General features: G+C 56.5%; 105 protein-coding genes and 1 tRNA gene (1 of these 106 running past the window's edge). 42 read left to right on the forward strand and 64 right to left on the reverse strand.

Annotated elements, in window-relative coordinates:
- The 4 genes from NHF56_RS12500 to NHF56_RS12515 form a co-directional block, all read left to right on the forward strand.
- The coding region (locus NHF56_RS12500) for a tandem-95 repeat protein (RefSeq protein WP_252805023.1) at positions 1-7,441 on the forward strand (7,441 nt) is incomplete at its 5' end.
- Positions 7,442-7,560: 119 nt separating this feature from the next.
- On the forward strand, positions 7,561-8,985 hold the full coding sequence (locus NHF56_RS12505) for a TolC family outer membrane protein (RefSeq protein WP_252805025.1): 1,425 nt from the start codon (positions 7,561-7,563) through the stop codon (positions 8,983-8,985).
- Between the two features lie 14 nt (positions 8,986-8,999).
- On the forward strand, positions 9,000-11,243 hold the full coding sequence (locus NHF56_RS12510) for a type I secretion system permease/ATPase (RefSeq protein ID WP_252805027.1): 2,244 nt from the start codon (positions 9,000-9,002) through the stop codon (positions 11,241-11,243).
- A 13-nt stretch (positions 11,244-11,256) separates the two neighbouring features.
- Positions 11,257-12,543 carry an HlyD family type I secretion periplasmic adaptor subunit gene (locus NHF56_RS12515; protein ID WP_252805029.1) on the forward strand — a complete coding sequence of 429 codons (1,287 nt, stop codon included), beginning with the start codon at positions 11,257-11,259 and terminating at the stop codon, positions 12,541-12,543.
- A 26-nt stretch (positions 12,544-12,569) separates the two neighbouring features.
- Here the strand turns inward: NHF56_RS12515 and NHF56_RS12520 are convergent, their stop codons facing one another.
- Entirely contained in the window at positions 12,570-13,373 is an 804-nt protein-coding gene (locus NHF56_RS12520) for a transglutaminase-like cysteine peptidase (protein WP_252805031.1), read from the reverse strand.
- Between the two features lie 103 nt (positions 13,374-13,476).
- On the opposite strand from NHF56_RS12520, the gene NHF56_RS12525 reads away from it, so the two are divergent.
- Positions 13,477-14,643 (forward strand): ABC transporter substrate-binding protein, encoded by a 1,167-nt coding sequence (locus NHF56_RS12525; RefSeq protein WP_252805033.1) that lies wholly within the window; start codon positions 13,477-13,479, stop codon positions 14,641-14,643.
- Positions 14,644-14,888: 245 nt separating this feature from the next.
- On the opposite strand, the gene NHF56_RS12530 is transcribed toward NHF56_RS12525, so the two are convergent.
- From NHF56_RS12530 to NHF56_RS12555, 6 genes are all read right to left on the reverse strand, one after another.
- The gene (locus NHF56_RS12530; RefSeq protein ID WP_252805035.1) at positions 14,889-15,665 is read right to left on the reverse strand and encodes a hypothetical protein; all 777 of its coding nucleotides are present in this window, start codon (positions 15,663-15,665) and stop codon (positions 14,889-14,891) included.
- Positions 15,666-15,678: 13 nt separating this feature from the next.
- The gene (locus NHF56_RS12535; RefSeq protein WP_252805037.1) at positions 15,679-17,982 is read right to left on the reverse strand and encodes a VWA domain-containing protein; all 2,304 of its coding nucleotides are present in this window, start codon (positions 17,980-17,982) and stop codon (positions 15,679-15,681) included.
- An 8-nt stretch (positions 17,983-17,990) separates the two neighbouring features.
- Positions 17,991-18,980: a hypothetical protein gene (locus NHF56_RS12540; RefSeq protein ID WP_252805039.1), complete on the reverse strand. Its 990-nt coding sequence runs from the start codon at positions 18,978-18,980 to the stop codon at positions 17,991-17,993.
- A 122-nt stretch (positions 18,981-19,102) separates the two neighbouring features.
- Positions 19,103-20,059: a helix-turn-helix domain-containing protein gene (locus NHF56_RS20835; RefSeq protein WP_252805041.1), complete on the reverse strand. Its 957-nt coding sequence runs from the start codon at positions 20,057-20,059 to the stop codon at positions 19,103-19,105.
- Positions 20,060-20,475: 416 nt separating this feature from the next.
- Complete coding sequence (locus NHF56_RS12550) at positions 20,476-21,843, reverse strand: ATP-binding protein (RefSeq protein WP_252805043.1); 1,368 nt, start codon at positions 21,841-21,843, stop codon at positions 20,476-20,478.
- The gene (locus NHF56_RS12555) at positions 21,840-22,499 is read right to left on the reverse strand and encodes a response regulator transcription factor (protein ID WP_252805046.1); all 660 of its coding nucleotides are present in this window, start codon (positions 22,497-22,499) and stop codon (positions 21,840-21,842) included. Before NHF56_RS12555 ends, NHF56_RS12550 begins: the two co-directional genes overlap by 4 nt.
- Positions 22,500-22,633: 134 nt before the next feature.
- Between NHF56_RS12555 and NHF56_RS12560 the strand changes: the two genes are divergently transcribed.
- From NHF56_RS12560 to NHF56_RS12580, 5 genes are read left to right on the forward strand one after another with little or no spacing between them, the layout of a single operon-like run.
- Positions 22,634-22,915, forward strand: coding sequence for a PepSY domain-containing protein (locus NHF56_RS12560; protein ID WP_252805048.1), 282 nt, complete (start codon positions 22,634-22,636; stop codon positions 22,913-22,915).
- A 47-nt stretch (positions 22,916-22,962) separates the two neighbouring features.
- Entirely contained in the window at positions 22,963-23,286 is a 324-nt protein-coding gene (locus NHF56_RS12565; protein ID WP_252805050.1) for a hypothetical protein, read from the forward strand.
- 29 nt (positions 23,287-23,315) lie between these two features.
- A complete protein-coding gene (locus NHF56_RS12570) occupies positions 23,316-23,786 on the forward strand; it encodes a DUF2271 domain-containing protein (protein ID WP_252805052.1) in 471 nt (156 codons plus the stop codon).
- Positions 23,787-23,804: 18 nt separating this feature from the next.
- On the forward strand, positions 23,805-26,003 hold the full coding sequence (locus NHF56_RS12575) for a PepSY domain-containing protein (protein WP_252805053.1): 2,199 nt from the start codon (positions 23,805-23,807) through the stop codon (positions 26,001-26,003).
- The gene (locus NHF56_RS12580) at positions 25,984-26,931 is read left to right on the forward strand and encodes an FAD:protein FMN transferase (protein WP_252805055.1); all 948 of its coding nucleotides are present in this window, start codon (positions 25,984-25,986) and stop codon (positions 26,929-26,931) included. The genes NHF56_RS12575 and NHF56_RS12580 overlap by 20 nt, the downstream gene beginning before the upstream one ends.
- Positions 26,932-26,943: 12 nt before the next feature.
- Here NHF56_RS12580 and NHF56_RS12585 read toward each other — a convergent pair whose 3' ends face one another.
- On the reverse strand, positions 26,944-28,110 hold the full coding sequence (locus NHF56_RS12585; protein ID WP_252805056.1) for a nucleotide sugar dehydrogenase: 1,167 nt from the start codon (positions 28,108-28,110) through the stop codon (positions 26,944-26,946).
- 258 nt (positions 28,111-28,368) lie between these two features.
- Between NHF56_RS12585 and NHF56_RS12590 the strand changes: the two genes are divergently transcribed.
- Positions 28,369-28,788, forward strand: a complete 420-nt coding sequence (locus tag NHF56_RS12590; protein ID WP_252805902.1) for a DUF3307 domain-containing protein — start codon at positions 28,369-28,371, stop codon at positions 28,786-28,788.
- Between the two features lie 44 nt (positions 28,789-28,832).
- Here the strand turns inward: NHF56_RS12590 and NHF56_RS12595 are convergent, their stop codons facing one another.
- Positions 28,833-29,453 carry a TetR family transcriptional regulator gene (locus NHF56_RS12595; RefSeq protein ID WP_252805057.1) on the reverse strand — a complete coding sequence of 207 codons (621 nt, stop codon included), beginning with the start codon at positions 29,451-29,453 and terminating at the stop codon, positions 28,833-28,835.
- 112 nt (positions 29,454-29,565) lie between these two features.
- On the opposite strand from NHF56_RS12595, the gene NHF56_RS12600 reads away from it, so the two are divergent.
- The 5 genes from NHF56_RS12600 to NHF56_RS12620 all read left to right on the forward strand — a co-directional run bounded on the left by NHF56_RS12600 (position 29,566) and on the right by NHF56_RS12620 (position 34,687).
- Positions 29,566-30,759 carry an MFS transporter gene (locus NHF56_RS12600; RefSeq protein ID WP_252805058.1) on the forward strand — a complete coding sequence of 398 codons (1,194 nt, stop codon included), beginning with the start codon at positions 29,566-29,568 and terminating at the stop codon, positions 30,757-30,759.
- Positions 30,749-32,029, forward strand: coding sequence for a D-arabinono-1,4-lactone oxidase (locus tag NHF56_RS12605; protein ID WP_252805059.1), 1,281 nt, complete (start codon positions 30,749-30,751; stop codon positions 32,027-32,029). The genes NHF56_RS12600 and NHF56_RS12605 overlap by 11 nt, the downstream gene beginning before the upstream one ends.
- Positions 32,026-33,198 carry an alanine racemase gene (locus NHF56_RS12610; protein ID WP_252805060.1) on the forward strand — a complete coding sequence of 391 codons (1,173 nt, stop codon included), beginning with the start codon at positions 32,026-32,028 and terminating at the stop codon, positions 33,196-33,198. Before NHF56_RS12605 ends, NHF56_RS12610 begins: the two co-directional genes overlap by 4 nt.
- A 237-nt stretch (positions 33,199-33,435) precedes the next feature.
- The gene (locus NHF56_RS12615; RefSeq protein WP_252805061.1) at positions 33,436-34,155 is read left to right on the forward strand and encodes a LuxR family transcriptional regulator; all 720 of its coding nucleotides are present in this window, start codon (positions 33,436-33,438) and stop codon (positions 34,153-34,155) included.
- Between the two features lie 130 nt (positions 34,156-34,285).
- The gene (locus NHF56_RS12620) at positions 34,286-34,687 is read left to right on the forward strand and encodes a response regulator (protein ID WP_252805062.1); all 402 of its coding nucleotides are present in this window, start codon (positions 34,286-34,288) and stop codon (positions 34,685-34,687) included.
- 10 nt (positions 34,688-34,697) lie between these two features.
- Here the strand turns inward: NHF56_RS12620 and rirA are convergent, their stop codons facing one another.
- Positions 34,698-35,162 (reverse strand): iron-responsive transcriptional regulator RirA, encoded by a 465-nt coding sequence (gene rirA, locus NHF56_RS12625; protein WP_252805063.1) that lies wholly within the window; start codon positions 35,160-35,162, stop codon positions 34,698-34,700.
- 173 nt (positions 35,163-35,335) lie between these two features.
- Between rirA and NHF56_RS12630 the strand changes: the two genes are divergently transcribed.
- Positions 35,336-36,373: a Fe(3+) ABC transporter substrate-binding protein gene (locus NHF56_RS12630; protein ID WP_252805064.1), complete on the forward strand. Its 1,038-nt coding sequence runs from the start codon at positions 35,336-35,338 to the stop codon at positions 36,371-36,373.
- 94 nt (positions 36,374-36,467) lie between these two features.
- Here the strand turns inward: NHF56_RS12630 and NHF56_RS12635 are convergent, their stop codons facing one another.
- Positions 36,468-37,964 (reverse strand): CoA-acylating methylmalonate-semialdehyde dehydrogenase, encoded by a 1,497-nt coding sequence (locus tag NHF56_RS12635; RefSeq protein ID WP_252805065.1) that lies wholly within the window; start codon positions 37,962-37,964, stop codon positions 36,468-36,470.
- Positions 37,965-38,145: 181 nt separating this feature from the next.
- Here NHF56_RS12635 and NHF56_RS12640 point away from each other — a divergent pair, with 181 nt between their 5' ends.
- Positions 38,146-39,027 (forward strand): LysR family transcriptional regulator, encoded by an 882-nt coding sequence (locus NHF56_RS12640; RefSeq protein WP_252805066.1) that lies wholly within the window; start codon positions 38,146-38,148, stop codon positions 39,025-39,027.
- 79 nt (positions 39,028-39,106) lie between these two features.
- Here the strand turns inward: NHF56_RS12640 and NHF56_RS12645 are convergent, their stop codons facing one another.
- On the reverse strand, positions 39,107-39,910 hold the full coding sequence (locus NHF56_RS12645) for a sugar transferase (RefSeq protein ID WP_252805067.1): 804 nt from the start codon (positions 39,908-39,910) through the stop codon (positions 39,107-39,109).
- Positions 39,911-40,252: 342 nt separating this feature from the next.
- Between NHF56_RS12645 and rpoN the strand changes: the two genes are divergently transcribed.
- The 5 genes from rpoN to NHF56_RS12670 all read left to right on the forward strand — a co-directional run bounded on the left by rpoN (position 40,253) and on the right by NHF56_RS12670 (position 45,022).
- On the forward strand, positions 40,253-41,791 hold the full coding sequence (rpoN, locus tag NHF56_RS12650; RefSeq protein ID WP_252805068.1) for an RNA polymerase factor sigma-54: 1,539 nt from the start codon (positions 40,253-40,255) through the stop codon (positions 41,789-41,791).
- A gap of 240 nt (positions 41,792-42,031) precedes the next feature.
- The gene (gene hpf / locus NHF56_RS12655) at positions 42,032-42,604 is read left to right on the forward strand and encodes a ribosome hibernation-promoting factor, HPF/YfiA family (RefSeq protein ID WP_252805069.1); all 573 of its coding nucleotides are present in this window, start codon (positions 42,032-42,034) and stop codon (positions 42,602-42,604) included.
- 67 nt (positions 42,605-42,671) lie between these two features.
- Positions 42,672-43,136 carry a PTS IIA-like nitrogen regulatory protein PtsN gene (gene ptsN, locus NHF56_RS12660; protein ID WP_252805070.1) on the forward strand — a complete coding sequence of 155 codons (465 nt, stop codon included), beginning with the start codon at positions 42,672-42,674 and terminating at the stop codon, positions 43,134-43,136.
- A 36-nt stretch (positions 43,137-43,172) separates the two neighbouring features.
- Entirely contained in the window at positions 43,173-44,159 is a 987-nt protein-coding gene (locus tag NHF56_RS12665) for a P1 family peptidase (protein ID WP_252805071.1), read from the forward strand.
- 119 nt (positions 44,160-44,278) lie between these two features.
- Positions 44,279-45,022 (forward strand): thioredoxin family protein, encoded by a 744-nt coding sequence (locus NHF56_RS12670; protein ID WP_252805072.1) that lies wholly within the window; start codon positions 44,279-44,281, stop codon positions 45,020-45,022.
- 12 nt (positions 45,023-45,034) lie between these two features.
- Here NHF56_RS12670 and NHF56_RS12675 read toward each other — a convergent pair.
- Both NHF56_RS12675 and NHF56_RS12680 read right to left on the reverse strand, forming a co-directional pair.
- A tRNA-His gene (locus tag NHF56_RS12675) sits at positions 45,035-45,111 on the reverse strand.
- Positions 45,112-45,247: 136 nt separating this feature from the next.
- The gene (locus tag NHF56_RS12680) at positions 45,248-45,694 is read right to left on the reverse strand and encodes a phasin (protein ID WP_252805073.1); all 447 of its coding nucleotides are present in this window, start codon (positions 45,692-45,694) and stop codon (positions 45,248-45,250) included.
- Positions 45,695-45,941: 247 nt separating this feature from the next.
- Here NHF56_RS12680 and NHF56_RS12685 point away from each other — a divergent pair, with 247 nt between their 5' ends.
- Both NHF56_RS12685 and NHF56_RS12690 read left to right on the forward strand, forming a co-directional pair.
- The gene (locus NHF56_RS12685) at positions 45,942-49,028 is read left to right on the forward strand and encodes a PAS domain S-box protein (RefSeq protein WP_252805076.1); all 3,087 of its coding nucleotides are present in this window, start codon (positions 45,942-45,944) and stop codon (positions 49,026-49,028) included.
- An 83-nt stretch (positions 49,029-49,111) separates the two neighbouring features.
- Positions 49,112-50,782: an iron ABC transporter permease gene (locus NHF56_RS12690; RefSeq protein ID WP_252805078.1), complete on the forward strand. Its 1,671-nt coding sequence runs from the start codon at positions 49,112-49,114 to the stop codon at positions 50,780-50,782.
- Positions 50,783-50,784: 2 nt separating this feature from the next.
- On the opposite strand, the gene NHF56_RS12695 is transcribed toward NHF56_RS12690, so the two are convergent.
- Positions 50,785-52,737, reverse strand: coding sequence for an acetoacetate--CoA ligase (locus NHF56_RS12695; protein WP_252805080.1), 1,953 nt, complete (start codon positions 52,735-52,737; stop codon positions 50,785-50,787).
- Positions 52,738-52,937: 200 nt separating this feature from the next.
- Here NHF56_RS12695 and NHF56_RS12700 point away from each other — a divergent pair, with 200 nt between their 5' ends.
- Both NHF56_RS12700 and NHF56_RS12705 read left to right on the forward strand, forming a co-directional pair.
- The gene (locus tag NHF56_RS12700; RefSeq protein WP_252805082.1) at positions 52,938-54,905 is read left to right on the forward strand and encodes an AsmA-like C-terminal region-containing protein; all 1,968 of its coding nucleotides are present in this window, start codon (positions 52,938-52,940) and stop codon (positions 54,903-54,905) included.
- Between the two features lie 90 nt (positions 54,906-54,995).
- A complete protein-coding gene (locus NHF56_RS12705; protein ID WP_252805084.1) occupies positions 54,996-55,241 on the forward strand; it encodes a hypothetical protein in 246 nt (81 codons plus the stop codon).
- Positions 55,242-55,261: 20 nt separating this feature from the next.
- Here the strand turns inward: NHF56_RS12705 and NHF56_RS12710 are convergent, their stop codons facing one another.
- From NHF56_RS12710 to NHF56_RS12735, 6 genes are all read right to left on the reverse strand, one after another.
- Complete coding sequence (locus NHF56_RS12710; RefSeq protein WP_252805086.1) at positions 55,262-56,077, reverse strand: ABC transporter permease; 816 nt, start codon at positions 56,075-56,077, stop codon at positions 55,262-55,264.
- Between the two features lie 10 nt (positions 56,078-56,087).
- Positions 56,088-56,993, reverse strand: a complete 906-nt coding sequence (locus NHF56_RS12715) for an ABC transporter permease subunit (protein WP_252805088.1) — start codon at positions 56,991-56,993, stop codon at positions 56,088-56,090.
- Positions 56,994-56,997: 4 nt separating this feature from the next.
- Positions 56,998-58,140 carry an ABC transporter ATP-binding protein gene (locus NHF56_RS12720; protein ID WP_252805089.1) on the reverse strand — a complete coding sequence of 381 codons (1,143 nt, stop codon included), beginning with the start codon at positions 58,138-58,140 and terminating at the stop codon, positions 56,998-57,000.
- A gap of 75 nt (positions 58,141-58,215) precedes the next feature.
- Entirely contained in the window at positions 58,216-59,313 is a 1,098-nt protein-coding gene (locus tag NHF56_RS12725; protein ID WP_252805092.1) for a polyamine ABC transporter substrate-binding protein, read from the reverse strand.
- Between the two features lie 225 nt (positions 59,314-59,538).
- The gene (locus NHF56_RS12730; RefSeq protein ID WP_252805093.1) at positions 59,539-60,636 is read right to left on the reverse strand and encodes a polyamine ABC transporter substrate-binding protein; all 1,098 of its coding nucleotides are present in this window, start codon (positions 60,634-60,636) and stop codon (positions 59,539-59,541) included.
- Positions 60,637-60,749: 113 nt separating this feature from the next.
- Positions 60,750-62,168, reverse strand: a complete 1,419-nt coding sequence (locus NHF56_RS12735; RefSeq protein ID WP_252805095.1) for a short-chain fatty acyl-CoA regulator family protein — start codon at positions 62,166-62,168, stop codon at positions 60,750-60,752.
- A gap of 238 nt (positions 62,169-62,406) precedes the next feature.
- Between NHF56_RS12735 and aceA the strand changes: the two genes are divergently transcribed.
- Both aceA and NHF56_RS12745 read left to right on the forward strand, forming a co-directional pair.
- Positions 62,407-63,696 carry an isocitrate lyase gene (aceA, locus tag NHF56_RS12740; protein ID WP_252805097.1) on the forward strand — a complete coding sequence of 430 codons (1,290 nt, stop codon included), beginning with the start codon at positions 62,407-62,409 and terminating at the stop codon, positions 63,694-63,696.
- 72 nt (positions 63,697-63,768) lie between these two features.
- The gene (locus tag NHF56_RS12745; protein ID WP_252805102.1) at positions 63,769-64,011 is read left to right on the forward strand and encodes a hypothetical protein; all 243 of its coding nucleotides are present in this window, start codon (positions 63,769-63,771) and stop codon (positions 64,009-64,011) included.
- Between the two features lie 38 nt (positions 64,012-64,049).
- Here the strand turns inward: NHF56_RS12745 and NHF56_RS12750 are convergent, their stop codons facing one another.
- The gene (locus NHF56_RS12750) at positions 64,050-64,229 is read right to left on the reverse strand and encodes a hypothetical protein (protein ID WP_252805104.1); all 180 of its coding nucleotides are present in this window, start codon (positions 64,227-64,229) and stop codon (positions 64,050-64,052) included.
- Positions 64,230-64,374: 145 nt separating this feature from the next.
- Between NHF56_RS12750 and NHF56_RS12755 the strand changes: the two genes are divergently transcribed.
- Positions 64,375-65,247: a LysR family transcriptional regulator gene (locus NHF56_RS12755; RefSeq protein WP_252805105.1), complete on the forward strand. Its 873-nt coding sequence runs from the start codon at positions 64,375-64,377 to the stop codon at positions 65,245-65,247.
- A 17-nt stretch (positions 65,248-65,264) separates the two neighbouring features.
- On the opposite strand, the gene NHF56_RS20895 is transcribed toward NHF56_RS12755, so the two are convergent.
- Positions 65,265-65,399: a hypothetical protein gene (locus NHF56_RS20895; protein ID WP_256995415.1), complete on the reverse strand. Its 135-nt coding sequence runs from the start codon at positions 65,397-65,399 to the stop codon at positions 65,265-65,267.
- 160 nt (positions 65,400-65,559) lie between these two features.
- Entirely contained in the window at positions 65,560-66,741 is a 1,182-nt protein-coding gene (locus NHF56_RS12760; protein ID WP_373456300.1) for an NAD(P)/FAD-dependent oxidoreductase, read from the reverse strand.
- A gap of 65 nt (positions 66,742-66,806) precedes the next feature.
- On the opposite strand from NHF56_RS12760, the gene NHF56_RS12765 reads away from it, so the two are divergent.
- The 6 genes from NHF56_RS12765 (at position 66,807) to NHF56_RS12790 (ending at position 74,486) form a co-directional block, all read left to right on the forward strand.
- Positions 66,807-68,243, forward strand: coding sequence for a glutamine synthetase family protein (locus NHF56_RS12765; RefSeq protein WP_252805107.1), 1,437 nt, complete (start codon positions 66,807-66,809; stop codon positions 68,241-68,243).
- Between the two features lie 18 nt (positions 68,244-68,261).
- Positions 68,262-69,548 carry an FAD-binding oxidoreductase gene (locus NHF56_RS12770; protein WP_252805109.1) on the forward strand — a complete coding sequence of 429 codons (1,287 nt, stop codon included), beginning with the start codon at positions 68,262-68,264 and terminating at the stop codon, positions 69,546-69,548.
- A gap of 108 nt (positions 69,549-69,656) precedes the next feature.
- Entirely contained in the window at positions 69,657-71,132 is a 1,476-nt protein-coding gene (zwf, locus tag NHF56_RS12775) for a glucose-6-phosphate dehydrogenase (RefSeq protein WP_252805112.1), read from the forward strand.
- A 4-nt stretch (positions 71,133-71,136) separates the two neighbouring features.
- Positions 71,137-71,835, forward strand: a complete 699-nt coding sequence (gene pgl / locus NHF56_RS12780) for a 6-phosphogluconolactonase (protein WP_252805114.1) — start codon at positions 71,137-71,139, stop codon at positions 71,833-71,835.
- A 74-nt stretch (positions 71,836-71,909) separates the two neighbouring features.
- The gene (gene edd, locus NHF56_RS12785; protein WP_252805116.1) at positions 71,910-73,727 is read left to right on the forward strand and encodes a phosphogluconate dehydratase; all 1,818 of its coding nucleotides are present in this window, start codon (positions 71,910-71,912) and stop codon (positions 73,725-73,727) included.
- 207 nt (positions 73,728-73,934) lie between these two features.
- Positions 73,935-74,486 (forward strand): GNAT family N-acetyltransferase, encoded by a 552-nt coding sequence (locus NHF56_RS12790; protein ID WP_252805118.1) that lies wholly within the window; start codon positions 73,935-73,937, stop codon positions 74,484-74,486.
- Between the two features lie 21 nt (positions 74,487-74,507).
- Here NHF56_RS12790 and folD read toward each other — a convergent pair whose 3' ends face one another.
- The 39 genes from folD to flgF form a co-directional block, all read right to left on the reverse strand.
- Complete coding sequence (gene folD, locus NHF56_RS12795; protein ID WP_252805120.1) at positions 74,508-75,407, reverse strand: bifunctional methylenetetrahydrofolate dehydrogenase/methenyltetrahydrofolate cyclohydrolase FolD; 900 nt, start codon at positions 75,405-75,407, stop codon at positions 74,508-74,510.
- Between the two features lie 136 nt (positions 75,408-75,543).
- Positions 75,544-77,115: a hypothetical protein gene (locus NHF56_RS12800; protein WP_252805122.1), complete on the reverse strand. Its 1,572-nt coding sequence runs from the start codon at positions 77,113-77,115 to the stop codon at positions 75,544-75,546.
- 79 nt (positions 77,116-77,194) lie between these two features.
- Entirely contained in the window at positions 77,195-78,007 is an 813-nt protein-coding gene (locus NHF56_RS12805) for a WecB/TagA/CpsF family glycosyltransferase (RefSeq protein ID WP_252805124.1), read from the reverse strand.
- A 297-nt stretch (positions 78,008-78,304) separates the two neighbouring features.
- Positions 78,305-78,859: a hypothetical protein gene (locus NHF56_RS12810; RefSeq protein ID WP_252805126.1), complete on the reverse strand. Its 555-nt coding sequence runs from the start codon at positions 78,857-78,859 to the stop codon at positions 78,305-78,307.
- A 59-nt stretch (positions 78,860-78,918) separates the two neighbouring features.
- Positions 78,919-79,299, reverse strand: a complete 381-nt coding sequence (locus NHF56_RS12815) for a hypothetical protein (RefSeq protein ID WP_252805128.1) — start codon at positions 79,297-79,299, stop codon at positions 78,919-78,921.
- Positions 79,299-79,862: a rod-binding protein gene (locus NHF56_RS12820; protein WP_252805130.1), complete on the reverse strand. Its 564-nt coding sequence runs from the start codon at positions 79,860-79,862 to the stop codon at positions 79,299-79,301. The genes NHF56_RS12815 and NHF56_RS12820 overlap by 1 nt, the downstream gene beginning before the upstream one ends.
- A gap of 88 nt (positions 79,863-79,950) precedes the next feature.
- The gene (locus NHF56_RS12825) at positions 79,951-80,358 is read right to left on the reverse strand and encodes a hypothetical protein (protein ID WP_252805132.1); all 408 of its coding nucleotides are present in this window, start codon (positions 80,356-80,358) and stop codon (positions 79,951-79,953) included.
- A gap of 17 nt (positions 80,359-80,375) precedes the next feature.
- A complete protein-coding gene (gene fliR / locus NHF56_RS12830) occupies positions 80,376-81,128 on the reverse strand; it encodes a flagellar biosynthetic protein FliR (RefSeq protein WP_252805134.1) in 753 nt (250 codons plus the stop codon).
- On the reverse strand, positions 81,125-83,221 hold the full coding sequence (gene flhA / locus NHF56_RS12835) for a flagellar biosynthesis protein FlhA (protein ID WP_252805136.1): 2,097 nt from the start codon (positions 83,219-83,221) through the stop codon (positions 81,125-81,127). The genes fliR and flhA overlap by 4 nt, the downstream gene beginning before the upstream one ends.
- Before the next feature lie 130 nt (positions 83,222-83,351).
- Positions 83,352-83,618, reverse strand: a complete 267-nt coding sequence (fliQ, locus tag NHF56_RS12840) for a flagellar biosynthesis protein FliQ (protein WP_252805138.1) — start codon at positions 83,616-83,618, stop codon at positions 83,352-83,354.
- Position 83,619: 1 nt separating this feature from the next.
- Complete coding sequence (flgD, locus tag NHF56_RS12845) at positions 83,620-84,165, reverse strand: flagellar hook assembly protein FlgD (protein ID WP_373456302.1); 546 nt, start codon at positions 84,163-84,165, stop codon at positions 83,620-83,622.
- A complete protein-coding gene (gene flbT, locus NHF56_RS12850; protein ID WP_252805140.1) occupies positions 84,159-84,605 on the reverse strand; it encodes a flagellar biosynthesis repressor FlbT in 447 nt (148 codons plus the stop codon). Before flbT ends, flgD begins: the two co-directional genes overlap by 7 nt.
- Positions 84,602-84,949, reverse strand: a complete 348-nt coding sequence (flaF, locus tag NHF56_RS12855) for a flagellar biosynthesis regulator FlaF (RefSeq protein WP_252805142.1) — start codon at positions 84,947-84,949, stop codon at positions 84,602-84,604. Before flaF ends, flbT begins: the two co-directional genes overlap by 4 nt.
- A 23-nt stretch (positions 84,950-84,972) precedes the next feature.
- On the reverse strand, positions 84,973-86,022 hold the full coding sequence (locus NHF56_RS12860) for a flagellar hook-associated family protein (protein WP_252805144.1): 1,050 nt from the start codon (positions 86,020-86,022) through the stop codon (positions 84,973-84,975).
- 4 nt (positions 86,023-86,026) lie between these two features.
- Positions 86,027-87,466, reverse strand: a complete 1,440-nt coding sequence (gene flgK, locus NHF56_RS12865; protein WP_252805146.1) for a flagellar hook-associated protein FlgK — start codon at positions 87,464-87,466, stop codon at positions 86,027-86,029.
- A gap of 11 nt (positions 87,467-87,477) precedes the next feature.
- Positions 87,478-88,749: a flagellar hook protein FlgE gene (locus NHF56_RS12870; protein WP_252805148.1), complete on the reverse strand. Its 1,272-nt coding sequence runs from the start codon at positions 88,747-88,749 to the stop codon at positions 87,478-87,480.
- Between the two features lie 129 nt (positions 88,750-88,878).
- A complete protein-coding gene (locus tag NHF56_RS12875; RefSeq protein ID WP_252805150.1) occupies positions 88,879-89,550 on the reverse strand; it encodes a response regulator transcription factor in 672 nt (223 codons plus the stop codon).
- 282 nt (positions 89,551-89,832) lie between these two features.
- Positions 89,833-90,387 (reverse strand): transglycosylase SLT domain-containing protein, encoded by a 555-nt coding sequence (locus NHF56_RS12880; protein ID WP_252805152.1) that lies wholly within the window; start codon positions 90,385-90,387, stop codon positions 89,833-89,835.
- Positions 90,338-91,819 carry a flagellar hook-length control protein FliK gene (locus tag NHF56_RS12885; RefSeq protein WP_252805154.1) on the reverse strand — a complete coding sequence of 494 codons (1,482 nt, stop codon included), beginning with the start codon at positions 91,817-91,819 and terminating at the stop codon, positions 90,338-90,340. The genes NHF56_RS12880 and NHF56_RS12885 overlap by 50 nt, the downstream gene beginning before the upstream one ends.
- The gene (locus NHF56_RS12890; protein WP_252805156.1) at positions 91,816-93,114 is read right to left on the reverse strand and encodes a chemotaxis protein; all 1,299 of its coding nucleotides are present in this window, start codon (positions 93,112-93,114) and stop codon (positions 91,816-91,818) included. The genes NHF56_RS12885 and NHF56_RS12890 overlap by 4 nt, the downstream gene beginning before the upstream one ends.
- Positions 93,115-93,119: 5 nt before the next feature.
- On the reverse strand, positions 93,120-94,700 hold the full coding sequence (locus NHF56_RS12895; RefSeq protein ID WP_252805158.1) for a flagellar motor protein MotB: 1,581 nt from the start codon (positions 94,698-94,700) through the stop codon (positions 93,120-93,122).
- Entirely contained in the window at positions 94,697-95,332 is a 636-nt protein-coding gene (locus NHF56_RS12900; RefSeq protein ID WP_252805159.1) for a hypothetical protein, read from the reverse strand. Before NHF56_RS12900 ends, NHF56_RS12895 begins: the two co-directional genes overlap by 4 nt.
- A gap of 300 nt (positions 95,333-95,632) precedes the next feature.
- A complete protein-coding gene (locus NHF56_RS12905; protein ID WP_252805160.1) occupies positions 95,633-96,601 on the reverse strand; it encodes a flagellin in 969 nt (322 codons plus the stop codon).
- Positions 96,602-96,955: 354 nt separating this feature from the next.
- Positions 96,956-97,924, reverse strand: a complete 969-nt coding sequence (locus tag NHF56_RS12910; RefSeq protein ID WP_252805161.1) for a flagellin — start codon at positions 97,922-97,924, stop codon at positions 96,956-96,958.
- 245 nt (positions 97,925-98,169) lie between these two features.
- Positions 98,170-99,138 (reverse strand): flagellin, encoded by a 969-nt coding sequence (locus NHF56_RS12915; RefSeq protein ID WP_252805162.1) that lies wholly within the window; start codon positions 99,136-99,138, stop codon positions 98,170-98,172.
- Positions 99,139-99,434: 296 nt separating this feature from the next.
- Positions 99,435-100,403, reverse strand: a complete 969-nt coding sequence (locus NHF56_RS12920) for a flagellin (protein ID WP_252805163.1) — start codon at positions 100,401-100,403, stop codon at positions 99,435-99,437.
- Positions 100,404-100,657: 254 nt separating this feature from the next.
- The gene (fliP, locus tag NHF56_RS12925) at positions 100,658-101,410 is read right to left on the reverse strand and encodes a flagellar type III secretion system pore protein FliP (protein WP_252805164.1); all 753 of its coding nucleotides are present in this window, start codon (positions 101,408-101,410) and stop codon (positions 100,658-100,660) included.
- Complete coding sequence (locus NHF56_RS12930) at positions 101,407-101,949, reverse strand: flagellar basal body-associated FliL family protein (protein ID WP_252805166.1); 543 nt, start codon at positions 101,947-101,949, stop codon at positions 101,407-101,409. Before NHF56_RS12930 ends, fliP begins: the two co-directional genes overlap by 4 nt.
- Before the next feature lie 10 nt (positions 101,950-101,959).
- Complete coding sequence (flgH, locus tag NHF56_RS12935) at positions 101,960-102,673, reverse strand: flagellar basal body L-ring protein FlgH (protein ID WP_252805168.1); 714 nt, start codon at positions 102,671-102,673, stop codon at positions 101,960-101,962.
- Positions 102,673-103,200 (reverse strand): MotE family protein, encoded by a 528-nt coding sequence (locus tag NHF56_RS12940; protein ID WP_252805170.1) that lies wholly within the window; start codon positions 103,198-103,200, stop codon positions 102,673-102,675. Before NHF56_RS12940 ends, flgH begins: the two co-directional genes overlap by 1 nt.
- An 8-nt stretch (positions 103,201-103,208) precedes the next feature.
- Positions 103,209-104,327 carry a flagellar basal body P-ring protein FlgI gene (locus NHF56_RS12945; protein ID WP_252805172.1) on the reverse strand — a complete coding sequence of 373 codons (1,119 nt, stop codon included), beginning with the start codon at positions 104,325-104,327 and terminating at the stop codon, positions 103,209-103,211.
- On the reverse strand, positions 104,324-104,806 hold the full coding sequence (gene flgA, locus NHF56_RS12950) for a flagellar basal body P-ring formation chaperone FlgA (RefSeq protein ID WP_252805174.1): 483 nt from the start codon (positions 104,804-104,806) through the stop codon (positions 104,324-104,326). The genes NHF56_RS12945 and flgA overlap by 4 nt, the downstream gene beginning before the upstream one ends.
- A gap of 21 nt (positions 104,807-104,827) precedes the next feature.
- Positions 104,828-105,616, reverse strand: coding sequence for a flagellar basal-body rod protein FlgG (gene flgG / locus NHF56_RS12955; protein ID WP_252805176.1), 789 nt, complete (start codon positions 105,614-105,616; stop codon positions 104,828-104,830).
- Positions 105,617-105,626: 10 nt separating this feature from the next.
- Positions 105,627-105,947: a flagellar hook-basal body complex protein FliE gene (locus NHF56_RS12960; protein WP_252805178.1), complete on the reverse strand. Its 321-nt coding sequence runs from the start codon at positions 105,945-105,947 to the stop codon at positions 105,627-105,629.
- 2 nt (positions 105,948-105,949) lie between these two features.
- Positions 105,950-106,363 (reverse strand): flagellar basal body rod protein FlgC, encoded by a 414-nt coding sequence (gene flgC, locus NHF56_RS12965; RefSeq protein WP_252805906.1) that lies wholly within the window; start codon positions 106,361-106,363, stop codon positions 105,950-105,952.
- Between the two features lie 5 nt (positions 106,364-106,368).
- Complete coding sequence (gene flgB, locus NHF56_RS12970) at positions 106,369-106,764, reverse strand: flagellar basal body rod protein FlgB (protein WP_252805180.1); 396 nt, start codon at positions 106,762-106,764, stop codon at positions 106,369-106,371.
- A gap of 113 nt (positions 106,765-106,877) precedes the next feature.
- Entirely contained in the window at positions 106,878-107,432 is a 555-nt protein-coding gene (locus NHF56_RS12975) for a flagellar protein (protein WP_252805182.1), read from the reverse strand.
- 6 nt (positions 107,433-107,438) lie between these two features.
- A complete protein-coding gene (fliI, locus tag NHF56_RS12980) occupies positions 107,439-108,839 on the reverse strand; it encodes a flagellar protein export ATPase FliI (RefSeq protein ID WP_252805184.1) in 1,401 nt (466 codons plus the stop codon).
- Between the two features lie 35 nt (positions 108,840-108,874).
- Entirely contained in the window at positions 108,875-109,615 is a 741-nt protein-coding gene (gene flgF, locus NHF56_RS12985) for a flagellar basal-body rod protein FlgF (protein ID WP_252805186.1), read from the reverse strand.
- A gap of 196 nt (positions 109,616-109,811) precedes the next feature.
- On the opposite strand from flgF, the gene motA reads away from it, so the two are divergent.
- From motA to NHF56_RS13015, 6 genes are all read left to right on the forward strand, one after another.
- Entirely contained in the window at positions 109,812-110,690 is an 879-nt protein-coding gene (motA, locus tag NHF56_RS12990) for a flagellar motor stator protein MotA (RefSeq protein ID WP_252805188.1), read from the forward strand.
- Positions 110,690-111,676 carry a FliM/FliN family flagellar motor switch protein gene (locus tag NHF56_RS12995; protein ID WP_252805190.1) on the forward strand — a complete coding sequence of 329 codons (987 nt, stop codon included), beginning with the start codon at positions 110,690-110,692 and terminating at the stop codon, positions 111,674-111,676. Before motA ends, NHF56_RS12995 begins: the two co-directional genes overlap by 1 nt.
- Before the next feature lie 54 nt (positions 111,677-111,730).
- Positions 111,731-112,339, forward strand: a complete 609-nt coding sequence (gene fliN / locus NHF56_RS13000) for a flagellar motor switch protein FliN (RefSeq protein ID WP_252805192.1) — start codon at positions 111,731-111,733, stop codon at positions 112,337-112,339.
- A gap of 26 nt (positions 112,340-112,365) precedes the next feature.
- Positions 112,366-113,415 (forward strand): flagellar motor switch protein FliG, encoded by a 1,050-nt coding sequence (fliG, locus tag NHF56_RS13005; protein WP_252805194.1) that lies wholly within the window; start codon positions 112,366-112,368, stop codon positions 113,413-113,415.
- Positions 113,416-113,527: 112 nt separating this feature from the next.
- Positions 113,528-114,604 (forward strand): flagellar biosynthesis protein FlhB, encoded by a 1,077-nt coding sequence (gene flhB, locus NHF56_RS13010; RefSeq protein WP_252805196.1) that lies wholly within the window; start codon positions 113,528-113,530, stop codon positions 114,602-114,604.
- A gap of 8 nt (positions 114,605-114,612) precedes the next feature.
- Positions 114,613-115,053, forward strand: coding sequence for a hypothetical protein (locus NHF56_RS13015; RefSeq protein WP_252805198.1), 441 nt, complete (start codon positions 114,613-114,615; stop codon positions 115,051-115,053).
- Positions 115,054-115,189: 136 nt separating this feature from the next.
- On the opposite strand, the gene NHF56_RS13020 is transcribed toward NHF56_RS13015, so the two are convergent.
- On the reverse strand, positions 115,190-115,343 hold the end of the coding sequence (locus tag NHF56_RS13020) for a LuxR C-terminal-related transcriptional regulator (protein ID WP_252805199.1). Its footprint extends 566 nt past the window's final position; 154 of the gene's 720 nt are visible here — the last part of the coding sequence; its start codon lies off the right edge, out of view — the gene reads right to left on this strand; the stop codon is at positions 115,190-115,192.

The following is a 115,343-nucleotide window of genomic DNA, read 5'->3' on the forward strand; positions in this document are numbered from 1 at the left end:
TGCAAACTTCAACGGCGCCGATACGTTCGATGTTCTGGTCGATGACGGCCATGGCGGCACCGATACGGTGACGATTGCCGTGACGGTGGATGCCGTCAATGATGCCCCCATTGGCACCGATGGGGCAGCGTCGGGCGATGAAGATACGCTCATTACCGGAACGGTTGTCGCGTCCGATGTCGATGGCGACAGCCTGACCTACACTGTCTCATCTGCCCCGGCCCATGGCACGGTCACGCTTTCGGGCAATGGCTATACCTATACGCCGAATGCAAACTTCAACGGCGCCGATACGTTTGATGTTCTGGTGGACGACGGCCATGGCGGCACCGATACGGTGACGATTGCCGTGACGGTGGATGCCGTCAACGATGCCCCCATTGGCACCGATGGCTCAGCGTCCGGCGATGAAGACACGCTCATCACCGGAACGGTTGTTGCCTCCGATGTCGATGGCGACAGCCTGACCTACACGGTCTCATCTGCCCCGGCCCATGGCACGGTCACGCTTTCGGGCAATGGTTATACCTATACGCCGGATGCAAACTTCAATGGCTCCGATACGTTCGATGTTCTGGTCGATGACGGCCATGGCGGCACCGATACGGTGACGATTGCCGTCACGGTGGATGCCGTCAATGATGCCCCCGTCGGCACCGATGGGTCAGCGTCCGGCGATGAAGATACGGTCATCACCGGAACGGTTGTTGCTTCCGATGTCGATGGCGACAGCCTGACCTACACCGTGTCGTCCAATCCGGCCCATGGCACGGTCACGCTTTCGGGCAATGGTTATACCTATACGCCGGATGCAAACTTCAACGGTGCCGATACGTTCGATGTTCTGGTCGATGACGGCCATGGCGGCACCGATACGCTGACGATTGCCGTGACGGTGGATGCCGTCAACGATGCCCCGGTGGCGCAAGCCATTAGCGTGGAAACAGTCACCGAAGACGATGCGCTGCAGACAATAAATCTTCTCGCTGGCCAGAGCGATGTCGATGCGGGCGACGTGCTGTCAGTGGCCAATATAACGGTCACTGACGATTTGGGCGTAAGCGTTGCCTTCACGAACAATGGTGACGGCACGATTTCAATCGATCCGGCGCAATATGATGCCCTTAATGACGGTGAAAGCCGCAGGCTTACCGTCGCCTATGATGTAACGGACGGCACCGCCAGCGTCGCCAATACCGCGACCTTGATTGTCACCGGCGCAACCGACAACACCGCGCCCGTATCCACAACCGACACCTATTTGACGCTTGAGGACAGGACGCTTGTCATTCCGGCAGGCTCGGGCGTGCTTGCCAATGACAGTGACATCGACGGGGACGCGCTTTCGTCGATCCTCGTCTCCAACGTCAGCCATGGTACCCTTGTGTTGAATACCGATGGCTCGTTCACCTATACGCCTGCCGCGAATTTCAGCGGGATCGACAGCTTCACCTACCGCGCCAATGATGGCACCGCAAACGGCAATCCGGTCACGGTCACGATTGACGTGGCACCGGTCGCCGATGGCGGCACGTTGAACGTGGTGGGGAGCTTCGAGGCCGTTGCCCCGCTGATCAATGTCAGTGACTATGCGGCGGACGATAATCTTGGCGACCTGAACCCGGCGGTCAGCCAACTCTCCAATGGCGACTTTGTTGTCACCTGGAGCGGTAAGTTTGGCAGTGGTTTCGATATCTTTGCAAGGATTTTCGATGCCAGCGGTCAGCCGGTTTCGGGTGAGATCCGTGTCAGCAACACGACATCGGCCAATTTTGCGGACGACAGTTTACCATCGGTGACTGCGCTGGCCGACGGTGGTTTCGTTATCAGTTGGTACGCGGCCCGCGACGGCGATAGCGACGTCTATGCCCGAATCTATGATGCCGACGGTCGGGCGGTCTCTGGTGAGATCAATATCAGCGACACTGCGGGGGATAACAATGTCGACGATTCCGCTTCCTCCCTAACAGCTCTGTCGAGCGGCGGCTTTGTCGTGACATGGGTTCGCAGTGGTGGCAGTCAGGATCTTCGCGCGAAATTGTTTGACGCCACGGGGAATGCGGTCTCCGGCGAAATCGACATCGGCAGCACGGCCTACGACGCCAACGCGAGCGTGACGCCCCTGTCGGATGGAGGTTTCGTCGTAGCGTGGAGGGGCATCCAGAACAACGACAACGACAACGACATTTTCATCAGGACCTTCGATGCCTCGGGCAATGCGATTTCCGGTGAGATCAATGTCAGTGAGTATATCTCCGACACGAACAGGAATGATTTCGACCCCGCGATAACCGCGCTTTCGAATGGCGGCCTTGTCGTGACGTGGCACAGCACGGATGGCAGCCGCGAGGTCTATGCACGGATCCTGGATGCGTCGGGCAATGCGGTTTCCGACGAAATCAACGTCAGCGACAGTGTTTACGCCGACTCCGCCTCGTCCGTGGCGGCCTTGCCGAATGGCGGCTTCATCGTGACATGGTGGGGCTATCATGACGGGGACTACGACATCTTCGCCAGGGCTTTCGATCAGTCCGGTGCCCCGGTCTCCGAGGAGATCAATGTCAGCGACTATCTGGCGGACAACAATCAGCTCGACTTGGAACCTTCGGTCACAGCGCTGTCCAATGGTGGTTTTGTGGTGACATGGCATGGGACTCACGATGGCGATTATGATGTCTTCGCGCGGATCTTCAGTGGAGCCGGCGGCACCGAGGATACGGACTACCCGATCGAGATCGGCGTCACGCTGAAAGATTCCTCCGAAACCGTAACCGGCCTGGTTCTGTCCGGTTTTCCGGCCGGCGCGACCTTCGCGCTGGGACATGCGGATGGCGCGACCTGGGTGATTGACGATGCCGGCGACGTCGCGAGCATTCTGACCAGTGGCGCGATCACGATGACACCGCCGGCCAATTACAGCGGCACGTTTTCGCTGACGACGGTCATTACCGTCAGCGATACGGCCCTGCTTTCGAGCGGAAGCGTGACCGACACGACAACCGTCACGGAAACCAGCCGCATAACGATCAATGCCGTCAACGATGCCCCTGTCGGGACGGACGGTTCTGCCTCGGGCGATGAGGATACGGCGATCACCGGCACGGTGGTCGCAAGCGATGTGGATGGCGACAGCCTGACCTATAGCGTCTCGTCCAATCCGTCCCATGGAACGGTCACCCTGTCAGGCAGTGGCTACACCTATACGCCGGATGCCGACTTCAACGGGTCTGATACGTTCGATGTTCTCATTGACGACGGCAATGGCGGCACAGATACGGTGACGATTGCCGTAACGGTCAACGCCGTCAACGACGCGCCGGTTGTTCAAGCCATAGACTTGGGAACAGTCAGCGAAGACGATGCGGTTCAAACGCTCGATCTTCTCGCCGGTCAAACCGATGTCGATACGGGTGACGTGCTTTCGGTCGTCAATATAACGGTCACCGACGATCTGGGCGCAAGCGTTGCCTTCACCGACAACGGCGACGGCACAATTTCCATTGATCCGTCGCTCTATGACGCGCTGGACGATGGCGAAAGCCGCACGTTGACCATCAGCTACGGGGTCAGCGATGGCACCACAACAGTCGTCAACACGGCGACGCTGGTGGTTAACGGAGCAACGGACAATACCATTCCGGTAGCAGCCAGTGATGACCTCTCGACGCTCCTGCAAACAGGGGAGTTTCTGGCCAATACCGAAACAAATGGCGCTCAGAATCAGCCCGCCATTGTTTCCCTTGCCAATGGCGGCTTTGTCGTCACCTGGCAGAGCGCCGATGGCGTCGATGATACATCTGGCACCAGCATCAAGGCGCAGATGTATGACGCCAACGGCAACGCCGTCGGCGAAGAGTTCCTGGTCAATACAAAGACACGTGACTATCAAATCACTCCCAGTATCACGGCGCTCGCCGATGGCGGCTTTGTCATCACATGGTCAAGCAACGATGGCGCTCACGATATTTCAAACAGCGCTGGCGATTGGTTCCAATATGGAATCAAAGCTCAGATTTATGATGCCAACGGCGATCCTGTGGGTAGTGAATTTCTTGTCAATACAAGGACGTATGACGTTCAATACACGCCCACTATCGCAGCGCTTTCCGATGGCGGTTTTGTCATCACATGGCGGAGCTCGGATGCTGTGGATGATCAGTCACATAGAAGTGTCAAGGCGCAGATTTATGATGCCAATGGGAATACTGTCGGCAGTGAGTTCCTCGTCAACAGCAATACATATCTTGATCAAGGCAAGCCCAGCATCACGGCGCTTTCGGATGGCGGCTTTGTCATAACATGGTATAGTTCTGACGGTGTTGACGATACATCTGGCACTGGTATCAAGGCACAGATTTATGATGCCAATGGAGATACTGTCGGCAGTGAGTTCCTCGTCAACAGCGAGACAAGCGGCGATCAGTCCACATCCAAAGTCACCGCGCTCTCCGATGGCGGTTTTGTCATAACATGGCATAGCTCTGACGGTGTTGACGATAAATCTGGCACTAGCATCAAGGCGCAAATTTATGATGCCAATGGAGATGCTATCGGCAGTGAATTCCTCGTCAACAGCGAGACTGATGGCGATCAAAGCTTTCCGTCTATTACGGCGCTTTCCAATGGTGGCTTTATCATCACGTGGCAGAGTAGAGACGGGGTAGATGATACATCCGGCTATGGTATCAAGGCGCAGATCTATGACGCCAGCGGCAACGCGGTTGGCGATGAATTCCTCGTCAACATTGAAACATCGGGCGATCAGACGAATCCGACTGTCACAGCCCTGTCCGATGGCGGCTTTGCCATCACATGGACGAGCGCGGATGGAGTGGATGATACATCGAGCACCGGCATCAAAGTCCGGCTGTTTGACGCTGATGGCAGTGAAGCGAGCGCTAATTCCTCGGAAAATGTTGTCCACACGATCTGGACATCCACGCTTCTTGCAAATGACACAGATGCTGATGGCGACTCGCTGACGGTCACAGCAGTTTCCGCCACCAGCGCGAATGGGGCGACCGTGACGCTGAACAGCGACGGCACGATTTCCTATGACCCGACCCTTGCAGCAACCATCCAGGCACTGGGCGAAGGCGAAACTCTAACCGACACATTCACGTATACAATCTCTGACGGCAATGGCGGCACGTCCAGTGCAACGGTGACCTTGACGGTTGCAGGCGTCAATGACGCGCCGGTTGTCGTCGCTATCGACGCTGGTGCGGTGAGCGAAGACGATGCTGTGAAGGTGATCGATCTTCTGGCCGGTCAAAGTGATGTTGATGTCAACGATACCCTGGCAGTCGTCAATATCGTCGTTACCGACGATCTCGGCGCAAGCGTTGCCTTCATCGACAACGGCGATGGCAGAATTTCCATTGATCCGTCGCTCTATGATTCTCTGGACGATGGCGAAAGCCGCAAGCTGACCATCAGCTATGGGGTCAGCGATGGCACCACAACAGTCGCCAACACGGCGACGCTGGTGGTTAACGGCGCGACGGACAATACCATTCCGGTAGCAAGCGACGATGACCTATCGGCGCTCCTCCATACAGGGGAGTTTCTGGTCAATACCGAAACAAGTGGCACACAGAATCGTCCCGCCATCGTTACCCTTGCCAATGGCGGCTTTGTCATCACATGGCAGAGCGCCGATGGCGTCGACGACACGTCGGCTACCGGCATCAAGGCGCAGATTTATGACGCCAACGGCAACGCCGTCGGCGAAGAGTTCCTTGTCAACAGCAAGACAAGTGGCGATCAAAACGTTCCCAGCATCACGGCACTCGCCGATGGTGGCTTTGTCATCACATGGCAGAGCGCCGATGGCGTCGACGACACGTCGGCTACCAGCATTAAGGCGCAGATATTTGACGCCAATGGAGATGCTGTCGGCAGTGAATTCCTCGTCAACAGCGTGACATATAGTTATCAATACAAGCCCACGATCACAGCGCTCTCCGATGGCGGATTTGTCATCACGTGGGAGAGCACCGATTTGATTGAAGATAAATCCTCCGGCGGCATCAAGGCTCAGATTTATGATGCCAATGGTGATGCTGTCGGCAGTGAATTCCTTGTCAACACCCGGACATCCAGCGAGCAGTCTGAACCCACAATCACGGCGCTCTCCAACGGGGGCTTTGTCATCACATGGCAGAGCTATGACACCACCGATACATCTAGCACTGGAATCGAGGCGCAGATATTTGATGCCAATGGTGATGCCGTCGGCAGCGAATTCCTCGTCAACAGCGTAACAAAGGGCAGTCAGATCCATCCCACCATCACAGCGCTTTCCGACGGCGGCTTTGTCATCACATGGAATAGTGTTGCTACGATGGACATAGCAAGTTCTGACATCAAGGCGCAGATGTATGATGCCGATGGCAATACGGTCGGCAGCGAATTCCTCGTCAACAGCGAGACAAATGAGAATCAAAGCGTCCCCTCCATCACGGCACTTTCCAATGGTGGCTTTGTCATCACATGGCAGAGCAAAGATGGGGTGGATGATACGTCCGGGTATGGCATCAAGGCGCAGATCTATGACGCCAGCGGCAACGCGGTTGGCGATGAATTCCTCGTAAACAGCGAGACAACGAGCAATCAATATTATCCTAGCGTAACAGCGCTTTCCAATGGCGGCTTTGTCATCACCTGGCAAAGCTGGCAAGGCGTGGATGATACGTCCGGCTATGGCATCAAGGCGCAGATATTTGATGCCGACGGCAATCCGGCAGGGGCAAGTTTTGCGGAAGACTCAATTCACACGATTGACACGGCGCTCCTGCTTTCAAACGACACGGATGGTGATAGCGATGTGCTGACAGTGACTGCCGTCTCTGCAACCAGCGAACACGGCGCAACGGTAACTTTGAACAGTGACGGGACGATTTCCTATGATCCGACCGGATCGGTGACGCTTAATGCGCTCAACAATGGCGAAACGCTGACCGATACTTTCACCTATACGATTTCTGACGGCCATGGGGGCACATCGACGGCCACGGTGACGCTTAGCGCCAGTGGCGTGACGGATGCCGCCGTTACTCCAACCACAATCACCGGGAATGCGCTGGCAAACGTTCTGGAAACCGCTTCAGGCATGAACATCATGACCGGCGGTAATGGCGCCGATACGTTTGTCCTGGACACGGATGCGTTGTCGAACGTGTCGCTTGCGGATGTGATCACGGACTATGACCTGACAGGCGATGGCGACAAGGTCGATGTTTCGGCTTTGCTGGCGAGTGTTTTGGGGCATGAGGCGAGTGGTTCGGAGGCTGCGGCCAATCTGAGCGTGAGGAGTGAAGGTTCCGATACGGTGGTGAGCGTTGACGGGCACGATGTGGCGACGCTGACGGATTACACCGGTGCAGTTCGCCTGATCTACGACGATAGCAATCATACAACGGATGTGAGTGCGGCATGAGGTTGCGTGAGTGGCGGCTATAGATGTGCGCCCGGCTTTTGGGGTTTGCGCGATGTGTAAGGAGCCGGGCTGTTTGGCTAGCCAGCTTTCAAAATGACTTGGGACAGAAGAGTAACATTATGAAGACGAGAAGATCGGGGCTGCTTGGCTGCACGGGGCTTGCTTTGAGTTTGGGACTGTCGCCCGCGTCGGCGATGAGTTTGGCGGAGGCCGTTCAAAAGACGCTTTCCAGCAATCCGCAGGTTTTGGCGGCGGGCGAGAACCGCGAGGCGACTGAGTTTGAGCTTCGTCAGGCACGCGGTGCCTACTTGCCAAGCGTCGATTTGGAAGCAGGCTATGGCAAAAGGCGTCTGTTGAGCCCATCAACGGGCGGCAACTATACGAACCTGACGCCGTCCTATACCTCGCTGACGATCACACAACGTCTATTTGACGGTGGAGCCAGACGGGCGGAGGTCGACCGTCAGGCGGCGCGTGTGGATGGCGCTTCTTTCCGGGTTGCTGAGCGGTCTGAGAACCTGGCCTTGCAGGCGGTGCAATATTATCTGGAATATGTTCTACAGGCCGAGATCGTGCGTGTCGCGCAGGAGAACAAGGCGTTTCACCAGAAGATGCTTGGCGACATCGAGCAGTCGATTGCCGGTGGCGCGCTGACGGATGCCGATCGTTTGCAGGGGCGTGAACGGCTGGAAGCGGCAAACGCGCGTGTAGTCGAAGCCGTTCAGGCGCTGGAAGATGCGGATGCACGCTTCATACGGGTTGTGGGCGAACCGATTGGCACGGTGAAAACGCCGGGATCTATCTCCAAATCTCTGCCACAAAACGTTGAAGATGCGTTACAGATTGCGCGGGCTAATTCACCGGCAGTCAAGGCGGGTCGGGCCGATATCGACGCTGCGGACGCGGCTGTGCGCGGAACGCGTTCGGAATATTTGCCAAAGGTTGATCTGGAGGGTGTGGCTACGCTCGGAAACGACACAAGTGGTACTGCGGGCCGAACGAACTCCTATCAGGTGGGACTTGTTGCGCGCTGGAACCTGTTCAACGGTGGCAAGGATATTGCCAGAGAACAGGAATATGTTCGTCGCTCGGGCGAAAGCCGTATGGCGCTTGATGATACTTACCGGGCGATTGAAGAAGCGGTTCGTTCCGCCTGGTCCGAACGCAAGAACAATGGGGCCTTGAGCGCTACGCTTTCGCGCCAGTCGAATGCAAATGATCAGCTTGTCTCATCCTACAGGGAACAATTCCGGGTGGGCAACCGCTCACTATTAGAAGTTCTGGATGCCCAGAACGCGCGGTTTAATACAGCAGTCCAGGCGCGCATTTCGAAGGTTGCAGCGATTTTTGCCGAATACAAGCTACTGGCTGCGATGGGCAAACTGAGCGACACGATGGGTGGCAAACAGGTTGCCCAAGCCGGTGCTTATGCGCGTGAAGAGTTTGGGGTCAAGAGCCTCGATGATCCCGGCTACAAGAAGCTTAGCGCACATCAGAAGGCGAATATGCCTTTTGATCTGCTCGCCCCTTTGAGAGATAAATAGGCGAGTTGGCTGCGATGAGCGGGGTGAATGAGCAGACCGATGAAAAGCCGGAAACAGACGCGCAAGTGGACAAATCGGGCTCTGACTTTCGTTCGGCCTTTCGCGAGATTGCGATCTGGTTCGAGCGGCCCTCGTCTGAGACGGTTTTGTTTTCCGGCTTTCCCGATGATGCCCTGACAGGCGAAGACGTGGACGATGTTGAGCGTCTCGCGGAGCGGATTGGTCTCGATGTCGCTCCGATTTCGGCGCGTTCCTGCCGAGGTGGCGATTTTGAATGTCCGGCCATTATACGCCTGGGCGACGGTTCGGTTTTACCACTTCTTTGGGCAGATGTTATGGGGCGTTATGTGACCCCGGCGCACCGAATGCTCTCAATCGATGATCTCAAGGCGCTTGCACCTGTTGGCGGGTATTCGTTCGAAAGCCATTACAGCAACCAAAAAGAAACTCCGAGCGTTGGCGATGCGCCCATTATTGAGCGGCGCAACTGGTTGCGTATCACGCTTGCCCCCTTCTGGCGGTCCTACATGAGCGTTGCTGCAACGGCTTTGCTGATCAACCTGATTGCACTTGGGTCACCGCTTTTTACGATGAATGTCTATGACCGAGTGTTGCCAAACAGGGCTATCCCGACGCTCTGGGTTCTGGCTTTGGGTATTGGCCTTGCCTATCTCTTCGATCTCACTTTGAAGACGGCGCGAGCCGAACTGATCGACCATGCGGGCCGTCAGGCGGATTTGCGTCTTTCCGAACGTCTTTTCGACAAGGTCTTGAACACGACACTTGCAAGCCGTCCAATGTCGACGGGCGAATATGCCAGCCGCATAACGCAATATGAGTTTGTACGCGAGTTCTTCACCTCCAACACGATCAGCGTGATGATCGACAGTGTCTTTGTGTTTGTCTTTCTGGGCGTGATCTTCTTGATTGCGGGTTGGCTTGTGGTCATCCCAACTGTCGCGCTGATGGCCTCTATTGCCGTTGGCATTTATGCGCAAGCGCGCATTGGACGGCGCGTTGTGGCAGCGGCGAACGAGTCCGCGAGGCGTCAGGCGCTTTTGGTTGAGACAATATCGACGCTGGAAACGTTGAAGAGCTTGCGGGCCGAGGCCACGATGCTCAAGCGCTGGCGTGAGCTTTCGCTCAATGCCAGCCGCACCTCGGAAAAAATCAAGCAGACCTCGGCGAACGCGTCCCATGTGTCCGGCTTCATCCAGCAGATATCGCGTGTCGCCATCGTCGTTGCCGGTACTTACAGATTTGAAGAGGGCGATATGCCGATGGGGGCGATTATCGCAACAGTCATGCTGGCGGGTCAGGCAGGCGGCCCGATGGGCCAGATCACCATGACGATTGCCCGCTTCCGTCAGGCGCTGATGTCGCTAAGGACGATTTCCGGCATCATGAAATTGGAAGAAGATCGACCATCGACCACCGGTTTTGTCAATCGCGAGGTCAAGGAAGGCGGCTTTGCTTTCGACAGTGTTTCTTTTGTTTATCCGGGCTCTGATCAACCTGTTCTCGTTGGGTTTACCCTTTCCGTTAAACCGGGCGAGAAAGTGGGGATTATCGGGCGGATCGGTTCTGGAAAGACAACAGTTGGACGTTTGTTGGGAGGCCTTTATGCACCTGCAGAGGGGCGGCTTCTGATCGACGGTGTGGATATCCGCCAATATCATGTCGCGGAGGTGAGACGCGCCGTTTCCATTGCCGGTCAATCGTCTGATCTTTTCTCCGGTACGGTGAAGGAGAACCTGCTTTTGGGCCGGGCAGATGCAACGGACGAAGAAATCTTGTCGGTCTGCAGCATGACCGGGGTGGACCAGTTTGTGGCCGCACATCCGCGCGGGTTTGATATGCCGGTGGGCGAGCGTGGTAGCAATCTCTCCACAGGGCAGAAGCAGGCACTCACCATCGCACGTCTTTTGCTGAGCCAGCCAAAGATATTGTTTCTGGATGAGCCATCGGGGGCGATGGACCTTGCAAGCGAAAAACATCTGATCGATTGCCTAAAGGGTGCGCTCAAGCCGGAGACAACCCTTGTCATGGCAACGCATCGTCATTCCATGCTCGAGCTCGTTGACCGTCTGGTTGTGGTCGACAAGGGCAAGGTGATTGCCGACGGTCCCAAACAGGCGGTCATTGCGGCCATGCAAAAGCAAGCGCTCAATGGTGCGTCCCTGGAAGCAGCCAAGAGCGCAGACAAGGCAGCATTGCCAAAGCAACGTCAAGCGACACTCAGCAAGCTGCAATCGTGAAAGAGCCACGGACATGAGGATATACGAGCGTCCGCCGCTATTTGCCCGTTTGACGGTTCTGCCCATCGGATTGTCTATAGCCGCGTTTATCAGTTGGGCTTCATGGGCTGAGATTGACGAGATTGCCCGCGGCGGCGGCAAAGTAATCCCGGTTTCCAAGACGCAATTGGTGCAGACGTCCGAGGCGGGCATCGTGCAGGAGATTGCGGTCCGGCTGGGTGAGCGCGTGAGCCGCGGCGATCTCCTGGTTCAACTTGAAAATGTTACAACGCAATCGACACTTGGCGAAGCGGTTGCAAGAGCCCGGGCGCTTGGGGCCAAAATCGCCCGCTTGTCGTTGGAAGAGGCCGGTAATCTCGAGAAGGATTTTGTCTGCCCAGAAGACATAGCTTCAGTCGCAGAACAGGTCTGCGCCAACGAAGCGCGCCTCTTTGAGGCTGATCGTCAGGCTTACACGAACAAGGCCAATGTATTGAATGCCCGGCTCCTGCAAAAGCGCAATGAGCTTGCCGAGGCCAAAGCCAATATTGACCGCCTGCAGAACAATATTGCGGGTGTTGAGCGGCAATTGGAGATGCTGTCGCCGCTGTTGAAGAAGAAGCTCGTAGCTGAAAGTCAGGTGCTGTCCGCTGAGCGCGAGTTGACCGATCTCCAAGGTCAGCTCAATGTCTTCACCAAAAGCCTGCCCCGGATTACGAGCGCGATCGCCGAGGCGGAATTGATGGCCAACGAAGTGCTGATCGAGTTGAAACAGGAAGCTCTTGCCGACAAGGCGCAGGCGCTGGCGGAACTTTCCGTGGTCAAGGAAACCATTGAAGGGGCAGAAGATCGGGTGCGGCGCACGGATATCCGCTCGCCTGTAGATGGTATAGTCAACACACTCGATGTGAATACAATCGGGGCCTATGTCGAGCCCGGATCGATGATCGCGGGCATTGTGCCAACCGCAGATACACTATTGGTCGAGGCGAAAATATCGCCGCGTGACGTTGCTTTTGTTCGCCCCGGTCAGAAGGCAGTCGTCAAGATCTCGGCCTATGACTTCTCGATCTTCGGAGGACTCGAGGGCGAAGTTTCCAACGTCTCGGCCGACAGTCTGGTCGACAAGGAAAGTGGGGAGGCCTTTTATGTCGTGCAGATCAAGACCGATAAATCCGAACTCGACCGCGACAGCAAGTCCTATCCCATTATACCAGGCATGATCGCCTCCGTTGAAATCCTCACCGGCAAGAAGACAATCCTGAGCTATCTCCTCAAACCTATCAACAAAGCGCGTGAGGAAGCGCTGACCGAACGTTGAGAAGAACGCGGATAAATGGGAACCTCTCAGCCAGCTGAACCTTCCGCAGTGTGAATCTGTTCAGGCTGGATGCCATTTGCGTAGGCCGCCAGATTGACATTGCTTCTTGGCTGCCCATGAAAATACGCCCTTCCATTTACAATAGAATAAAGCGGCAGATAGTTGGGAAGCTGTTGATCGCTCAAAACGGCTTCATGCAGATTATCGAGGATAAAATGGCGGCCACCGGCGCGAACATCGAGAACCGCATGATAGAGGCCACGTCCTTGGTCGAATACGACAACGAGTGCCATATCGGAGAGAGCAACACCTTCTTTGGCCAGAAGCGCCATCTTCAATATGGCGAAGTCCTCGCAGTCGCCCTTGCCATTGGACAGCGTCTCATCGGGCGTCGCCCAATGATCGGCGGCTCCATAAAGCGTCGCGTCGCTTTGGTAGCGAATGGAACGATTGACGCTGGCATTGATCGCAATCATGCGATCGCGCAGCGAGGGTTGTGGCAGATAGGAAGCTTTCGAAACGATAGCCCGGCCAGAGTTGGCGCTAATCTCGTTCCAGGCAGACGCGAACATTTTCAACGCTGGAAGCTTGCCAATAGGCAAAGCGACGCTGCCGAAAACACCGGGCGAGTTGGCGGATTTGGCGGTTATCTGCCTGTTCGACGCATGCGAAACCGATGCCGTTTTGACGGGATCGCTGTTTCCTGCTTCTGCCGCCTTGTACTGGGCGGTGAGCGATGCCAGTTGTCCCGCTTGCACCGCCGTTTCAGATGCAAACAGGCCGGAAAGGCCCATAATCAATGCGGCAATGGCTTTCTTATTGTTCTTCATTTTGCCGTTTCTCCAAATTGATGAGAAGTTTAGCAAAGAGAGAAAAAGATCCAGTGAAGCAGGTTGCTCTAATTAACGGCGCGAAATTGAGAGAATGGTAACCATGCAAAAGACGGTTTTTGGAAGGTTTGTTTTTGACAAGGCATTTGCAATGCTCTTGCTAAGCGGGTTTTTGCTTGGCGGGTGCCAGTCCGATGCCAGCAAACTGGCCGAAGGGATTGAAGCTCCGGCCCCACCCGTTGCCGGGAACACAAGCGAAGTCATTGGAAATGGTGAAAACGAAATTGCTTTGCTTCTTCCCGTAGAAGCAGATGGCAATTTATCTGCGGACGAGCGGGCTGTGCGTGATGGCGCAGCACTTGCCGTCAATGATCTTGGCGGCAAATATACGCGGCTTAATGTCGTGTCTGTGCCTTTGGAACCAAGCCAGGCACAAACAGTGTTCAAGACAGCCCTTGCGTCGAAACCCGTAGCGCTGATCAGCTTTTTGCCGGCCTCGCTTAGTGTTGAACTGACTGCAAAAAAAGCCCTCCCGCCAATCTTCAACCTCACAAGTTCCAGTTCATCTCAGGGCGCGAATATCTATGGCATGGCTGTGGATCTGGCCGCCGAAGAACGCATGGCAATTGCCGCAACGGTGGCTGCAGGCAAGAAATCTTTTGTCCTTGTCATTGAAGATGGCTACCCCGCCGACTTCGTCGGAACGCTGCAAAAACAAATTGTTTCGGCTGGCGGAAGTGTCGTGCAAATTCTTCGCTATCCTGCTGATATTAAAGCGGCGGCATCAAGTTTGGCTAAGGCAAAGTCTGCGATCAAGAATGCCGACGCGGCCCTAATTTCCGGAAATACCGCAGCAACACCTGCCGTCATCAAGACAATCAAGACGGCCAACCCCGGTATCACACTCATCGGTGCCAGCGACTGGCCAAGCGCCGCATACACTTTGCCGGAAGCAAATGGCGCACTGGTTACCTCCTTCCAGCGAGACAATCTCGCAGGCGTCGCGGCAAGGTTTGGCTCGCAATTTGGTTATGCGATCAACAATTACGCCGCCACTTCCTATGATGCTGTAGCTCTCGTCTCCGGTCTCATCCGAGCAAATGGAAAATCCGCCCTGTCAGCACGAACCCTGACCTCGCCAAAGGGCTTCACTGGAACAACGGGCATCTTTCGCTTCAATAAAACCGGCAAAATCGAACGAAAAGCCATATCCTATGTTGTAAACGACAATACTCTCAAGCCGCTCGAAGAACTCGATCAGGCTTTTTGAGAAGAAGCGAATAGAGGCGAATCTTCTTATGTCCGGTTGCCAGAGTGCGGCAGCCAAATTTTGCGGCTGCCCATGACAGCAAAGCCTCGTAAGATTTTCAGGTCTTGTCGTATCGCGTGGCTATGCAGCGAGACTGCTTGAGAACATTCTCTCTATACGCTTGCGATCTTTGTAGGCTTTGACGTCGCAGGATTGGCCGGCAACCGCCAAAAATGAAACAGACCACCGTTGTTTTCTTTTCGCGCTTATTCCCCGACACGCTGCCAGATATTGTGGCTGGTCATGCGGCAGTCTTTTCCAGCGCCAAGCGCGGCGGCGGCTTCTGCGGGAAGCACTATGCTCAGGGTCGTGTCGTGCTCGATGCGGCCCTCATCCTTGACCGCCAGCCGCCATGTCATTTTGCTGCCTTTGCCCTCACCAGCGGAAAGTTGCCCAAAAAGTTCCGGAAAAACCTCTGTCTGCCATGTGTCGTCTGCAACCTGCTTCCAAACGACTTTGCTTTTCATGCCCGCTTCAAAGCTCCGGGTCATTTCGAGTTGATCGGGATGGAAAGGAACCTCGAAAACCACACGGCGCGGCGTCTTCCATTCTGCCGGCAAGGCACCCGGTGATTTGGGGAAAGCCTGCTGCATCATGGAGGGGCAACCGGTCAGCTTGGTTTCGCCCAGTTTTGCCTGCCACAGACCGGATTTCGGCTGGATACCCTGAAACAGCGCCAGTTCGTCGTTCTCACTTCCGCACTCACGCGCAATCGTTCTGCGCGGGCGGCTATCCCAACGGTAGGTGTTTGTCCTACGGTCGACAACGAATATCGCGTCGGGAGAAGATGGTGGTGCGATACCAAATACCTCGACAGAGGAGATAGCAAGCTGATCTCGGGGATGAGAGGAGAGATAGAAATTTACGCCGGTGCCATAGCAATCTGCGACGATCGCCTTTTCTCCCAGAGGGGCAGCCCAAGCGGTGGAAGCCATGACTGTGCCAAGGCAGGAAAGAGCAAAAAGTGTCAGGTAGCGATACATGGTTTCAGGTCTCTCAATCAAGTGAAGGTGCCGGAATGCGTGACGGAGCCAGGAGGTCAAGCACCTGGTCCGCCGTCATCGTTTTCGAAAGGGTCTTCGCGGTGCCGTTGGCTTTGAGATTGGCGCGGATCAATTCTGCCTCCCGTGTCGAAATGTAGGGGGTGAATTCGCAGATTTCGTCACCAGGCTGGATTTCAAGGCAATTTTCGCCATTCGGCTGGTTCAGGCCCATCAGCTTGAAATTACCTGCCCGGTCGCGATCAAAGAACCATGTTGATAGACGCCCATCAGGCAACGGGCGCGCAGCCTCAACAGACCAGAGTGCCGGCATCTTTCCGGAAATGGGCGGGTTCGGATGGGAAAAGTCGCAGTCTTCGTCACCGCAACGGCGGATGACGTGGCCGGTCGTCATCCACGTCTGCAACGTTTCAAGCGCCTTATATGCGGCGGGGTCATCGGGCGCGCTGTCATTGCGCCAAAGGCAGAGCTGCCCGGCGCGCGTGATAACGCAGGGACCGTTGTCGTCAATCCACTGGTGCGGGTTGAGAATGATATGATGCAAGTTACCACCTGCTTGCCAGAATTCCACATATGGATTGGAAAGCGGCGCACCGCTCGCGGCCTGCCCCGCAGTCATCGGCGCGTTTGAGGGTTGATCGGCGACCCAGCCTGCTGGCAGGAAAAAGAACAGTCCGGTTTCTTCATCCCTCAGTTCGCAATTTTGCTCGCCGAGGCATGTGAAAGCGTAGTCTTCCCAGGGCTTGCCGTCCGCCCCGTCGTCGGGGCCATGGCCGTCACCATCGCCAGCTTCGGTTTTTTGCAAATTTGGGGACTCTTCGAAACCCACACCAACTGGCAGATACACGCGCGCCTTCTCGACAATTTCGCCCGAACTGTCGTAGCCGGTGTAGACCAGATCATAGTCGTTCGGTTCGTTAGGAGCGACGATCTGCTTGCCCTCGGCCAGTTCGCCAAGCGTGAATCCCCAATCAATGCGCTCATCGCCGCGCCAGATTTCGATACGGTCACCCAGAAGCTGGCTGCCTCTGCTTGACACTTCAACGGGCGCACCGGGTGCATAGGTGACTTTGGGAATGGAAATGGTCACCTCAGGATCCGGCTGGGCCTCGATCTCCATTTCATCCAGAACCTCACCGCCCCATGTTTCGAGGCGAAGAATGAACCGGCCCGGTTGGTCGAGATTGATGGCGGCACTCTTGGCGCCAAGGGTTCCCTCAACCGTGGAATAGGTGATGGAATCGCCACCCTTCAGCGGGTAAAGGCGCAAGGCCAGAGCCGCTCCCCCGGTTTCGGAACCTTCCGCTGAAACACCAAGATCAATCCACGCTGTGCCAAGTGCATAAGGTCCGTGATTGGTCATGCCTGCTTTGGGTTTGACCGGCTCCGGCTCGTCTGCGAGGTAACGTGCCGAACTGACAGAACCGTTGAAGTCACCCAGCGTCGGTAAGTCGGTTTCCACCACGCGGCATTTGCCCTGATAATCGGCATCGGTACAAATGAGCCAACGGCCCTTCACTCGCGCGCTAAAGGCAGAATCGTTCGCATCACCATCGAGCCCGGGCTCGAAGGGAATGCTGTCGAAATTCGGGGTGTCCCCCGGCACTGCAAAAGATTGACCATTGAAATTATCACCCTCGAAGAAGGTGAGGCTTGGCCCGGACACTTGCGGCACCGGTGCGGTTGTGCGAACCAGCGCTTCGGCAAGCTCCTGGCCGGATTGCGGCGTCAGCAACAAACCACCCGTTTTTTCGGGCACACAGGAAAGTGCTTCCGCTTCTTCCGGCTTCAGGCCGAAGCCCACCACATGCGCGCGAATTTTGATGCCTTCGCCCACCAGTTCATCTGCAACCGCACAGGGGTCAACGTCGCAGGTTTCCAACCCATCTGTCACAAGCACGATGTCGGCTTCTTCTGATGTCCTGGGTATTAGACCCGCCGCCATTCGCAGAGATTGTCCCAAGGGCGTTTTGCCTTTGGGGTTCAACTGATTAAGGCGTGCCGACATTGAGGCGGTATCGGTGGGCCCGACCGGGGCCAGCACTTCAATGTCGCTGCAATCGCCCTTCCTGTTGTGGCCATAGGCGATAATACCCAGCGGAACTGTCGCATCGCGCGACGAAAAGAACCCGCCAAGTACATCGCGCGCCACCTCTATTTTGGTTCGCCCTTCGCTCAACTGCCCCCACATGGAGCCGGAGGCATCCAAAATGAGAACGGTTGCCTTGTCCGCCTGCTGGGCATTGACGACAGGGGACATGCTCGCGCTTAAGACCAGCGCTGCGAAAATCTTCTTCATATTGTGCCTCATGCCGTTGGCTCTGGTTGGGAGGTTGCGTTTACGGTGCGGGCAGGCACCCAATGTGCCGCCTTGTTGCCGATGTCTCTGAATTTTGCAGAAAGGGACGCAAGTTTGGCGCGCCATTCCGGATTGGGTGACTGACCTTCCGTCACATGGAAAAAGGCCTGCATCATGCAGCATATGGCAAAGGGTTCGATGAGAGCGGCTTTGACTGCCCAGGCAAACAGTATGGCAAAAGCGATACCGCCCGCACTCCATCCGCCGGGCATCAGGTATGCCAGACCCGCTGCTGGCGCGAGCATGAGCAGGAACACAATGAAGGCCAGCCCATAGCTGATGACTGCAATAACGGCAGCATTCTTCAGCATGGCTTTGTAGTTCTGGCCGTAAAGCACCAAAGCCTCCTCGGCCGCAGACCAGGGATTATCCGCCCGCGTGCGAATGGCATGGGCCAGAATGACTTCATCGACAAAGCCCACAGCCACTTTCAGAAAGGCACGGAAAAAGCTGATCAGTTGCTCCAGGCCGGGTATGGGCAAGATGCTTGCAATACCTTCCAGCAAACCTGTAATTGCGTTGATCACGCCCTTGATGAGCTGGTCTAGCCCGAACAGCACGCTTGCCTGAACAAAGCGCTCCTGCACGACGGTTTTGCCATACGCTATCTGCCCCTGGCCATTGGGCAACGTACCGCTGTCGAGCAATTCAACAAGAACCGCGATATGTCCCGCCTTGAGAATATAGAGAATATATTCGCGCAGGAAATAGAGTATTGCGGCAACAATACCAAAACCGACGGCACCGCCCAAAACCGTGCTGGAGGCCAGGAAGTCCTCATCGCCAAACTGGCCGACCCCAAAACCGATGCCTGCACCTGCGCCTGTGGCCGCTATGTAAATGCAGGCAATACCGAAATAGACAATTATGCGAAAAGTGATGTAAGGCGCGGTTCGCGCCATCAGCCCTAAAGAACGGGCGATGCTGAAATCCCACATGTAAAATCCTCGAATTCAACGCTGGCGGCTGCCGACAACGCGTCTTTCAGGCGAAAATATGGGAAGGAAGCAGGTGTTGTCTTGGGGAGAGAGGAACTATTATGCGGGGTAATCGGAACTGCTTAACGCGGAAATACCGTTGCCCTTACATCTGAGGGCGACATGGAAAAGGCCCGTCTGAAGCGGGCATTGAACCAAGATAAATCGCCAAACCCGGAGCGAAGCGCAATCTGGGAAATGTTGAGATGCCTGCATGCGGGGTCGCAGAGCATCTTGTGCGCCAGCAGAAGCCGTTGCTGGGCAACATAGTCGCTGAAGGATGTCCCCTCACTTTTAAAAAGCCCACGAATATAGCGGGGGCTCACCCCCTCGCGTCTAGCAACGGATTCGACATTCAAGTCCGCTTGCGTCAAACGCTGTTCGATGTCAGCTTTGATGGTTTTCAGCCGCGCGGCGCGCACACCCCTGCCTGCCGCCAGTTCATGGGCATCGCGATTGGCGCCGAGGGCCGCCAAAGCCAGATCCTGCAAATGCGTTGCATATAGTTGCAGGTCTTCCGAGTGGAGGTGACCAGCCTCATTGTGCAGGCTTCTTGCATAATCACGAAAGAGCCGCCACTGCGGTGTGAGAGCACAGCTTTGTTGCATAAACGCGTTGAGCCCTGAAGTCGCCGGGGTCAAAAATGCGCGTGGAATAGAAACATAAAAAGCATCTGTCTGGTCGCCGGAAAATTTGACCACACCGGGAATTTCGTTTGGATCCAGATAGACAGACCCAACCTGAAGTTCCCATTGAACCCCACCTGCCTGCTGCATCGAATATCCACCGGAAAGCGGTATATGGAACATCACATTATCCTCCATGTCCGCTGCCATTTGCGCGGTGCGAATGGCGGTTGAGGCTGAGTGCCTGCCATGGCCGATAATGAGATTGGGAAGGATCGTTATCGTCGTCTCGGACCGAAATGTCTCGAGATCGTCTGGCGTAAATTCCAGTTTGGCAATATGGGCTACAGCGTCCTGAAATGCTTCAACACGCCTGCTTTCTTCGAAATCGCCCGACCTCAAAGAAACAAACACGATTTCTGCCCTCCACGAAAGCCCACAGAAAACCAGTTATCAAGGGCACAAGACCAAGCCAAAATAGTCGATTTAGAAAGCCCGAAATGTGTCGCTCTGGCAAGCGCAAAGATGCGTACATTTTCACCGGCACATGGGTAGCGGAAATGTCTGCCTACAGCCTCCGGGTTTCCGAGCTTAAACGTCCGCAAAAATCAGCGCAAAGCTGCCCTCGCCTTATTCCCGTCTCGGCGCTCCGAAGCGGAGATAATTTCCGGCGATGAAGCCACATCGACCGATGCCCAAAACCCAGTTCAGAAAGGTGGTATCCAAGATCGCTTGAGACCGGAAACATGCTGGTTTGAAGGGATTTTAATAGCCAACCAAACTGGATGAGCTAGTCGTCTGGACCTGAAGTTGGCTTCAGGTCCAGATGACTAGAGCGGCAAGTGGACGGACACGTCTACGCCGTCTTCGTGGCCATGCCTCGGTGATGCGATTGTCACCTCGGCGCCGACGCGGTCGGAAATGGCTTTCACGATTGCCAGACCCAGACCGTTGCCGGCGACTTTTCCGGTGCCGCGTTCGAAGCGTTTCAGGAGCCTTTGCATTTCCTGCGGTGCCAGTTGCGGGCCGGCGTTGGATATCCGCAAAGTGCCTTCCGACGTCAGGACCATGTCCACCGGCTTGTCCTGCGCGCCATATTTCAGAGCATTTTCGATCAGATTGCGGCACAAGATGCCGACAGCGTCGGGGTCGATGGTGGTGTAGACCGGATGCTCGGGCATTTGCAGCCGCACCCTGCCCTCACCTGCTCTTTCAAAATCGCCGGCGATCATGCGAAGCACCACGCAGATGTCTGAAGCCTCATCGGTTCTCAAACGCCCGCCTTCGGCGCGGGCGAGCTGCATGAGCTTTTCCGACATACGCATCAGCCGCTTCAGCGTGGCCTCGATCTCGATAGCACGCTGAGCGGACTGCTTTTCTTGCGTCTCTGTCTGTATGCGCTGGGCCTGGGCGATGGCACCGGCGACCGGGGTTCGCAGCTCATGGGCGGCATTGGCGGCGAAAGCACGCTCTGCATTGAAGGCGGCTCTGAGGCGGTCGAGAAGCTGGTTCACGGCCTGCGAAATGGGGCGCAATTCGCGCGGCAGGCGATCATCGGCAAGCGGAGAAAGGTCTTGTGCGCTCCTGGCTGCCAGATCCTGGCGAAAAGCGCGTATGGGGTTGAGCGAGAGACGAACACCCAGAATGATCGCTAAGAAACTGACCGGGATGACGATGATCAGAGGCAGGAGCAAACCGAGCAGCATCTTGGAGGCGATCTCTTTGCGCTGCTCCAGGGGTTCTGCCACCGCAATTGTCAGACCGCCGCTACCTGCGGCCTCATAGTAAAGCTGATGCGTTTGTGTGCGAAGGAAACCGTCTTTCTGATAGGGCGGAAAGATGGACTGATCGACATCGCCAGACGTGAGCAGCACATCGCCTTGCGCATTGCGCACGAGAAAGGTGACATCCTCGCCATAGCGGGCTTCGCGATCACCGCTGCGTCTGAGATTGTTTTCCAGCTCCTCCTCATCATCATCGTCTTTTGGCGGTCTGTGCCTTCTGATGCCTTCGCGCAGATCGTGGCGGGCAATGGGCAGGATACGCTGGGCCGTTGCCTTCAACCCGTCGTCGAAAACCTCTTCCATTTCTTCGCCCACGAGATGGGCAGTTACGGCTGCGGCCAGCAGCCAAAGAATGGTCACTGACAGGCCGACAACCAGGGCAAGCCGGGCCTGGAGAGAATTTCCAAATTTCATGGGTGGCCCAAACGGTAGCCAAGACCGCGTTCGGTTTCGATGACGTGTGCACCAAGCTTCTTGCGCAGGCGACTGACATGCACCTCGATGGCGTTGCTTTCAACTTCAGTTTCGAATGAGTAAAGCCGCTCCTCAAGCTGGCTTTTGGACAGCAATTGTTCAGGGCGCTGCAAAAAGGCCTCGAAAAGCACCCATTCGCGCGCCGTCAACACCACAGGCTTGCCGTTCAGCCGGATAGTGCGCGCGGCGAGGTCCACTTGCAGAGGCCCGTGTACAATCAGCGGATTGGGATTGCCGGCATAACGCCTAGCCACAGAACCAATGCGTGCGGAAAGTTCGGCAAGATCGAAGGGCTTTATCATGTAGTCATCCGCGCCCGCATTGAGCCCGGCAATCCTGTCGGAGACCTGATCAAGGGCAGTCAGGATGATCACCGGGGTGACTTCGCCGCGGCCGCGGAGGTTTTTCAGAAACGGAATACCCAGGCCATCGGGCAGCATCAGATCGAGCAGGATGAGGTCGTAAGCAGCGGCGGCCAGCGCGTCATCGGCTTTATCAAGGCGGTTTGCCCAGTCGACGGAGTGACCATCAGACGCGATCTGGTCGCGAATGGCCTCGCCCAATACGGAATCGTCCTCTATCAACAGCACCCGCATAATCTTCGCCTCTTTTCACCCACCTTTTAGTCTACCTGAAACCTTACGGGAAGCTGAAGCAATTTCGCTGATTGCGTCAGGCGTCAGTCAGTTTTGTCTCCGATTGTGGCCTCATGGAATTGAGGAAACGACGCATGAAGACCGGCTTTTTGTCCACGCTGCTGCTCGCCTTTGTAACAGCAACAACCGCACAGGCATGGGACGATGATTGCGATGTGCCCATCAGCAAATGGCAGCCGCGCTCAGCCGTTCTCGCGCTCGCCGAAACACAAGGCTGGAGGCTGAAGCGCATCAAGATCGATGACGGCTGCTACGAAGTCTATGGCAGGGACGAAACCGGCCAGTCTTTTGAGGCCAAGATCGATCCGAAGACGCTGCAGATCATCGCAATCCGCAGAGGCCATCCGCATCGCTGAACTTTACCCCACCAGAACCCAAACCCACGTCAATAGAGGAGACTGTCATGACCTTTCAAACACGACTTCTTGCCGCTTCTGCTTTTGCCCTTTTGCTGGCGGGCAGTGCTGCGCAGGCAATGCCAACAGCCGAGATCGGCAACGACAATGCTCAAGCCACCCCAATCACCCAGGTCGGGTTCCACTGGTTTGGCGATGATGACCGCGGCCGTGGGGACGACGACGACCGCCGGGGTTCCCATGGTTATCGCGGGGATGATGACGATGACGATGACGACGGTGGCAAAAACATGATCCGGCAGCAGTCTGCCACACCGCCAAGCAATGGACTTTTCAATCCGGGCAGCACGCCTGCTGTTCAATCCAACTGACTGCCTCGACTGCAACAAGGAGACCTCACATGAAGTCCTTCATGGCCGTTCTGGCCGTTACCACGGCGCTGACCATTCCAAGTCTTGCGTCTGCCGCCCAGGTTACGCTGACGACGAAGATGCGCAGTTACGGCGGCAACGGCGCTTATCTCGCCTATTACGTTACAAACGCCCAAGGCCGCTACGTGGGCAGCCTTTGGATGGCGGGCGGAAAGACCCGTTACTATGAACACCTGAGTGGCTGGTATCGCGCAACGGGCGGAAACACCGCCGAAATCAACGGTATCACCGGGGCGAGCGTCGGCAGCGGCAGAACGCTCAAAGTGACGCTTGATCTCGCCGATACGCTGTTCGATGCCGGTTATCAGCTGCATATCGATGCAGCCGTGGAAGACATGCGTGATAGCCCCAATGAGATCGTCGTGCCGCTGACGTCGGCGGGCGCAGGCAAGGCCGTATCGGGCAGCCGGTACATCGCCAATTTCTCATTTGCGCGTTAAATCCCGGAGGCTTACGTCATGATCCGATCGCTCCACCGCTGGTTCGGGTTGATCGCCGCCCTTTTGCTGATTGTTATCACAGTCAGCGGTGCGGCGCTGTCGATCTTCCCCGTATCCGATGCGCTCAACACACCGTCTGCAGGCAATATCAGCGTGGCAACACTTGCTGAACGCATCAAGGCCAATGAACCGACGGTGGAGCAGATCAGACGTGCACCTTCCGGGCAGATCACCGCCTATTATTTCAAAGGCGATGCGCCTGTCTCGTCTGCTATCGATCCGGCGACGGGTGCGGCACTGGGAACGACTGAGAAATCCGGCGTCGAACGCTGGCTGATCAACCTCCATCGGTCCCTTTTCCTCGATGACAATGGGCGTTATGCGGTTGCCTTTGGTGCGGTTTCCATGCTCATCCTATCCACCGCCGGATTGTTCATGCTGGCGCGGCGCGCCGGCGGGTGGCGCTTGATCTTCAAGCCCACGCGCGGGACCGGAGACGGTCGCCTGCATGCCATTCTATCGCGGGCTGCCCTGCCCGGCCTGTTGCTTTCCTCCATGACCGGCCTCTGGATGGTGGCGGCGACATTTGATGTTCTGCCGCAAGGCGCGCCCGCACCGCTGTTTCCCACCGAGGTCAGCGGTCAGACAGGCATGGCACCGGGCAAGATTGCGCTACTGCAGCAGACGCCGGTCGATGCGCTTCGGTCCTTGACCTTTCCCCTGGCGGGCGATTCCACAGATGCATTCCGGCTCAAGACATCAGACGGTGAAGGTTATATCGACCAGGGCAATGGCACGCTCTTGGCCTGGAGCGATGCCAATTGGATCGATAAAGCATCGCATCTGGCAACGATGCTGCATACGGGCCGTGGACTTGCCTGGCTCGGCGTCATCCTTGGCCTCAGTGCTCTTGTCACGCCTGTGCTCAGCTGGACCGGACTTCTCATCTGGCTCAAGGGGCGGGGCCGCCAGAAGATCAAAAGCGTTGCTGCAGCAGACGCCGACACGATCGTCCTCGTTGCCAGTGAAAGCGGCACGACCTGGGCCTTTGCCCAAACACTTCAATCGGCATTGTCGGCAGCAGGGTTGCGTGTCCATGTCGGTCCCATCACCGCCTTCAACCCAGAGCACTGGCCCAAGGCAAAACGCGTGGTGCTGATGGCGGCGACCTATGGCGATGGTGCAGCGCCAAGCATGGCAGCGGGTTTTCTCGACACGTTTCGCAGGATGCCGGTGAAGCGTGGGCTTTCGCTTGCCATTCTCGGATTTGGTGATCGCAGCTTTCCGGCCTTCTGCGGCTTTGCAAAGGATATCGCGGACGCCGCTGAATCCAAGGGCTGGTCATCACTTGTCCCTTTCGACACCGTGGATCGCCAGTCGCCGCAGGATTTTGCGCGTTGGGGGCGGGTGCTGGCTCAAAAGTTGAGGCTTGATTTCGAGCTCAACCACGTGCCCGTTTTGCCGCGCACCTGGCAGATGGAACTGATCTCGAAACGCGACTACGGCGCGAGCGTCCAGGCAGCGACATCCATCCTGCGTTTTGCTTTGCCGAAGCACTCGTTTTGGAAGCGGTTCCTGGGACAGGGTTTCCCGCGTTTCGAAGCCGGCGACCTCATTGCAGTCGTACCGGAAGGTTCTCAACTGCCGCGCTATTATTCGCTGGCTTCCGGTTCGAAAGACGGTTTTGTGGAAATCTGCGTGCGCAAGCATGCGGGTGGCCTCTGCTCAGGGCAACTGGTTGCGCTTGAACCCGGCGACAGCATTACCGCATTCGTGCGCGCCAATCCGGGCTTCCGCCCTCAACGCGGCCGCAAGCCTGTGATCCTGATTGGCGCTGGAACCGGCATCGGTCCGCTGGCTGGTTTTGCCCGCGCCAATCAAAAACACCGCGCGATGCACCTCTATTTCGGGACGCGCCATCCGGCAAGTGATGCGTTTTATGCCGAGGAGCTTTACGGCTGGCAGAAAGAAGGTCGCCTTGCATCCGTATCGACGGCGTTCTCGCGCAGCGCAACACCGGCTTATGTTCAGGATCTATTGCGTGCTGACGCTGCGAAATTGACCAAGCTCATTGCAGCGGGTGGGCAGATCCTCGTGTGTGGAGGGCGCGAAATGGCCGCCGGTGTTGCCGATGCGCTGACCGATGTTCTGGCGCCTGCAGGTCCAAGTCTTGCAACATTGAAAGCTGAGGGACGCTATGCAGAAGACGTTTACTGATATGACCCGCCAAACGCTGAATGGTGAAACGATGGGAACGCGTTGGTCTGCCCTCTTTCATAGCCCCCCATCATTTGACGTGGCTGCGTTGCGTGAGGCTCTGGCGCAGGCGGTTTTTGACGTCGATCAGCAGATGTCTCTGTGGAAACCGGACAGCGCGCTCAATCGGCTCAACAGCGCTGGCGTGCTTGAATGGATCGCGCTACCGCAACACCTGATGAGCGTATTGGATGCCGGCCTCAAGATCGGCCAGGCTTCCGGCGGCGCCTTTGATATCGGGATGGGCGACGCCGTTTCTGCTTGGGGATTCGGGCCGGAGGACGCATGCGAAAGCCGAATTCAGGCAGCACGCCTTGCCAGGCGCAATCCGGCTTATGAGATGCTGGAGCTTGATCTTTCCAACCGGCGCGCCCGCAAACATGCCGAGATGCGATTTGACCTGAATGGAATTGCAAAGGGCTATGGTGTGGACCAGCTTGCGGAGACCGCTTCCAGGTTTGGTTTGGAAGCTGGGCTCTTTGCCATTGATGGAGAGCTTCGTGCCATTGGCAGCCAGCCTGACGGGAACGGCTGGACGGTTGCCGTGGAGGAACCTGATCTGGAAACCCGCGGCGCGCATTCCATCATTGTGTTGCAGGATGCAGCCGTTGCGACCTCAGGCGACTACCGTCATTGGGTCGATATTGGAGGGCGGCGGCTTTCCCACACGATGGATCCCAAGTTTGGGAGGCCGCTTACGCTTTCTCCCGCATCGGCAACGGTCATTGCCGCCGACTGTATGCACGCCGACGCCTGGGCAACCGCCATGATGGTGCTGGGGGAAGCGCAGGGTCTGAAACTGGCCAAGAGCCTTGGTCTGTCGGTTCTCTTTCTCCAACACAGCCAATCCCATGGCAATGGCTGCGGCATCTTTGCGAATGCCGCTTGAGCGTGGGAGGCTTCAATCCGCCCCGAACAGGTCGCGGGTAAAGACCTTGTCTTTTACGTCGCCCAGTTCGGGATACATGCGGTTGGTGACGATAATCTCGGAATTTTCCTTGAACGCGTCGATATCGGTGACAACGCGCGAACCGAAAAACTCCGTTTCCTTCAGAGCGGGTTCAAACACGATCACCTCGATACCCTTGGCCTTGATCCGCTTCATGATGCCCTGAATGGAGCTTTGGCGGAAATTATCGGAGCCTGCTTTCATGACGAGGCGATAGACGCCGACACGCTTTGGACGTCTGGCAATGATCTGGTCAGCCAGGAAATCCTTGCGCGTCCTGTTGGCGTCAACGATTGCCGAGACAAGATTTTGCGGCACATCGAGATAATTCGCAAGCAGCTGCTTGGTGTCCTTGGGCAGACAATAGCCGCCGTAACCAAAAGACGGGTTGTTGTAATGCGAGCCAACGCGAGGATCGAGGCAGACGCCTTCGATAATATCGCGCGTGTTCAGGCCACGTGAAAGCGCATAGCTGTCCAGCTCATTGAAAAACGCGACGCGCATGGCAAGAAAAGTATTGGCAAAAAGCTTGACTGCTTCCGCCTCAGACGGACCAGTGAAGAGCAGCGGCACATCCTTGTCCTCGGCGCCTTCCAGCAGAAGGTTGGCAAAGATTTTGGCTCTCTGCGACTGTTCGCCAACGACAATGCGGCTCGGGTGCAGGTTATCATAGAGCGCCTTGCCTTCGCGCAGGAATTCCGGTGAAAAGATCACCTGATCGGTTTGCAGCATCGCGGATACCCGCTCGACATAGCCCACCGGAATTGTCGATTTGATCACGATCGTTGCCCGCGGATTGAGGCCAATGACCGTTTTGATGACGGCCTCGACAGACGACGTGTCGAAATTGTTGGTGTGCGGGTCGTAGTTGGTGGGTGTGGCGACGATCACATATTCAGCGTCCCGATAAGCAAGCTCCGGGTCCGTTGTCGCGGTCAGATCGAGCGCGCGGTTCTGCAGAAAAATATCCATGTCGCTGTCGACAATCGGGCATTTGCGGTCATTGACCAATGCCACGCGTTCTTGCGAAATATCGACGGCGATGACCTGATTTTTCTGTGCCAGAAGAATGGCATTCGAGAGACCAACATATCCCAACCCGGCTACTGCGATCTTCATATTTTCAACCCAACCTTAATCTCGTTTTTGCATTGCTTTCGGCCCGGAGCATTCCATCCCCGGCACAGCCTCCCGGTTATTCCGGCTACTTAGAACGCCAGGACTTCAAATGCTACTGCTGAATTGTTGCGCTCATACGGTCTGCACCGCATACCCGCAGCAATAACGCGTATCTTATGCGGTTTCTCATCCTGATCTTTGATCTCAACGGGTTTGCGAATAGTCTGCCGTAGAAGAACGTGAATATGTTTGGAGGCGGTGGCAATGGGAGACGTGATGACGGCATTTTCGGCGCATTCTGTAGCCTTATGGCTGGCAGTTTCTGTCATGTTGTTTCTCGCCAAACATTTTCTGGCTGATTTTGTTCTGCAAAATACCTGGATGATCGTGGGCAAGGAAGCAGAGCGGCGTTGGCTGGTGCCACTTGTCGCGCATGCAGGTGTTCATGCATTGCTGACTGGCTTGATCTTCACTGCGCTCGCCCCGAAGTTTGCGGTGATGGCGATGTTGGCGGACTTTATCATCCATGGATGCATCGACCGGATCAAGGCGGTCGCCACGCGCCGGCTGGACGTCACTCACACCGACCCGATGTTCTGGTGGCTCTTTGGTGCAGACCAATTGCTGCACAATCTCACCCATCTGGGCTTTTCAATCGCAATTGCGAGCGCGGCCTGAAAAGCGCCGCATGGCGCATTTGCATAAACGGCTGCGCGGCGGCATTACCCACCGAAGGGGGCAAGCTGTGCTCGGACCAGGTTCTTGTAGTCTTCGATAAATCGTTTGCCCTCCTCAGGCTCGACCATCATCGCGAGACGCACGGTTCCCCCGGCAAGGAAAAACAGCAGGTGCACTGCGCGCCCATACGCTTCCAGCTTATCTTTGGAGATAAATTCATGCGTCGATTCAATGAAGAGCGCGGCCTGTTTTCGGGTCGCTTCGATATCCATGTTCTGCAAAGCCTTGTCGGCTTGAACCGCATTGAGCAGATCCTGCACCGCCGGGGTATTGGAAAAGCGCTCGTAGTAATCATCAATCACGGCAAAGGCTGCGGGCAGGATATCATGCACGCTGTTCAGCCCAACAAGCTCCCTGGCGACATGGTTGCGCGTTTCTTCTGCATAGCGGCTGTAAAGCATTGCTATGACTGCAGATTTATTGGGGAAATATTGGTAGACAGAGGCCAATGGCATGCCGCTGACGGTGGCGATTTCACGCATGGTGAGCGCGGCTATGCCCTTTTCGCCGACCAGGCCAAGGGCGGCCTCCAATATGTCGCCGACACGGTTCAGGCTTCTCGCCTGCTTCGGTTTGCGCCTTAAGGGCTTTTCTGTTGACGTCACTGCGTTGTCCCCACCTCTTAGCCACTCACAAATTCCGTATTGACTTTTCAGACCGTCAGGTCAATGCTTCAAAAATATGACAGTATGTCAGTTTTTGCAAAGGGGACATTGCATGAGCGAAGACATGTTTGACAGTCGCTGGCTGGTGGGAAACCCCAGCCGCCCGGCACAGGTGGCCACGCTTTGGGCCGGCTCTGCGGCTCTCCTCGTTCTCGGATTGCAACCTGTTCTGCTTGGCGCACTTCTTTCAGAGGCGCGGGTGAATTTCGATCAACTCGCACTTGCAGCGACAGTGGAAATTCTGGCAATCGGGATCGGGTCGATCCTCGCCGCCTTTGTCATCAATTCACGTTATCTGCGCGTAAAGGCGGCGGTTTTGCTGCTTCTGACAGCCGTGCTCAATGTGCTGACAGCCTTTGCGGCAACACCCGATGCGATCATTCTCTGGCGCGGTATTGCAGGCTGTGCGGAAGGCGGGCTCGTGGCCTTTTCCGTTGAACTGATCGCGCGGTCGCGTCGTCCTGGCCTCTATGGTGGCTATTTTGTAACGATGCAGACTGTTGCACAGAGTCTTCTTGCAGCACTCATGGCCCTCTTTGTCATTGGCTCTCACGGCTCAACAGGTGGCTTCATTGTGCTGGCGATTGTCTGTGCCGTATCCGCGATAGCCGCATTCTGGATGCCGCGTGAATTCGGCACATTGCCCAGGCCCGAAGATGACGGCAATAGCGGCCTCCTGCGCGTGAAACCCATCATTGCACTTCTATCCATCTTCTTTTTCTACATGTTTATCGGCTCGCTTTGGGCTTTCCTCGAGCCCCTGGCGGACGCATCGGGCATATCGGCACAGGTTGCCGGTCTGATCGTTTCGGTCAATCTTGTCACGCAGGTTGTCGGAGCTGCAGTCGCAACCGCATTTTCCGCGCGACTGTCCTATATGTGGGTTCTCACGTTTTGTGCGTTATTGGCCACCGCGATCGGCGCAATCCTGGCGATACAGCCCGATGCGATCGTTTTCTGGGCACTGGCGCTCATTGCCGGTTTCATCTGCCTGTTTGTGCTGCCGTTTCAGGTTCAGCTCACCGTCGCGGCTGATGCAACCCGCAAGGCGGCCCTTCTCGTGCCGGCGGCGCAACTCATGGGCTCGGCACTGGGACCAGCCTTTGCCAGCATGTTCATCGTTGGTTCGGCGGTCACGCCGGTTTCCTGGTTCGCTTGCGGCTCAGCCGCCGTTTCCGCCGTGCTGATTTTCATTTTCACTCATCTGCAGCGTAAAACATCCGGAGGTTCAATGCATGTCGCTTAGCTGGAGCAATTGGTCAGGCTCGGTTCAATCCAGCCCGAAAGCGATCGAAGCGCCGTCAACGATCGAGGCGCTATCCGCGGTCATCAGATCCGCACCGGGGCCTGTGCGCATTGCCGGGTCCGGTCATTCGTTCACGCCGCTTGTGGAGAGTGCCGGAACAATCCTTGATCTCTCGGCTTTTTCGGGCCTGCATGGTCACGACACGGAGGCTCTGACTGCGACCGTTGGCGCGGGTACGAAACTCGCGGACCTGACACATCTGTTGCAATCGGTGGGTCAGGCGCTTCCCAACATGGGCGATATCGACAAGCAGGCACTGGGCGGTGCACTTGGCACCGCCACCCACGGAACGGGTCCTGAACTCGGTGCTTATCACACGCAATTGCGGGCGATCACCCTTGTGGACGGGCGCGGTGAGGTGCGGCGCTATAGCGACGATACCGACAGCGAGATGATCCGTGCCACGGGTGTGACACTCGGCGCTTTTGGCGCACTGACAGAGGTTACAATCAGCAACGCCCCCTCATACCGTCTTCACAAGCGTCGCTGGTCCATGCCGATCGGGGATATGCTGGCCGATTTCGATGCGTTTTACGCGGCCTACCGCTCAGCCGAATTTTACTTCATTCCCTTTTCCGGTCATGCGCTTTGTCTGGCCAGTGATACTACCGATGCGCCAGTCAGCACGCGCCCGCCGGAGGTTGACGAAGACGGTATTGCCACGCTGCGTATGGCGCGAAACTTCACAAGCCGGCTGCCCTGGCTGCGCCGCAAGCTGATCGGTAATGCGCTGCGAAAGCTTCCCGATGAGGACTATGTCGAGGATTGGCTGAAGGTTTACACATCCGAGCGCGAAACGCGTTTCAATGAGATGGAATACCATCTGCCTTATGAAGAGGGCGCAAAAGCACTGGCGGAGATTATCGCGCTGGCGGAAAGACACTTTCCCGAGGTCTATTTCCCCATGGAAGTGCGCAGCGTAAAGGCGGACGATTTCTGGCTCAGCCCATTCTACCAGCGCAAGACCTGTTCCATTGCCATACACCATGACGCCAAGCAGAGCCCCAAGGCTTTCTTTGCAGCCGCCGAACCGATTTTCCGCAAATATGGCGGCAGGCCCCATTGGGGCAAAATGCACAGCCTGACGGCCACCGACTTTGCAGCGATCTATCCACGCTGGAAAGATGCGATGGACATCCGCAGAGATATCGATCCGGACGGCCGTTTCATCTCGCCCTATCTCGCCCGCATTTTTGGAATTGAAGCATGAATGATGAGGCAGCGTATTTCAACGCACTCAGCGACGCGCTCGCGGACGCGCATTATCACCACCCAACGCTCGTCATCGATCTGGAACGGCTGAACGGTAACCTGGCCCTTGCCAAGGCTGTGCTTCCCGCAGGGCTTGGCATGCGCATTGTGGACAAGTCGCTGCCAAGCCTGCCGCTCATTCGCCACATCATGGAAGCACTTGGCACGCGCAAGATCATGAGTTTCCACCTGCCTCTGACGCTTCAGGTTCTGGATGCGTTTCCCGATGCCGACATACTGTTCGGCAAACCCATGCCGGTTGCTGCCGTTGAACATGGGCTGAAAAGTCTTGCATCCGAGAAACGGCAACGCCTGATCTCGCAAACGGTGTGGCTCATCGACACGCCCGAACGCCTGAAACAATACGGACAGGTCGCGCAAGAGGCCGGTGTGCGGTTGAAAATCGCCTTCGAGGTCGATTGCGGGATGCATCGCGGAGGCTTTGCAAATGCCGAAGCGCTTGCCGCTGTGCTTCCGCTGCTAGCAGAATATTCGGCGCTGACCTGCAAGGGGATCATGGGCTACGAGGCCCATATTCCGCAGATCCCAACACTGTTTGGCGGTCCCGAGAAGGAACAGGCGAGCGCACAGCAGCGGCTGGCTTCATTTGCAGCCGTGCTGCCCCCGCAGATGCGGGAGATCATCAATACCGGCGGCAGCAAGACGAGCCTCACCTACTCGGCCAAGGGTCCGGCCAATGAAGTGTCGATGGGTTCAGGCTTCCTGATGCCGACAGATTTCGAGGTGGATGCCCTTCAAGCCCTCAAACCCGCAGTCTTCATTGCGACGCCCGTTTTGAAAGTGCTCGACACCCAACTGCCCGGCCCGCCGTTTGTGACGCGCCTTATGCAGGCTCTCGGTCTTTTTCCGCGCCGCGGATGCTTCATCTATGGCGGGAAATGGTATGCTGATCCCGTTTGGCCGCCTGACATGCGTGAAAACAAGCTTTGGGGGTCGTCCTCCAACCAACAACTCATGGCTCTTGCGAGCGACAGCAGGCTGAAAGCTGACGACTTTGTGTTTTTCAGGCCGACGCAAAGTGAAGCGGTGCTGCAGTATTTTGGGCCGTTAGCACTCTATGCCGATCAGAGAATCGAGTCCGAGTGGAGCACCATAACCGCCGGCTGAGACGACACCAAAGCCCCAACGAAAAAAGACAACCCATCAAGGGTTGCAACAGCTCTCATCTAGTTAATTCTAGTAGGTGAGTTGTCACAGGTGATGTGACAGAATCCGAATCAAGGGGGATGTCATGTCGAATGCGTAATTTGCGTTGCCTGAAATGGCTTGCCTGTTCGACCGAGTTTATATGGCAATTTCGGGCCATTTGCGTGCAAGTGATTTTCAATGGGCGGGACAGACGGGATGCTCGAAGGCAAAGACGTTGGCACTTCCAATAATAACTGGTGTGTAAGCGACTATTACGGTGAGCTTTCAAAGGCTCTCAATCGGGTGGATTTCTTTCGTATCTTCCACGCAATCGCGCTGAAGCACAAATTCGATCATTTCATGATCTTGAAGCTATTTTCGGATTCGGCGACGCCGACTTTGAGTGATCAGCTTGAACTTCATGACCTGCCGCCAGGGCTGGCTGAAGAATACGATGCCCGCTTCTCATTCGGCGAATCACGTCTTTTCAAGACCTTGCAGGACGCAACGTTGCCGACCAAATGGACGGATAACGACACATCAAAAGATCTGCTGATGCAGCAGTTGGGCTTCGAGTTTGCGCTTTGCCTGCCGGTGCACGGTGCCAATGGCAGCCGGTTTGCCTTTATCTTTCTGGGCGACCGTGACGCGCCTGAACTCGCCGAGACGCAAGAGCTTTATTACAATGCCGGTTATTGTTTCGACTTCTATTTCCGCAACGTTCTCGCCAATAAAAAGGGCATGGGGCTGACAGCGCGCGAGATGGAAATTCTCAAATGGATATCGCATGGCAAAACAGCAAGCGAAATCGCGCTGATTGTGTCGGTATCCGAACACACGGTCAACTCGCATACCGCAACCATTTTGAAGAAGCTCGACGTGGTAAACCGAACGCAGATGGTGGCAAAGGCCATCCGCGAGCAGATCATCTCATAAAACTTGTGAAACCTAGTCGACTTTCTAAACCAAAAAAACTATCAGAAAGCAGCTGAGTGGGCCACGTAGTGTAAAAATTGGCAGTTACTCTTGAATGAAAGAGAAAAGACTGGAACAGGAATTAAAGTAGATGTGGGAACAGATAAATATCCTGCTCGTCGATGACGACCCTGCAGAGGAATTGATTCTCGGCTCCTTGATGTCGAAGGTAAAGAATTACCGCATCAAGATGCATTACTGCGGCGACATCGATTCCGCGACCTCCTTTTTGAAAGACAACTCCAATATTTTCATGGTTCTCCTCGACAACAGGCTCGGCCCTGGTGAGGATTTCAGGGCAACGGCGCCGAAACTACGCCAAGCGGGCTTCATTGGCCCGATCGGCGTCATTTCGTCGTCGCTGACAGACCCCTATTTCCAGAAAATTGAAGATTATGGCGCGGATTTCCGGCTCGACAAGGCAGAGTTCGACCCGACTGCGGTTGAGTTCATCATTCGCGAATACAGGGGCCAAACCGAACCGTCTGAATAAGCGCCGCGGGTCAGGACGCCCGCGCTGCAGGCGCGCCTTCCACTTCAAGGCCGAGCAGGAAGTTGATCTGCGGACGCGCCTTTACAAGGTCGTCGATCGTGTATTCCGACAGCACATCGAAAAACGCGTTCAGCGCTTTTCTAAGCGCCGAATTCAAGCCGCAACTATCCACCAGCGGGCAATCGGCGATATCGGATTCGAAGCATTCGGCCATTGCAAAGCTGTCTTCGGTCACGCGGACAACATCAAAAAGCGTAATCTCGTCGGCCGGGCGGTTCAGACGGACGCCGCCATTGCGACCGCGAACCGTCTCGACCAGTTTTGCCTTGTGCAGGGGCTGGAGAATTTTGAAAAGAAAAAGCTCGGACACGCCATAAGCTTTTGCGATTTCCGGGATTCGGCTGAGATTACCTTCATTGGCCGCGCAATACATGAGTATCCGCACTGCATAGTTGGTCTGTTTTGTCAGCCGCATGTGAGCCTCCGGTTTTCGTTTCCCTCTATATAGGGGCAATCGTAGTTTGGAACAATTCAAAATCTGAAAATTTTACTCATCTTATCCCCGGACAAATTTGACCACTCGCCTCAGCCGCTTTAAACGTGATTGAAACAATCAGGAAAAATCAAAAAAAGGAGGCACCGGGGCGCATGCTTGGTAAATTCCGAATTCTTCTTATCTCTGCCGCGATTGTTGGCGGCATCTCTTCGCCGGCGCTGGCGGATGGTGAAGTGAATATCTATTCCTATCGTCAGCCTGATCTTATTCAACCTGTTTTGGATGCCTTCACCGACAAGACCGGTATCAAGACCAATATCCTGTTTCTCGACAAGGGTCTGGTGGAGCGGATCAGCGCGGAAGGCGAGTTTTCGCCTGCAGACGTGATCATGACCGTTGATATCGCTCGCCTGGTGGAAGCCAAAGAAGCCGGTGTGGTGGCGCCTGTCGACGATCCCGAGATCAATGCGCATATTCCGGAAAACTACCGCGATGCGGACGGGGAATGGTTTGGCCTCACAACACGCGGCCGCGTTGTTTATGCATCCAAGGACCGGGTGGAAGAAGACAGTATCACCTATGAAGACCTGGCCGATCCGAAGTGGAAGGGCCGCATTTGCACGCGCGATGGTCAGCATTCCTACAATATCGGCCTCTTTGCCTCCATGATTGCGCATGATGGCGCAGAGTATACGGAAGAGTGGCTGAGAGGACTGAAAAACAACCTGGCCCGCAAGCCAGACGGCAATGATCGAAGCCAGGCGAAATCCATCTGGGCTGGTGAGTGCGATCTGGCTCTTGGCAACACCTATTATGTCGGCCTGATGATGACGGATGAGCAGGAGCCGGAGCAAAAGGAATGGGCCTCTGCCATCAAAATTCTATTTCCGAACTCGAACGGGCGCGGCACGCATGTGAATATTTCAGGCATGTCGCTCGCCAAACATGCACCCAACAAGGATAATGCCATTCGATTGATGGAATTCCTCGCCTCTCCCGAGGCTCAGGAAATTTATGCTGAGCAGGTGTTTGAGTATCCCGTGTTGCCGGGAGCGAAAGTTTCCGATGTGGTGAAATCCTTCGGGGAAATCCATCCAGACAAGCTGCCGCTCGCAGACATCGCCGCCAATCGCAAACTGGCCTCTGAACTGGTGGACAAGACCGGCTTCAATGACGGCCCGGGAGATTAAAAAGCAACTGCATCGGCAGCAATCGCAATTGCATACAAACAGGCCAGCGGCGTTTCCGTCGCTGGCTGCATTTTCTTGACCGGGTTGTAACGGCTTACTTCATCGTCGGCATGACGAATTCTGCACCGTCCTTGATGCCCGATGGCCAGCGGCTGGTGATCGTTTTGGTGCGGGTCCAGAATTTGATCGAATCCGTGCCGTGCTGGTTGAGATCACCGAAGGAAGACGCCTTCCAGCCACCGAAGGAGTGGTAGGCCAGCGGAACCGGGATCGGAACGTTGACGCCGACCATGCCGATGTTGATGCGGGAAGCAAAATCACGCGCTGCGTCGCCATCACGGGTGTAGATCGCAACTCCGTTGCCATATTCATGCTTCATTGGCAGAGAGAGCGCTTCTTCGTAGTTCTTGGCGCGAACAACGGAGAGAACCGGCCCGAAGATTTCGGTCTTGTAGATATCCATATCCGGTGTCACGTCATCGAACAGGCAGCCGCCGATGAAATTGCCGTTTTCATAGCCCTGAAGCTTGAAATCGCGGCCATCGACGACGAGCTTTGCGCCTTCTTCAACACCACGGTCGACAAGACCCTTCACACGGTTATAGGCGTCGCGGGTCACCAAGGGACCGAGATCGGCCTTTTCATCCGTGTAGGGGCCGATGCGCAGGGACTCCACCATCGGGGTGAGTTTTTCGATCAGCTTGTTGGCGGTTTCCTCGCCAACAGGAACGGCAACGGAGATTGCCATGCAGCGCTCACCTGCAGAGCCATAACCAGCACCCATGAGGGCGTTTGCGGCCTGATCCATATCGGCATCGGGCATGATGATCATGTGGTTCTTGGCGCCGCCGAAGCACTGCGCCCGTTTGCCGTTTGAGGCTGCGGTGCCATAAACGTAACGGGCAATCGGTGTGGAGCCAACGAAAGAAACGCCGCCGATATCCGGGTGCGTCAGGATAGCGTCCACAGCCTGCTTGTCGCCGTTGACGACGTTGAGCACGCCTTCAGGAAGACCTGCTTCAATCATCAGTTCTGCAAGACGGATCGGAACGGAAGGATCACGCTCGGACGGCTTCAGAATGAAGGCATTTCCGCACGCAATCGCTGGCGCAAACATCCACATCGGGATCATGGCCGGGAAGTTGAACGGCGTGATACCGGCACCAATGCCGACGGGCTGGCGGATCGAATACATGTCGATGCCGGGGCCTGCCCCTTCCGTGAATTCGCTCTTCTGCAGGTGCGGGATACCGATCACGAATTCGCAGACTTCCAAGCCGCGGATGATATCACCCTTGGAATCCTCGATCGTCTTGCCGTGTTCGCGCGAGAGCATTTCGGCCAGTTCGTCCATGTGCTTGTTCAGCAATGCGACAAAATTCATGAAGACGCGCGCACGGCGCTGCGGGTTCATGGCCGCCCATTGCGGCTGGGCGGATTTTGCATTTTCGACTGCAGCGGCGAGTTCAGCATCTGTTGCAAGCGCCACGCGCGCCTGCACTTCACCTGTCGCCGGATTGAAAACATCGGCAAAACGACCGCTGGTGCCGGCAACCTTCTTGCCGCCAATGAAATGACCAATCTCTTGCATGGGGTACCTCCAATATCTTGATTGACAAAATCATCGCATTGTATTTTGCACAGTTCAATGGGCCATTTTCCGCATCCGTTGTGCAAATTTCAACATAATGTATTTATATCGAGGGAGGAGGCTTGACGATTGCGCAAGCCTTTTGAAGAGCCTGCACGCGTGACAGCAAACGGAGAGCCATTTGAACTGGGATGATGTGCGTATTTTTCTCGCAGTCGCGCGGGCCGGGCAATTGCTGGCTGCGGCCCGCACGCTGGGTATAAACCATGCCACTGTCGGGCGCAGAATATCAGCGCTTGAAGAGAGCCTGCGCACCCAATTGCTTATCCGCAAGACGAGCGGATGTGATTTGACGCCGGAAGGCGAGGTTTTTCTGCATGCCGCCGAGCGCATGGAGGCCGAATGGGCTGCGGCGCAGGCCAATATCGGTCAGGTCGATGCGTCGCTCGCCGGCACGGTGCGGATTGGCGCGCCAGATGGTTTCGGCGTCTCGTTTCTTGCGCCCCGGCTTGGCGCACTGATTGCGCGACATCCTGCTCTGAAAATCCAGCTTGTGCCAGTGCCACGGGCTTTTTCAGTATCCCAGCGCGAGGCCGATATTGCCATCACCTTGGAACGGCCCGAGCAGGGTCGCCTCGTCTCGTCCAAGCTCACCGATTATTCGCTCGGTCTTTATGCGTCGCGCGGCTATCTCGAGAAAAACGGCGTCCCGGACACGGTAGAGGCCCTGACCAGCCATCGCATGATCGGCTATGTGGAGGATCTTCTCTTCACGGCATCCCTTAATTTCACGAATGAAGTGATGCGGGGCCTGGAAGCATCCTTTGAGATATCCTCCGCCACCGGGCAGACCGAGGCCGTGCGGTCTGGCGCCGGCATTGGAATCCTGCACACCTATATCGCGCGTCAGCATCCCGAACTGCAGCAGGTTCTGCCCGATGTCAAAATCAGGCGGGCCTATTGGATCGTTTTTCACGAAAGCGCACGAAATCTAGCGCGTGTTCGCGCCACCGCGGAGTTTCTTCAGGAAATCGTCAATGAAGAGCGCGGAATTTTCGGCTAGATCGCACGTAATTCGGGTGCACACCCGGACGGAAAGCAATTTCCGTTTCTCCCGGCGACCTCTCAGGCCACGTCCGGCATCAGAAGCCGAACGTCCCTTTGCTTCCCATTACGGTCTTCAGGATGATCTTCAGGTCGAGCAACACTGAGTAGTTCTCAATATAGTGCAAATCTGCTGCAACGCGCGCCCGCGCCTTGGATGCACGAACCGTCGGCCCGCGCAAACCGCGCACCTGTGCAAGGCCAGTCAAACCGGGCTTGACCAGATGGCGAAGGTGATATTCGGGAACCAATTGCTCGTAAAGAACACCGGCAGCCTTCATGCCAACAGCATGGCAACGCGGTCCGACCATGGACATGTCGCCGCGAAGGATGTTCAACAGTTGCGGCAGCTCATCAATATTATATGTGCGCAAGATGGCGCCAACCCGCGTGATACGCGAATCGTTTTCCCGCGTCTGTTCCACGCCGGTGATGTCGCACTGCGCCCAGTACATCGTCCGGAACTTATAGACCTTGATCTTCGTGAGGTTCTTGCCCCAACGCTCCTGCTTGAAGAACACCGGACCGGGGCTCGTCATCTTCACGGCTAAAGCCGTGCAGATGAGCAGAGGGGAAAGTATGAGCAAAGCGGTGAGTGCGCCGACGATGTCCATCAGGCGCTTCACCCCGAACTGAAACTGCTTGCTGTCGAGACTGCTTAAAATTTTCGCAATAGAAACTTTGCTGGTCGGGCCAAACTCGATCCAGACATCAGCTTTTCTCGTCGCGGCTTTCTTACGGTCACCGGTCGTTACATCGACAGGTGTTCCAGAGCGAGACGGGTCAATTTCGATAAATGACATACCGGTTACCACGCACAAGTATAGGAAAGCCTTCAGCAATTCACCGAAAGCAGCTAATATTTTTCAATGCCGCAATTAATTTTCTTATTCTTTCTTTACCAATTGTTTACCATGCGATCAAGGGTAGGCGTGCTGCGTCGCAGCAAAGTTTTTGTTTCAATTTGTAATTTTGGTTAATTGCCACAGCGCTGTTGCAAAAACGGTACAATCGATGCGCGCAAGACCCGCTTAAACCCCTCCGCTGCAGCGAGCGCCGGCTTTCGAAAGAGGCGGCCAAATGTCGTGAGGACTTGACCAGGTCGATTAAAAAAGCAATTTTTGGGCCAATTGGATTATGCCCCATCGGGCATGCATGAGCTAAGGCGGAGTTTTGCGTTCATAATGGCTATTTCACCGAGCCTTCTGCTACGCCAGTCCCAATCATTGGTCATGACGCCGCAATTGATGCAGTCTATTCAATTGCTGCAGATGAATCATCTCGAGCTGGTTCAGTTCATCGACCAGGAGGTCGAGAAAAATCCTCTGCTGGAAATTGCCGCCAGCGAAGAAATGTCAGCCGCCCCCGAAACGAACGATACAGATACAGCGCATGCAAACGGTGATCTGGAGGGCGATGGCGACTGGTTGGAGCCGGGTTCCGCCAATACAGCCGAGCAACTGAGCGACAAACTCGATACCAATTTCGCAACCGAGTACGATGGCGACAGTAGCGATCCGAAGCCGGATGCGCCCGAGCTGCTCGGACAATGGAAATCCATGCCCGGCAGCCAGGGTGACAGCGGCGCGGCGTTCGACATGGACGACCTGCCTGCCGCGCGGATGTCGCTTCGCGAATTCGTGCACGAACAGATCCCGCTTGCCTTTTTTGAAGACACAGACCGTGTGACCGCACAATATATGGCCGATTTGCTCGACGACAGTGGTTACCTCTGCGAACCGATCAGCGAGACAGCCGCACGGCTTGGCGTGGATAATACCTACATAGAGAGCATCCTGACGCGCCTGCAGACGCTGGAGCCCGCCGGCATTTTTGCGCGCGGCCTTGCGGAATGCCTTGCCATTCAATTGCGCCAGCGAAACCGGCTTGATCCGGCCATGAGTGCTCTTGTCGACAATCTGCAGCTGCTCGCCAAAAGGGACTTCGCCACGCTGAAGAAGGTTTGCGGCGTTGCCGAAGACGACCTCATCGACATGCTGGCGGAAATCCGTTCGCTGGACCCGAAGCCGGGCAGCGCCTTTCAATCCTCGCAGACCGAAACCGTCGTTCCTGATGTTATCGTCCGCCCGGGCCCAAAGGGCGGCTGGCAGGTGGAGCTGAACCCGGACACGCTGCCGCGTGTTCTCGTCAATCAGGAGTATTTCTCGGAAATCTCACGAAAGTCGGGACAAAACAGCGCCGACATGTCTTTTCTCTCGGAGTGCATGCAGAATGCGAATTGGCTGGTGCGGAGCCTTGACCAGCGCGCGCGCACGATTTTGAAAGTCGCCACCGAGATCGTGATCCAACAGGATGCCTTCATGGAGCATGGCGTGGAGCATTTGCGTCCCCTGAACCTGAAGACGGTGGCCGATGCAATCAAAATGCACGAATCCACCGTCAGCCGGGTGACCTCCAACAAATTCATGCTCACGCCGCGCGGGCTTTTCGAGCTTAAATATTTCTTCACAGTCTCCATTGCCGCCTCCGATGGCGGAGACAGCCATTCAGCGGAAGCCGTCAGGAACCGCATCAAGGCGATGATTGAGGACGAAAGCCCCGATGCCGTTCTTTCAGACGATGATATCATGGATCATCTGAAGGGTAAGGGAATCAACATTGCCCGCCGGACCGTGGCAAAATATCGCGAGGCGATGAACATCCCCTCCTCTGTCCAGCGGCGGCGGGAAAAGCGTGCGATGGCAAAAGTTTCGAGCAACTGAGCCGAGTCGCCAGATACCACGGAAAAGGCCCGTTTGCGGGCAGCCGGTTGACAAACCACCCCGCCCAGAGTAGAAGCCGCCGCGTCCTCAAAGAGGGTAGCGCGGGGGCGCTTCAGTGCGGCACAACTTTTGAATTTTCCTGCTGCGAAATGACCGACTTTAACTGGCTATACCCTTGGCCATGGAGCAAGGTTGGACTAAACTCATCATCGCAAATCACGAATAAAAAGGAATAATTCAATGGGTGTGCGTGTATCCGGAAAACATATGGAAGTCGGCGATTCATTCCGTGCGAAGATCGAGGACCATATTGAAGAGGCTGTCGCGAAATATTTCGATGGCGGCTATTCGGGGCAGGTGACGGTCGAGAAAGCCGGCGGGCGCTTCAGCGCAGATTGCCGTGTTCACCTCGACACAGGCGTCGTCTTGCATGCAACGGGACAGGCCGCGGAACCGCAGGCCGCCTATGACGCGGCCGGTGAGCGGATTGAGAAGCGGCTGCGCCGCTACAAGCGCCGACTGCGCGATCACCATGCCAATTCCAACGGCGTGCATGTCGAGGTTGGGTATTCCGTTTTCGATTCCGTGCCGGAAGAGACAGAAGAACTGCCCGAAGACTACGCACCGACCGTGGTTGCCGAAAGCACGAAACAGTTGAAAACCATATCTGTGGCGGATGCGGTGCTTGCACTGGACATGACCGATGAGCCAGTCATCGTTTTCCGCAACGCCGGCAGCGGCGCGTTGAACATCGTTTACCGCCGTCAGGACGGCAATATCGGCTGGGTCGACGCGGAAAACGTGAAAAGCTAACAAATTAGGGTGCCGCCCGGCGGCACCCCTTCCCCCGGCGGAGTGCCGGAATGCAAGGATAGAGTGAATGGCACTAGCAGATTTGCTGAAGCAGGACGCAATTATCCCCAATCTCAGGGCAAATTCCAAGAAACAGCTTTTGCAGGAACTGGCGGAAAAAGCCGCAGCCGTAACCGGTTTGCCCGAGCGCGAGATTTTTGACGTCATCCTCCAGCGCGAGCGCCTGGGCTCAACTGGCGTGGGTAACGGCATTGCCATTCCGCATGGCAAGCTGAACGCCATCAAGACTATTGCCGGCGTTTTTGCGCGCCTTGAAACGCCGGTCGACTTCGAAGCCCTGGACGATCAGCCGGTCGATCTGGTTTTTCTGCTTCTCGCACCTGAAGGTGCTGGCGCTGATCATCTCAAAGCGCTTTCGCGTATTGCAAGAGTCTTGCGCGATCCGGAAATGGTTGCGAAAATCCGCGCGTCGGACAATGCTACTTCAATTTATGCCTGCCTCAATCAGGAAGGCGCGACCAACGCGGCCTGATGTGAGCGCATCTCTTTTTTTCAGAAAGACACAGATATGCTGAACCTGCTGACCGATATAGAAGGTATTTCCGTCGGTCATGCAACGGATCTCGAACTCGGCTCCGGGGTGACGGCCATTGTGTTCGACGAGCCGACAGTTGCCTCGGGCTCGGTTCTGGGCGGCGCGCCGGGCGGACGTGAAACCGCACTTCTCGATCCGTCGATGATGGTTGAGCAGGTGGATGCCATAGTTCTTTCGGGCGGCTCGGCTTTTGGTCTTGATGCCGCAGGCGGTGTGCAATCCGGGTTGCGTTCTGTCGGGCGCGGTTTCAAGGTCGGGGATACAGCCGTGCCGATCGTGCCACAGGCCATTCTCATGGATCTGCTGAATGGCGGCAACAAGAACTGGTCGCTTCACGCGCCCTATCGCGATATGGGCTATCAGGCTTGGCAGGCCGCAGCCAAAGGCGCTTTCGCCCTTGGGACGGTGGGTGCTGGAACCGGCGCGACAACGGCGACTGTCAAGGGTGGCCTGGGTTCGGCAAGCGCCAAAACCTCGGGCGGCTACACCATCGCCTGCATCGTGGCTGTCAATGCTATGGGCTCGCCGACCATCGGCACAGGGCCGCATTTCTGGTCGGCACCGTTTGAGCAGAATAGCGAGTTTGGCGGGCTCGGCCAGCCTGAACGCCCCACCTCAGCTGACATTGCCATGCGCATCAAGGGTATCGACATCACCGCGACGACGATTGGGATGGTCGCAACCGATGCGGTTCTCACCAAAGCGCAGGCGCATCGTCTCTCAGTCATGGCGCATGACGGGCTCGCGCGTGCCGTTCTTCCAGCACACCTGCCGGCAGATGGGGACACGTTCTTTGCCGCAGCCACCGGGCGTAAACCGCTGGGTGACCTGGCGGATTTCATGGAGCTCTGCCACCTGACAACCATCGTGACAGCACGGGCCATTGCGCGCGGGGTATTCGAAGCCACCGCCTTGCCGAACAAGGATGCCCAGCCCGCCTGGCGCGACAAATTCATCTGACAAATAGCTTTCGGTGGGGCTATTGGGCGTATCAACATAGCCTCACCCGTTTGTGACTTCCTGTTGAAGCTGACAATATGTAGTTTCTCTCGCAAAGACGAATTTCCGAGAGGATCAGAATGAAATCCGCTCTTCTGGCGATGGTGGCGGCACTGGTTGCTGCTGGACTTCCAAGTGGTGCAATGGCAGGCGACGTGCGCCCGAAGGCCGTTGTCGAGCTCTTCACCTCGCAAGGCTGCTACTCCTGCCCCCCGGCTGACGCAGCGCTTGAAAAGCTGGCCCAGGAGGATGACGTGCTGGCGCTGGCCTTTCATGTCGACTATTGGAACTATCTCGGATGGGCCGATACGTTAAGCTCGCACGAAAACACCGAGCGCCAATATGGCTATGCCGCAACCTTGCGCCGCAGCAATGTCTACACGCCCCAGGCGGTCGTTAACGGTCGCATCGAGACGGTTGGCAGCAGGCTCTCGGAGATCAAGACGCAAACATCCGCGCTTGCTGCGAATGGCGAGGGCCTGTCGGTGCCCGTGACGGCAGACATGAAAGACGGCAAGATCAGTATCGCCGTTGGCCCTGGAAACGGAAATGCCGATATTGTCGTGGCTTATTTCAAACGAAGGCAAGATGTGCGCATCGAACGTGGCGAAAACGCCGGCAAGACGATTTCCTACTGGAACAGCGTGGTCAAGCTATCAACCGTTGGGATGTGGGACGGACAGGCAACGACGGTAAAATTGCCCATGTCGGTTCTGGAAGGCAAGGATTATGACGGCTGCGCCATTCTTCTGCAGACCTACAACGAACGCGGCGAACCAGGAGCGATCCTGGGAGCGACATCCATTGTCTATGAAGATAGCTGAAAACTTGTGGGATGGTACGGTTGGCTGGAGTTGAACCAGCGACCTCAGGAGCCACAATCCTGCGCTCTAACCAACTGAGCTACAACCGCATAATCCATACTGCGTGGCGCGTGGGCTGACATACGGGGGATGAAGGAAATTTGCAACCCCCTTCTTCGGCCTCACGCAAAGAAAAAGGGCCGGATTGACATCCAGCCCTTTCGCTATTCAATCGGGATGCCTCAATCAGGCAGCCTTGAAGGACTTCATCGCCTTTTCAGCAGCTTCCTTGGAAGGCTGGGAAACTTCGTCGGCCACTTTCTTGGCAGCTTCCTGCATGGACTTGGCCTGCTCGACGTTCATTTCAGCCTGCTTGCGCAGGAAAGAGGTCTGCAGTTCAAAAAGTTCGGAAACCGACTTGACGCCCAGCAGCGCTTCCATGTGGGAAAGCGAGCTTTCGGTGTTGGCGCGGATGGTGTCGATGGCCTTGAGGCCGAGTTCAACCGTGCCGGCCTGCGCTTTTTCAAGCGTTGCTTCCATGGTCTTGGTTGCATCTTCAGATGCTTCCTTGGCCTTTGCAAAGGCATCCTTGGTCTGTGCCACGCCCTTTTCAGCGAAATCGCGGAAGCTCTCGGAGAACTTCGAAGGGTCAAAAGCGGCAAATGCGAATACGTCGTCTGTGTTAGTAGCCATTATTAGCGCTCCTTGGGTTGGGGCCCTCTCCAGAGGCGCCCTTAATTCGCTATATTCAATATATAGCATCGGTTTTTGTGCAATGCAACATTTTCACTAAAATACTTGTGCGACGCACACAAATTAACCTTTTCGGGCAAAAGCCTTGGAGCAATAATTGGTTTGTGTGGACCCTGCGGCACTGCAAAGTTATTAAGAAAATGTTAAAGGAAGATGACCCCGCAAAAGGGGCTGCCGAGGAAGCGTTTTGGCCGAGAACCTGGTGCAATATCCGTTTATCGACATTGCTGTGCACGAGCGCGTGCGCAATCATTTTGCGCGCGGTGAGGCATTGGTTCTGTTTTCAGCCGATGTCGATAGTGTTCTGTGGGCCAATGGTGCCGGCGCGCGGCTTTTCGGCCATATGCAGATTTATGACTTTCTCGAAAGCGGCCCGGACGAGACGGACCTGACCTTCCGCCAGATGGCGACGACGGCAAAACAGCTTGCGCGGGTTGGCGATCAGAAATCGTTTCTGATGCGTGTTTCTTCCGGCTTCCAGCGGGCCACCGTGCAGGCATCCGTTGAGGTCATTGCCACCGGCAAGAATCAGACAGGCGTGCTTTTCTCAGCGCCGGTTTATGCCAACACCGCGCGGATCGATGAAATTGCCGGCGACATGATCTTCGGCATCGGAGATGAACAGACCCACGTTGCTGTTCTCGGCGAGGGCGGACGCATCCTTGCCTCTTCATCAAATTTCTACAGCCTCGATCTGCCCGAACATGTGGTGAGCATGCTTTACGATGCGGTGCGTGGAAAGCCGGGTCACCTGGTCAAGCGTCCCATTCTGTCCTCCGGCAAATATATCCCGGCGGCCATCGGGGCGATTTCCAACAATCCGCCGCTTTATCTTCTCTTCTGCCTGGAGCCGCAGGAAGACACCGTTGCTGAAGATCAAGGGGCATCCGAAAAGGAAAACATGGCAACCGAAATGCCGGAGATGCGTGAACCGTCTGCCGAAACCGAAGAGCCTCCCCACATGCGCGTTGAGCCTGAAGAAGGCGGTGCCAATGAGCGCCCGTCTGCGCCTGTCAGCGACTTCATCTTCGATCCGAAGGGGCGTACCGTGCGGTTCGTCTGGAAGATCGGGCCCGATGGGAGGTTTCAGGAGGTCTCTTCCGAATTTGCAAAGGTGCTCGGCCCGCGTGCCACCGATATTATCGGCAAGTCGTTCACGGACATTACAAAGTGGTTCGGTATCGATCCCGATGGTCGCATTGCAGAATTGTTGAAGCGCCGCGACACGTGGTCGGGGAAGACCGTTTTCTGGCCGGCCGAGAATACATCACTCAAAGTGCCGGTCGATCTCGCCGCCCTGCCCGCCTATTCGCGCGAGCGCGCGTTCGACGGGTTCAGAGGCTTTGGCGTGGTTCGTGTGGCTGGCGCTGTGGAAGATGAAAACGCCATTGGCCTCAATCTCTCGCTCGCAGATAAGACGCCTGCAGAGGCGGCAGAGACAAGCGCGACGTCGGTGCCGGAAGCCACCGAGGAAAGCTGGAACCCGCCTCACTTCGAGCCTCCGGCCTTGAAGATAGAGGATACTCCGCGCCGCCGGGAAAGCGACAAAGTCATCGATCTGGAAGCGCGCCGAAACCGGGCTGAAGAGGCGTTGAGCGCTTCTGAAAAAGCCGCTTTTGAGGAAATTGCGCGCCAGCTTGGCGGCAAGACACCAACGATACCGGACGAACCGGCAAAGCGCATGGTTGACGAAACTGGCGCGCCGGCACCGGAAAAGCCACGAGAGACATCTGCGCCGCGAGAAGGAACGCGCAACCCGTTCTTTTCCCCGACCGGACGCAGCGGGCTTGGCTTGACTGCGGACGTTGTGGCCAACCTTCCCGTTGCCATGCTGGCGCATTCCGGCGACAAGCTGATTTACGCCAATCCGGAATTCTTCAAGCTCACGGGGTATGAGAACCTCAGCGCTCTGGAGGCCAATGGCGGCATTGATGCGCTGCTGGAGCGGGATGAAAACGCCAACCCGGACTCGTCCTCCATGCTCATGGTCACGGCGGATGGACGTATGGAGCCGGTCAACTGCAAGCTTCAGTCCATTCGCTGGGAAGGTTCGTCGGCGCTTCTCCTTTCTCTGGCACCCCTGCCGGTCAAAGCGCCGGAGCCTGAGCCCGTGGTGGACGAAGAACCAAAGGAGACTGCCGAACTGCGCTCGCTTCGTGCCGAGGTGCAGGAACTGCGTTCCATTCTCGAGACTGCGACCGATGGCGTGGTGACGCTTTCCGAGAGCGGTGAAATCCGCTCGATGAACAAGTCTGCCTTGGCCCTCTTCAATTACAGCGAGGCGGAAACGGTGGGCAAACCGTTTGCCATGCTGTTTGCGCATGAGAGCCAGAAATCGGTGGCCGATTATCTGTCTGGCCTTGCTGGCCACGGCGTCGCGAGCCTGCTCAATGACGGGCGCGAGGTGATCGGGCGCGAAGCCTCAGGCGGAACGGTGCCGCTGTTCATGACCATGGGTAAACTGTCGACAGCCAACGGCTATTGCGCGGTGATCCGCGACATTACCCAGTGGAAGCGCACGGAAGACGAACTGCGCAATGCCAAGCACTCCGCCGAAACCGCCAGCGCACACAAGACCGATTTTCTGGCAAGCGTGAGCCACGAAATCCGCACCCCACTCAATGCGATCATCGGCTTTGCGGAAATGATGGCGAACGAAGGTTTCGGCCCGATTGGCCATCCGCGCTACATCGAATATGCCAACGATATCGGTCGCTCCGGCCGCCACGTTCTCGATATCGTCAACGATCTTCTGGATATTTCCAAGATCGAAGCCGGTCAGATGGATCTGGAATTCGGCGCAGTCAGCCTGAACGAGACGATTGCAGAGGCTGTCTCGCTGGTGCAACCGCAGGCCAATGCGCAACGCGTGATCATCCGCACATCGCTGTCGCAGTCTGTGCCGGAGGTGGTGGCCGACACCCGGTCGATCAAGCAGATTGCGATCAATATTCTGGCCAATGCAATCAAGTTCACCTCGTCGGGCGGGCAGATTGTGGTCTCAACAGTCTATCAGCCGAATGGCTCTGTGCTGCTTCGTATTCGCGACACGGGATCGGGCATGACGCGCGAGGAACTGGAACAGGCCATGAAGCCATTCCGCCAGGTGTCTGGTCGCTCCGCCCGCAAGCGTGGTGACGGAACGGGGCTCGGCCTGCCGCTGACCAAGGCGATGACAGAGGCAAACCGCGCCTCCTTCTCCATCAGTTCCACACCCAACGAAGGAACGCTGGTGGAGATTGCCTTTCCATCGCAACGCGTGCTGGCAAATTGATGCCCGCACGCTTGCCTGTCGCTGCCGGATAAAATAGCAGTACCGGACACGAGACGGATTTGCGAAAGCGGAAACCGAGAGAATTGTCCGAACTGAGCCAGAATTTTGCCAACAAACCGGTCGCACGGCGGGGCATTCCCCTGTTGAATGCCACAGCCATTCTGGTGTCGGCGATTCTTGCCCTGCCGATTGCCGCCATCATCTGGATCGCGTTTTCCGGGGATAACAATGCATGGCCGCATATCGTCGAAAATGTCATTCCCCGCGCGTCCTTCCGCACGCTTATTCTGCTTCTGTCTACGTCGCTTTTGACCCTGGTGACCGGTGTCGTCGCCGCCTGGCTTTCGGCAGCCTGCGATTTTCCGTTCCGGCGTGTGTTGACTGTCGCGCTGGTTCTGCCGCTTGCGATGCCCACTTATCTGGCAGCCTACGCGTTCGGCGAGTTCTTCGATTATACCGGACCGCTTCAAAGTGCCGTGCGCGCCCTCTTCAGTTTCAAGACAAGCCGGGATTACTGGTTTCCCGATATCCGCTCCACAGGCGGTGCGGTCTTCGTCCTTGGCTCGGTGCTTTATCCCTATATCTATCTGACGGCGCGCTCGATGTTTCTGATGCAGGGACGTGCTGCAGCCGATGTGGCCCGAACACTGGGCGCAGGGCCGCTTCGCACGTTCTTGCGGGTGCAATTGCCCATGGCGCGGCCCGCCATCATCGTCGGGCTTATGCTGGTGATGATGGAAACGCTGAACGACATCGGCGCTGTGGAATATCTCGGCGTCAAAACGCTGACCTTCTCGATTTATGAAACCTGGCTCAACCGTGGTGATCTGGCCGGTGCAGCACAAATCGCCACCGTGTTGCTGGCTATTGTCGTTATCATTATCTCCGCAGAGCGCCACGCGCGTCGCCAGCAGCGCTTTGTCGGCAGCAGGCAAACATCGGCACAGGTGGAAGTCGCGCGCATTCGGCTCAAGGGCGTTCCGATGGTGGCTGCCGTTGCGCTCATGAGCCTGCCGATGATTGCCGGTTTCCTCATCCCCGCTGGCGTGATGGCAAGTTATGCCATCAAGCGGCTCGACCAGTTCTTGTCGGCGCGCCTCCTCGACGCATTGATCACCAGCGTCTTGATTGCGTTTGTGACCGCGGTTTTGACCGCCATTGCGGCCTTCACGCTTGTTTATGCGCGCCGCGTGCGGGAAACGCCCGCCAACAAACTGGCAGGCAGGCTTGCCACATTCGGCTACGGCGTGCCGGGCACGGTGCTGGCCATCGGCGTTCTCATTCCGCTCGCCCGGTTCGACAATTTTCTCTCGGCAACGCTGAAGGACCTTGTCGGCATTTCGCCGGGTCTCATTCTCTCCGGCACGGGATTTGCGATTGTCTATGCCTGCGCGGCGCGTTTTCTCACCATGGCGGAAGGCAGCATTGATTCCGGCTTCCAAAAGCTGTCGCCGAACCTCGACATGGCAGCGCGCACGCTTGGCCGCACACAGGGTCAGGCCCTGCGCCAGGTACTGATACCCATGATGCGGCCTGCAGCGCTGACGGCAGGGCTTCTTGTCTTTATCGAGACGATGAAGGAACTCTCCGCAACCATTCTCCTGCGGCCCTTCAACTTCAACACGCTGGCAACGCTCGTTTATGAAGATGCATCGCGCTCACGGGTCGCGGACGCCTCGGTGGCGTCCATCATCATCATTCTTGTGGGGCTGGTGCCGGTGATCGCGGTGTCGCGATCACTCGACAAGGGCTGACATCAGCTCTTCAGTTCTTCCAAATCGGCGAAAAGTTCCAGTGCTTCCGGGTTGGCAAGCGCTTCCTTGTTCTTCACCGGACGGCCATGCACAACCTCGCGCACGGCAAGCTCAACGATCTTGCCCGACTTGGTGCGCGGGATATCGGCGACTGCAATCACCTTTGCCGGAACGTGGCGCGGTGAGGCACCGACGCGGATCTTGGTCTTGATCTTCTTGATCAGCTCATCATCCAGCGAAACACCTTCGGCCAACCGCACGAAAAGGATGACGCGCGTATCATCGTCGAAATCCTGGCCGATGCAGATCGCCTCGATGACCTCGTCCAACTGTTCGACCTGGTTATAGATTTCTGCCGTACCAATGCGTACACCACCCGGATTGAGCGTGGCATCAGATCGTCCGTGGATGATCATGCCGCCATGTTCTGTCCATTCAGCAAAATCACCATGGCACCAGACATTGTCGAAACGTTCGAAATAGGCGGCGTGATATTTCTTTCCGCCTTCGTCGTTCCAGAACATGATCGGCATGGAGGGGAAAGCCTTGTCGCAGACAAGTTCGCCCTTTTCACCGCGCACCGGCTTGCCTTCATCGTTCCAGACATCCGTTGCCATGGCGAGACCGGGCCCCTGAATTTCGCCCTTCCAAACCGGCTTGGTCGGCACGCCCAGGACAAAACAGGCGGCAATATCGGTGCCGCCCGAAATGGATGCGAGATGCATATCCGATTTGATGCCATCATAAACGAAGTCAAACCCTTCCGGCGACAGGGGCGAACCGGTGGAGGTCATCATGCGCAGGCTTGAAAGATCGTGGCTTTGTTTCGGCACAAGGCCGCCCTTGCGAACCGCGTCGATATACTTCGCCGACGTTCCGAAGATCGCGAATTTTTCCTGTTCGGCATAGTCGAACAGAACATTGCCATCCGGATAGAAGGGGGAGCCATCAAAGAGGCAGAGCGTTGCGCCGCTTGCCAGACCCGAAGCGAGCCAGTTCCACATCATCCAGCCGCAGGTGGTGAAGTAGAAGAGCCGCTCGCCCGGCTGAATGCCGCAGTGAAGCTGGTGCTCCTTGATATGCTGCAACAGTGTGCCACCAACCGAGTGGACAATGCATTTGGGAATTCCGGTCGTACCAGACGAGAAAAGAATATAAAGCGGATGCGCAAACGGCAGGCGGGTAAATTCCACCGGCTTTGCATCGAAGGGCGCGATAAAATCGTCGAAGGTGCGGCCATCGCTCAGCGATGCGGCGAGTGCATCTGCGTCGCCGGCATAATGGACGACCAGAACCGGCGCGCCCAGTTTGCCTGCAATCGTGCGCACCTTGTCAGAAACATCCTGCAGCTTGCCATTATACCAATAGGCATCGCAGGTTATGAAAAGCTTCGGCTCGATCTGGCCGAAGCGGTCCAGCACACCCTGATCGCCAAAATCCGGCGAGCAGGAAGACCATATTGCACCGAGCGAGGTGGCTGCGAGCATGAGGGCATAGGTTTCCGGCATATTCGGCATCATGGCGGCAACGCGGTCGCCTGCGCCAATGCCCATTTGCTGCATGGCCTGCTGCAGACGGGAGACCTTCTGATGCAGTTGATCCCATGACCAGCGGTCGGAAATCTTGTCTTCACCGCGGAAAATCAGGGCATCGTCAGCGCCTGAATATTTCAGAAGGTTTTCTGCAAAGTTCAGCTTGGCCTCGGGGAAAAAGCGGGCCTCCAGCATATTTCCGTTGTCGATCAGAGCCGGGCCACTCAGATCACCCAAAACGCCGGAATAGTCCCAAACGGCCTGCCAGAAATGGCCGCGCTCATTGATCGACCACGCATGAAATGAATCATAGCCATCGAATGTCTTGCCGTAGCGATCTGCGCAGTAAGACATGAATTTGGTGAGCGGACTTGCCGCAATCATTTCAGCTGAAGGTTCCCAAAGTGCCTTTTCGACTTGCATTCATACCCTCCCAGCAGATCGAAAGATGACAACACGAATGTGCTGCGGTGCGATAGCATGTAGGTAAACAATGCGACGCCGGAAATGTAAAGCGCCGAAACCCGATCGCCGCAGTTTCGGCGGATATTCAGGCGAAAGCGATTGCCCACAGGCGGATTTGATTTCTGCTTCCTGAAGGCTTATCGAAGCTTTCAGGGAGAATGTTCAATATTGGGATTTGCGTACAGATGGTCACCAATCATCGGCAAGAGGGAACGCCGGAAAGACGGGCGTTGATCTTGACCTGGGCAAGGCGAGCCTTTTTTGGTGCCATCGCATTTGTGCTGGTGGTTTGGGTCTGCGTGCGGCTTGTGCTGCCGATCTTTCTGACCGACGAGGTCCTGCACGAAAAGATCGAAGCGGCGCTTTACGAAAATACCGGCTTTCGGCTTGAAATCGCGGGAGAGGCCAAGCTGATTTTCTCCCCCCTGCCCGGCGTGCAGCTCAACGGCGTGACTGTCCTTCCCGCTGACAGGGCAGACAAAAGGCCGATCCTGCAAGCGTCCCGCGTTTCGGCAATGGTGGATATCGTTTCGACATTGCTGGGTTCACCATCGCTGTCGAAAGTCTACCTTACCGACGCCCAATTGCGCTTTTCCAGCAATGCAAGCGGGCACAACAATCTGGAACCCCAACCGCCGGTCAAACCCGTCGCGGCAGATGCAAACGAGCCCCCCGCCGCTGACGCCCAGCAAGAAAATGCCGCACCTTCGGCGCCGCAGCAGGCTCAAGACCCTGCCTATATGAACAATTTTCCGGTCAAGGAAATCGTTTTTACCAACAGTTCCCTTGAAGTCTTCGAGGACGGGGAGCTGACAATCCTGCTGCAGAATGCCAATGGCAATGTTCGCTGGCCGGGGATGAACGAGAGGCTTTCGCTGAACATCACCACCGACTACCGCGGCAAGACTTTGACAGTCAGAGGCGGATCGAGCGAAGCCGGCAAGCTGGTTCAGGGCGGGCTCGGTCAGTTGGCTTTCACCGTGCGCAGTGACTTCCTGAATGCGGATTTCGACGGTATCGGCAATTTGGGCAACCCTGCCTACCTCGATGGTAACTTCAAGCTGCAAAGCGAGGCGCTGCCGGATCTCTTCGAGTGGCTGGGCGACCCGGTGCACGCCTCCGTGCCGATCCGTTCCATTGAGGTGACTTCCAAACTCAAGACATCCGGTTCCACCCTGACACTCGATGGCTTGCAGTTGACGGTCGACAATGTGCCGGCCAGCGGTGCGATCGAAATTGGCCTGCCACCCGGCGGTACGCCGTCGCTTGCCGGAACGCTCGCATTCGAGACGTTCGACATTTATGGCTTCTTGTCCACCTTTACGCCGATCCCGGTCGGCCCGGGTGGTGAGGGTAAGAAAGTCGATACGGCCTTCCTGCGGCGCTTGAAACTCGACCTTCGCCTTTCGGCGGACAAGGCCAGCTACGGCCCCTTCAATCTCACCGGCATGGCGGCCAGCGCACGCATTGAGGATCGCTTTGCCTCCTTCGATATCGCAGCGAGCCGATATGCCAATTCCAGCGTGACCGCCCGTCTGACGCTGGATGAGCGCAACCTGCCGCAGAGAACAGGTTCGCTGCGGCTCGACACGGGCAAGATCGACCTTGGCGTTGTGGCAAAGGCACTGAATCTTGAGGGCCCGCTGCCGGAAGCAAAGGGCAATATTTCTGCCGAGCTCTCGGCCAACCTGCCGTTCTGGGCTGCCTCAGCATCCGACATCAGCGGCATGATGGAGATCAAGACCGGGCCCGGCGTGCTTCAGAATTTCGATGCCAGAACATTCCGCACAAAAGCTGCGCGTGAGGATTTCTTCAACATTTCCGATGTGTCAGACGGCTCGATGGCGTTCCAGAGCCTGAACCTGAACGCGCAGATCAAGAACGGCCTTGTTGAGTTGACGACAGCTGAGACCACCGGGCAATACAACAATCTGTCTTTGAAGGGTATCATCCCCTATCGCAACCAGAGCCTTGCGCTGACGGGAACACTTTCCTCAACCAGCGATGCGCCGGATAATGTCTATTTCTTCGCCGGTGGCGCATGGCCGGATATCGTGATTACGCCTGTCAGCGCGATGGTGAGGCCGGCGGGCTCCAAGTCCAAGACCGCTGAAGACGGAAACTGATAGCGATCCCGATAACCGGGCTTTTGCTGCCGTATTTTCCTATGTAAGCTTGGGCGTAGCTGGACGATACAGGCTTCAAGGGGGCAGGTTTTGGGTCGTTTCTGGATCGGTTTTCTCAAAATTGTGCTGGCCTCGCTGATTGCGGGGACAGCGCTTTCCTTTGTCGGCCTCACGCCCAAATCACTGATTGGGTTTTTCGGCCTGACTCCCGAAGAACTGGTCATGCATCTGCAAGATTTCGGCATTTGGGCGGCGCCGCGCATTGTGCTCGGCGCCATGTTTGTCGTGCCGCTCTGGCTGGTTGCCCATATTTTCATGCCACCACGCGGACAGTAAAATAACCCGCGCCTCCGCCGCTATTGGGCGAAGGCTGCCTGTTCATCGCGTCTGCGCTGCACTTCGCGTCGCTTGGTGAGAACCGAAGCGATGATGACCCCTGTTGCGACAATGGCGACGAGGATGGTTGAGACCGCATTGATCTCCGGCGTCACGCCAAGCCGCACCTGGCTGTAAATCTTCATCGGCAGGGTGGTCGCCCCCGGCCCCGAGGTGAAGTTGGCAATCACCAGGTCATCCAGCGACAGCGTGAAAGCCAGCATCCAACCTGAAACAACCGCAGGCGCAATGACCGGCAACGTCACCTGAAGGAAGGTTTTCAGCGGTGTTGCACCGAGATCCATGGCCGCCTCTTCAATCGAGCGGTCCATGCTGAGCAGACGCGATTGCACAACAACCGTGACGAAACACATGGTGAGCGTAATATGCGCCATGGTGATGGTCCAGAAGCCGCGGTCAAAGCCAGCCGCCACAAAAAGCAGAAGCAGGGACAGGCCGATGATGACATCGGGCATAACCAGCGGCGCATAGACCATGCCTGAAAACAGCGTGCGGCCACGAAACTTGGTGAAGCGGGTGAGTGCCAGAGCCGCCAATGTCCCAAGAACTGTGGCGACCGTAGCAGCGAGCAAGCCGACCCGGATCGTGACCCAGGCGGCATCCATGAGGCCCTGGTTGTTCCAGACTTCGCGATACCATTTCGTTGAAAAACCGGCCCAGACGGTCACCAGTTTCGACTCGTTGAACGAGTAGATGATCAACAGCAGGATCGGCAGATAGAGAAAGGCAAAGCCGAGTGCGATTGCCGTGACATTGAAGCGGGACATACGGTTCATCACACGCCTCCTATTGCTGTGCTGCTTTGGCCTGCGCGTTCTGGAAGATCGCAATCGGGATCACCAGAACAAGAAGCAGGATGATGGCAACGGCCGCCGAAACGGGCCAGTCGCGGTTGGCATTGAATTCGGTCCAGAGCGTCTTGCCGATCATCAGCGTGCTCGATCCACCCAAAAGGTCCGGGATCACGAATTCGCCGACTGTTGGAATGAAAACCAGCAGGAAGCCGGCGATGACACCGGGCAAGGACAGCGGAAAGGTAATCGTCCAGAAGGCTTTCAACGGCGGGCAGCCGAGGTCGCCTGCAGCCTCGATCAGCGACTCGTCCATCTTTTCAAGCGTTGAGTAGAGTGGCAGCACCATGAACGGCAGGTAGGAATAAACAATGCCGATATAGACCGCGATATTGGTGTTGAGGATGATGAGAGGATCATCAATGATCCCGATTGCCTGGAGAAACTGATTGAGAAAGCCTTCCGGTTTCAAAATGGCAATCCAGGCATAAACGCGGATCAGAAAGCTCGTCCAGAAGGGCAGGATCACCAGCATCAACAGCGTGGGGCGGATCGATGTTGGCGCGCGCGCCATGCCATAGGCAATGGGATAACCGATCAGCAATGTCAGGCAGGTGGATATGAAGGCGATCGTGAGGCTGGAAATATAGGCGTTGATATAAAGCGCATCTTCGGTCAGCCAAATGTAATTGTCGAAGGACAGTTGCCCGATATTGTCCCAAAAGCCTTGCCAGCCATCGCTCAGGCTGAAAACCGGTAAATATGGCGGCATGGCAATCGCGGTCTGCGAGAACGAAATACGCAAAACGATGAAAAACGGCACCATGAAGAAGATGATCAGCCAGATATAGGGGATGGCGATCACCAGACGGTTGAAGAGTGCGTTGGAGAGCTTGGTCATGATCTCAATCCTTCAGCACCACACCGGCATTGTCATCGAAGGAGACCCAGACCTCTTCGTCATAGCCAATCGGGTTTTCCAATTCACGCGAGGCGTTCAGGCGCGAGGCGCGCACGGTCTGCCCGGAGGCAAGCTTGACAATATAGATCGTCATATCGCCGAGATAGCCGATGTCCCAAATCTCGCCCTTCACGGCGTTAAACCCAGGATTGGCGGGGGCCTCGCGGGCGATGCGAACCTTTTCCGGGCGGATGGCGAATGCGGCGGCTCCGCTTGCCGGTCCGCTGCCATTCTGTTCAGCAACGATCGTCAAATCTTCACTGACCGCAATCTGCGTTTTGCCGCCTTCGCTTGAGACGACATTTCCGTCGAAAATGTTCACATCGCCGATGAAATCGGCCACGAAGCGGGAATTGGGTGCTTCATAGATTTCCGCCGGTGTGGCCACCTGCACAACCTTGCCCGCACTCATGACAGCAATGCGGTCGGCCATGGTCATGGCCTCTTCCTGGTCGTGGGTCACGACGACGAAGGTCAGGCCGAGATCCTGCTGCAGGTCCATGAGCTCGAACTGGGTTTCTTCGCGCAACTTCTTGTCCAGCGCACCCAGCGGTTCATCGAGCAGAAGCACTTTCGGCTGCTTGGCGAGCGAGCGGGCAAGCGCCACACGCTGGCGCTGTCCGCCGGAGAGCTGATGCGGCTTGCGGGAAGCAAATTTCTCCAGCTTGACGAGCTTGAGCATCTGCGCCACGCGATAAGCGATCTGATCCTTCGGCATGCCGTCCTGTTTCAGGCCGAAACCGATATTCTTTTCCACCGTCATGTGCGGGAAGAGCGCATAGGACTGGAACATCATATTGACCGGGCGGCGATAAGGCGGCGTTTGGGAAAGGTCCTGTCCATCGAGAATGATCTGTCCCGAGGTTGGCGTTTCAAAGCCCGCCAGCATGCGCAACAGGGTTGATTTGCCGCAACCGGAAGCGCCGAGCAGCGCGAAAAATTCGCGATTGTAGATGTCGAGCGAAAGATCATCGACAGCGGTAAAGTCGCCGAAACGCTTCGTCACGTTTTTAAAAGAGATATAGGGCTTTGCGGAAGAATCGTTCCACGGAGCAAAAGAACGCCGGATACTGCCAAGCGATTTCATGAAGTGTCCCCAATAAGCTGAAAAACAGACTTAAAACCAAAAGAGCCCGGGTTGTTCACCCGGGCTCCTGTCTTGTTATTGACCGGTCACGATGCTGGTCCATTCGCGCGTGAGTATGCGCTGTGTCTTGGGGTCCAATGGCAGGTGAACGTAAAGTTTTTCCATGGTCGCCGGTGGCGGGTAAATGGCCGGATCGTCGAGAACTTCCTTGTCGATGAATTCCTGCGAGGCCTTGTTGCCGTTTGCATAGAAGACGTAGTTCGAAGCTTTCGCGATCACTTCCGGCTTCATGATGTAGTTCAGGAACGCGTAAGCTTCTTCCTTGTGCGGCGCATCCTTCGGGATCGCCATCATGTCAAACCACATCAGCGCGCCGCCTGCGGGGATGGAATAATCAACCTTCACGCCGGCATCTGCTTCGGCGGCACGGTCACGCGCCTGCAGCACATCGCCCGACCAGCCAACCGCCAGGCAGATATCGCCGTTTGCCAGGGCGTTGATATATTCAGACGAATGGAACTTGCGGATCGAGGGGCGAATGGATTTCAGAAGTTCCGCCGCCTTCTCCAGGTCTGCCTTGTCTGTGGAGTTCGGGTCGAGGCCCAGATAGTTGAGCGCAGCCGGCACGATCTCGGTGGGCGCATCCAGGAAATGAACGCCGCAATCCTTGAACTTGGCAATCATTTCGGGGTCGAAGACGACGTTCCAATCCGGTTTTACATCGGGGCCGAGAATTTCTGCAACCTTGTCGACATTGTAACCGATGCCTGTGGTGCCCCACATATAGTCGATACCGTAATCGTTCACATCGCCGAACTGGGCTGTGCGCTCCAGAATTTTGTCCCACATATTGGAGATATTCGGGAGCTTCGACTTGTCGAGCTTTTCAAAAGCGCCGGCCTGGATCTGCCGCTGCAGGAAGTCGGCGGTGGGAACCACCACATCATAGCCGGACCCGCCGGCGAGCATCTTGGTTTCCAGAATTTCGTTGGAGTCGAAGACGTCATAGACGACCTTGATGCCCGTTTCCTTGGTAAAGTCCTCAAGGATGGACTCATCAATATAGTCCGACCAGTTGTAGACATTGACAACCTTGTCCTCTGCCATCGAAGCCGAGGCAACGCCGGCGAGCAGCGCGGCGGACAGGGCTGAAATCTTGAGAGTCTTGCGCATTCTGTTCTCCTGTTCGAGGGCGACTTGAGGTCGCTTTTTCTCCTCTTGTTCAGAGACTAGAAAGGATTTTTTCATGCAGCAAGGTTTTTTTGAGTTGGTTATGTAATGAATTCACTCAGGGCCGGTGCGGCAAGCAGTGTGTCAGCGATATTTATTGTCCATGGACAAGAGTCAAAGGCATAGCGTGATCATACGCTGATGCCAAAGCTCTTGACGCGCTTTTGCCTACTGGCCTGTCAGCACTCTCGTCCAGACCCGCGTCATGATCCTCTGCGTTTTGGGATCGACTGTAGCCAGCGTAAAGCCCTTGGCCATCGTTGCATCGTCCGGGTAGATCGCAGGATCGTTGATAATATCTTCATTGATGAATTGCTGAGAGGCCTTGTTGCCATTGGCGTAGTAAACATAGTTGGTCGCCTTGGCGATCACCTCCGGGCGCATGATGTAGTTCAGGAATTCATAGGCCTCTTCCTTGTGCGGCGCGTCTGCTGGAATGGCCATCATGTCGAACCACATGGCAGCACCCTCAACCGGGATGGCATAGTTCACATGAACACCATTGTTGGCTTCGGCGGCCCGGTCACGCGCCTGAAACACGTCGCCGGAATAGCCAAAGGCAAGGCAAATGTCGCCATTGGCCAATGCGTTGATATATTCTGATGAGTGGAACTTGCGCACATAGGGCCGGATCGACATCAAGACCTCTTCGGCTTTCTTGTAGTCGTCCGGGTTCGTGCTGTCAGGATCGAGGCCCATATACATCAGGAGCGTGGGGATCACATCCTGCGGTGCATCGAGAATTTGAATGCCGCAATCGGCGAATTTGGCGGCCACGTCCGGCTTGAAGAGAACGTCGAGGCTCAGGTTTTCATCCGTCCCCAAGATCGCCTTCACCTTATCGACATTATAGCCGATGCCGTCCGTGCCCCACATATAATCGATCGCATAATTGTTGCCGGGATCGTATCGCGCGGTCCGCTCGTTGATGACATCCCACATGTTTTTCAGGTTCGGCAGTTTGGATTTGTCGAGCTTTTCGAATACGCCTGCCTCAATCTGGCGGGTCAGGAAATTGGCGGTCGGAACCACGACATCATAGCCGGTGCCGCCGGCCAGCAGTTTCGTTTCCAGTATCTCGTTGGAATCGAAGACGTCATAGACCACCTTGATACCCGTCTCCCTGGTGAAATCCTGCAGGATCGTTTCATCAATATAGTCCGACCAATTGTAGACGTTGACCACGCGGTCTTCGGCGAGAGCATGCGAAAGGGGTGCCGCAAGCACTGCGAGAGCGGCTGCGGACAGGCGGGTGATTTTGCGCATTGGCGTATCCTGAAAAGGTGCAATGGCAATAGGGTTATGCTTCGATCTTCAGGATGACAAGCGGCATTTTACAAACGCCGCTACCAGGCACCTGACCGCTTGACCACCGACACTTATTGAAAGTCGAAAATGCTGAGGCCTGTCACCATCTCGTCCAATCCCAATGGCCGGGTGAGTGGCGCTTCAGCGCGCGCCAGACAGCCCTGCCGCTCGCACAGGCGACACGCCGGACCGACCGCCAGAGGCCCCATTGCGCCGCGTGCTGCATCACCATAGACGGTTTCACCCTTGTGTGCGCCATCACAGCCTATGAGAAGTGCGGTGCGGCGAACGCGTTCGGCAAAGGCGCCCTGTGGCCCTTCCAGCGTTCTGGAGATCGTCAGGAATTCCGCGCCATCGGGCATTTCCACATCGTCGACCAGTATCTGGCCGGGCTGGGCGAAGGCGGCGTGAATATTGAGCTTGGGACAGGCCCCGCCAAAGCGCGATTGCGGAAAACCCTGCGCACCGGCCCTGCGGAATATGTGTCCGGCATTGTCGATTTCCAGCATGAAGAACGGAACACCAGCACTGCCCGGCTTCTGCAGCATCGTCAGACGGTTTGCTGCCTGCTCGAAGGACACGGCAAACCGCGAGCGCAAGACATCGACATCATATTTCACACGCTGGGCGGTGGCCAGAAAATTGCCATAGGGCATCATCAGCGCATGGGCGGCATAGCGGGCAAGTTCGAAACGAGCGATGCGGGAGGCTTCGTGGGATGAAAGTTTCAACCCTTCAAGCTCTTCGAGAATCGCATCCTTGAGGGCCAGCAGAGAGGCTTCCATGGCGATCTCGCGCAGCTGGTCAAATGGCGAGAGCCGCTCGGAGAGGAAAAGCCGCATCGAATGGCGGTCATAGCGCCGCCGCAGGCCTGGCATCGTGTGGACGGGCAGAAGCTTGACAACAATGCCATGGCTTTTCTGCAGCCAGTTTCGAATTGCGCCGGAGAGATCGTCACCCGGCTTCAGCTCCTCGTGGAAGCGCTCGGCAGCCTCTTCAATGAGAGCGAAATAGTTGGGACGCTTTTCCAAAACATCGCGCACCTCGTCCATGGGTAGCCGAGTGGCGGAGACGGATGTCTCATGGCCTTCACGGGCCAGAAGGTCGGCAAGATCGGTCAACCGCGAGGCCTGTTCCTTGTAAGCGCGATAAAGCTTGACCAGACCGCCTGCCGCATTGGGGGCAGCCTCGGCCAGTTCAATCAACTCCTGATCCCCGGGTATCTCGCCGGCCAGCAGTGGATCGGAAAAAACTTCCCGCAGCTGCGTCACGCTACCACCCGCCTCGCCCTGCAATTCGTCCAGATCGATCTTGAAGACAGAGGACAGCTTCAACAACAGCTGCACCGTCAATGGACGCTGGTTGCGCTCGATCAGGTTCAGATACGAGGGCGAGATTTCCAGCGCTTCGGCCATGGCCGTCTGGGTTAACGACAGTGTGTTGCGGACGCGGCGCAGGCGCGGACCGGCAAAGATCTTGTTTTCTGCCACTTTGACACCTTTTACAAACCATGCATTGATTTTTACAAAATGTGAATTTTACATTTTTTACAAATTTACAAGATCATTTTGTCAAAGACAAGACATCATTACCCTTTTATCGCGCTGAAAATACACATTTTTCTCGACTATTTTGCGCTGCACTGTAAATTCAGTCACATCAAAACACGCACATGACTGACGTTCCCAGCGCAGCCATTGCAACAACCAGACTTTGACGGAGAAAAATATGACTGATTTTTACAATCTCGTTCCTGGTGCACCGGAAGGCCGTTACGAAGGCATTGAGCGCCCCTATACCGCGGAAGACGTCAAGCGTCTGCGCGGCTCCGTACAGATCAGACACACATTGGCTGAAATGGGCGCGCAGCGCCTCTGGAAGCTGATCAACGAGGAGGATTTCGTCAACGCTCTGGGCGCTCTCTCTGGCAACCAGGCCATGCAGATGGTTCGCGCCGGCCTGAAGGCGATCTACCTTTCCGGCTGGCAGGTTGCTGCCGATGCCAACACGGCATCTGCCATGTATCCCGACCAGTCGCTCTACCCGGCCAATGCCGCCCCTGAGCTTGCCAAGCGCATCAACCGCACGCTGCAGCGCGCCGACCAGATCGAAACGGCTGAAGGCAAGGGTCTTTCTGTTGACACATGGTTCGCACCGATCGTTGCTGACGCTGAAGCCGGCTTCGGCGGCCCGCTCAACGCCTTTGAAATCATGAAGGCCTTCATTGAAGCAGGCGCTGCCGGCGTTCACTTTGAAGACCAGCTGGCTTCTGAAAAGAAGTGCGGCCACCTCGGCGGCAAGGTTCTGATCCCGACGGCAGCACATATCCGCAACCTGAATGCGGCACGTCTGGCTGCTGACGTCATGGGCACGCCCACGCTCATCATCGCCCGCACGGATGCCGAAGCTGCCAAGCTCCTGACCTCCGACATTGACGAACGCGACCAGCCCTTCGTCGATTATGATGCCGGCCGCACGGCAGAAGGCTTCTACCAGGTCAAGAACGGCATTGATCCGTGCATTGCGCGCGCCATTGCCTACGCTCCGCATTGTGACCTGATCTGGATGGAAACCGGCAAGCCGGATCTGGAACAGGCCCGCAAGTTTGCCGAAGCCGTTCATAAGGCACATCCGGGCAAGAAGCTTGCTTACAACTGCTCGCCCTCTTTCAACTGGAAGGCAAACCTGGACGACGCGACGATTGCCAAGTTCCAGCGCGAACTGGGTGCGATGGGCTACAAGTTCCAGTTCATCACGCTTGCCGGTTTCCACCAGCTGAACCATGGCATGTTCGAACTGGCCCGCGGTTACAAGGATCGTCAGATGGCGGCCTATTCCGAGCTGCAGGAAGCCGAATTCGCTTCCGAGGTCAACGGTTACACCGCGACCAAGCACCAGCGCGAAGTCGGTACCGGTTATTTCGATGCGGTTTCCATGGCCATCACCGGCGGTCAGTCTTCGACCACTGCCATGCATGACTCAACCGAAACCGAGCAGTTCAAGCCGGCTGCTGAATAACAAACAAGCCTCCTCCCGCAAACAAGCGGGAGGAGGAGCCAAGCTCACAAACCCCGATAGAGGAGAAATGCCATGAATGCCCCAGCTACCCGCGTTAAGGAACGTGCCGAAGAACAGTCTTCTTCCATGAGCCAGGACCAGCAGGCCCTGATCCGCATGGTCGCCAACGATCTCCACCGCCTGAACCAGTCGGTTATGAAAGCGGTTGATGCGGGTGTTTCCGTGGAGCTGGTTCGCTCCGCCCGCCACCATGGCGGCGAAGGAAACTGGGGCGATCTCCTGATCCCGGTTATCGTGACCCAGGGCCGCTCTTAAGAGCTGCCGACAAAAGCTCAAAAGACATCCAGTCGCTTTCAGGTGCAGCCTTTCCCCGGCTGCACCTGTTTTTTGTCGGTGAAGGTCTCGTCTGTTGGCATCTGCGAAAACATCTTGACCGGAGAGCCGTTGAGGATACGCGAATAGAACGAGGCCAACCGAGAGCCGTTTTCCTGGTAAAAGCGATCCTCTGCCTCGCGGTCAGCTTTGGCTGACAAGGGGCGGTCTTTGTCTGTTCTGCGGTTTAATATTGCGAAAAAACAGTAGCTCACTCGGGATGCTCCTTTCCGTAAGAGGCATCCCGTTTTTTATGCATCATTTTTGAATTTACATAGGCTTATAAATGCGCATAGTCTTTCAATTATGAAAGAGTTGCCCTGGGACCTTTACCAACATTTCCTTGCCGTTGCCCGGCATGGTGGGCTCAGCGGCGCTGCGGGTGAATTGGGCGTCAGTTCAGCCACAATGGGACGCAAGATCCTGGAGCTGGAACAACGGACCGGCGAAACCTTCTTTCATCGCGCTCAGACCGGTTACAGACTGACAGCCGCTGGCAAGATATTGCATGCAACGCTTCAGGAAATGGAAAGTGCCGTGCGCAAGGTTTGCATCCTCCATGCTGAAACCACCGCACTTGCGCGGGTTCGCATCATGGCTGGTACTTGGAACACAGCGTTCATGACCGACAATATCGGCGCGATCTGCACCGAGAACGATCCATTTTTGATCGATTTCAACACGACAGAGGAACGCGCACGGGTTGCGCACCGGGAGAGCGACATCGGCATTCGCGCATTCAAGCCTGATGAACCCAACCTGGCGGCGCGGAAGCTGCCTGACGCGGCTTATGGAATCTATCGGTCCCGCAACGCTCGCGTCCCTGACAATCGCTGGATTGCCATATCAGAGGAGAATGCAATTTCGACCTATCTGCGGTGGCCGCACGAAAATCGAAAGCGTGAAATCGCCTTCACGGTGAACCGCGCTGCATCCTTGCGCGACCTGATCGTTTCAGGCGCGGGGCTGGGCGTTTTGCCTTGCATTTGTGGTGAACGCGAACCCGGACTTGAGCGTGTGGGGTTTGTCGAAGGATTTGTGCATGAGCAATGGCTGGTCATGCATCAGGATGATCGTCACAGACCTGAAATCCGCACAGTGATCAATCGCATTGTCAGGCTGTTCAAATCACATGCCGATATCATGACCGGGCGCAGCGGATCGGCTTCAGCGAAATAAACCCAAGCTTACCTCAATCAGAGCAGAAACAGTGCCGCAATACAGGAGATCGTGAACGCATAGGCAACGAGGGTAGCCTGCGTTTCCTTGTTATGTGCGGCCTCGTCCATCCGCACTGCGATCGCAACTGCTTTTGCCTTGACCTTAGCCATTCTTCTGTCCTCAGTGGCCTATTATATTCAATATCGCTGATGCTCTCGCTTGCCGGTAAACAATGTCTTAATTTCGTCTCGTTAAGAGACCGGAGTTTGGGCATTTGGGAAACAAATCCTTTATTTTCGATGCGCTGCAACATTTTTGTCACGCAAGGGTTCACGCCGCCTGCCCTGCTGCAACACCGGAGGCCCAGGCCCACTGGAAATTATAGCCGCCCAGCCAGCCGGTCACGTCCACGCATTCGCCGATGAAATAAAGCCCGGGAACGGCTTTCGCCTGCATGGTCCTGGAATCGAGTGCGGCTGTGTCGATACCGCCGAGCGTCACTTCTGCGGTTCTGTAGCCCTCAGTGCCGGCCGGTTTGATCCGCCAGGCCGAGAGGTTTTCAGAAAGCTTATTGAGCGCCTTGTCGGGAAGGTCGGCCAGATTGCCACTAAGGCCCGACTTGTTCGCCAGATATTGTGCCAGCCGCTTCGGCAGATATTGCGCAAGAAGCGTGGCGATGGCTTGTTTTCCGTTTTCGGCTTTTGCGGCCTTCAAAAGGGCCATCCAATCCATGTCCGGCAAAAGGCGAATGGTGATTTCATCCCCTTCCCGCCAGACAGCAGAAATCTGCAGGACAGCGGGGCCGCTCAAGCCCCGATGCGTGAAGAGAAGCGCTTCGCGGAAACGCGTTTTGCGGCAGGTTATCTCGGCCTCCACCGAAACACCTGAAAGTTCTGAGAGTTCGGCAAGCAAATTTGGTTCCAGCGTGAAGGGCACCAGAGCGGGCCGAGTTTCGATGAGAGGAAGTCCAAATTGCTCGGCGATCTTGTAGGCGAAACCGGTTGCGCCCATTTTCGGGATCGATTTGCCGCCGGTGGCGATGATGAGCGATTGGGTGGTAAGAGCGCCTTCGGAGGTGCGAAGCGCAAAGCCTGTCTCAGACTTGGAAACCTCGACAATCTCGACACCGGTCATCAGTCTTGCATCGACCGCGCGCATTTCCTTCAGCAGCATGTCGATGATTTCGGTCGCGCGCCCGTCGCAGAAGAGCTGTCCAAGCGTCTTTTCATGCCAGGCAATGCCATGCCTGTCGACGAGGGCTATAAAATCGGCGGGCTTGTAGCGTGCAAGTGCCGACTTGGCGAAATGCGGATTGGCGGAATAGTAGTTCGCAGCCGTGGCATGGATATTGGTGAAGTTGCAGCGGCCACCGCCGGAAATGCGGATTTTTTCGCCCGGCGTTTTAGCATGGTCGAGCACGAGCACGCTGCGGCCACGCTTGCCTGCTTCGATGGCAGCCATCATGCCTGCTGCGCCTGCACCAATAACAACAATATCCGGATTCTGCTTCACCTTGACCCTCGCCAAATCGATTTCTGTGTTTATGATACGGCAACGTCAATAAAAACCGGTGCTTTATGTCCGCGACCAAAAAAACCTCCAAATCGTCCAGCCAATCAGCAAAACAGGCCGCCATTGCCGCGGCGGCCAAGTCGCCAAGAGGTGTCAAGACATGGGAGGAGGCCGCAGCCTGGCTACGGTCACGCGGTATCGAGGATATAGAGTGCATCACGCCGGACCTTGCCGGCATTCCGCGCGGCAAGATGATGCCGACATCAAAATTCACCTCCAATACATCGCTGGCTCTGCCTTCGGCGCTCTACCGGCATACAATTTCAGGCGAGTACCCTGCAGAAACCGCAGACTTCCGCTATGACGCCCGTGACAATGACATCAAGCTGGAGCCCGATCTTTCCACCTTAAGTGTTGTGCCTTGGGAAAACGATCCGACAGCGCAGGTGATCTGTGATATTACCGGCTCCAATGGCGAAGACGTGTCCTACACGCCGCGCGCGGTGCTCAAGCGTGTTCTCTCGCTTTACGAAGAACGCGGCTGGAAGCCAATGGTGGCGCCAGAAATCGAATTCTATCTCGTGGGCAAGAGCGACGACCCGGACAATCCTCTGCATCCGCCGGCTGGCCGATCCGGCCGTCCGATCGTTGCGGGTCAGGCCTATTCGATTGCAGGCATCAACGAGTTCGACGAACTGATTGACGACATCTATCATTTCTCCGAAGCGCAGGGCCTGGAAATCGATACGCTGATCCACGAAGAGGGACCGGCCCAGCTTGAAATCAACCTGCGCCATGGCGATCCGATTGCCTTGGCCGACCAGGTGTTCATGTTCAAGCGCACGATCCGCGAGGCGGCATTGAGCCACAATATTCATGCAACCTTCATGGCGAAACCCATGCAAGGGCAGGCCGGCTCTGCCATGCACATTCACCAGTCGATCGTCGATATCAAGACGGGCGAGAATATCTTCTCCAAACCGGACGGTGAAGCTTCACCCGCATTTTTCCACTTCATAGGCGGCATGCAATATTTCATTCCGCGCACGCTGGTGATGATGGCACCTTATGTGAACTCCTACCGCCGCATGGCACCGGATATGGCGTGTCCGGTGAATACCGCCTGGGGATACGACAACCGCACGACTGCCTTCCGTATTCCGGTTTCCGACGCGAAGGGCCGACGCGTGGAGAACCGTTTGCCCGGCTCCGATGCCAATCCCTATCTGGCGCTCGCAGCCTCCCTTGCGTGCGGCTATCTCGGCATTGTTCACCAGATGACGCCGACCGACCCCACCGCCGACACGGCCAATGAAGGTGATATCGAATTGCCGCGCGGGCTGCTTGAAGCTGTGTCGCTTCTCGAAGGTGAGCCCGCACTTCACGAGGTCTTTGGCACCGAGTTCATCAATCTCTATGCGGGCGTGAAACGCGGCGAATTCGAAACGTTCATGCAGGTGATCAGCCCATGGGAGCGCGAATTCCTGCTTTTGAACGTATAAGAACGACCGGATTTTATCATGACCTATCAAAGCCCCATTTCTCCGGGCATTTCCTGGTATGAAGCCTCTGTTGCCGAGCGGCCTGAATATCCCACCATGGATGGCGCGCGCCAATGCGATGTCGCCGTCATTGGTGGCGGTTTTACCGGCCTGCAGGCCGCCTATAACCTTGCCAAAGGCGGTGTCGATGTTACGCTGATCGAGGCACACAGGTTCGGCGACGGAGCATCGGGCCGCAATGGCGGGCAGCTTGGAACCGGCCAGCGATGGTTTCCAGAGGAAATGGAAGGGACACTTGGCGTCGCCCGCTCACGCGCGCTCTTCGACCTTGCCGAAAACGCCAAAAACTACCTGATGGAGTTTGCCACCACCAACGGCATCGATATGGATTACATGCCGGGACAAATGAATGTCTCGCATAAGAAAGCCTATGAGGCAGAGTACCGCGAGAGCGTGGAAGCCTCTGCGTCACGCTACGATTATCACCACTTTGCCTTCATGGAACGCGAAGAGACGCAGGAGCGCGTTGGCTCGACGCTCTATCACTTCGGCATTCGCGATACCGGAACCGGTCATATCCACCCCATGAAACTGATTGTGGGGCTGGCCAAGGCAGCAGCAGAGGCCGGCGCGCATATCTGTGAAAACACACCGGCGCGCAAGATCGAGCGCAAGGCAGACGGATTTGTTATCGGCACTGCAACGGGCGAGATCAGCGCCAAGCGCGTGCTGATTGCCTGCAATGCCTATATCGAGGGGCTGGAGCCCGTGACCGCCGCTCATGTCATGCCGATCCGCTCTTTTATCGGTGCGACCGAGCCACTCGACAATTTTCCCGCCGTCATTCCAGGCGGCGAGGCGGTGGCGGACTCGCGTTTCGTGGTGCGCTATTTCCGCAAAACCCGCGATAACCGGCTGCTCTTCGGCGGGCGCGAAGCCTATACGGCGGACCATCCGAGCGACATGTCGGTGCACATTCGTCGGCAGATTACGGAAATCTATCCGCAGCTTTCAAAGATCAATATCACCCATGCCTGGGGCGGCTCGGTGGGCATCACACTAAACCGTCAGCCATTTGCCCGTGAGGTCCAGCCCGGTCTGACGAGCATCGGCGGTTATTCGGGTCACGGTGTTATGCTGGCCAATTACTGCGGCAAACTCTATGCCGATGCCGTGCTTGGAACGTCCAGCGAATTGGATTTGATCAAGTCTCTGAAAATCAAATCGTTTCCCGGTGGCGCGCGTTTTCGCAAGCCTCTGCTGCTCTTGGCGCTTTCATGGTATGCGCTGCTCGATAAGCTCTGAAGCACCTGCAAAAGTGAAATTTCCGCGACAATTTCGCGCCGGGGGTAGCTTTTTTAAATCGATTAGATTATGTAGAAATCTCCCAAGACTGACAGAAAGGGCGCTTTCATGAGCAGCCAGATTATTCCTGTTGAGCCGTTTGACTACGTCGTTTTTGGCGGCACCGGCGACCTTGCAGAACGCAAGCTTTTGCCTGCTTTGTACCATCGCCAGCGCGCCGGGCAATTTACCGAGCCAAGCCGTATCATTGGCGCTTCCCGCTCGCCGATGACCGATGCGGCCTATCGCAAATTTGCAACGGAAGCCCTGAAACAATTCCTGTCGCCGAACGACTTCGACAAGGCGGAAGTGGAAAAGTTCTGCGCGCGCCTGCACTATGTTGCCGTCGATGCCACATCTGAAAAGGGATGGGACAAGCTGAGCAGCCTTCTGGAGGAAGGCAAGGACCGCGTTCGCGCCTTTTATCTCGCTGTCTCACCTTCCATATTCGGGCAGATTTCGGAGCATATACGCGATCACAAGCTGATTACGGATCAGACACGTATTGTCGTCGAAAAGCCGATCGGGCGCGATCTTGAATCCGCGCGTTCACTCAATGACACGATCGGCAAGGTCTTCAAGGAAGAGCAGATTTTCCGTATCGACCATTATCTCGGCAAGGAAACGGTGCAGAACCTGATGGCGCTGCGCTTTGCCAATGCGCTTTATGAGCCACTGTGGAATTTTGCCCATATCGACCATGTGCAGATCACGGTTGCCGAATCCGTCGGGCTGGAGAGCCGTGCAGGCTATTATGACAAGGCCGGCGCCATGCGCGATATGGTGCAGAACCATATCCTGCAGCTTCTCTGCCTTGTTGCCATGGAGCCGCCGACCTCGATGGACCCGGAAGCGGTACGCGACGAAAAGCTGAAAGTGCTGCGCGGGCTGAAGCCGATCAACGAGAACAATGTCGAGAAACTGACCGTGCGCGGGCAATACAAGGCCGGTGCATCGAGCAACGGGCCTGTGAAGGGCTATCTGGAAGAGCTCGAAGGCGGCGAATCCAACACCGAAACCTTTGTCGCGGTGAAGGCGGAAATCGGCAGCTGGCGCTGGGCTGGTGTTCCCTTCTATATCCGTACGGGCAAGCGGCTTTCCACCCGCATGTCGGAAATTGTTGTGAGCTTCAAGCCGATCCCGCATTCGATCTTTGACGAGACTGCGGGCCGCATTTCGGCCAATCAGCTGGTGATCCGCCTGCAACCCGACGAAGGCGTGAAGCAATGGCTGATGATCAAGGACCCGGGTCCCGGCGGCATGCGCCTGAAGCATGTTTCGCTGGACATGACCTTCGAGCACTCCTTCGAGGCCCGTCACCCCGATGCTTACGAGCGTCTCTTGCTCGACGTGATCCGCAACAACCAGACGCTCTTCATGCGCCGCGACGAGGTGGAGGCTGCATGGCACTGGGTGGACCCGATCCTGAAGGCCTGGGAAGAAACCGGACAGTCCGCACAGAGCTATACCGCAGGCACATGGGGACCAAGCCAGGCGATCGCGCTGATCGAACGTGATGGCCGCACATGGCATGAGGGAGATTGAGGCGATGACATTCACACGCAACGCGTTCGACAATGGTGCGGCACTGGCTGAAGCCCTGGCAGACCGCGTTGCCGACACTCTGTCAGCGGCTATTGCCGCGCGTGGTTCGGCAAGCCTTGCCGTTTCGGGCGGCTCGACGCCAAAAGCCTTTTTCAACGCGCTCTCGGGTCACGGCATCGATTGGTCCAAAGTGGCCATCACGCTGGTCGATGAGCGCTTTGTGCCGGCGGACAATCCGCGCTCCAACCACCTTTTGGTGAAAGAGAATCTCTTGAAGGGGCCTGCCGCCAAGGCCAACTTCATTCCGCTTTATCGTGACGCTTCTGATGCGGAAGCGGCGGCTGCAATTTCCACGAAGGCAACGGCCAACATCTGTTCACCATTCGATGTTGCGATTCTCGGCATGGGCAATGATGGACACACGGCCTCGTTTTTCCCTGATGGCGACAATCTGGCCGATGCCATCGACTCTGCCCGCGCACGTGGTATCCTGACCATGGAAGCGGCGGGTGCCGGCGAAAAGCGGCTGACCTTCTCATTTTCGGCGCTCAGCGATGCCCGTCTTCTCGTGCTTCACATCGAGGGCGCGGAAAAAGCGGCAACGCTTGAAAAGGCGCTTCAGGACGGGCCCGAAGAGGATATGCCCATTCGCGCTGTTTTGCGGCGGGCGGAAAGTCCCGTTGAAATCTACTGGGCCCCTTGAGGCTCCTCCGGTGGGCCCTGCCCGCTGCAGACTATCGCTTTTGACCATTCACGACGAACAAGGCAGGCAGAATCATGTCCGCGAATAAGACGATTTCAGACATCACGGCACGCATTGTCGAACGCTCCAAGGCGACGCGTGAAGATTATCTTGGGCGGGTTCATGACGCCGCCGCCAAAGGCGTGCACCGCTCAGTCCTCTCCTGCGGCAACCTTGCGCATGGATTTGCGGTCTGTTCCCCCGCAGACAAGCAGGCCTTGTCTGGCGAAGCGGTCCCAAACCTTGGCATCATTACCGCCTATAATGACATGCTGTCTGCGCATCAGCCGTTCGAGACATTCCCCGCGCTGATCCGCGAAGCTGCCCGCGAAGCCGGTGGCGTCGCACAGGTGGCCGGCGGGGTTCCTGCCATGTGCGATGGGGTGACGCAGGGCCAGCCCGGCATGGAGCTTTCACTCTTTTCGCGCGATCTCATTGCCATGGCCGCCGGTGTCGGCCTCTCGCATAACATGTTCGATTCCGTGGTCTATCTCGGCGTGTGCGACAAGATCGTTCCGGGCCTTGCGATTGCCGCCCTCACCTTCGGCCATCTGCCTGCTGTCTTTGTGCCCGCGGGGCCAATGACAAGCGGTCTGCCGAATGACGAAAAATCGCGTATCCGCCAGCTTTACGCGGAAGGCAAGGTTGGCCGTGAAGAGCTGCTGGAAGCCGAATCCAAGTCGTATCACGGGCCCGGCACCTGCACGTTTTACGGCACAGCCAATTCCAACCAGATGCTGATGGAAGTCATGGGCTTTCATATGCCGGGTTCCTCCTTCGTCAATCCGGGCACACCGCTGCGCGATGCGCTCACCAAGGAAGCGGCCAAACGCGCGCTTGCCATTACCGCGCTCGGCAATGAATTCACACCCGCTGGCGAAATGATCGACGAACGCTCCATCGTCAACGGCGTGGTCGGTCTGCATGCAACGGGCGGCTCCACGAACCACACGATGCATCTCTTGGCGATTGCGCGGGCGGCCGGTATTCTCCTCACCTGGGAGGATATTTCCGATCTTTCCAACGCAATCCCGCTTCTGGCGCGCGTTTATCCCAATGGTCTTGCTGATGTGAACCACTTCCACGCCGCCGGCGGCATCGGCTTCCTGATCAAGGAACTGTTGAAGGAAGGCATGCTGCATGATGACGTGCGCACTGTCTTTGGCCAGGGCCTGCAGGCCTACACAATCGACGCGAAACTGGGCGAGAATGGCACGATAACCCGCGAGCCGGCACCCGAGATCAGCGGCGATGCCAAGGTGATCGCCAGCATCGAAACCCCCTTCCAGTCCAATGGCGGCCTGAAAATGCTGAGCGGCAATCTCGGCAAGGCGGTGATCAAGATTTCAGCCGTCAAACCGGAGCGGCACGTCATCGAAGCGCCCGCCATCGTCTTCAACGATCAGGCCGAATTGCAGCAGGCCTTCAAGGACGGCAAGCTCAATCAGGATTTTGTCGCGGTTGTTCGCTTCCAGGGTCCGAAGGCAAACGGCATGCCTGAGCTGCACAAGCTCACGCCGCCGCTCGGGGTTTTGCAGGATCGCGGCTTCAAGGTCGCTCTCTTGACCGATGGGCGCATGTCCGGCGCTTCGGGCAAGGTCCCGGCTGCCATACATCTGACGCCGGAGGCCGCAGATGGCGGGCCGATTGCCAAAATCCGCGATGGCGACATGATCCGCATCGACGCCGTAAACGGGGCAATCGAGGTGCTGGTCAATCCCGCCGAGCTTGCAGCGCGCGAAGCGGCCAAGGCTGATCTGTCACACAACGAATTTGGCATGGGCCGCGAACTTTTCGCTCGCTTCCGCCAAAATGCAGGCCCGGCCGACCGCGGCGCGAGCGTGTTTTATTGAGACGCATCAAAATCGACTTGTGCGATAACAATTCGCCCGCCGTTTCGCATTCAAAATCTGTGTTCAAGCAATCCGTTTGAACACAGATTTGCCATCTCAGACACCGACAAACTCAGCTTCGATTCGTTACCTGTGACAGGGCGCTTCAACGCCCTTCGCAACCCGGTGTAACGGAATTTAACGAGGCATATCAGCAGACCTGGCCCCATGCGCGCGGCTCGGCCAGGTTTTCTGAGCGTGAACAAGAGCGGCAATTTCAGCGTGAATGCGAATGAACTGGTTGAGGCGGGTGTCGATGATATTCCTGCAGTCATGGAGATCGAGCGTGGTGAGGGTTATGCCCGCCTTGTCGGCAAGAATAGTGCGGATGAACACCGTGCGCTGATGGGCAGCGATGGGGTGTCGTATCTACTCTTGAAGGATGAAGACGGAGCTGCTCAGGGTTTTGCGCTGCTGACCGGGCTCGGTTCACCCGATGGAATTGTGCTGCTTCAACGCATCGCCCTGCGCATGCCGGGTCAAGGCAACGGGCAAGTGTTTCTCAGCGCCCTCGTGGACCGTGTTTTTGCGGATCCGGCGCATTTTCGCTTCTGGCTGGATGTGCTGGAGCACAATGACCGCGCAAGACGCGCCTGCCGTGCGGCGGGTTTTGTTGAGGAAGGCATCTTGCGCGAAAGCCGTGTTCTCCAAAACGGCCAGCGTGCCAATCTGGTCGTCATGTCCATTCTCAGAGGCGACTGGCTGACAGCTTTCATGTAGACCAGCCAGCACCTCCAGACATCAGAACTTCGGCGGTTTTGTACCTAACTGGCGGCAGGCGGCGGTGACGGTGTTGGCCATCAGCATGGCAATCGTCATCGGGCCGACACCACCGGGAACCGGCGTGATGACGGAGGCAACCTTTTCGCACTCGTCATAGGCCACATCACCCACGAGGCGGGTTTTGCCCTCGCCACGCTCGGGCGCATCAATTCGGTTGATCCCGACGTCGATGACAGTCGCACCCGGTTTGACCCAATCGGCCTTGACCATTTGGGGACGACCGACGGCGGCCACCAGAATATCCGCATTGCGGCAGATTGCGGGGAGATCCTTGGTGCGGGAATGTGCAGTTGTTACCGTCGCATTGTGCGCGAGAAGCAGGGCCGACATAGGCTTGCCGAAGAGATTGGACCGACCAATCACCACGGCATTCAGGCCGGAGAGGTCGTTGCCATGCGTCTGGCGAACGAAGATCATGGCGCCGGCCGGCGTGCAGGACAGGAGCCCGCCATCAAGATCGCCGGTTGCAAGCTTTCCGGCGTTCACGACGCTCAAACCGTCAACATCCTTTTCAGGCAGAATCGCCTGAATGACGGCGTCGGAATCGAGATGCTTCGGCAGCGGAAGCTGCACGAGGATGCCGTGCACAGAGGTGTCGGCATTGAGTTTATCAACCAGCGCCATCAGTTCTTCCTGCGTCGTTTCTGCAGGCAATGTGTGCTGTTCGGAGTTGAAACCGCATTCCTTGGCCATCCGGCCCTTGGCGGCGACATAGGTTTGCGATGCGGGGTCTTCGCCGACAAGAACGACCGTCAAGCCGGGCTTCACGCCCTTTTCCTGCTCAAGCGCCTTTGAGGCCTCCTTTACGGTGTCGATGACCGATGCCGCCACTGCTTTACCGTCAATTCTTGTCGCCATTGCGTTCCTACCCCGATCAATCCTCTGACGCCCGCAATATCAAACGAGCTTTGCCGCGGTACTTATCGGAAAACGTCACGCAATTGCAAGATATCGGCGTTGGAGCGTTTGCCGCAGATATGCGGGAGACAGCAGGTCAGGCGCGTCTGTTGCGCGTCTCGGATAGAACGCGCACTTTTGATCGTATACGGCGCATTTCGGCGAGTGCCTCTTCAATCGAAGGCTGGCTTTCGGCTTCGGCTACCTCTTCAGCACGCTTGCGAAGCGCGGCAAGGCGCATGGCAAGTGCGCGCACTTCCGGCGAAAAGGTCTGGACTTCCTCGTCATTGGCCGCGCATCGCGCTTCGTAACGCCAGTCATTTTCAAAGCGGCGAGTGGTGAGCACGTCGACTGTGTCATCGACGGCCATGTCAAAGTTCATCGCGTTCACCGCCACCGGCGGCTCTGCTTTGAAATGATCGCGGAATTGGTTTTCAACAGGCATATGGCGGCGTGTTCGAGCGAAGACGAGCAAGGCCGAGACAAAACCAAGGGCGAGGCCACCTAGGATGATCAGATCGGTTCGAACATACGGCGTTTCGATGCGCGTCGCCGGCGAGATCATTCTAAAGCGCGCGGGCGGCACAGGTGCCAAAGAGCGGTCAAACGCCTCGAGATTTGCCTGTGCTGCGTCAACTGCTGCCTGCAGGTCCGCTCTGCGGGCGTCGTACTCTGCTTTCTGGCTTGCCTGTTGCGAGGAGCTCTTCTCAGCCTGCATCTGTTCTGCTGCGGCAGATTGGGTTTCGGCGCGGGCCGTTTTCACGATTCGCGCAATTTCATCGGTGATGCGGCGCTCGGCGGCTGCCAGATAGGTTTTGGCTGCAACGAATTGAGGATGCAGCGGCCCCAGCTTGTCGGAGAGCACCTCCACATCGGCCTTTGCCTGCATATACTGATCCACAAGCGCCGTCAGCGTGGGCGTCATCACCTCCTGGGAGACTTTGCCGGTGAGCACTGCGTTGAGGCTCAGTTTGGAGGCCGCCAGCGCGCGCTCGTGTGCGGCTTCTGCCGTCTCTCTCAATTGCGCCGGATCACTGTCTTCCAGGCGTAGCGCTTCGGGCAGCGCTCCGGGAGCTTCTTCGTCAAATGCTGCAAGCGCCGCCTTCGCTTCGTCCAGCGTTTGCTCCAGCGCATGGCGTGCACCATCCGCTCCGGGCTCTGCTTGTTTGGCGGTCGTCAGAACATCGGCAAAATAGTTGACCGTCTCCTGCGCCGCGGCGGGGTCTTGCAGTGATGTTGCGATGTCAATCACCGGCGAGGCGTGCTCCAGGGTCACGCTGATGAGGTCGGTGCGATCATCCCCGAATTTTGTCTTTGCAGAGGCGCGCGTTGCATCGGCGGTCAGCAGCGTTCGCGCATAGGATATCACCTCTTCCATGCTCGCCGACACTGAACCTTCGAGTTCTTCCGGCTGGGGCATGACGGCAAGTATGCGCGCCTGATAAGAGATCTCGTTGGGAAGCGCGAGGGTCAACACACCAGCGGCAGCGGCGAAAAAGGCAAACACGCCGGAGGCCAGGAGGAAACGGCGGAAACCCCCATTCCCGCGTGGTGCAGTGAAACGCCCGGAACGATGGAAATCCGGCGTCTGGTCGTTTGCGACGGAAAATCTTTGCTCCCATTCGTGAGGCAACTGCTGCGTGGCGAATGATTGTGCTTTTTCGAACATGTATCCCAGACCAGTTTTGCAACGGCGAAATGGTTTCGCCACCGTCCATTCAGTCTAGGATTTTATGGGTAACAAAAGGTTAAGAGACCCCATGTGCGGGGCCGCCGCCATAGCCGGTGAAAAGCCGATTTTTGAGCGCTGCAACAAGCACATGCATGAGAAAAACCGGATTGCCCAGGATATATCGCCGCCAAAGACGCGTCGGCTCCAGAACAAGACGATGGCACCACTCCAGGCGGGCGCGACGGACCCATTCGGGGGCACGCTCAACGGTGCCAGCGGTAAAGTCGAACAATGCTCCCACGCTGAGAACCAGGCGCGCATGCTGCGGGCGAACATATTGGTCCACCCACTTTTCCTGTTTCGGTGAGCCCATGGCAACCAGGAGAATGTCGAGTTTGAGTTCGGCCACCCTCTTCATAATTTCTGCACTGTCCTTTTCCGTGTCAAAATATCCATCGGAAACCGCAATGAATTCATGCCAAGGCGTGTGTCTGGCGAAATTTTTCGCCGCACGTTCGGCAACGCCCGGAGCCGCACCGATCAGGCCGACGCGTTTCTTCTGTTCCATGAAGGTCAGCAGTGCCGGGACGAAATCGGTTCCATTCAAATTGGCCGGAAAATATTCGCCGTGGAGCGCGCGTGATGCGATGTCGACGCCGACACCATCGGGAAAGACGATCTGACGGGAGAGTACATCCTTATAGCCCTCGTCTCGCATCATGAGGTTGGCATTGTTCGCATTCAAAAACGAGATGACCGTCTGGCCGATTGGCAAGGAAGCCATTTCACTGGCAAACGATAGCGCCTCTGCCTGCGAAAACTCACAGATGTCGAGGCCCAGAATGCGCCGGCGGGATGTAGCCGCTGAAATATAGAATACGTGATTCATACGTACACGCCCCTTGCGGGTTCCCTGCCTGCAAATTCTTTTTGTTTTTGATTGAACAGGATCATCATGCTCCTCACCCAGCCAAATCATTGCTGGCTTTCATGAGGAGACCCTACGCGTGGCGCATAAAGGCGGGTTTAAATCCGACGCTAAACTGCGAGGGAATGAGGTAAGGTTTTGTTAAGAAGACAGCTTTCTGGCCCAAAAAGAGAAGCGCAAAAATCAATTAATATGTTGATTTTGTTTATTTTAATTTTTTATTAAGTGTATTTCAAGCCGGCGAAGGTTACCGGTTTGTTAATGGCCGGCGGCCTTTTCAGCACCGCCATGTGCACCATTGTCGGGCGCATTTTCATTGATGAGTTTCTGGCCTGTTTGCATATTGAGATTGCGCTGTGCCAAATTGGAACGAATGTCGTTCTTTGACAGGTAATCGATCTGCTCGACGAGCACGTCTTCGATCACCTCGTCGCCCAGTTTCTTGTTCATCGCGTCTTTTATTAACCCGCGAAACTCATCCAGGTTGAAATTGGAATTGTCCTGGAGGTTCAGCATTTTCTTGCCGACCAGAGCGTCGAAGAGCTCGTCCGTCGCCAGAACCTGGATGGGAATATGAACTGACGCAAGCTTGTCCTTGTCACCCACATAGCTCAGACGGGTCAGGAAGTAGCCTGTCACCACGCCATCTTGAAGGACAGGCAGGCTGGTCACGTCGCCACGGATGGTTTCCATGTTTGCGCGACGCTTTGCTTCCGGATCTTCCTTCGGGGCCATTGCCATGTTGACCGAAAAATAGACCGAGCCCAATGCAACGACAACAACCCATGCACCAATTGCCAGCGTCTTGATCATTCAAACCTCGTCCCGTTCGGATGTCAGCAATCCGAAGCCTGTGTGTCTGCGGCGGGTTGTCAGAATTCGCCGTAGCGAAACTGCTCCTGGCTGTAGGTGCCGTCAGCATCGGCCTCGCGGACCGCATTGCGCAGAATGTCGGCAACTGCTCGCACAGCTTCCATATGCGCTTTGACACGCCGCGCATTGAGTGCAAGCTTGCCCTTCAGTTCCTGCATTTGCGAAACAAACGCATCCGGCACCCGTTCTGTCAGCGGATCCTTCATCAGCATCGTCAATTCGTAGAGGCAACGGCTTTTCTGGACATTCGAGGCCTTGAGGTCGAATTCCGGATCGCTGCCGATACGCTCGTTCTCATTGTCGATGATCAGTTCGAGCCTGCCGAGAATATTGCGCATGCGCACTTCTTCCGGTGACAGTTCTTCAATCGCGCTCGCCATCATGCTTCTCCATTTTTATCGCCGGACAGCAGATCCGAAAGGATGTCGAGCTGATTGCGGGTCTCGATCGCCGAAGCCGTATCGCGGACATGACCGTCAATCACGCCCTGCGCAGCGGCGGTGCGTTCGCCCGCATGGTTGGCCTTGCGCATCAGCTTGTCGGCAATGCCAATGCCCCCGCCTTCAGCAATCGCATCGGCCAAATGCTCGGCCATCATGCTCTTCCAGATATCACCGGCTGTGCCTTTGCCATAGACACTCTCGTTTTCTGACGGCAGCATTTCCTGCACGAAATTGCGCAGCACCATCGCTTCGAACTTGCGGTACGTCTCCGGCGTATCCTGTTTCTTGGAACTGATCCGAACCGTATCTTCATTGCCCGGCAATTGAACATCGCCGATACTGGCGATCTGCGCCGAAAAGCCATTGCCCTGCGCATTCAGCCGCTCAGCCTTGGCGCTTGCGCTGATCTTGTCCAGATTGGCCTGCGCCTCTGCCAGCCGCGTGGGATCGGCAGCCTTTATGACGTCCATAACCAAATCGCTTGGCGGTGTGATCGACACGGTGAACCTCTCTTGCTCTCTTTGTCCTGGCTTGCGCCGCGCCATTCCCGGCACAGGCGAACAGACTTAAAACAGCGTTAGAGCCGCATCATGTCTCATCAAGCTTGCTGGAGGCTGGCGAAGCAAGGCGAATTTCCAGAAGATCGAGCAGCCCCTCCTCCTCCCGCTCGCGGTCTTCACCCTCCCGGGCGAGCAGAAAGTGATCGTTCAGCCGGTCCCCTTTGGCCTTTTCACGCAGCACCTGCTTTTCCTGTACCTCCTGAATTTTCTCAAGCTGCGCGTCACGGCTTACGTGCCGTTCATACTGAAGGGCGTACTGGTTCTTGAGGCCTGCATGTATGGGCTCCATGGAGCTGATGGCCTGCATCGCGTTTTCCTGTTTCTCCACCAGTTCCTGGCGCGCCTGCGCTGTCGATGCGAGCTCGATTTCAGCCATGCGCTCCATGTGGCGCTGCACCGCCACCAGCCGGCGCAATTTGTCTGACCGTGATTTCATCGTGCTTGCATCCTCATCTAGGTGCCGTTGAAAACCGGAAGGAAGGCGTCAGCAAACAGCTTCAGGAAGGCTGCCATGCCAAAATACATCAACACCAGACCAGCCAGAATCTGGAACGGTGCGGAGATGAAGTAGATTGGAATTTGCGGCGAGAGCTTGTTGATGAAGCCGATTGCGACGTTGAACAGAAAACCGAATGCGATGAAGGGGCTGGACAGGCGGAGCATGACCATAAACGTGGCCGAAAGCGTATCGGTCAACGTTACCAGTGCCTTTCGTGTATCAAACGCGCCGCCAACGGGCAGCGTTTGATAGGAGTCAGCCAGAGCCGCGATAATCACGTGGTGGAAATTGAGCGAGAACAACACCATCAACGCGCCGAAGCTAATGAGGTTCGTCACCTGGTTGGAGGATTCGCTTTCCAGAATGTCGGACGCAGGCGGCGCATTGAAACCGGACAGCATGGTGATGACTGTACCGGCAAATTGCAGACCCAACACAAAGAAACGCGCGATGAGACCAATCACGGCACCAATGGCGGTTTCAACGAACACCATCGACACGAATTGGGTCGGCGCATCCTGGACATGGGCATAAAGCCGGTCCCAAAGGATGGGGAGCAACGCCATGGAAACGGCCACGGCAAGATAAAGCCGCAACTGCATGGGAATGCGCGCCGACGAAAAACCTGGCAGGAACATGAAACAGGCACCAACACGGCCAAAAACGGCGATCAGTACAAGCACCGTCCCCTGCGGATCGTTGATCATGAAATTGAGCCGAGAATCTTGATCTCGATACCCTTGGCGAGTTCCACATGCGAGAGCACCGGCAACGTCGGGAAAAGACGCTCAATGATCATGCGAACATAGGAACGCGTTTCCGGCGATGTTACCAGCGCAAAGGGCATGCCGCGGTCGAGATATTCACGCACCACTTTCGAGGCCTGCTCGGAGAACTCTTCCAGAAGCCGCGGGTCGATATCGAATTCAATGATCTCGCCCTTCGGGTCGCGTTTGAGCGCCTGGTGGAAGGCAAGGTCCCATTTGTTGCCGAGGCGCAGAACGCGCAGAACGCCATTATCAGCGAGATCGCCACAAAGCTGCTGCGCCATGCGCACGCGCACATGTTCAACAATCTGCTCCGTCTTGCGCACATGCGGCGCAAGCTCTGCCACGGCTTCGAGAATGAGATGCAGGTTGCGGATCGACACGCGCTCGGCAAGCAAGAGCTTCAGCACCGCCTGCAGGCCGGAATAGGACATGTGCGTGGTGCAGATTTCATCGGCAAGCTTGCGGTATTCCGGGTCCAGCCGTTCGATCAGTATCTTCAGGTCCTTATAGGACAAGAGCTGCGGCAGGTTGTTGCGGATGACTTCGCTCAGATGGGTCAACACGACAGAAACGTTGTCGATAGGGTGGAAGCCTTCGCGTTTGAGTTCTTCGGTGAAGCTTTCCAGAACGGAGACAGCCGGCATGCCGAAAGCGGGTTCGCGCACATCATCGCCCGGGATGGAGGGTTTGCGGCCGCCGCCGGTAATAACCAACACTTCACCAACGCGGATCGTGTTCGACGCCACCGTCGTGCCATGGATTCTGATCTGATAGGATTTGTCGGGAATGGCGATATTGTCGCTGACCTTGATCTCCGGCACCACAAATCCGTACTGGCTGGCGAATTTCTTGCGCATCTTGCCAACGCGGAAGGCGAGTTCCTGATGCGCGCCCAGAAGGCGGGTTGAAATCTGCTTGCCAAGCAACAGTTCGATTTCTGCGGTCTTGAGAACGTTCTTGACGGAGTCGCCCTCGCTCTCTTGAACCTGCTTGACCTTTTTCTCTTCAGCCTCGCGGCGGGCGCGGTTTTCAGCTTCGATCTGGCGGGGAATGAACCAGCTGCCAAAGCCCATGGCACCGGCAAGCCCCATAAAGGGGATGAACGGCATGCCCGGCATAAAGGCCAGCACGCCCATCAGTGCGGCAGCCACGGAGAGCGCACGCGGATAGGCCGACAGCTGGCTGATGACGGCCTTGTCGGTTGTGCCGAGATTGCCGCCGCGCGAGACCAGCATACCGGCTGCAAGCGAAACAACGAGAGCGGGAATCTGCGAAACGAGACCGTCGCCGACGGAGAGCTTGACGAAGACGTCCGCGGCTTCCGTGATCGACATGCCGTAGCGGAAATAGCCGATGATAATGCCGCCGAAGACGTTGATGGCGGTGATGATAAGGCCAGCGATGGCATCGCCACGCACGAATTTCGAGGCACCGTCCATGGCGCCAAAGAAGGAACTTTCCTGCTCCAGTTCGCGGCGCCTCGCCTGGGCTTCCTTCTCATCGATAATGCCGCCTGAAAGGTCGGCGTCAATCGACATCTGTTTGCCCGGGATGGCATCAAGGAAGAAGCGTGCGCCAACTTCAGCAATACGGGTTGCACCCTTGGTGATAACGATGAAGTTGATCACCACGAGGATGAGAAAGACGATCACGCCGATCACGAAGTCGCCCGACATCACCATCTGAGCAAAGCCGGCGATCACATTGCCGGCAGCATCGGGCCCTTCGTGTCCCTTCGAGAGAATGACGCGTGTTGTCGCAATGTTCAGCGACAGGCGCGTCATCGTGGCAATCAGCAGAATGGTTGGGAAGGACGAGAAGTCCAGCGGCTTTTGAATCCACAGCGCGACCATGAGAATGAGGATCGAAAAGGCCATCGAGAAGGCCAGTCCGAGGTCGATCATGAAGGGTGGTATCGGCAGGAACAGGATCGACAGAATGAGGACAATGCCGCCTGCAAACCCGACGTCGGTCAGGTTCGGTCCTGTTCTTGCGATTGGAGGTGCTGCGGGTGTCTGCGTCTGCGCCATCTGCTACCATCTCTTCATGAGATATCGCCGGCACGCTTTTGCCGGCGCTGCCCATTCTCAGGCATGAGCAAAGACATAAGATGTGAAGCTTGCGCGAAGTGTGCAGGTCGCCCAAAAAAACCTGAAAGGATCAAAAGCCGGATTGAATACGCGAGAAGACCATTGAGGTGAAAATCGATATCTGACCGCCGATAAAGGGCGCTGAAATCGCCGCGGCAGCCATGACGGCGAGGATCTTGGGTACAAAGGTCAAGGTCATTTCCTGAACCTGGGTCAGCGCCTGAATGAGGGCAATGACGACACCGACGACCATGGCTGTGACCACCACCGGCCCTGATGCCGCAATCACGGTCCAGATTGCGGCCTGCACAATATCAAGGGCGTCAGCTTCGTTCATATCAGGACGTCGTTTCGCCGGTGTCGCCCGTATCCGTGCCGCCTTCAGTGTCGGTCGTATCGGTGCTGTCCGTCGTGTCCGTCGTATCGGAGTTGTCAGCCGAATCCGTGGTGTCAGTCTCGTCGGACGCTGCTTGTGGCATGGAAATCGTCACGCCTTCCTGAATGAGGATGCTGGTGCCGTCTTCGAGCGTGGCGCTGAGACCATTGGAGTTTACAGCGACGCTTGCCACGATACCGGAGGTTTCGCCATCGGCGGTCGTCAACTGTTTGCCAACCATGCCCGTTGCCTGACCAAGCAGGTTGAGGGAGAGCAGGTCTTCCAGATGCGCGTTCGTCTTGATCTGCTGCTCAACCGTGGAGAAGGAGGCGAGCTGAGCCATCTGCTCGCCGGCGTCCATCGGGTTGGTCGGGTCCTGGTTCTGCATCTGGGTGACCAGAAGCATCAGAAAGCTCTCGTAGTTGAGGGTGCTTGCACCGGCCGCCTGCAAGGCCGCTGATGAGGTGGTTCCCAACCCGCTGCTGGTTGCTGCTACCGCGTCTACCACTGTGCGATCTCCCGACGGATTTCTTCAACCTTCGACGGCTTGATTTCGTCGTTGTTCAAGATCTTGTCCTCCAGCGGATAGAGCCCGCGGATTGCTTTGAGCGCTTCGAAAGCCTTGCCGGTAGAAACAAGCCCGTCCACCCGCTTCAGCTCTGCCAGAATCTGTTCGTTTTCGAACGTGGCCAAGAGCATGGTGATCGATTTGCGGAACATGGCCATCGTCTGCGTGATGCCTTCCGGGTTGATCAACATCATCTGGGTGATGAAGTAGAGCTGTTTGAGCGGCGTCTTGGCGTCTTCAGGCTGAAGAACGTGGTTCTCCAGAAGAAACGTCACGTCGTTCAAAAACTCCAACGCCACCTTCCGGTCCACGCGGAGCACCGCCCCGTTGATGAAAATCCGCTCGCCGGATTTCAGAGATATACGAAGAGTGCTTTTCATTTGATGCCATCCTTGATGATGGTTGTTATTTCGATGATTCCGGCGAAGTTGTCAGACTCGCGCCGCCTGATCCGGTCAAGTTCCTTCATGATCCAGATTGCTATGGAGATCAGGTTTCCACGCAGTTCCGGATCAAGCTGATTTTCGGTAAGGCTCAGATCTTCAACGAATCTGGTCCAGACACGTCTTGTGTAGAAGATGGCTTCGATACACTCCGGCGAGTTGCGCCCCTTTGCAGCAGCGGCCTGCAACAGTTCAATCGAGCGATCAAGGACCTGACGTTCGCGGCTCTTGGCGTCCGCGATGTCGTCCTCCATAATCTCGGAATATGAAAACTGATACATTCAGTGACCCCTATCACCCAGCGCTACAGATAATTGACGAGGCTGAGCTGCTGTATTCTCGCCGTAAGTGTGTATGACGTCTCCACTTGGGTTTTCAGTGCGTTAACAAGTGTTGAGGCCTCATAAGCATCGACTTCGATGAGCTTCTTGAAGCTCGATTCAATAATATTCTTCTGCGACGACAGTGTATCGTTGGCGGCGGAGAGCCGCTCCTGTGACAGGCCAATCGCTGTTCTCTGCGCGTTGATCCCGGTAATACCGGCATTGATGTAGCTGATGGCATTCTCACTGACCACCTGGCGAACATCAGCGCCGATATCGAGTGCCAGCAATTCCTTGGCGATTACCCCGCCGAGTGCGAACATGCGGAAACCGTCTTCGTTCGCATTTGTCGATGTCGTCACCGTTTCCGCGGTGCTGATGCGCGTCTGCATATTCGTGTCTGAGGCGGTAGACCAATCGGTGTTCCACTGCGCGCCTGTGTAGAGCGGTTCCAGCGTACCCGTAATGAATGTGTCCATCTGGGCGGCGGTGATCGTGTTCACCTGCGTGCTGGTTGGCGGAAAGCCGAAAAAGGTCGTGAAGTTGCTGTCGAACGTTGCCTTGGCTGCCGATGCCGCATCATAATCGGCGAGCGGCTTGACGTCCGTATTGATGCCCGCAAACAGATACTCGCCGTTTGCCGACGTGTTTCCAGCAGCGATAAATGACTCTATCGCATTGGTTGTGGTTTGCACTGCGGTTTTCAGCAGTGTCTGATCCTGACTGCCTGATAGTGCAAGCAGGGCGTCGCGAACCGTCTGCATGTTGCCCTCAATCGAGGTCATTGCTGCCTGGCTGCCCTGCAGTCGGTCGTCAACGATGGCGTTGGAATCCATCAATGTCTGGATGCGATTGACGTCGGTCGACAAGTTGATGCTTCTGCCCGTTTCCCAGCCAAGAGAAACACCACGGTCGGCAAACGTGCCTGTTGCGATTTCCTTCTGCGCCTTGATCAACTGCGCCTGAGCGCTGGAGATCGTGTTCCGCATGGAGGTCTGGACGCCGATATTGGAAATGAAGGATGTTTTCATATCACTAGCCCGCCGCTGCCAAGAGCGCCTGCAGCATCTGGTCGACCGTGCTGACCAGCTTGGAAGAGGCCTTGTATGCCTGCTCGAGATCGAGCAAAAGCGACAATTCTTCATCAAGGCTGACGCCAACGGCGTTGCTCAGAGCTTCACTGGTGCGCTGCTGTGTGGCCTTCTTTGTCTCGACCGCATCCGAGGCGGTGCTTCTGAGATCTTCAAGCCAGCCGATGGACGCGGATGAAAAGTCCAGAATGTTGAGCGTTGTGTTCAGCTGCGTGCTGCTGTCCCAGGTCTTGCTGGCTTCCATGCCATCGACATAGCTTTCAAGCAGCGCGGTATAACCCGTTGCGCCCGTTGTGTTGGAGACAACATAGTAGCCATCGCGCAGGCGTGATGCATCGCCACCGACTGCGGTGTTATAAGCGGGGTCCACCGAAATTGTGGAGGCCAGCCCCGGATAGACCGTGCCGGGCGTGATTGTCGCCGGTGAACTGGGTGTGGGCAATGACCAACTGAAAAGGCCTGTATTGGCGCCTTCGGAAAACATGCCGATCAATCCGCTGGCCAACTCGTCCAACTGAGATTGATAGGTGGGCGCGATATTGTCGCGCAGCTGCAGATTGGCCTGAAGCGAGCCCTGGGCGGTGGTGTTTCCGCCCGCCCCGGTCGAGACAGCGACGCCATCGATGTAGATCGGATTGCCTACAACCGAGGCATCGTAGCCGTTTTTCGACGTGAAGCTGATCTGACGCGGCGATCCTTCAAAGAGCACGGTGCCATCGGATGTATAAAGCACCATGTCATTGTTGGCGCGCGTGACCGATTGCACGCCGATGATTTCGGAAATCTGCGACAGCAGCTGGTCGCGCGTATCCAACTCGTCGTTGACGTTGGATCCGCTCGCCGTACCACCTTTGATCGCGTCGTTGACCTCTTTGAAGCTGTCGAGCAGCGAGCGCAAATCGGCCACTTCCAACTCGATCTGCTTGTCCAGGTCTGTGCGCAGCGCCTGCACCGCATCCGATGTGGCATTCAGCGAGTTGGCGACATCCACCGCGTCGGAAATAACGGTCTGAGCAAGCGTGTTGTCGCTTGGCAGGGCCGCGTAGGCCTGTAAAGCGTTGCGCAGATTGCTGATGTAAGCGGAAGGCGACGTATCGTACTCATTGCCGCCAAGGCTGGCAGCAAGCCGTTCCAGCCCTGAATAGAGCGTATTCTGGCCACTGAGCGATGAAACAGAGTCATAGTTGCTGCGCGAGAGAACATCGTTGCTCGCACGCGCATCCCTTGAGATATAGGCGCCCTGCGTGGTTGTCGAAAGGACCGCTTCCCGGCGATTATAATCCGGGTTGTTTGCGTTGGAGATATTCTTCGACACCACCTGCATTTGCCGGCCGGTGTTGGAGAATATGCTCTGCGCAGTGTTAAGGGCGGTCTGAAGCGACATTTAAATCCCCATCAACGCGCCAGGTTCACCAGAACATCCATCAGTTCAGAGCCGGTCTGAAAAACCTTGGAGTTCGCGGTGTAACTGCGCTGCGACTGGATCATCGTGGTCAGCTCTTCGGCAATATCCACGTTGGATGCTTCAAGAGCGTTGGCCTTGATCTTGCCGAAAGAACCGCTGCCAGCGTAGCCGGTGGTGATAACACCGGAATCGATACCCTGCTGATAGACGTTGCCGGCCAGCGGTGTGAGCTTGTCCGGGCTCGGCACGTCGGCAAGCGCAATGCGGTAGAGCGGCTCGAGCGTGCCGTTCTTGTATTTGGCAAAAACCGTTCCGTCTTCGTCAACTTCAACTGACTGAACAAGGCTCGGGGCGTTACCGTTCACCGATGGTGCCGGGTTTTTGCTCGGCGTAAACACATAGCCGACCTGGGTCATGCCCGACATGTCGACCGTCAAGCTCTGGCCGCCGGGAACTGTTACCGTAATATCCGTGGGCGACGTGGTCGCCAGCTTGCCATTGGCATCAAATTCGAGCGTGACGCTGCCGAGCAGGCCGGAGCCACCATAGGGGAACGGCGGGTTGCCGGCCGAATCCGCACTGTTGAACATGCTCACTTCCCAAGTGTCCGGGCCTGTACCGGTCTTGGTGTAGTAGATATCCAGCAGGACCTCGTTTCCGAGATTGTCATAGGTGTTCAACGAGCTCTTGTGCGTATAGGACGCGCCGGCGGCGTTGCCACTGGGAATAGGGGCTGAGACAACGGCTTCGCGTGAATCGAGGTTCGCGTTAAAGACGCCGAGTGTCGATGGCGTTGCTGTCAGCGATGCGCCGCCGACACTAACGGGAACGAGACCTGCATAGCCGTTGACGACCGGTGTTGGTACGCCGCCTGAATAATCGTAGCCGAGGAGCTTATAGCCCGCTGCATTGACAAGGTTGCCCTCGGAATCGAGCTGGAACGAACCTGCCCGGGTCAGATAGGGCGTTCCGGAGTCGTTTTGAACGATGAAGAAGCCGCTGCCGTCGAGTGCCAGGTCGGTCGAGGAGTTCGTATTTTCGATCGCACCGGGATTGGAGATCGAATAACGGATGTTGGTGTTCAATGCGCCAGAGTTATACGCGCCACCCACGGAAGGAAGGATCAACGAGGAAAACTCTGTCGAAGCGCGTTTGTAGCCAGTTGTACTGGCGTTTGCGATGTTGTCAGCCACCGTTGAAAGGCGGCTGGCCTGTGCATTCATGCCGGCTGTGCCGGTGCGCATCATTCCAAAAAGGCTCATTGCGGATCCTCGTTTCCGTATTCATTACAGATTAGGATGCGGGCCTTGCGTGAAACTTTCTGTGGTCGCCCTCACATTGAGCGAACGAATGGCCACTGAGGCTTCATGCCGGCCACGCAGTATCTGGCTTCATTTCCAGTCGATGCAGTATCCAAGAAAACGCTTGGAATCGATCGGGTCGAAACCCAGCTTCTTGCGCAGTTTCTTGCGCAGCTTGCTGATGTGACTTTCAATCACGTTCTCTTCGACGTCTTCGTCGAAAATGCCGTAAATCGCGCTGAATATCTGCGTCTTGGACACACGGCGACCGCGGTTTGCGACCAGATATTCGAGAATTCTCCGCTCCCGCCGCGGGAGTGGGAATGCGTCTCCGCTGATTTCCGGATCGCGCCCATCCGAGAACACCCGGATTGCGCCGATATCGGTGAAGCTGTCTGCGCCACCGAAGCGCCGGCGAATTGCCGCCGCACGGGCCAGGATCTCGCGGGGGTGCACAGGCTTGCGCACCACATCATCGACTCCACAATCGAAGAACGCTAGAGTCGTCTCCAGTGAAGGTGAGTCGCTGACTGCGATAACCGGGGCCTTTGAACGGTCCCGTATTGCTTTTGGAAGTGTGAGAGTGCCACGCCCCTGTCCGATCAAGAATGCCTCAACGGCATTGAGGTCAGTGTCTGCCGCGGTGTTGACCCATTCGCCGAATTCGCTTGGATCAAACCCCGTGGAAGGAACACCTTCCCGACCAAAAAGTGATGTGTAACCATCTTTAACGAGCTCGCGCTCATCAACCACTACGATCATTCGTCCGCCTCCGAATCAGTGTGGTGTTTCGATGCACTATGGGTACGAATCGGTGGATTCAGCGACAACTAGAGAATGTCACTTATAGGAATTAACAGTTGATTAAGAAAACGGTGATGATTTGATCTATATCTAGTAGGTCAACAGCGACACGGCCACAACTTTTCTGTGGAAATGTTAACCTATGGTTAATGACTCATTTACGCCGGTTTGCCTTTTCATAATCCAGCCACAATCTCTTACACCGCTACATTCCCGACAAACTGCTTACCAGAAGTTGTGCTACCTGCAAAAAGTGGAGGCCGCAGGTGTCCATTTTCCGTAGCCTGTGGCAACGAGATTGGCGATGACGCGGCAGACATAGCGCTTCTGAGCAGGGTCATTATTCGGCCCTGCGTGGTATCTGGCTACCGCCATTGTCCATGTTTCGTGTTTGGCATGGAGGCGCGCGAGAAAGCTTGCGGCATACTCCACATTCTTCCTCGGCTCAAGCATTTCGCCGATCGAAGTAAATTCCTTGCCATGATAGTGCTGATTGATCTGCATGCAGCCAAGGTCGATGAGGACTGCGCCGCGCCCACGCGCATCTTTGAAAGCCTGCAGCGCAGCGCCTGGCGATTTTGCGAAAACAGCCTTGCCCTCGATGTTCAGCGCCCAGGGCTGGAGCGAACCCTTGTTGCCGGTCTCGGTGAGGCCGACCGAGTAGAGAATACCCTCCGGAATGCCATATTTGGCGGCTGCAGCGCGGATTTCGCGCTCGCAAAGGCCGGATGGCGCTGCCTCGGCTTCAGAGGTAAATCTGGCCAGCCCCACGAGCGCCGTTACCGCTATCAGCATTGACCTTAGCCAAATCTTCGGCGGGTTGGAAACTGTTCTGACCATTGGACTGCTGCCTGCGATTTCCATCTTGCTGCTCTTGGCGGGCGGCGTTGCCGTTGGCCCCGCCCTGCATTTGCTGGCCATCCTGATGCTGCTGGCTGGATGCGCTCTGCTGCACCTTGTCCGGTGCCGCGGTCAGCTGGATATTGATCTGATCGACAGAAAAGCCCTGAGACTTCAGCGACTGCATGATCTTGTCCTTGTCGGCATTCAGCTGACTATAGGCTTCGGCTGTGTGAACGCTCATGTTCACGATCAGGTCATCGCCCTTCAGCTTCAGCGTGGCGGTGACCGTTCCTAGATCCTGAGGGTGCATCTGGATTTTCAGTGTATTGACCTCAGCCACCATCTTTTCGGGCGGTATGACCGGCACTTGGGCCGTCGACACTGTCTTCAAAACCGAAGTCCAGGTCTTGTCGCCGGTCATGCCGCCAACGATATTCGTGGCATTGATGTCAGCAGGTGCCAGGTAGCGCCTGGAATCGAGTACTGTAACGGTCTCGACCTTGCCCGCGTTTTGCCCTGTTTCCAGATCAGCACCATCTTCCAGCCCGCCGATCTGCATTTCCACCGGCACACCCTTGCCGTCAGCGCGTTCAAAACGGAATGTTGTCCCGCCAGAGGCCGCGTCGTCATCCTGATCGGATGCGTTATCCTGCATCGCCCCGTTGCCGGAGAGCGCATGGAGCAGTTCAGCGATGTCATCGGCCAGACTGTCGTCGTCAGCCTTGGCCGTCTCGCCATCGCCGTCTGTGGTTTTATCGCCGGCAAGCTTGTCGGCATCCGTCTTTTCGCCGTCGGCCTTTTTCTGACCCAATAGAAGCCTGAACAAAGCAGCGATATTGTCTTCTTCGGTTCCTGCAGTTTCGCCTTGCGCGCTGGTCGCGCCACCGTTGGCAGGTGCGGCTTCGGCAGCGGCGTTCGTCAGCTCTTCCAGCGCCGCTGAGAGCTCTTCGGCACTTACGCCGAGCTTTTCAGCCAACCGATCTATGTCTTCCTCATCGAGATTTTTGAGGTCCGCAAGCGCCTTCTTGAGGTTATCGGGTTCATCTGTCTTGCCGGCGTCGGCGCTTGCCTTGTCATCCTGCGGTTTCGCCGCAGCACCGGTATCAGCTTCGCTGTCTCTTGCTCGTTCAGCGCGCTCGGCCTTCGGGGTGTCGTCGTTTGAGGCTTCCCGGGGGCTGCGCTGGCGGTCGTCGTCATTGACGCTCGTTTGCCGGCGCTCATCATCCCGACTGTAGTCGGACCGCTTTTCTCTGACTGCCGTCTTTTCAAATACCTCGCCAAAGCCGGTATCGCCGGCGGCGCTGCGCCGTGCGGAGGAAGAGGTCGAATACTGCACATTCGATGCCGCTGTGGAGGAAAGCAGGTTCTGATCGATACGACTCATTGTTCGTCCTTTCCAAGCAGTGCATCAATTGCCGTCAACTTTTCGCGTCCACTTGCAATAAATTGCTTCAGTTCCGGATCGAGTTGATCAGCCGGGCCGCTGTCGCCTGCCCCATGCTGTGCCTGCGCATCGATCATCGGCTTGCCTTCGGGCGTAACCTCGTCCTGACCATGTGCATCATGTGCGTCCGGAGCGTCTGAGTGTAAGTTAACCGCCTGTGCTTGCGTCAGGCTGTCCGTGGGAATGGGCCGGACAATCTCGTCGAGAACGTATTCAGCCGCGTTGCGGAGGCGACGTTCCTGCGGGCCGAGCATATCGTTGCTCAGTCCCGAAAGCAGGTCGCCTGCCTGCGCTGTCTCGCCGGCCGGCAGGTTGGCAAGGCCGAGATAAAGCCGTGCGACACGGTTGACACCTGTCGTCTCGTCCGGTGCCAGCTCCAGCACCTTGGCTGCAGCAAATTGTCCGAGCTCATGCTGTCCGTCCAGAGACGCTCGACGTGCGATGCGCAGATAGACAGCCGTCTTGCGGTTATCGGGCATTGGCCGGAGCAGTTCGACGATGTCGTCTTGCGTCACCGGACCGTAATGCCCGGCCAGGAACTCCACAAAAAGGTCAGCCACCTGCGAGGAATAGGGCGAGAGTGGAAATCGTTCAAAATAGCGGCGAAAGAAGACCTTCGCCTTGTCCACCATGTTGTTCTTGACTGTAATCGAAAGCGAGCGACGCAACGCCGCTTCCTCAACAATCGTGCCCGGCAGGATCAGCCTTGCCCAATCGAAATATTCGAGCGCCTTTGCGGGATGACTCTGCATCACAGCGTTTGCCGCAACGAGTGCGAGATAAGGACCGATCGGGGTCGTCTTATATTCCGGTACCGTGTCTTCGAGCAATTGCTTGGCCATGGACCCCTTGCCGCTGAGATACATCAGCAAGGCTTCGGTTACGCGGTTGTCGAACCGCCCGGCAACGTCCTTTTGCACCAACACTTTCAGTGTATCGGGATTGCCGCCACTCATGGCATAGACCAACGCGGCATCAACATTTCGCGGGTCTTCAAAAACAGCAGAATCGGCCTGGCGCAGGGTCTTGTCGATCACGCCAAGCATGAAACGCTGCATTTCTGCAGCGCTGGTATCGCCTTTGGCAACACTGTCTTGCACAGACTGCAGCGAACGGAGCATCTTGTAGGGCGGCAGGTCATCCTGAAAATCATCCGCCCTCGCGCTTGCCGCGAAAAGGAGGCCTGCGATGCAAACGCCGATCACCCAGGGCAGTCTGGCAAAAATCTTCCGCATCCCGCCTAACCTCCGGACGTCTGGGACGGTCCTTCAACGAGAATTTCAATGCGCCGATTCTTCGGGTTGAGGGGATCACCCTCGACCTTTGGCAGGCGGTCGGCATAGCCGGAAACCTGGGCAACGCGGTTCTCAGCCAATCCGCCGCGGGTCAGCATGTAATAAGCGCTGCGTGCGCGGTTTACCGAAAGTGTCCAGTTGTCGCCCGTGCCGTCCTTGAAGGGCAGTGCATCCGTGTGGCCACGGATCACGACCCGTCCTTTGCGTTCAGACAGGACCTTGCCGATGGCTGCCAGTGCCTTGATGGTCTCAGCCTTGGGCACAGCAGAACCGACGTCGAACATGGGTGTCGCGGCCTGGTCGGACACCGAAATCAGCAGGCCGCCTTCCGCCGGCGTCACCGTCAAACCTTCCAGCAACCGCCCGCTTTGGCCCATTGAGGCCCTCTCGATCTGCGCCCGCAACTGTTCTGCTGCCATTTCCTGCTTCTTCTGTGCAGCATCGCCCGCACCAGACGCTTCGAGTGCCGCCATCTGCTGTTCAGCTGCCTTGCGCTTTTCCTCTTTGGACAGTTCCATCTTGAAGGCCTGCTCGCCCTCGCTCACATTCGGCGCATTGCCTGCACCATCCGCCGGCTGACCATTTTCCGCCGCAGCTGTGTCGGACGCTTCTGCCGGATTGCCCGCATTGGCAGCATCAGAGGCTTCGGTAGCAGCCTTCTCGGGAGGTGCTCCCGCCTGCTCGGCCGCACGGATGGCCTCCTGTAGAGCTTTCTCGTCTGCAGACAGCGGCAAGCCGCCGTCGTTCTTGCTTGCATCGGGACCGCCGCCAGCCTGTTTGGCGATGTCGGATCCTTTGCCGGTCAACGAAAGATCAATGTTGCTCGGATCATCGGCGGGCACGGCGCCGATATCAGTTTCGTCACCTTCGCCGTGTTTGGCAATGTCGGGGAAACCGCCCGGCCCGATGCTTCCGTCGACGGTATCGCCGCTGCGGGCATCCATGACGGCGACCTGTTGGGTCCAGAAATCCGGATCGAACGGGTCACGATAGGCTTCACCGCCATCAGCACCCGTTGCCGGGCCTGCATTGTTGGCACCGCCCTCGCCTTTCGCGCTGATATTGGCTTGATCGCCGACTTCGAGAACGATTTCAGAGAGAACGGCGTAGGGGTTTTCGAAGTAGTCGGCTTCTGAATAGGATGTCTTTTCCCCGGCCGTCGTCGTTTCCTGCTTGCCCGTATCGGCGCTTTCGCCCTTGGAATTCTCCTGCGCGTCTGTCTTGGTCTTGGATTTGTCCTGCGAATCTTCGCCCTCGGCGTCTTTCGACTGCTTTTTCAGCCCTTTTTCCGACGGTTTGGAATCCGTCAGCTTGATCGGATTGAAATAGCTGGCCACAGCTGCCTTTGTTTCTTCATTGGCAGCATTGATGAGCCACATCACGAGGAAGAAGGCCATCATCGCCGTCATGAAGTCGGCATAGGCAATCTTCCACGCACCGCCATGGTGGCCATGATCATGGCCGCCATGCTTCTTCACGATGATAATTTCATGTTTGCCGTGGTGGTGGCTCTCGTTTTCACTCATTGCAGCAGTTCTCTTACGCCGTCGATCCAGGCAGAGAGCCGTGTCGCAAAGATCATGTCGCCATGCACAACCGTCAGATCGGGGCTATCGGCCTCAATATGCTTGACCGTAAAGTCAGCCTCACCCAACGCAGTCACGAAGGCCTCGGTCAATTCTGCAGGGCCGTGGACACGCAGTTCGACACCGTCGTCCGCACTGAAACCATCACGGACTTGTTTTGCCAGTATTTCGATGGCCTTGTTTGCAAGCATTTCATCTATCAGCGGCAAGAGCGCATTCATTGCTGCTGCACTCAGGCTCTGGATCAGTTCATCTCTAGCTAGGTCGACCTTGGCGGAGATGTTAGCCAGAGCGGCTGCGTTTTCAGCCTTTATGGTTTCCAATTCGTTGCGCCGAGCCTCTTCCATTTCGGCAATCTGCGCTTGGAACTGGTCTCTCAGCTCCGCCTCTGCGGCTGCACGGCCTTCAGCATAAGCCTCCGCGCGCTCAGCCTCGATATCGACAGGTGGTTCATCCGGTTCAAGAGACAGCGATTCCATGTCGAAGCCTGCCGGTGAAGGCTCTTCGAAGACGACCGGAGGAAGCTCCGGCTCGGAAAAGTCTTTGAGGAATCGGGCGAGACTCGCACTCATGACTTTCAGTGACCCCTGATTGCTGCAATTCGCGCGCCCGCAAGCTCAAGAGCCGGCGCACCCGTTCTGCTGAAGGTAGGAATTCAATCTTGTGCGAAAATGAAGACATTGGACCGCGCCAGGGCAATAGGCGCGGTCCAACTTTCTACCATACCGATGACCGGCGGCACGGCAGAGTAACGATGTTATGGAGCCGGCGATGCATGCCGGAAAGCACCAGGTTCAAGAGCGCACTTGTCCCGGTGGCGGAACCTCCTTCACGAGGCCGCCATTTGATGCACTTTCAAATCTGATCGCCGATTACTGGAAGAGCTTCAGAATGCTCTGCGAGTTGGAGTTGGCGATTGAAAGTGACTGGATGCCCAGCTGCTGTTGTGTCTGGAGCGCCTTCAGTCTTGTGGACTCTTCGTTCATGTCCGCGTCCACAAGTCTTCCGATGCCCTTGTCGATCACATCCATCAGGGTCGAAACGAAATCTTCCTGCATGCTGATGCGGCTGTTGATCGCACCGAGCGTGGAGGCCGAATCGGTCAATGTGCTGAGAATCGTTTCGACTGCACTGATCATGCCGTCCAGCTCTTGATCCGTGGTCGTTGCCGTCAGCGAAATTTCAGTCCCGGTATTGCTGGCCGTGCCATTCGCATCAATCAGGAAGTAGGAAGCCGACGTGGTGGCCGTTGTTCCTGCAATCGGTTGCGTGACGTCAATTGCCTGGGTCAGCTGGCCGTAGGAGGCATTCTTCGTATCGATCAATGTCGATTGCGCTGTATCATACTGCAGCGTTGCAACCGACACAGCACCTGTTGAGGAGCGGTTGAACGAGGCAACAATTTCCTTGGTACCCGGTGCAGTCGTGGATTCGTTGTAGAGCCAGTTTTCGCCGGAGAACGAGGCTGACGATGAGATCGAGGTCAGCTGCGATTTCAGTTCTTTCAGTTCGGCGTTGATCTTGGTCTTGTCCACACCCGGCTCACGCGCGGCCACCAGCTTTGCCTTGATTTCGGTGACCACGTCGATCGCCGATTCAAGTGCGGTGTATGCCGTGTCGGATTTGGCAGCGCCGAGACCGAGCGCATCTTCCACGGTGGAAAGTGCCGCATTGTCGGAGCGCATGGTGGTGGCGATGGACCAATAGGCAGCGTTGTCGGAAGCCGTTGCAACGCGCAGGCCGGAGGAAACCCGTTCCTGAGTCATCTCCATGTTATGGTCGATAGATCGAAGTGTCTGCAGCGCCGCCATAGCGGCAGCGTTGGTCATTAGGCTGGTCATGATTTAAAGCCCCAATTTAGATACGGGACATTCCGGAGTGACAGTACCGGAAACTCAGGATCAGCGTCATGCTTACCAGGCTATTTTGCCCTTGCCTGGTTCTGAGCTCTTAACTCAACGTTAATACTGATATAGTTAACAAATGGTTAAGCAGTTAAGCAACTGTTAAATTTCGTTAAGCCGGCGTTAAACAGACAACGCCCCCAGCCGCCGGAATTAACTTTTGATAACAATGTGTTAACAAGAAGCTCCGAAGACCAATAGGCATAAAAAAAAGCGACCCCAAAAATGGGGCCGCTTCTTTTGGTAACGCTTGCGGCCAAATTCGGCCGATATCCTTCAAGTGATTCGCGCTTAACGGAAGAGCGACAGAAGGTTCTGCGAGTTGGAATTGGCAATCGAGAGAGACTGAATGCCGAGCTGCTGCTGTGTCTGCAGTGCCTTCAGTTTTGTCGATTCCTCGTTCATGTCCGCATCTACCAGACGGCCAACGCCGCGGTCGATCACGTCCATCAGGTCGGACACGAAGTTGTCCTGCATATCGATACGGCTGTTGACAGCACCGAGGTTTGCAGCAGCGTCCGTCATCTTGAGCAGAACATCATCGATTGCAGAGATCATGCCTTCGATATCTTCATTGCTGGTAGTTGCGCTCAGCGAGATTTCCGTACCAGTGTTGGCGCTGGTGCCGTTGGCGTCGATGAGGTAGTAATCTGCCGTCGTCGTGGCTGTCGTGCCGGCAACCGGCTGGGTGACCGTCGTGTTGGTGGTCAAAAGGCCGCCAGTCTGGGACTTCGTGTCGATCAGCGTCGTCTGCTTTGTATTGAATTCGAGGGTTCCAACCGAAACATTGCCGCTGGAGTCGCGCTGGAAGGATGCGACCATTTCCTTGGTGCCGGCCTGGGTTGTCGACTCGTTATAGAGCCAATTTTCGCCGGAGAAGGATGCGGACTGCGAAATCGAGGAGAGCTGGTTTTTCAGCTCCTTCAGTTCCGCGTTGATCTTGGTTTTATCAACACCAGGCTCGCGGGCTGCAACCAGCTTGGCCTTGATTTCGGTGACAACGTCGATGGCCGATTCCATCGCGGTGTAGGCCGTGTCGGTCTTTGCTGCACCAAGACCCAGCGCGTCTGCAACGGTCGAGAGAGCCTTGTTATCCGAGCGCATCGTCGTTGCGATGGACCAGTAAGCCGCATTGTCAGCAGCCGTATCGACCCGGAAACCAGAGGAGATGTGATTCTGCGTCGATTCCATGTTGCTGTCGATGGAACGGAGAGTTTGCAGCGCTGCCATTGCAGCGGTGTTGGTCATAATGCTTGTCATCTTGGTACTGCCCCTTTTGACAGATGAAAAATGAAGGGACATTCCGGATTTTCTTTACCGGCAACGGCGGACTAGCATCATGCTGGCTAACCGGATTTCAAGGTCAACCCGCCGTTTCTTCCTGGCTAGAAAACACCAACATGGTTAAGGAAACCTAAACGGCGGCGTTAAAAAATTAACTATGATAGAAATGCAAAGAGCGCCGCAACGGAGATGCGACGCTCGGATCATTGCTTTCCGATACTCTATCGGAAGAGCGACAGAAGGTTTTGCGAACTCGAGTTGGCGATCGAAAGCGACTGAATGCCAAGCTGTTGCTGGGTCTGCAGCGCTTTCAGTTTTGTCGATTCCTCGTTCATGTCCGCATCCACCAGACGGCCAACACCGCGATCGATCACGTCCATCAGGTTGGAAACGAACTCGTCCTGCATGTCGACACGGCTGTTCACCGCACCGAGGTTTGCAGCAGCGTCCGTCATGCTCGACAGCATCTTGTCGACCGCCGAGATCATACCTTCTAGATCTTCATCGCTGGTCGTATTGGTCAGCGAGATTTCGGTGCCGGAGTTGGCGGTCGTGCCATTGGCGTCGATGAGGTAGTAATCTGCCGACGTCGTGGCTGTTGTGCCGGCAACCGGCTGGGTAACGGTCGTTGCCTTCGTCAGCACGCCGCCGGACTGGCTCTTGGTGTCAACCAGCGTTGTCTGCGATGTGTTGAACTCGAGCGTTCCAACAGACACGCTGCCACTGGAATCGCGCGTGAAGGAAGCAACCATTTCCTTGGTGCCGGCCTGAGTTGTCGAAGTGTTGTAGAGCCAGTTTTCACCGGAGAACGATGCGGATTGGGAGATCGAAGACAGCTGGTTCTTCAGTTCCTTCAGTTCCGCATTGATCTTGGTTTTATCAACACCCGGCTCGCGGGCTGCAACCAGCTTGGCCTTGATTTCGGTGACAACGTCGATGGCCGATTCCATCGCGGTGTAGGCCGTGTCGGTTTTTGCTGCGGCAAAGCCGAGAGCGTCCTGCACGGTAGAAAGTGCTGCATTGTCTGAACGCATCGTGGTAGCGATAGACCAATATGCCGCATTGTCAGCTGCTGAACCGACACGAAGCCCAGAGGAGATGTGGTTCTGGGTTTCGCCCATCTGGTTGTCGATGGAGCGCAGCGTCTGGAGTGCTGCCATAGCACCAGTGTTCGTCATGATACTTGTCATAGGTGTGTCCCGTTGACTTTACTAAAGGGACATTCCGCAAGATGCGGCATCAGGAAATCGCGTCATGCTGACCGGAGATACCGGTTTTCCCGACGTCAATCTCCGCTTTCGGTATTAACGCTTCCTGAATCGGCAATGTGACGATTAGCCAGTAATACCTCTAAATGACGTAGCATTGTTTTTACTTTTTCTTAATTTTTATAATTCGCTCACGTCAAAATTCACTATTTCAGAAGCAGAAAAACAAAAAGCCGCGGCATTTGCATGCCGCGGCCCATATTGAACTTTGTCGATTCTTAACGGAAGAGCGACAGAACGTTCTGCGTGCTGGAGTTTGCAATCGAAAGCGACTGAATGCCAAGCTGCTGCTGTGTCTGCAGTGCTTTCAGCTTTGTCGATTCTTCGTTCATGTCCGCATCCACCAGACGGCCAACACCGCGATCGATCACGTCCATAAGGTTGGAAACGAACTCATCCTGCATGTCGACACGGCTGTTCACCGCGCCAAGCGTCGATGCCGCATCCGTCATGCTTGACAGCATTTTATCGACGGCCGAGATCATACCTTCCAGATCTTCATCGCTGGTCGTATTGGTCAGCGAGATTTCGGTGCCGGAGTTGGCGGTCGTGCCATTGGCGTCGATGAGGTAATAATCTGCCGACGTCGTGGCTGTTGTGCCGGCAACCGGCTGGGTAACGGTCGTTGCCTTTGTCAGCACGCCGCCGGACTGGCTCTTGGTGTCAACCAGCGTTGTCGTGGAGGTGTTGATCTGCAGCGTGCCGATGGAAACGTTGCCGCTGCCATCACGCGTGAAGGAAGCGACCATTTCCTTGGTGCCGGCCTGAGTTGTCGAAGTGTTATAGAGCCAGTTTTCACCGGAGAACGATGCGGATTCGGAGATCGAAGACAGCTGGCTCTTCAGTTCCTTCAGTTCCGCATTGATCTTGGTTTTATCAACACCCGGCTCGCGGGCTGCAACCAGCTTGGACTTGATTTCGGTGACAACGTCGATGGCCGATTCCATCGCGGTGTAGGCCGTGTCGGTCTTTGCTGCGGCAAAGCCGAGAGCGTCCTGCACGGTAGAAAGTGCTGCATTGTCTGAACGCATCGTGGTAGCGATGGACCAATAAGCAGCGTTGTCGGATGCGGAGTTGACGCGCAGGCCGGTGGAGATGTGGCTCTGGGTTTCGCTCATCTGGTTGTCGATGGAGCGCAGCGTCTGGAGTGCTGCCATAGCACCAGTGTTTGTCATAATACTAGTCATGAAAGGTGTCCCTCAAACGAGATACAAAACAGGGACATACCGGGCTGAAAATTACCGGCTATGGCGGCACAGCATCATGCCAATCTGCTCAGGAAAACTCGAGCGAACCCGCCATATAGCTTGAGAATATCCGGGAGAAGTCTTGCCAAAAGCTTAATTCATGCCGAATGGAAAATCGGGCTTGGATGCATGATGAAGAAAGGCTTAACGGGACGTGCCGATTTCTGCCAGGGCAGGATTGCCAATTGGCGGGGTCACGTGAAAGACCGCACCAGGCTCCCCACCAGCAGATTCCAACCGTCGATGAGTACGAAAAACAGGATCTTGAACGGCAGTGATACGGATGTGGGTGGCAGCATCATCATGCCCATTGCCATGGTGATGGTCGCCACAATCATGTCGATGACCAGAAATGGCAGAACAATCAAAAAGCCGATCTCAAAGCCACGCCTGATTTCCGAAATCATGAAGGCCGGGATCAGCACCCTGAAGTCCACATTACCGTCTGCCGTTGTCGTGGGCAGGTTGCGTTCTGCTGCAATGTCGAGAAAGAGACTCATATCGGAGTCGCGTGTGTTGGCGGTCATGAACTCCCCGAAGGGCGCGTAGATGCGCGGCAATGCATCGACCTCCGAAATCTCCTCATCGAGGAGCGGACGAATGCCATCCTGCCAGGCTTTGTCGAAGGTCGGCGACATGATGTAAAATGTCATGAAAAGCGCGAGACTGACCAAAACCATGTTCGGCGGTGTTGTCGCCAGGCCCATGCCAGAGCGCAGGATCGAAAAAGCAATCACGATGCGTGGGAAAGACGTCACCATGATGAGAATGCCGGGCGCGATCGAAAGCACCGTCAGAAGGCCGAAAATACGGACAATCCAGGCCGCGAACGAACCGCCCTGATTTGGGATGTTGTCGCCAAAGAGGTTCTGCAACTGCTGGGCCGCCGCTATTTCCGGCAGCATGAGCAGCACAATCAAACCAAGAAAAACAGAAAGCCGCTTCATTCGATCACGAAGGTCCTGAACATGATTTTGGAGACTTTGCCTTCCGACCGCAATTCCACCCGCTCTTCCAAATCCTGTTTGAGATAGTCGAAGCCACGTGGACCTTGGATTTGCTGCAGGGAAACGGTGCGCAAATAGGCGACGATGTCCTGGTGAATATCCTCCGCCATACCGACATCCGGCGAACCTTTAAAAAGCAGCGCCACTTCCACCCGTATCCAGTTTTCCGAGGGATAGGACAGGTTGCTGGTGATTGGTTCCAGCATATAGACACCGTTTTCCTCGGTCGAAATATGCGGCACAATATCTTCGCCCGGCTTGGCTTCAGCGGTGCCGTGGCCTTCGGCACCAGCCGCTGCAAGTTCGGCTGCTTTGGCAATTTCCTGCTTTTTCTCCTCAGTGAGAAAGCTGCCGGACAACATGCCGCCCAACACCCAGCCGCCGCCGGCGGCCACAATGGTCAGGCCGACGGCAATCCCGATTGTCGGGATCATGCCGCCCTTTTTCTTGCCTTCGTCTTCGTCTTCGGTATCAGCCATAAAACGGGTCCTAAAGCGGAGAAATCTGGTCGATCAGCTGCTGGCCCCATGGCGGCTGCTGAACTTCCATCAGACGGCCGCGGCCACCATAGGATATGCGTGCTTCCGCGATACGGTCGTAGGAGATGGTGTTTTCGGCATCCACGTCCTGCGGGCGCACAATACCGGCGACATTGAGGATTCGCAGCTCCTGGTTCACCCGCACTTCCTGCGAACCGGAGATGACCAGATTTCCATTTTCCAGAATGCCCGTCACGACGGCAGCAATCAGCAGTGTCAGCTTTTCAGAACGCTTGATTGTCCCGGTACCATCGGTTGCAGTCGATGTATCGTTGCCACCCGACACGGCGAGCGTCGGGATAGAGGCCGCGCCAAGGCTTGCGGAGAGATCTCCGCCGATACTGCCGCTGTTGGTTCTGCTGCGGCTCGTCTTGTTGGAAAAGTCGGCATTGTCGTTGATGCCGATATTCACAGTCAGAATGTCACCGACATTGAGTGCGCGTGAATCCTTGAAAAGCGCGGCCTTGTTATCGTTCCAAAGTGAATAGCCGCTCGCCACCTGGGTCGGGCGTTTGGGATACATGGCCATGGCCTGCGTCTGGCCGTAGCGCAAACCGCTGCCGATCGGGCTCATGGCGGGCGCCTTGCCAATTTCGTTGATGGCCTGGCTTTGACAACCCGCGAGAACGGCAACTGAAAACAATAGGGAAAGAGCCTTCTTCATCACGGGTCCTTGGAGGTATTGGGGTCAGTTGCACTGGAGATGATGCCCGTGATCTGGGCTGCCTTTTCCGGACTCATTTCCGAGAGAACACCACTGGATTGTCGCGGCGCGAGTTTCATGATGATGGCCGCGGCGATATTGACATTCACCAGTTCGAGCTGGCCCGCCGCCGCATCGGCCTTCATATTCTTGTAGATTTCAACAAGACCGGCCTCGGCCTTTGCGAGGAATTCGTTTCGCCGGTTCAGCCAGTCCTGGTACTCCGCCGTGCGCTGTTCCAGTTCTGCAATGCGCGCATCAACATCGTCTTGAAGCTTCTGCAGCTCATCGCGTTGCAGGGCATATCGCTGGTCGCGGGCTGCATCGGCGATATTGGAGCAATATTTCTCAATCTCGCTGGACACGCCGGATGGTGCTGCTTCGCCGCCCGCATCCTGCGCATTGGCAAACTGGATCAGAAGCGGGCAAAGAACGGCAACGGCGAGGCTGCGCACCGCAGCGCGCTTGAGACCTGACTTGCTGATCATGATCGTCGTCACTGGATCACGAGCTCCGCATTCATGGCGCCGGCAGACTTGATGCCCTGAAGGATCGCGATAATTCCGTCAGGCTTGACACCAATGCTGTTCAGACCCGCAACCAGACCTTTAAGATCGGGGCCGTCGAGGATCGCAACGGTGCCAGACCCGGACTGCGCCTGAATATCGGTTTGCGGCTGGATGGCCGTTACGCCGCGGCTGAACGGTTCTGGCTGGATCACCTGCGGCGATTCCGTGACCTGCACTGTCAGCGTTCCGTAGCTGACCGCGACCTTGGAAATGCGGACATCCTCGCCAATGATGATCGTGCCGGTCTTCTCATTGACGACAACGCGGGCTGGAACATCGGTTTCGACTATCAGGTTTTCGATTTCCGCCATCAGCCGCGTCAGGTCGGCGGCTTTCGGCTTGGCGACCACGATTTCCTGAGAATCGCGCGCTTCGGCAATCGGCCCGCCGTAACGTGCAGATGAATAGGCGTTGATGGCATCCGAGACCCGGATTGACGTCGAAAAATCGGGGTTGCGCAGCTGCAGAACCAGGTTGACCGCATCCTTGAACTGGGACGGCAGAGGCCGCTCGACGATCGCACCGCCGGGTATGCGCCCGCCGGTCGTAACACCTTCGGTTACGGCTGCGGCATCGCCCTGTGCGCTGAAACCGGATACCACGACGGAGCCCTGGGAAACGGCGTAGATCTGGCCGTCAGCGCCTGAAAGCGAGGTCATGACGAGCGTTCCACCCCGCAGGCTGTTGGCGTCTCCGAGAGACGACACCGTCACATCGATACGGCTTCCGGGACTGGCAAAGGGTGGCAGGTTGGCGGTCACCATCACGGCAGCCACATTCTTGGCGGCACTCTGCCCGCCCTGTGTGGAAATGCCCAGGTTTTGCAGCATCGCGCGCATTGACTGGTCGGTGAAGGGGGACGCCCGCAAGCTGTCGCCGGTACCCTGCAGACCGACCACGAGACCATAGCCGATCAGCTGGTTGTCACGACCCGCCTGAAGCGAGGTAATATCCTTGATACGCGCAGCGGCTGAGGCCGACACAATGCCTGACAGCAGCGCCACAACGGTGGCCAGCACAAGAAACAGGTTGCGGCGAAGACTCATTTCGTCAGCACCTTTACAGAGCCATCATCCAGAACGATGCCCGAGATGGTCAGACCGGAATCGGAGTTGCGAACGCGGATCACATCGCCCACGACGGCGTCTTCGAGCGGCAGGCCGAGGGCCGAAATCTGCAAGCCGTTCGTCATGTAGACGATCCGCACCTGCTCGCCGCGGTTTACGACGAAGGGTTCGCGCAAACCGGAAATGTAAACGGCATGTCCCGCCATCAAGGTGCGTTTTGTGACCTTGCCTTCGACCTGCGAAATCGACTGCGCGAAGTCGCCCTTCAGGTTCGGATTGGTCACCTTGACCTCCTCCAGACGCGAGGCGGTCAGAACCTCGCCGGGATAGATCGTGTGGGTCGGCACCACAGCGTACAAATCGCCCTCGGCAAAGGCCGGAACGCCGATCAGGGACAGCGCCAGCGCTGCCCCCGTCCATTTCAACACTGACAATCTTTCGAAAAGCTGGCGCATCATGCCCAACCCTCCTTGTGTTTACTACCTCAGCCCTTTGCTGACGGTACCGGCCATGTCGTCGGCGGCCTGGATGATCTTTGAATTCATTTCATAAGCGCGCTGCGCAGAGATCAGATCGGTGATTTCCTTAACGGCATCCACGTTGGAGGCCTCAAGATAGTTCTGCTGCAAATAACCAAAGCTCGGGTCTGCCGGGGCACCCACAATCGGGTCGCCTGAGGCCGCCGTCTGGCGGAACAGGTTGTCGCCCAACGCCTCAAGGCCGGCATCGTTGACGAAGTTTGCGATGGTCAGCTGGCCGAGTTCGGTCAAATCGGTATCGTTGTTCAGACGGGCAAAAACCTGGCCGGAACGGTTGATCGTCACTTCGACGGCTTCCGAGGGGATATTGATGTTGGGGATGATGCGCGCACCATCGACCGTCACCAGATCACCATCGGCATTGGTGTTGAAGGCACCGGCGCGGGTGTAGAATGTGTTTCCGTCAGCACCTTCCACCTGGAACCAGCCGGAGCCGACAATCGCGACATCAAGCGAGTTGCCGGTGCTTTCCAGAGAGCCTTGGGTGTGCAGGTTACGAATGGCCGATGTCTTTACGCCAAGACCGATATTTGCACCTTCCGGAACGATGTTGGAATTGCCCTGGTTGGCGACACCGCCGGTGCGCTCTGCCTGATACAGCAAGTCGGTGAATTCAGCACGGGCGCGCTTGAAACCGGTGGTGTTGATGTTGGCAATGTTGTTGGCAATGACCTCAAGATTGGTCTGCTGCGCGTTCATGCCGGTTGCGGCGATAGATAGGGCTCTCATTCAGCGTTCCTCAAATCGGCATTTTGGTGATATCGAGATAGGCGGAAACCAGCTTGTCGCGCAGCGCAATTGCCGTCTTGAGCGAACGCTCACCGGCCATGACGGCATCGACAACCTCACGGTTGCTCATGTTTCCCATGATGCCCTGATAGGACGCGTTTTCAGCACCCTTCACATCCTTGACCGTGTTCATAGCCGCTTCCTTCAGCACATCGCCAAAGGTCGGGCCACCGGCCACCTTGTTTTCTTCTGCGGGATTGGTGATTTTGAAATCATCACCCACACTGCGGGTGAAGCCCATAGAGGCAAGACTTGTAACAGCATCAACCATGTTTACGACCTCAGGAGATCAATCGTCGCGGAAATCATGTCGCGCGACTGTTTGATCGATTGCAGGTTGGCTTCATAGGAGCGGTTTGCTTCGCGCATATCCGCCATTTCAACCAGGATGTTCACGTTCGGAAGCTTGACCATGCCCTTGGAATCGGCGGCCGGGCTGCCCGGATCGAACTCGATGTTGAAGGGGGTCTGATCTTCCGTGATTTTTTCGATATTGACCGAGGAAATACCCGTGGCGCGGTCGTAGTGCTCGCCGAAGGTCACAAGCTTGCGCTGATATGGGTCTGCGCCCGGCGTATTGCCCGTTGAACGCACGTTGGCCAGGTTTTCCGATACCACGCGCAAACGTGTCGACTGCGCATCGAGGCCCGAGGCCGAAATCGTCATTGCTGCTACAAGCGGATCAATCATCGTTATTTACCAATCGTCGACATGAGCATGTTGTTGAGGGCTTTCACGAGGCCGGTGTTGAGCTGATATTCCTGCCGGATCTTGCCGGACTTCATCATCTCGTGCGCGATGGCAACGCTGTTTCCCGCAGCGCTTACTGCCAGGCCGCTCTGTTCGCGCACGGCAATGCCATCATGCGAATTGTCGTTGATGTTCATGTGTCGTGCATTCGTCGTCACAAGGCTCACATGGCTTGTCTGCGACGACTGGCTGTTGAGAACATCGTTGAAGGAATTCACATCCTTGGTCTTGAAGTTCGGGGTGTTTACGTTGGCGATATTGTCCGCCACCACACTCTGCCGCACTGTCAGCCATTCTGCTTGCTTTGATGCAAGTGCAATAATGCCAATAGGCTCCATCGCCCACTCCCTCGTCTGTGGGGTCAGACTATGAGGCTAAACTTGCGTGGGACTTGCAATGACACAATGGTAAACGCGGGTGCTTGCCTTCGAATGCAACCGGCTGCCTGGTCTCAGCGGATCACCTCACCATTGCTGGTGATAAGTGCCCAATTTCCATCGCGATTTTCGATCGTCGAAAGACGGCTGTTATCGGGCAGGACATCGCCAACACCAACGATATACATGCCTGTGCTGTCCTGGATGAGCGCCTGACCGGAGGTTGCATGCAGCAGTTTGAAGCTTGCCCCGCCCGGCAGGGGCTGGTTCAATGCTTCCGGCTCGTGCGGTTCGCGTGCCAGAGCACTCGTTTCTTCAGGCACGGTTGCGGTTGTCACCTGGTCAACGCTGTCAGGAGATGCGGTCTTGTCGTCGTTGTCGATGCTGGCGATCGGCGAGACGGAAACGACATTGCGGAAAGGCGCTTCCGGCAAATCACGCACCATATGGCCGCCATTGCCGCGAACCTCGAAATCGCCTCTATTGAAGAACACGTACCAAGGGAAAAACGCAGCAAACGCAGCCATCGCCACGCCGGCGATCGAGAGGATCAGATCGCTTTTCTGTACATCCCGGCCGCGGTTTCGCCGGATTGGCGGCACGGGTTCATCCGCATCGAGATCGGTCATTGTTTCCTATCGCCTCGGCTGGTTTGCGCCGGGAACGGCACCATTGCGCAGAGCTGCAGCCAGATCACCAAATGCATCGGGCGACGGCGGCTGACCAGGCGTCTGCTTCAAAACCTCGTAAATGATCGGCACCTGTTTGATCGCCATATCGACATCCGGATCGGAGCCGGGCCGATAACCGCCGATTAAGCGCAGGTCGCTCGTTTCTTCATACTTGTGGATCAGCGCCTTGAGGCGCGAAACCAATTGTTCCTGCTCGGGGGTCCAGGCTTTCCGCGCCAGACGCGAGATGGAAGCCAAAGGGTTGACCGGCGGATAACGCCCCTCTTCAGCAAGGCTTCTGTCCATCACGATATGACCATCGAGAATACCGCGGGTGGAATCGGCAATGGGATCATTGTGATTATCACCATCCACCAGAATGGAGATGATCGCCGTTATCGATCCGGTTCCCTCTTCGCCTGGACCGGCGCGTTCGAGAAGACGTGGAAGCTCGGTGAAAACGGAGGCCGGGAAGCCGCGCGCAACCGGCGGCTCACCGGAGGCAACGGCCACTTCACGGATTGCCAGAGCAAAGCGCGTCACGCTGTCGACAATCAGGAGAACATTGTCGCCCTGATCGCGGAAATGTTCGGCAATGGTGATTGCTGACAACGGGGCCATTTTGCGCAGCATCGGGCTTTCATCGCTGGTTGCGACCACGGCCACGGTTTTCGCCAGATTGTCGCCGAGCGTATCCTCGATGAATTCGCGCACTTCGCGGCCGCGCTCGCCCACCAGCGCAATCACCACCTTGTCGAAGGAGTCTGCCCGCGCCAGCATGGACAGAAGCGTCGATTTGCCGACGCCGGAACCGGCAAAGATACCGAGACGTTGACCGAGGCAAAGCGGGGAGAATATGTCGATGGCGCGCACGCCGGTCAGAAACCCTTTTTCCACGCGCGCCCGGCGCATGGACGGCGGCGCATTGGCATAGATCGGCCTGCGTTTGTCGCCGTCAATCAAGGGACCCAGCCCGTCAATCGGTTGAGCCAGCGCACTGATTGTGCGTCCACACCAACTGTCATCGGGCGCGAGACGGAAAGCGCCCTTGCGAATGATCGTATCGCCAATACCGATCGGCTCGCCGGGTTCAATGGGGCAAACATAGGCCAGTTCCGGCTCCACCCGAACGACCTCGCCCAAATGGACGCCATTTGCCGCTCTATGCGCCACAAAATCGCCAAGCCGCACCTGCCGGGAAAGTCCCGCCACTGTGTAGTGGCCGGCGGAAATCGTTCTGACATGGCCGCCGGGTGCCACAAGCTGTTCGGACGGCGCAAAACGTCCGACTGTCGCCCCGAGCTTGGCGAATTTGCGTGCTGCTTCGGCATTTGCCGCGATCTCGAATGTTTGCCGTTCCACCATGTCTCAAACGTCTTCCGTCTGGCGTTTATACGGGATCAAGCCCCGCCAAGTGTCTTGATCGCCTGTTCCAGACTGCTTTCACTTTTTCCCAGCAGCGCCTGCATGTTTTCAAAGTAGCGCTGCACCATGATAAGCCGCGTCATCTCCGAAACCGGGTTTACGTTGGATTCCTCGACATAACCTTGCACAATTCCGGCCTCGGTACGGTTGACCACTGCGGAAATGCCTGCCGTTGGAATGACGGCGGAGGAGCCGGCGCGGTAGAAGCCTTGCTGAAAGTCCGAATTGAAAAGGCCGATAGCAGCAATGGGCCTTCCATCTTCCTGCAAAAGACCATCGCGGCTGACAGTCAATTCACCGCCCTGGGTGGAAACGCTGATCGGCGCACCGCCTGAGTCTAAAATCGGATAACCTTCGACCGAAACCAGCTGACCCGTTGCAGTGATCGTGAAGCGCCCGTCGCGGGTCAGTGCCTGGCCGACGGGTGTCTGAATGGAAAACCAGGCGTCGCCGCGGATGGCAAAATCGAGCGGGTTGCCGGTGCGCGTCAAACCACCGTTCTTGGTGGAGAGGTACTCGGCACCCTCGGTCACGAAGGCGACGTCGCCATCACCCTTGACGCTCGTGTCGCCCGCCTTGCTCAGCGCCTCGTCGAATTTCACTTCTGTGGACCTGAAGCCCACCGTATTGGTGTTTGCAACGTTGTCGGCAATCGTCGTCAGGCGCTTTTCGAGCGCGATCTGCGACGACAGAGCAACGTAAATTCCGGTTTCCATTCCGCCTAACCCCAGCTTGCGCCGGTGTCCGCCACCGGCAAAGCTCCCGCCTCATGCGGTTCGCTGGCGAATTTCGGGCATGTTGCTTGTGCGAAGCTGTCGGTCAACCACCAGCCCCTGTCAGCCTCACGCAAGGCTGACCACGTATTTCGGACAGAGAAATTCTGGACTGACTCGTGTATCGGTAAAAGCGCTCATGAACATCATCATCGGACTGGTTATCACGTTTGGCTGTGTCATCGGCGGCTATATGGCGGCAGGCGGCCATATGGATATTCTGTGGCAGCCTTACGAATTCCTGATCATTCTGGGTGCTGCGCTTGGTGGCTTCATCATTTCCAATCCGATGAAGGTGATCAAGGATACCGGCAAGGCGCTTGGCGAGGCCTTTGGAAACAAGGTTCCCAAGGAGCGCCATTATCTCGATATGCTGGGTGCGCTCTATTCGCTTATGCGCGACCTGCGCACAAAATCGCGCAACGAGATCGAAGCCCATATCGACAATCCGGCCGAATCCTCGATCTTCCAGGCTGCTCCGACCGTGCTGGCCAATGCGGAATTGACCGCATTCATCTGCGATTATGTCCGCCTCATCATCATTGGCAATGCACGCTCTCACGAAATCGAAGCGCTGATGGACGAGGAAATCGATACGATCGTGCACGACAAGATGAAGCCGCATGATGCATTGAACGCTGTCGGCGATGGTCTGCCGGCGATCGGTATCGTTGCCGCTGTTCTTGGTATTATCCACACGATGGGTGCCATCAATGAAGGTCCGGACGTTCTCGGCCACCTGATCGCAGCCGCGCTTGTCGGTACCTTCCTTGGTATTCTTGTGTCTTACTGCGTGATTCAGCCGCTGTCGGCCGCCGTGAAGGTTGTGCGGTCAAAACAGAACCGTCTTTACGCAATCGTAAAACAAACCCTGCTAGCTTACATGAACGGTTCCGTGCCGCAGGTGGCATTGGAATATGGTCGCAAGACCATCTCTTCCAAGGAACGTCCATCGATTGATGCTGTCGAGCAGGAGATGATGAATCCTGGTGGCGGCGGTGATGCGAGTGCTGCATAATGGCCAAGAAAGCAAAAGCGAAGAGTGACGAAAACGAAAGCGTGAGCGCAGCAGCACCGGCTGGTGAAGCGCCACGCATCGACCCTCTTCTGCTTGCGCGCATCCGTGGCGATCTCGGCGACCGGCAGACGATCACCAAGATTTACGAAGATATCGCGCATGCCTTCATCGAATTCCTGCCTGAGGTTTTCCAGACCGATACGCCGTTTGAATTCGAGATTGGCTATGAAGGGGTCGAAACCGGGTTCCTTGACGATTTGATTGCCGATCTTGGCGACACCTATGCGCTCTGCGACGCCTCCCTGCGCGGCTGGTGCGCTGACTATACGCTGGCCTGTTCGAACACGTTCGTGATGATCCTGGTGGAATCGCTTCTCGGCGCCGCCACCGATGAAATCATCGAGCCTGAACCGAGACCGCTTTCGAAAATCGAGCTCGAACTCGCCAAGATGGTGTTCGAGCGCATTTCGGGCGTCATGCGTTCAGTCCTGTCATTGAACGGAAATGTCGAGCCTGTGCTAAGCGCGCCGTACAATGCCGGCAACCGCCCGCCCCGTCCGGAAGGTTATCTCGATCCGCATGCGGCGGTACTCAACATGAAATTCAAGATCGGCGATATCCATCCGGCATTCGCCATCGTCGTGCCGCAGCGCACATTGCTGAAGACGAAAGTTGTCTCTGCCAAGACCGGCGGCGGGCGTACGAAGAAGGAATGGACCGATCAGTTGAAGGCGCAGGTCGAACGGTCGAACATCGGCATCGAAGCGCGCATCAAACTGCAGGAGCTTACGCTCAACACGCTTAGCCGGTTGCAGGCTGGCGATATCATCCCTTTCAACGACCGCAAGGATGTTCGTGTGAATGTACGAGCCAACGGCAAGGATCTCTATGTCGGAGAGCTCGGGCGTACCGGCGCGAAATACACGGTTCGGGTGAAGGACACATTCGGAACTGAAGAAGAGTTGCTCTCCCATTTGATGGGGTGAGCGCCCTCAAACGGGAAAACGCTTCGCACAAGCTTTAGCTGGAATAAGTTTCTCATGGCGAAAGAAAAACCAGAAGACGATATCCTCTCCGCGTTCGAGGCGGATGCACCTGCAGACGGCGGCGATCTGGGTCTTGACGACCAGATCGACGACCTGCGCGGCGTGCTGCAGAACGATGCTGAAGGCACCGTTCCCGATCTCGATTCGATGGTGGGCGGCGATCTATCCGATTTTGGCGGCGATTTCGGTGGCGATGCTGCCGGCGGCGATTTCGGATCGGACCTTGGAGGCGATTTCGGAAGCGGTGATTTTGGTGGCGGCAACTTCGGCGGCAACAGCGATTTCGGTGGCGACAGCTTCGGCAGTACCAGCCTCAATGATATTGCCCCGCCCGGTAGTGCGTTGCATGCCAATTACGATCTCATCATGGATATCCCGATCGATGTCCAGATCGTTCTCGGCACCAGTCACATGAATGTCGCCACGCTGATGAACCTCAGCGAAGGCGCAACGATCGCGCTTGACCGCAAGATCGGCGAGCCGGTGGAAATCCTGGTCAACGGCCGTCTGATCGGCCGTGGTGAAATTGCAGTCCTTGACGAGGACAATACACGATTTGGCGTCAAGCTCATCGAGATCATGAAGATCCAGAACAAGAGCTGACATATAGCTGATGGAGACACGAATCCATGATGGATTTTGAAGACTTCGACGACCCCAATGAACAACGCCCGCTCAGCCAGGCTGAAAAGGCGGCGGCAGTGCTGCTGGCCATGGGAAAGGGCGTGGCTGGCAAGCTGCTCAAGTTCTTCACGCAGCGGGAACTGCAAATCATCATCAAGGCGGCGCAGGAGCTGCGCCCCATTCCTCCACATGAGCTGGAAGCACTGGTCAACGAGTTCGAGGACCTGTTCACCGAAGGCACCGGCCTCATGGACAATGCCAAAGCCATGGAAGGTATTCTGGAGGCAGGGCTCACCCAGGAAGAGGTGGACAATCTGCTCGGCCGCGCCATCAACTTCCAGAGCCTCGAAACATCTATCTGGGACAGCCTGCAGGATGTCGATCCGGGCTTGCTGGCCAGAGCGTTGGAACAGGAACATCCGCAGACCGTTGCCTATATCCTGTCCATGATGCCGTCTTCGGCCGGCGCAAAGGTGCTGATGCAGCTTTCCGAAGCCCGCCGCGCCGACATCGTCAATCGTACCGTGAATCTCAAACAGGTCAGTCCGAAGGCTGCGGAGATCATTGAAAACCGCGTGCTCGAACTTCTGACCGAGATCAATGCGGAAAAGAACTCCACAGGCTCGACCAAGGTCGCGGATATCCTCAACGAACTGGAAAAGGAGCAGGTCGAACAGCTTCTCGGCTCGCTGGAATCGCTCAGCAAGAAATCTGCCGAAAAGGTTCGTCCGCGCATCTTCCTCTTCGAGGATCTTCTCACCATGCCGCAGCGCAGCCGTGTCATGCTGTTCAACGATATCTCCTCGGATGTCATCACCATGGCGCTGCGCGGATCGCCGGCCGATATTCGCGAAGCGGTTCTGTCCTCGATCGGCGCACGCCAGCGCCGCATGGTCGAATCCGATCTTTCAACGGGTACCGCGGGCATCAATCCGCGGGAGATCAATGTTGCACGCCGCACCGTTGCCCAGGAAGCCATTCGTCTTGCCAATAACGGCACGATCGAGCTGAAAGAAAGCGGTGGACCTGCCGAAAGTTCCGGCGAGGCCGCTTGATTTGAGCGGCCAAGCCGCTCAATCTCGTCAATCATGGTTTGAAGTGTCGTTCCAACAGGCCCAGATTCTCGCTTGTGGGTCTGGATGTGGCAGATTGGCCGGAGCATAGGCGTTGGCTGACGAAGAAAAAGACAGCAAAACAGAAGACCCGACCGGCAAACGCCTCAATGAGGCAGCCGATAAGGGCAACGTGCCTTTTTCGAAGGAAATAACGACCTTTGCTTCAACGGTGGCGATCTATGTCTTCGTGGTTTTCTTCGCTGCAAGCGGTGCGGGCACGCTCGCTGTCAGTCTGCGGGATGTGTTCGAGCTGGCCGACCAGTGGGACATCAACACGGGATCGGATGTGGTTTCGATCCTCTACAGGCTGGCGTGGAACTCGAGCGCTGTGCTCGTTCCATCGCTTACACTTCTGATCGCCTTTGGCGTCGGAGCATCGATCCTGCAAAATCTGCCGCGTCCTGTTTTGGAGCGCATTCGCCCGCAGGCCTCCAGATTGTCTTTGATGAAGGGCTTTCAGCGGCTCTTCTCAATGCAGACCGTGGTCGAATTCGGCAAATCCTTCGTCAAGATCCTCGTTGTTTCGGCGGCGATGTACCTGACCTTGAAGGACGAGTTTCTCGGTTCGCTGGAGCTGATGTTTTCCGATCCGCGGCGCATCTTCGACACGATGCTCAACGATCTGCGCTCCATCCTGATTATCGTTATACTCGCGACCGCGGTCATTGCGATTGCCGACTATTTCTGGACCAAGCACAAGTGGTTTGAAGACCTGAAAATGTCCAAGCAAGAGGTCAAGGACGAAAACAAACAGATGATGGGCGACCCAGCGGTCAAGGCCAAGCAGAAATCATTCGCCAGAACATTGCTGCGCCGTCAGATGATGAAAAACGTTCCCCGTGCCACCCTGGTCGTGACAAACCCCACCCATTATGCCGTTGCGTTGCGCTATGCCCGCGATGAAGACGATGCGCCCATTGTTGTTGCCAAGGGCCAGAACCTGATTGCGCTGAAAATTCGCGAGATCGCCGAAGATAACAATATTCCGATTTTTGAAGATCCACCGCTTGCCCGCTCCATGTTTGCGCAAGTCTCGGTCGATAGTGTTATCCCACCGGTGTTTTACAAGGCCGTTGCCGAGCTCATTCATCGGGTTTATGCCAACCAAAAGAAGACCATCAGGGCCTAGTTCAAGCGATGAAGAAAAATCCTTTTTCCGAGCAACGTGAGCGTATTCTTGCCGATGCCCTGTGCCCGGTCGTGTCTGAACTGCGTCTGATCGATGCGGCTGACCTGATCGCGCTTTTGCGCTTCGAGCGACACGGGAGCCTGGCCGATCTGGTCTCGTCCGCTGCCGAACTTTACTTTCACCCCGGCACCGTTCGTTTCGGCATCGGTGGGGATTACAGGCTGGATTGGGATCAGGAGCCGGAGGTCAGTCTTGACCTTGAAATTCGGCCGCGTGGTGTGACCGTTTATGCAAAGCTGACGCTCGGAAAAAGCCTTGCCGGCATTGAAATCAACCACATCGCATTTCAAAATCCGTCGGAAAACCCTGAGGAAAACACGCGGTTCCTCACAGCCTCCCTGGCAGAGTCGCGCTTCCAATACACCCCACCTACCGCTCTTGCGAGCTAATGCATGTCGCGCTTAATCGCCCTCGATTAAGCGACAACGTACATGCAGCAAAACAAGGACAAAGCAGGATCGCATTTGAATCAGATAAAATGCGATCCGCTTTAGAGCGTCGGGCGATAATGCGCGGGGCTTCCCTTCAATTGATGTAGCCAAGGCGAATAGCTTTGGCGATGGCCTGGATGCGGTTGACCGAATCGAGCTTGGTGGTTGCCGCACCGAGATAGGCATTGACCGTGTGCACGGAAAGACCAAGCTTTTCGGCAACCTCTTCGCTGGTCAGCCCGTCGCCC

This window comes from Rhizobium sp. L1K21 (assembly GCF_024055895.1).
In the GTDB taxonomy this organism is placed as follows: domain Bacteria; phylum Pseudomonadota; class Alphaproteobacteria; order Rhizobiales; family Rhizobiaceae; genus Ensifer_A.

Bases quoted from the DNA above. Each gene is read 5' to 3' on its own strand.
- NHF56_RS12600 (WP_252805058.1), top strand. From the start codon at position 29,566: ATGAGCGAAGACATGTTTGACAGTCGCTGGCTGGTGGGAAACCCCAGC.
- flgH (WP_252805168.1), bottom strand. From the start codon at position 102,673: ATGAAGAAGGCTCTTTCCCTATTGTTTTCAGTTGCCGTTCTCGCGGGT.
- ptsN (WP_252805070.1), top strand. From the start codon at position 42,672: ATGGCACTAGCAGATTTGCTGAAGCAGGACGCAATTATCCCCAATCTC.
- fliQ (WP_252805138.1), bottom strand. From the start codon at position 83,618: ATGAACGAAGCTGACGCCCTTGATATTGTGCAGGCCGCAATCTGGACC.
- NHF56_RS12725 (WP_252805092.1), bottom strand. From the start codon at position 59,313: ATGCGCAAGACTCTCAAGATTTCAGCCCTGTCCGCCGCGCTGCTCGCC.
- flgB (WP_252805180.1), bottom strand. From the start codon at position 106,764: ATGGAGCCTATTGGCATTATTGCACTTGCATCAAAGCAAGCAGAATGG.
- NHF56_RS12810 (WP_252805126.1), bottom strand. From the start codon at position 78,859: ATGATCAAGACGCTGGCAATTGGTGCATGGGTTGTTGTCGTTGCATTG.
- NHF56_RS12730 (WP_252805093.1), bottom strand. From the start codon at position 60,636: ATGCGCAAAATCACCCGCCTGTCCGCAGCCGCTCTCGCAGTGCTTGCG.
- flgF (WP_252805186.1), bottom strand. From the start codon at position 109,615: ATGGAAACCGGAATTTACGTTGCTCTGTCGTCGCAGATCGCGCTCGAA.
- NHF56_RS12915 (WP_252805162.1), bottom strand. From the start codon at position 99,138: ATGACAAGTATCATGACGAACACTGGTGCTATGGCAGCACTCCAGACG.
- NHF56_RS12550 (WP_252805043.1), bottom strand. From the start codon at position 21,843: ATGAAATTTGGAAATTCTCTCCAGGCCCGGCTTGCCCTGGTTGTCGGC.
- hpf (WP_252805069.1), top strand. From the start codon at position 42,032: ATGGGTGTGCGTGTATCCGGAAAACATATGGAAGTCGGCGATTCATTC.
- flhA (WP_252805136.1), bottom strand. From the start codon at position 83,221: ATGGCGCAGACGCAGACACCCGCAGCACCTCCAATCGCAAGAACAGGA.
- flgA (WP_252805174.1), bottom strand. From the start codon at position 104,806: ATGATGCGCCAGCTTTTCGAAAGATTGTCAGTGTTGAAATGGACGGGG.
- NHF56_RS12805 (WP_252805124.1), bottom strand. From the start codon at position 78,007: ATGAATCACGTATTCTATATTTCAGCGGCTACATCCCGCCGGCGCATT.
- NHF56_RS12920 (WP_252805163.1), bottom strand. From the start codon at position 100,403: ATGACTAGTATTATGACAAACACTGGTGCTATGGCAGCACTCCAGACG.
- NHF56_RS12665 (WP_252805071.1), top strand. From the start codon at position 43,173: ATGCTGAACCTGCTGACCGATATAGAAGGTATTTCCGTCGGTCATGCA.
- NHF56_RS12880 (WP_252805152.1), bottom strand. From the start codon at position 90,387: ATGCTGATAGCGGTAACGGCGCTCGTGGGGCTGGCCAGATTTACCTCT.
- NHF56_RS12905 (WP_252805160.1), bottom strand. From the start codon at position 96,601: ATGACCAGCCTAATGACCAACGCTGCCGCTATGGCGGCGCTGCAGACA.
- NHF56_RS20895 (WP_256995415.1), bottom strand. From the start codon at position 65,399: ATGGCTAAGGTCAAGGCAAAAGCAGTTGCGATCGCAGTGCGGATGGAC.
- edd (WP_252805116.1), top strand. From the start codon at position 71,910: ATGTCCGCGAATAAGACGATTTCAGACATCACGGCACGCATTGTCGAA.
- NHF56_RS12940 (WP_252805170.1), bottom strand. From the start codon at position 103,200: ATGATCAGCAAGTCAGGTCTCAAGCGCGCTGCGGTGCGCAGCCTCGCC.
- NHF56_RS12890 (WP_252805156.1), bottom strand. From the start codon at position 93,114: ATGCGGAAGATTTTTGCCAGACTGCCCTGGGTGATCGGCGTTTGCATC.
- NHF56_RS12755 (WP_252805105.1), top strand. From the start codon at position 64,375: ATGAAAGAGTTGCCCTGGGACCTTTACCAACATTTCCTTGCCGTTGCC.
- NHF56_RS12615 (WP_252805061.1), top strand. From the start codon at position 33,436: ATGCTCGAAGGCAAAGACGTTGGCACTTCCAATAATAACTGGTGTGTA.
- flgG (WP_252805176.1), bottom strand. From the start codon at position 105,616: ATGAGAGCCCTATCTATCGCCGCAACCGGCATGAACGCGCAGCAGACC.
- NHF56_RS12535 (WP_252805037.1), bottom strand. From the start codon at position 17,982: ATGAAGAAGATTTTCGCAGCGCTGGTCTTAAGCGCGAGCATGTCCCCT.
- pgl (WP_252805114.1), top strand. From the start codon at position 71,137: ATGACATTCACACGCAACGCGTTCGACAATGGTGCGGCACTGGCTGAA.
- NHF56_RS12770 (WP_252805109.1), top strand. From the start codon at position 68,262: ATGACCTATCAAAGCCCCATTTCTCCGGGCATTTCCTGGTATGAAGCC.
- NHF56_RS12930 (WP_252805166.1), bottom strand. From the start codon at position 101,949: ATGGCTGATACCGAAGACGAAGACGAAGGCAAGAAAAAGGGCGGCATG.
- NHF56_RS12710 (WP_252805086.1), bottom strand. From the start codon at position 56,077: ATGAACCGTATGTCCCGCTTCAATGTCACGGCAATCGCACTCGGCTTT.
- NHF56_RS12570 (WP_252805052.1), top strand. From the start codon at position 23,316: ATGAAGTCCTTCATGGCCGTTCTGGCCGTTACCACGGCGCTGACCATT.
- NHF56_RS12670 (WP_252805072.1), top strand. From the start codon at position 44,279: ATGAAATCCGCTCTTCTGGCGATGGTGGCGGCACTGGTTGCTGCTGGA.
- NHF56_RS12575 (WP_252805053.1), top strand. From the start codon at position 23,805: ATGATCCGATCGCTCCACCGCTGGTTCGGGTTGATCGCCGCCCTTTTG.
- NHF56_RS12800 (WP_252805122.1), bottom strand. From the start codon at position 77,115: ATGTTCGAAAAAGCACAATCATTCGCCACGCAGCAGTTGCCTCACGAA.
- NHF56_RS12995 (WP_252805190.1), top strand. From the start codon at position 110,690: ATGGCCAAGAAAGCAAAAGCGAAGAGTGACGAAAACGAAAGCGTGAGC.
- NHF56_RS12790 (WP_252805118.1), top strand. From the start codon at position 73,935: ATGCGCGCGGCTCGGCCAGGTTTTCTGAGCGTGAACAAGAGCGGCAAT.
- NHF56_RS12715 (WP_252805088.1), bottom strand. From the start codon at position 56,993: ATGACCAAGCTCTCCAACGCACTCTTCAACCGTCTGGTGATCGCCATC.
- NHF56_RS12765 (WP_252805107.1), top strand. From the start codon at position 66,807: ATGTCCGCGACCAAAAAAACCTCCAAATCGTCCAGCCAATCAGCAAAA.
- NHF56_RS12745 (WP_252805102.1), top strand. From the start codon at position 63,769: ATGAATGCCCCAGCTACCCGCGTTAAGGAACGTGCCGAAGAACAGTCT.
- NHF56_RS12825 (WP_252805132.1), bottom strand. From the start codon at position 80,358: ATGAAATCACGGTCAGACAAATTGCGCCGGCTGGTGGCGGTGCAGCGC.
- fliG (WP_252805194.1), top strand. From the start codon at position 112,366: ATGATGGATTTTGAAGACTTCGACGACCCCAATGAACAACGCCCGCTC.
- NHF56_RS12875 (WP_252805150.1), bottom strand. From the start codon at position 89,550: ATGATCGTAGTGGTTGATGAGCGCGAGCTCGTTAAAGATGGTTACACA.
- NHF56_RS12515 (WP_252805029.1), top strand. From the start codon at position 11,257: ATGAGGATATACGAGCGTCCGCCGCTATTTGCCCGTTTGACGGTTCTG.
- NHF56_RS12540 (WP_252805039.1), bottom strand. From the start codon at position 18,980: ATGTGGGATTTCAGCATCGCCCGTTCTTTAGGGCTGATGGCGCGAACC.
- NHF56_RS12560 (WP_252805048.1), top strand. From the start codon at position 22,634: ATGAAGACCGGCTTTTTGTCCACGCTGCTGCTCGCCTTTGTAACAGCA.
- aceA (WP_252805097.1), top strand. From the start codon at position 62,407: ATGACTGATTTTTACAATCTCGTTCCTGGTGCACCGGAAGGCCGTTAC.
- motA (WP_252805188.1), top strand. From the start codon at position 109,812: ATGAACATCATCATCGGACTGGTTATCACGTTTGGCTGTGTCATCGGC.
- NHF56_RS12565 (WP_252805050.1), top strand. From the start codon at position 22,963: ATGACCTTTCAAACACGACTTCTTGCCGCTTCTGCTTTTGCCCTTTTG.
- NHF56_RS12585 (WP_252805056.1), bottom strand. From the start codon at position 28,110: ATGAAGATCGCAGTAGCCGGGTTGGGATATGTTGGTCTCTCGAATGCC.
- NHF56_RS12620 (WP_252805062.1), top strand. From the start codon at position 34,286: ATGTGGGAACAGATAAATATCCTGCTCGTCGATGACGACCCTGCAGAG.
- NHF56_RS12700 (WP_252805082.1), top strand. From the start codon at position 52,938: ATGTTCAATATTGGGATTTGCGTACAGATGGTCACCAATCATCGGCAA.
- fliP (WP_252805164.1), bottom strand. From the start codon at position 101,410: ATGAAGCGGCTTTCTGTTTTTCTTGGTTTGATTGTGCTGCTCATGCTG.
- folD (WP_252805120.1), bottom strand. From the start codon at position 75,407: ATGGCGACAAGAATTGACGGTAAAGCAGTGGCGGCATCGGTCATCGAC.
- NHF56_RS12525 (WP_252805033.1), top strand. From the start codon at position 13,477: ATGCAAAAGACGGTTTTTGGAAGGTTTGTTTTTGACAAGGCATTTGCA.
- NHF56_RS12945 (WP_252805172.1), bottom strand. From the start codon at position 104,327: ATGAGTCTTCGCCGCAACCTGTTTCTTGTGCTGGCCACCGTTGTGGCG.
- NHF56_RS12520 (WP_252805031.1), bottom strand. From the start codon at position 13,373: ATGAAGAACAATAAGAAAGCCATTGCCGCATTGATTATGGGCCTTTCC.
- NHF56_RS12860 (WP_252805144.1), bottom strand. From the start codon at position 86,022: ATGAAAACATCCTTCATTTCCAATATCGGCGTCCAGACCTCCATGCGG.
- flaF (WP_252805142.1), bottom strand. From the start codon at position 84,949: ATGTATCAGTTTTCATATTCCGAGATTATGGAGGACGACATCGCGGAC.
- fliR (WP_252805134.1), bottom strand. From the start codon at position 81,128: ATGATCAACGATCCGCAGGGGACGGTGCTTGTACTGATCGCCGTTTTT.
- NHF56_RS12900 (WP_252805159.1), bottom strand. From the start codon at position 95,332: ATGAGTGCGAGTCTCGCCCGATTCCTCAAAGACTTTTCCGAGCCGGAG.
- NHF56_RS12895 (WP_252805158.1), bottom strand. From the start codon at position 94,700: ATGAGTGAAAACGAGAGCCACCACCACGGCAAACATGAAATTATCATC.
- NHF56_RS12680 (WP_252805073.1), bottom strand. From the start codon at position 45,694: ATGGCTACTAACACAGACGACGTATTCGCATTTGCCGCTTTTGACCCT.
- NHF56_RS12530 (WP_252805035.1), bottom strand. From the start codon at position 15,665: ATGTATCGCTACCTGACACTTTTTGCTCTTTCCTGCCTTGGCACAGTC.
- NHF56_RS12510 (WP_252805027.1), top strand. From the start codon at position 9,000: ATGAGCGGGGTGAATGAGCAGACCGATGAAAAGCCGGAAACAGACGCG.
- NHF56_RS12870 (WP_252805148.1), bottom strand. From the start codon at position 88,749: ATGAGCCTTTTTGGAATGATGCGCACCGGCACAGCCGGCATGAATGCA.
- NHF56_RS12975 (WP_252805182.1), bottom strand. From the start codon at position 107,432: ATGACCGATCTCGATGCGGATGAACCCGTGCCGCCAATCCGGCGAAAC.
- NHF56_RS12910 (WP_252805161.1), bottom strand. From the start codon at position 97,924: ATGACAAGCATTATGACCAACACCGCTGCAATGGCAGCGCTGCAAACT.
- NHF56_RS12605 (WP_252805059.1), top strand. From the start codon at position 30,749: ATGTCGCTTAGCTGGAGCAATTGGTCAGGCTCGGTTCAATCCAGCCCG.
- NHF56_RS12885 (WP_252805154.1), bottom strand. From the start codon at position 91,819: ATGAGTCGTATCGATCAGAACCTGCTTTCCTCCACAGCGGCATCGAAT.
- NHF56_RS12695 (WP_252805080.1), bottom strand. From the start codon at position 52,737: ATGCAAGTCGAAAAGGCACTTTGGGAACCTTCAGCTGAAATGATTGCG.
- NHF56_RS12580 (WP_252805055.1), top strand. From the start codon at position 25,984: ATGCAGAAGACGTTTACTGATATGACCCGCCAAACGCTGAATGGTGAA.
- flgK (WP_252805146.1), bottom strand. From the start codon at position 87,466: ATGTCGCTTCAGACCGCCCTTAACACTGCGCAGAGCATATTCTCCAAC.
- NHF56_RS12815 (WP_252805128.1), bottom strand. From the start codon at position 79,299: ATGGCGAGCGCGATTGAAGAACTGTCACCGGAAGAAGTGCGCATGCGC.
- rirA (WP_252805063.1), bottom strand. From the start codon at position 35,162: ATGCGGCTGACAAAACAGACCAACTATGCAGTGCGGATACTCATGTAT.
- rpoN (WP_252805068.1), top strand. From the start codon at position 40,253: ATGGCTATTTCACCGAGCCTTCTGCTACGCCAGTCCCAATCATTGGTC.
- NHF56_RS12505 (WP_252805025.1), top strand. From the start codon at position 7,561: ATGAAGACGAGAAGATCGGGGCTGCTTGGCTGCACGGGGCTTGCTTTG.
- NHF56_RS12555 (WP_252805046.1), bottom strand. From the start codon at position 22,499: ATGCGGGTGCTGTTGATAGAGGACGATTCCGTATTGGGCGAGGCCATT.
- NHF56_RS12960 (WP_252805178.1), bottom strand. From the start codon at position 105,947: ATGGTTGATGCTGTTACAAGTCTTGCCTCTATGGGCTTCACCCGCAGT.
- NHF56_RS13015 (WP_252805198.1), top strand. From the start codon at position 114,613: ATGAAGAAAAATCCTTTTTCCGAGCAACGTGAGCGTATTCTTGCCGAT.
- fliI (WP_252805184.1), bottom strand. From the start codon at position 108,839: ATGGTGGAACGGCAAACATTCGAGATCGCGGCAAATGCCGAAGCAGCA.
- NHF56_RS12610 (WP_252805060.1), top strand. From the start codon at position 32,026: ATGAATGATGAGGCAGCGTATTTCAACGCACTCAGCGACGCGCTCGCG.
- fliN (WP_252805192.1), top strand. From the start codon at position 111,731: ATGGCGAAAGAAAAACCAGAAGACGATATCCTCTCCGCGTTCGAGGCG.
- NHF56_RS12635 (WP_252805065.1), bottom strand. From the start codon at position 37,964: ATGCAAGAGATTGGTCATTTCATTGGCGGCAAGAAGGTTGCCGGCACC.
- flbT (WP_252805140.1), bottom strand. From the start codon at position 84,605: ATGAAAAGCACTCTTCGTATATCTCTGAAATCCGGCGAGCGGATTTTC.
- zwf (WP_252805112.1), top strand. From the start codon at position 69,657: ATGAGCAGCCAGATTATTCCTGTTGAGCCGTTTGACTACGTCGTTTTT.
- NHF56_RS12720 (WP_252805089.1), bottom strand. From the start codon at position 58,140: ATGAAATCGCTTGGCAGTATCCGGCGTTCTTTTGCTCCGTGGAACGAT.
- NHF56_RS12630 (WP_252805064.1), top strand. From the start codon at position 35,336: ATGCTTGGTAAATTCCGAATTCTTCTTATCTCTGCCGCGATTGTTGGC.